The organism is Marinobacter subterrani (assembly GCF_001045555.1).
Lineage (GTDB): Bacteria > Pseudomonadota > Gammaproteobacteria > Pseudomonadales > Oleiphilaceae > Marinobacter > Marinobacter subterrani.
In genome coordinates, this window is sequence record NZ_LFBU01000001.1 from 3,326,913 (window position 1) to 3,410,460 (window position 83,548).

Below are 83,548 nucleotides of genomic sequence, written 5' to 3' on the forward strand. Positions count from 1 at the left end.
ACGCGTACACCAGACTTGAATAGCCATAGATCTGAGGAATGCCGGTTTCAGCGAGCCTGCTGTACTGAGACGCTTTGATGATCGGCATGGAGTAGTAAACCACTCCGACCGACACGGCGCTCACGAACAGGTTGACCGTACCCGCCAGAACTCGCGAAAAGCTCTCCGACAGCAGCCCCGGAATCAGGTCCACCGTGATATGACGCCCTTGCGCAGACGCCATCACCATGCCGCCGGCCACGGTCCAGGGAAACAGGATCGCCGGGATCTCATAAGCCCAGGTTAGGCCGCCCCCGAAGAAATATCGGAGCACCACGTTCAGCAGGATGGCGACAAACATCGTCACCAGCGTGGTGACAACAACAGCCGCCCCGGACAGGTACATCATCCGAACCAGGCGATCAGACAGCCCCTTCACGAAGCCAGAGCAATGGTGCTCTGGCTTCTCCTGTTTTGGCAGGTTCACGGTAGACACCTCAAACGCAGTCATCACTGATCCGCCGCTTTTCTCAGATCAGCAATAAACGATCCGAATTCCTGTTCATACTTCTCATACACCGGCGCCACGGCGTCGACATAGGCAGCGTGATCAACCTCGGCGAACTTGCCACCCTCGTTCTTGATGGTCGCCTTCAGGTTCTCGTTCAGAATATAGTTCCGACCCCGTTGATACCAGCCGGCATGCTTAGCCGCCTTGGTGATACAGACTTGAGTCTCGTCCGGCAAGGAATTCCACCACCCAAGGCCAGCGACCACGGGTGTGCTCTGATACTGATGCCCCGTCAACGAAATGTAGGGGGTGATTTCATGCAGATTGGCGGAGTAGATATTGGTTAGCGGATTCTCCTGACCATCGAAGGTGCCACTCTGCAGCGCCGTTGGCAGCTCACTCCAGGCCAGCGGTGCCGGGTTGGCGCCCAGTGCCTTGAAGATATCGATCGCGACCTGATCCGGTGGGGTCCGGATTTTCATGCCTTCCAGGTCGGCGGGGGTCTTCACGAACTTGCTGACGTGAGTTACGTGGCGAAAGCCGTTATCCCAGAACGTCACAATCTTGAGTCCGGACTCCTGTGCGAGTTTGTCTAGTTTGTCGCCGATAGGTCCGTCCAGAACCCGCCATACCTCCATCTCGTTATCAAACAGGAAAGGCAGCCCCAGCATGCCCACCTCAGGCACAATCTGGGCAAGGGTTCCCTGGGAGTTGGCGGTCATCTGAATAATTCCGGCCGTGGCGGATGTCAGCATTTCAGCGTCGTCACCCATGGTGGCGGACGGTGCAACCCTCACGTTCATATCCGGAGCGCAGGACGGCACGATCGCGGCGAACACTTCAGCGGCCTCGTAACGGGGATTTCCGGGATTAGCGCCGTGAGCAAAAATGAGCTGCTCAGCCTGGACACTAGTGCCGACGCAGGCTGCGAGGATGGAAGCGGTGATAAGTTTTTTGCTAAGAAACGTCATGGTGATCTCCTGAGAGCGATTGGATTTGTTGTCTTCTCAAGTTCATAAACACCGTTGTCAGCTCGATGCTGATACGGCGTTGTGGAAATCCATACTTGACTTTACCCGGGCTGTTTTCAATGAGGTAGTCTTAACGAAAAGGTAAGCAGAGCTTAACAAACCGGATTTTTCGGCTGGGGACGGCCGTTTCCAGCCCGTTGGCTGGTCATGACGGTTGGGAATATCGGACATGGTTAAGATAAACGCCCCCTGGATGGCCTCCAGGGGGCGTTCTATTTCAGGGTAGACTTTGCTGTTTGCACAGAAACGTTATTTTTGTCTCCGGAAGAATATCGACTATTCCACCGTCACGCTTTTCGCCAGGTTGCGCGGCTGATCCACATCCGTACCCTTCAGCACCGCCACATGGTAGGACAGCAGCTGCAACGGCACCGTGTACACGATCGGGGCGGTAATCGGATGTACTGACGGAAGCTGCATCACATGGATGCCCTCTTCCGGCTTCACACCCGCCAGTTTATCGGCGAATACGAACAGCTCTCCGCCGCGCGCGCGCACTTCTTCCAGGTTGGATTTGAGTTTTTCCACCAGGTCGTTGTTCGGTGCAACAGTGACCACCGGCATTTCGCTGTCCACCAGGGCCAGGGGGCCATGCTTGAGCTCGCCAGCCGGGTAGGCTTCGGCGTGGATGTAGGAGATTTCCTTCAGCTTAAGGGCGCCCTCCAAAGCCACAGGGAACTGCGAGCCGCGGCCCAGGAACAGGCTGTGGTTCTTGTCCATGAAAGCCTTGGACATTTCGGCAATTTCACCGTCCAGGGCCAGGACGTCACTGACCTGCCCCGGCAGCCGGTGGATGGCCTCGACGATTTCTGTCTCCTTCTCCTCCGGCAAACCATTGTGGCGGGCCAGGGCCAGGGTGAAGATCAGCAGGGCGGTCAACTGGGTGGTGAAGGCTTTGGTAGACGCCACGCCAATTTCCGGGCCGGCCTGGGTCATGATTACCAGATCCGATTCCCGTACCAGGGAACTGCCAGGTACGTTACAGATCCCCAGCGCCGCCCGGAAACCGGCTTTCTTGGCCTGGCGCAGGGCCGCCAGGGTATCGGCGGTCTCACCGGACTGGGAGATGCAGAGGAACAGGGTGTCCTGCTGGATCACGTGCTTGCGGTAGCGGAATTCGGACGCCACTTCCACGGAGCAGGGCACGCCGGCGAGCTCCTCAATCCAGTACCTGGCAACCATGCCGGCGTGGTAGCTGGTGCCGCAGGCAATAATCTGCACGTGCCGGACGTTGTCCAGCAGGTTCTCTGCTTCGGTACCCAGGGCCTGTTCCAGTACCCGGGTCTTGGTGACCCGGCCTTCCATGGTGGCCTTGATGACTCTGGGCTGCTCGTAGATTTCCTTGAGCATGAAGTGGCGGTATTCGCCCTTGTCGGCGGAATCGGCACCATGCTCGAAACGGGTAACCTCGCGTTCCACAGCCTGGCCTTCGCGGTCCAGAATGGTCACGCTGTCCTTGCGGATGTCGGCGATATCGCCCTCTTCGAGGAACATGAACCGATCCGTTACCGGTAGCAGAGCCAACTGATCCGAGGCGATGAAGTTTTCTCCAATACCGACGCCAATCACCAGCGGGCTGCCTTCCCGGCATACCACCAGGTGGTCCGGCTCATCCGAATGCACGACTGCAAGCGCATAAGCACCACGCAGCCGGGCAATGGCGGCCCGGACGGAATCATGGAGGTTGCCCAGCGTGCGGTAGTTCTTCTCAATCAGGTGCGCGACCACTTCGGTGTCGGTCTGCGAGGTAAACTCGAAGCCGTCGTCGCGCAGTTCCTGACGCAGCTCCTGATAGTTTTCGATGATGCCGTTGTGAACAATGGCCAGACGATTGCCAGACATGTGCGGATGGGCGTTAACCTGTGACGGTTCACCATGGGTCGCCCAGCGGGTGTGGGCGATGCCCAGGTGACCGGAGAGCGGATTGGCCTTCATGACATCGGCCAGGGAGGCGACCTTGCCCACTTCCCGGGCCCGCTGGACACTGTGATCGCCACCAATCACGGCCATACCGGCAGAGTCGTACCCCCGGTATTCCAGACGGCGCAGACCCTCAAGAAGGATGCCCTGGACGTCCCGTTCCGAAACCGCGCCTACTATTCCACACATGCTGCTCTACCTGCCTGTTGATCGTTTGAATCAGTGTTTCCGGGGCTTTTCCCAACCGGAAATATTGCGTTGCCGGCCCCGGGCCACCGCCAGTTCACTCTCCGCGACATCCCGGGTAATCGTCGAGCCGGCGCCAATGGTGGCATCTGCGGCAACCGTTACCGGGGCCACCAGGGAGGTGTTGGAGCCGACAAATACATCGTCACCCAATACCGTTCGATACTTGTTTACACCATCATAATTACAGGTGATGGTTCCTGCACCCACATTCACATTACGGCCCAGTGAGGCATCACCCACGTAGCTGAGGTGGTTGATCTTGCTGCCCTCGCCGACGATGGCCTTTTTGGTTTCCACAAAGTTGCCCACTTTGGTATTTGCTGCCAGTTCAGTGCCCGGGCGGATACGGGCAAACGGCCCGATCTGGGCATTGGTGCCAATGGTTGCGCCTTCGATGACACTGTTGGCCTTGATCTCGGAACCATCGGCAATGGTGGCATCCTTGATCACGCAGCCCGGACCAATGGATACGTTGCTGCCAAGGGTGACCTTGCCCTCGAACACCACGTTCACGTCGATCCACAGGTCGTTACCGATGGTCAGCTCACCACGTACATCAAGCCGCGCGGGATCGGCCAGGGTGGCGCCTTCTGTCATCAGCCGGTCTGCCTCACGGCGCTGGAACCAGCGTTCCAGTTCCGCCAGTTGCAGACGGTTATTCACGCCCTGGACTTCGTAAGGATTCTCCGGCTGCGACACCGAAACGCTCAGGCCGTGGGCCACCGCCATGGCAATGATGTCGGTAAGATAGTATTCCCCCTGGGCATTGCTGTTGGAGAGGGCCGGGAGCCAGGCTTTCAGGTGCCTGGCAGACACCGCCAGGATACCGGTATTCACTTCGCGGATCTGTTGCTGTTCCGGGCTAGCGTCTTTCTGCTCAACGATGCGCTGCACCTCGCCCTCGGCGTTGCGAACGATACGGCCGTAGCCCTGGGGATTGTCCATGGTGACCGTCAGCAGCGCCAGGGTCTGATCGTCGAGCTGGCCCACCAGAGCCTCAAGGGTTTCATGGCGGGTAAGGGGAACGTCGCCATAGAGCACCAGGACCCGGGCGTCATCCGGAAGATCCGGAAGTGCCTGGGCGACGGCGTGGCCGGTGCCAAGCTGTTCACTCTGGGTCACCCAGTTTACCGATGCCTCATTCGTCGCTTCCCGAACCTTGTCAGCGCCATGCCCGATCACCGTGTGGATCTTTTCAGCCCCAAGCTGTCTGGCCGTGGCAATGACGTGATGCAGCATCGGGCGGCCGGCTATCGGGTGCAGTACCTTGGGCAGGGCGGATTTCATTCGTGAACCCTGGCCGGCGGCCAGAATGACAACGTGTAACGGGCTCATGGAATGGTCAGGCTCCCGGAGTAATGAATGTCTGTTATCACAAAATAAAAAAACCGCATCCTTACTGGCCGGAGCGCCAACGCCAGGCGTTGGTCTTCCAGCCGTTCAGGATGCGGCTTCGGTGTTCGGCAAACCCGGAACAGAAATGCTCAGCGCATTTTGTTACGCAGCTGCTGGATGGTACGAAGCTGGGCAGCAGCTTCGGCCAGCTCTGCAGCGGCACGGGAGTATTCGAACTCGCCGGTCTGGTTGGCAAGTGCTTTCTCGGCTTCTTTCTGAGCCTCGAGTGCGGCTGCTTCGTCCACATCCTTTGCACGAACCGCGGTGTCCGCCAACAAAGTCACCAGATTGGGCTGGACCTCCAGATATCCGCCGGACACGTAAAGAATTTCTTCCTCACCGCCCTGCTTGATGATCCGAATGGGGCCCGGCTTCAGCTCGGTCAGCAGCGGGGCGTGACCCGGGGCAATACCCAGGTCACCTTCAGAACCCGCAGCGATCAGCATTTCCACCAATCCGGAATAGATCTTTGTTTCGGCACTTACCACATCACAATGCACGGTCATACCCATGTCAGTTGCCTCTTTGATCGATCCGGAAACAAGAGCTCAAGCCAAGATTATTTCTTGGCCTTGCTCTTCAGTTCCTTCGCTTTCTCGACCGCTTCCTCAATAGTACCAACCATGTAGAACGCCTGCTCGGGCAATTCGTCATAGTCACCATTCAGGATGCCCTTAAAGCTGCTGATGGTTTCCTTGAGGGAAACGTACTTACCGGGGGAACCGGTAAACACTTCAGCAACGTGGAACGGCTGGGACAGGAAACGCTCGATCTTACGGGCCCGGGCAACGGTCAGCTTGTCGTCTTCTGACAGCTCGTCCATACCCAGAATCGCAATAATGTCTTTCAGTTCCTTATAGCGCTGCAGGTTGGTCTGCACACCACGGGCAACCTCGTAATGCTCGTTGCCGATGACCAGCGGATCCAGCTGACGGGAGGTGGAATCCAGCGGATCGATCGCCGGGTAGATACCCTTGGAGGCGATGTCACGGCTCAGTACCACAGTCGCATCCAGGTGCGAGAAGGTGGTCGCAGGCGACGGGTCAGTCAAGTCATCCGCTGGTACATAGACCGCCTGGATGGACGTGATCGAGCCGTCTTTGGTGGAGGTGATACGCTCCTGCAACTCACCCATTTCCTGGGCCAGGGTAGGCTGATAACCAACCGCGGACGGCATCCGGCCCAACAGCGCGGATACTTCGGTACCGGCCAGTGTGTAACGGTAGATGTTGTCAACGAACAGCAGAACGTCGCGGCCTTCATCCCGGAACTTCTCGGCGATGGTGAGACCGGTCAGGGCCACACGCAGACGGTTTCCTGGGGGCTCGTTCATCTGGCCGTAAACCATGGCAACCTTGTCGAGAACGTTGGACTCCTTCATTTCATAGTAGAAGTCGTTACCTTCCCGGGTCCGCTCACCCACACCGGCGAACACAGACAGACCGGAGTGCTCTTTAGCGATGTTGTTGATCAGTTCCATCATGTTGACGGTCTTGCCCACACCGGCACCACCGAACAGACCAACCTTACCGCCCTTGGCGAACGGGCAGATGAGGTCGATAACCTTGATGCCGGTTTCCAGCAGGTCGGCAGAGGCAGCCTGATCGGCATAGCCTGGCGCCTTGCGGTGAATCGCCCAGCGCTCATCTTCGCCAATCTCGCCCTGTTCGTCGATCGGACGACCGAGCACATCCATGATGCGCCCGAGGGTCTTGGTGCCAACCGGCACCGAAATCGGCTTGTTGGTATTCTCAGCCTTCAGGCCACGCTTGAGGCCTTCTGTGCTGCCCATGGCGATGGTCCGTACAACACCGTCACCCAGCTGCTGCTGAACTTCCAGGGTTGTCTCGCCACCTTCAAGCAGCAGTGCGTCATAAACTTTGGGAACGGAGTCACGTGGAAATTCCACGTCGATAACCGCGCCAATGATCTGAACGATGTGTCCGCTACTCATGCTCGGTTCCTCGTTATCTTGATAGTCAATAAAACCAGTTGGATTGTGGGCCGGATCAGACCGAAGCGGCACCGCTCACAATCTCCGATATCTCTTGGGTAATGGCTGCCTGACGCGCCTTGTTATAGGCCAGTTGCAGCTCATCAATGATGCTCCCGGCGTTATCTGTCGCGCTCTTCATCGCGATCATCCGCGCGGCCTGTTCGCACGCCAGGTTTTCCACAACACCCTGATACACCTGGGATTCAATGTACCGTGTCAGGAGACCGTTAAGAATCGGTCGGGCATCGGGCTCGTAGAGATAATCCCACTGGCTCTTGATCTCTTTTTCTTCAGAGTCGTCCTCGGGCAGGGGCAGCAACTGCTCCACCTGAGGGCTCTGGGTCATGGTGTTGACGAACTCGTTGCTCACCAGGAACAGACGATCGATCTTGCCTTCCTCGAAGGCATCCAGCATAACCTTGACGTTGCCGATGAGTTTTTCAGAACTTGGGCTGTCACCGATATGGGTCAGTGCCGCAACAACGTTGCCGCCATAGCTCCGAAAGAAAGACGCACCCTTCTGACCAATGGCGCACAGGTCAGCTTCGACGCCTTTGTCTTTCCACGCACGCATCTCGCGAACCAGGGACCTGAACAGGTTGCCGTTGAGGCCACCGCAAAGACCACGATCCGTGGACACGACAATAAAGCCGACCCGGTTGACTTCCCGGTCCACCATGAAGGGGTGCCGGTACTCCGGATTGGCTCTGGCGACATGCTTGATCACCTGCCGCATTTTCTCTGCATACGGACGGGTCCGCTGCATACGCTCCTGCGCCTTGCGCATCTTGCTCGCTGCGACCATTTCCATGGCGCTGGTGATCTTCTGCGTGCTTTTGATGCTTGAAATCTGGTTACGTATTTCTTTTCCGACGGCCATAACTCACTGCCTTATCAAGTTAGACACCCCTGCCCGAAGCTGGCAGGCCCGTCCGCGGACGGGCCTTCCGGTTACCAGGTCTGGGTGTTCTTGAATTTCTCGATTGCAGCTTTCAGGCTTGCAGCGATTTCATCGTTGTAATCGCCTTTTTCGTTGATCTGCGCCAGCAGCTCGGCCTGTTCGCCTCGCATGTAGCTCATCAGGGCTGCTTCAAATGCCACAACCTTTTCCACATCAACGTCATCCAGGAAGCCTTCGTTGGCTGCGTACAGAACAGTCCCCATTTCAGCCACCGACATCGGGCTGTACTGGTTCTGTTTCATCAGTTCAGTCACGCGCTGACCGTGCTCGAGCTGCTTACGGGTGGCCTCGTCCAGATCCGATGCAAACTGGGCGAATGCCGCCAGTTCCCGGTACTGGGCCAGGGCCAGACGGATGTTGCCGCCGAGCTTTTTCATGATCTTGGTCTGTGCTGAACCACCGACCCGCGATACCGAGATACCAGCGTTCATCGCCGGACGGATGCCGGAGTTGAACAGGTTGGTCTCAAGGAAGATCTGACCGTCGGTGATCGAGATCACGTTGGTCGGAACGAACGCAGACACGTCACCGGCCTGTGTTTCGATGATCGGCAGGGCTGTCAGAGAACCGGTCTTGCCTGTCACTTCACCGTTGGTCAGTTGCTCAACGTAATCGGCGTTAACGCGGGACGCACGCTCCAGCAGACGAGAGTGCAGGTAGAAGACGTCACCCGGGTAGGCTTCACGGCCCGGCGGACGACGCAGCAGCAGGGAGATCTGGCGATAAGCCACGGCCTGCTTACTGAGGTCATCGTATACGATCAGCGCGTCTTCGCCACGATCCCGGAAGTATTCACCCATGGAGGTGCCGGCGTAGGGCGCCAGGAACTGCATGGCGGCCGGATCGGCAGCACCTGCAGCAACCACGATGGTGTGAGCCATAGCGCCGTGTTCTTCGAGCTTGCGCACAACCGCCGCGATGGAGGACTGCTTCTGCCCGACCGCTACGTAGATACACTTGATACCGGTATCTTTCTGGTTGATGATCGCGTCGATGGCAACGGCTGTTTTACCGATCTGACGGTCGCCGATGATCAGCTCCCGCTGACCACGACCAATCGGCACCATGGTGTCGATGGCCTTGAGACCGGTCTGCACCGGCTCATCAACCGACTGACGGGCGATAACGCCGGGTGCCACTTTCTCGATGGGGGAGGTCAGGGCCGCGCCCAGATCACCCTTGCCATCGATCGGATTACCCAGACCGTCAACCACGCGTCCCAGCAGTTCCGGACCTACCGGCACTTCCAGGATGCGGCCGGTACAACGAACCTTCTGGCCTTCCGCCAGGTCTTCGTAGTCACCGAGGACAACCGCGCCGACGGAATCACGCTCAAGGTTGAGCGCCATGCCGAACACGCCGTTGTCGAATTCAATCATCTCGCCGTACATAACGTCAGCGAGACCGTGAATGAGCACGATGCCGTCCGATACAGACAGAATGGTGCCTTCATTGCGTGCTTCGGAAGAGATATCGAGTTTTTCGATCCTCTTCTTGATGATGTCACTGATCTCGGATGGATTCAGTTGCTGCATGCCTTTATCCTCAAACCGTTATCTGAAATCAGGAGCCGATCGCTTCCGCTAATTTCTTCAGCTTACCCCGAACAGAGGCGTCGATGACCACGTCGCCCGCGCGAATCACGACCCCACCAATGAGCGTTTTATCCATAGCGGTAGACAGGTTCACTTTGCGGTCCAGCTTACGGGAGAGAGCCTCGACCAGCTTGCCCTGCTGTTCTTCCGTCAGTTCGATAGGCGTTGTCAGTTCAACACTGACGGACCGATCAAGCTGCGACCGCAACCCCTCGAACAGGACCATGATTTCCGGCAAGAGAAGCAAACGTCTGTTCTCAGCCAGGAGCGCTATCAGGTTCTGCCCCTGTTCAGACAACTTGCCTTCGCAGAAATCCGCAAATGCCGCCGCCTTCTGCTCATCCGGAAGTGTCGGATGGGTAACCAGCGCCTTTGCTTGCGAGTCACTGGCCACCGCGGCGGCGAAGGCCAGCATGTCTGACCATTCGTCCATCTGCTCTGACTGCTGCGCTGCTGCAAACACGGCGTTGGCGTAAGGCCGGGCTAGCGTTATCAACTCTGCCATGTCAAACCTCGTTTACAATTGCGCAGAAAGCTTATCCAGCATCTCGCTATGAACTTTGGCGTCGACAGAGGATTCCAGAATCTTCTCTGCACCCTGGATGACCAGTGAAGCCAGTTCGGCACGAAGAACTTCCTTCGCGCTGTTTTGTTCACGATCAACCTCAGCGCGAGCCTGGGTCAGCAGGCGCTCTCCTTCCAGACGCGCATTCTGTTTCGCCTCGTCGACCAATTGAGCGGAACGACGATTGGCTTGCTCAATGATCTCCGCTGCTTGCCGCTTGGCTTGCCTCAGCTCCTGCTCAGCTTTTTCCTGAGCCAGCTCCAGATCACGATTGGCGCGGTCTGCTGCGCTCAAGCCATCGGCAATTTTTTCCTGCCGTTCGTCCATGGCTTTGGTGATCGGAGTCCATACATAGCGCATGGATAGCCATACAAACACGGCAAACGCGATCATTTGACCGATAAATGTAAGGTTAAAACTCACACCGCTTCTCCAGTATATGGAATGAATAAGGTGGTTTTCGGGTACTTAGCCTGCCATTACGAACAGGATGTACAGACCCAAACCGACGCCAATCATGGGAACGGCGTCAACCAGACCCATTACAACGAAAAACTGGGTACGCAGCATGGGGATCAGTTCTGGCTGACGGGCACCGCCTTCCAGAAACTTACTGCCCAGAATACCAACACCGATGGCCGCGCCTACGGCCGCCAGGCCCATCAGAATACCGCTTGCCAAAATGATTAGAGCTTGTGCTTCACTCACTGTCTTATCTCCCGTTTAGTGGTTGATCATTGATTGCTTTGGTTACTTTAGTGACTTTCACTGGTCTCGAAAGACTGTGCCATATAGACAATGGTGAGAACCATGAATATAAAGGCCTGCAGCGAAATAATCAGGATGTGGAACAGGCCCCAGACGACCTGAAGACCGCCGCCGAAAATGCCCAGCACCGGGTTGGTGCTGTACATCAACGCGATCAGGATAAAGATCATTTCGCCAGCGTACATGTTACCGAAAAGCCGCAGACCGAGGGATACCGGCTTGGCGATCAGGTTTACGAACTCGAGCACGAAATTGACCGGAATGAACAGCACCTGCAGCACCTTATTCTTGCTGCTGAACGGATGCATGGTGAGCTCTCCGATGAAGCCGCCGAGGCCCTTCTCCCGGATACTGAAAAACAGGATCAGCAGGAAGACATCGACCGCCATGCCCAGGGTAATATTGGGATCGGTTGAGGGCACCACCTTGAAAAACACATTATGGGCTTCGACGCCGAGCAGGTGTACGCCCACCAGTTGGGCAATCCAGGGCAGCAGGTCGACCGCAATCAGGTCCATGAAGTTCATGAGAAAAACCCAGACCAGAATGGTCAGCGCCATCGGCGCAACCAGCGGATTCTTGTAGGGGAACATGCTCTTGACGTTGTCCTGGACGAAGTCCACGACCATTTCAACGAAGTTCTGCAGACCACTGGGAACGCCGCTGGTCATGGTCTTGGCGACCTTGCGGAACATCACGAAGAAAACCAGGCCCAACACGATGGACCAGCCGATCATGTCGACATGAATGGCCATGAAGCCCATCTGCTGCGCTTCCGCGCCGCTATGGGCCATGGTCCAGATTGCCTGGTCCTGACCAGGTCGGGAGCCCGCTGGCAACTGACCGAACGTCAGGTTGGTCAGGTGGTGCTCGATATACTCAGGTGCGGTAAGGGTTTCGCCTGCCATGTCCTTCTCTCAAGCCTTATTTTGTAAAGAGTGAGAGCCCCACAGCGCGGGGGCCAATAAATTCGTGATCATTACCAGGATAAAGGCAAAAAAAAGCACCCCGATTTCCAGGGGCCTGGCCCATATAAACACTGCGCTGAACAGGACCGAGGTAAGTGAAAGCTTGACCACTTCACCCCAGTAAAATGAACGCACAATCCGGCCTATTGCCTTTGCTGGCCGGTACGCGAAGACTTGTCTTGCAAACAACGCGTTGGGAACAGCGTAGATCAGCCCGCCAAATAGCGCCGAGTAGCCAGCCACTGAACCGGCCGCAATGTACGCAATCAGGGCGATGCCCAAAGACAGTGCCAACTGGACCCACACCAACCGGTAAAATGGTGGCCGGGTTCTGTCTGCTGGTCGACCCGGTTGGCCGGAAAACCACTGTCTCATGCTGTCTGTCACCTGTTGCGAGCGGGCGCTTTCTGAGACTCTAACCTCAAGGCACGGGGATTATAGGTGTTAATGTTTTGGGGTTCAATACAACCGGTAAGTTTATCTCGCTTCAAGATGCAATCCCTGAGCGGGCATGAAATTGACATAGATCAAGTCAGGTTTTTCAGAAACTGGCAGTGGTGCACCTGAAAGGCCCCTGACGCACCTGTATAGGGCACGCGTGCGCAGTGGTCATGAAAACCACTGCGGTACCAAAGGATGACACCGGTTCAGCGGTTTGCCGACCAAAGCAGTAAGGGTTATTTGATGTGGTTGAGGATGCCGTCCAGTTCATCGAGGCTGGTGTACTCGATCACCAGTTTGCCTTTACCCCGCTGACCGTGATCGATAGACACCCTGGCGCCCAGACGTTCGGCGAGATCGTCCTGCAAGGCACGAATGTTGGGGTCCACGGCTCCCTTATTCCGGGATTTGCTGTCCGGGGTTTCCTGCTGGACCCGGCGTACCAGGGCTTCGGTCTGGCGAACTGACAGGGACTTGGCCACCACCTGTCTGGCCACCTGCATCTGCAGTTCCGGCGCCAGGGTCAGCATCGCCCGGCCGTGGCCCATTTCCAGATCACCATGCTCGAGCATGATACGAACGTCTTCGGACAAACCGATCAGTCGCAACAGATTGGTGATGGTGGTGCGGGATTTGCCCACGGCTTCGGCCACCTGGGCCTGGGTCAGGCCGAATTCGTCCTGCAGGCGCTGGAGGGCAAAGGCTTCTTCAATGGGATTGAGGTTTTCCCGCTGGATGTTCTCGATCAGCGCCATGGCGATGGCGGCTTCGTCGGGAACATCCCGGATGATGGCGGGAATGCTGTCCAGGCCGGCCAGCTGGGTGGCGCGCCAGCGACGCTCACCGGCAATCAGTTCATACCGGCCTTCGGCGATGGGGCGGATAACCACCGGTTGCATCACCCCTTGCTGGCGAATGGAATCCGCCAGTTCCTGCAGGGCTGCAGGATCCATATCACGCCGGGGCTGAAACCGGCCGCGCTGGATCAGGTCGATGGGCACTTCGCGGAGTTCACCGTCGTGGTCTTTCAGCTCCTGGTCCAGGTTGACCCTGGAGCCCGCCAGCAGGGCGCCCAATCCGCGTTCACCCAATCCTCGTTTCTTCGCCGCCATGGTGTCAGTCATTCTTCCCGTTGAATATCGTTGTGCTTCAGTGAGTGACAGGGCGGTATGTTACACCGCAACCGGCGCGGATGTCTTTTTTGAACCGTGGCGACGAACCATCTCACCAGCCAGGGCCAGGTAAGCGATAGCACCCTTGGAGGCACGATCATACTTCAGCGCCGGCATGCCGTAACTTGGCGCCTCAGCCAGGCGAACATTGCGGGGAATCACCGCACGGTACACCTTGTCGCCGAAGTACTCACTCAGCTGACCGGAAACATCGAGAGTCAGGCTGTTTCTGGGGTCGTACATGGTGCGCAATATGCCCTCCACCTGAAGGTCCGGGTTCACCGTTTCCTGGATCTGCTCGACGGTGTTCATCAGAGCGGCAAGACCTTCAAGGGCATAATACTCGCACTGCATGGGAATCAGCACAGAGTCTGCCGCCGACAGGGCATTAACGGTCAGCAGGCTCAGGGACGGCGGGCAATCGATCAGGATGTAATCGTAGTTGTCACGAACGGTATTGAGGGCAAGACGCAGCCGGTGCTCACGGCCGATTTCGTTCATCAGTGCCACTTCCGCGGCGGTGAGATCGCCGTTGGCGGGCAGGATATCGAAGCCGGACGCCTCCGCCGGAATGATGACTTCCGCAGCGCTGGCCCGCTTGGTGAGCATGTCGTAGCCGGAAAGCTCCAGGGCATTTTTATCCACACCGCTACCCATGGTGGCATTGCCCTGGGGGTCCATATCGACCAGCAATACCCGGCGTTTGGTGGCAGCCAGGGACGCGGCAAGGTTGACGCAGGTGGTGGTTTTGCCCACACCGCCTTTCTGATTGGTCACTGCAATCACGCGCGCCATGTCCTGCCTCCTTGTTCGGAATTACCGGTTCTGAATATCAAATACAAAGCTACCCGGAATGCGCTGTCCGGGTGATGACCAGCAGATGGCGCTCGCCATCGGCACCGGGAACGTCCAGGGATTCGCTGGATTTTACCTGCCAGCCAGCCGGAAGGGCAGCCACTTCATCATCCGGAAACTGGCCTTTCATGGCAAGGAACTCGCCCTCATTTGCCAGCAAGCGGCCACACCAGTTCACCAGATTCGCCAGTGCGGTGAAGGCCCGGCTGCTGATCTGGGTAAAAGGCTCGGCCGGAGTGCAGGCTTCGGCCCGGCCGTGAATCACCTCGACGTTGCCCAGGCCCAGCTCCAGCACACACTGATTGAGAAACCGGGTTTTCTTGCCGTTGCTGTCGAGCAGGGTGAATTGCGTTTCCGGCAGTGCAATGGCCAGGGGAATGCCCGGAAGACCGCCACCGGCACCAACATCCAGCAGGTGATCGGTGGTGACCCGGGGCAGGATGCTGAGACTGTCCAGCAGCTGACGGGACACCATTTCCCGCTCATCACGAACCGCGGTGAGATTATAGGCCCGGTTCCATTTGTTGAGCAGGCCAAGAAAGGCCAGCAGCTGTTGCTGCTGGCCGTCGTTCAGGGCGATGTCCATCGCGGCCAGCCCGTCCCGGAGCTGGCTCTGCCAGAGCGCGTTGGTCATGGCAGCCAATCAGGCGGACTGTTTGCGCAGCATGTCGCGCTTTTTCAGATGCACCAGGATCTGGCTCACCGCCGCCGGGGTCACGCCCTGAATGCGGGAGGCCTGGGCCACGGTCTCCGGGCGAACAGTCTGAAGCTTCTGTTTGATCTCGTTGGACAAACCGCCTATCACCCCGTAATCCAGATCAACCGGCAGGGCGGTGTTCTCGTTCCTGCGCAAGCGCTCTATTTCGTCGGTCTGGCGGGAAATATAGCCCTCGTACTTGATCTCGATTTCCACCTGATCGGCCACAACCGGGTCTTGCGCGTGCTCGGCGCCGATGTCGGCAATGTGTGTGTAGCCGATCTCCGGGCGCCGCAGCAGTTCCGCCAGGGATTGATCCCGGGTCATCGGCTGCTTGAGGAACCCATTGGCCCGGTCACCGGCCTCGGTATTCGGGTGAATCCGGGTGGCTTCCAGGCGGCTGCGCTCGGCGGCGATCGCCTCCCGCTTGTCGTTGAACGTCTGCCAGCGCTCATCATTTACCAGGCCCAGTTTGCGACCGGTTTCGGTCAGGCGCAGGTCGGCGTTGTCCTCACGCAGGATCAGCCGGTACTCGGCACGGCTGGTGAACATGCGGTAGGGCTCTGAAGTGCCCATGGTGATCAGGTCATCCACCAGTACGCCCAGATAGGCCTCGTCCCGGCGCGGGTACCATTCGTCTTTGTCCTGGGATCGCAGCGCCGCGTTGATACCTGCCAGCAGGCCCTGGGCACCGGCTTCCTCATAGCCGGTAGTGCCGTTGATCTGGCCGGCAAAATACAGGCCCTGGATAAACTTGGTTTCCAGAGTGTGGCGCAGGTCCTGCGGGTTCAGGTAGTCGTATTCGATGGCATAACCCGGCCGGGTTATGTGGGCATTTTCGAACCCCGGAATGGAACGCACTGCCGCCAGCTGGATATCAAAAGGCAGGCTGGTGGAAATACCGTTCGGGTAAAGCTCGTTGGTGGTCAGGCCTTCGGGCTCCACGAAAATCTGGTGCGAGTCCTTGTCGGCAAAGCGGTTGACCTTGTCCTCGATGGACGGGCAGTAACGCGGGCCCACCCCTTCGATGTTGCCGGCAAACATCGGCGAACGGTCAAAACCGCTGCGAATGATGTCGTGGGTCTGTGCAGTGGTCCGGGTCACGTAGCAGCAAACCTGCTCCGGGTGCTGGCTGCGGCTGCCGATAAAGGACATCACCGGTGTGGGGTCATCGCCCCACTGCTCCTGCATCACAGAGAAATCCACAGACCGGGCATCAATCCGCGGCGGCGTGCCGGTTTTCAGGCGCCCGACATTGAACGGCAGCTCGCGCAGGCGCTGGGCCAGGGAGTTAGCCGGAGCGTCACCGGCACGGCCACCGGCATGGTGCTGCATACCAATGTGGATAACGCCGCCGAGGAAGGTACCGGTGGTGAGAACAACGGTCTTCGCGTTGAAGCGGATTCCGGTCTGGGTGATGACACCGGTCACCTGGTCGTTTTCCACAATCAGATCGTCCGCCGCCTGCTGGAACAGGGTCAGGTTCGGCTGGCTCTCCAGGGTGTGGCGGATGGCCGCCTTGTACAGCACCCGGTCGGCCTGGGCACGGGTAGCCCGCACCGCCGGCCCCTTGCGGCTGTTCAGCACCCGGAACTGGATACCGGCCTTATCGGTGGCCTCGGCCATGGCGCCGCCCAGGGCATCGATTTCCTTCACCAGATGGCTCTTGCCAATACCGCCAATGGCCGGGTTGCAGGACATCTGGCCCAGGGTTTCAATGTTGTGGGTCAGCAGCAGGGTTTGGGAACCCATGCGCGCAGCCGCCAGCGCGGCCTCGGTACCGGCATGGCCACCACCAATGACAATGACATCGAAACGGGTCGGAAAATCCACAGCTCACCTCGGAAATCGGGCTAGAAAATAGGTATAAAAACAGGGCGGCGAGTATAACGCCTCACCCGGGAAATTGCAGTCGGAATGTGCAAATTTTAACCAGATGGAACGGCCGTTGAAAGCCAACCGCGAACCAAAGCAGGCAATCGGACGTTTTTTCAGCCATTCACAGGATAGTGGAAAACCGAAATTTATGCCTTTTCATGGGCTTGGATCACTCTTCTCAGAAAAGTTTTCAAGAAAGTTATCCACATGCAAGACGACCGATTAACCACCCTAAAAATTACATTAACTTTTTGTTTTTATTACTTAAATTATAAGTAATCCAATATCTGTCCGCCGGTTGTCCCACTAATTATCCACAGAATTCGCTGCCGTTTTCCGCCGCAAGTGCCAGACCACCACCAGCACCACCCCGTTGAGCAATGACAGCAACAGGAAAAAGCCCGGAATGCTCACCTCAAACAGGCCCAGAACCACAATGCCGGCCAGGGCACTCGCCACCATGAACAGGGCATTGATCACGTTCAGCGCAGCAATGATCCGGGCCCGCTTGGTTCGTGGGGTTTCGTGCTGGATAAAGGCATACAGGGGCACGATGAACAACCCGCCGCATATGCCGATGCCCACCAGATCCGCCAGCACCCTCAGATAGACGGGGTCGGTCAGCAGGGTCAGCCAGGTGGAGGCGACCGGTTCAACCGGTACCGCAAAGAACAGATCGATTCCCAGCAGGCTCAGGCCAAGGGCGCCCCAGGGCACGGGCGCCAGGGTAATACGGTGTTTGGTGAGCCGCTCACACATCATCGATCCGATGGAAATGCCGATAGTGAACATGGCCAGTAACAGGGTCACCACGGTTTCGTCACCGAGCAGACTGGTACGGGCAAAATTGGGAAACTGGGTCAGGTAGGCGGCACCGAGAAACCAGAACCAGGAAATCGCCAGAACCGCCAGCAGAACCGGGCGCCGCTCGGCGGCCACCGTCATCAGGTGCCAGGTTTCCAGAACCGGCCGGAAGCGCACGGTTTCACCGGAGCCGTCGGGCGTGGTTGCCGGCACCTGGCAGGCCGCCAGATAGCCCAGTACTGCCATCACCACCACGGCAACCGCCGTCAACCGGGCGGCCGTCTCAAACCCCATCAGCAGACCCGCTGCGATTGTACCCAGAAGTATGGCGACAAAGGTCCCCATGCCCACCAGGCCATTGCCACCGACCAGTTCATCGTCCGCCAGTACCTGGGGCAGGATGGCGTATTTCACCGGGCCAAAGAAAGTGGACTGGGCGCCCATCAGGAACAGCAGCACCAGTAACAGCTCGTACCAGCCAAACCAGAGCCCCAGGGCCGCGGCCGACATGATCACGATTTCCGCCAGTTTGACGTTCCGGATAATCCGGGCTTTTTCATAGCGGTCCGCCATCTGCCCGGCGATGCCGGAGAGCAGGAAGAAGGGCAGGATGAACAGGAAGGCGGCCAGATTGACCACGACATCGACCGACAGACCCATCAAACCGCCGGCGCTGTAGGTAATCAGCAGCAAAAGGGCGTTCTTGAACAGGTTGTCGTTGAAGGCACCGGAAAACTGGGTCAGGTAGAACGGCAGAAACCGGCGCTGGCCCAGCAAACGGAACTGACTGTGTGTTGCCATGAAGAATCCTGTTTTAGTGCGGCCTGCAGTATACGGGCTCTCATCCGCCCCGCTCTGGTGCGCAGAAACCCCGGCTGGCCCGGGGAGGGATTAATCTGGCGCCGTTGAGCCGGGCTGAGCGCGTAATTTTTGACAATCTGGTACGAAATTCGCTTCGGTCTCCCATCCAGACATTATTTACCCATGGCCAGGATGGCTCGAACAGAATCAGCAGTATAAAGGTTCCTGACCATGAGCAGCGTAGTCCGACTTCCCCGCCGGGGCCATCGCCCGGCTGACACCCCGGCAATCCCCGACATTATCGCCCGTTATGATTTCAGATCAGTGTACCAGCCGATTCTGAGTCCCACCCATCAGAAACTGGTGGGTTACGAGGCGCTGGTTCGGGTCAGCCGGGACAACCAGCCGGTGTCCCCGGTCGAATTGTTTGAACAGGCAGACCGACACGACCAGACCCCCGGGCTCGACCGACACTTGCTGCAGCTCCATCTCGACAATTTCGCGGCAGGCTCCCAGCCGGTGTGGCTGTTCCTGAATATCAGTCCGGCCACCTGCATTCATCCGGAAGCCTCGCTGGAGCGCCTGGCCAGCCAGTGCCAGCAAAGTGGCATTCATCCGGAGAAAGTCGTGCTGGAACTGGTGGAGACGGCCTCCGACAATCCAGCCGCCCTGCTGGACTTTATCCACAACGCCAAGGCCCGCGGATTCCAGATTGCCATTGATGACTTCGGCATGGGCGACTCCAACTTCGAGCGGCTGTGGCGCATCAACCCGCTGATTGTGAAGCTAGACCGCAGCCTGCTGATGAACGCCGAAACCAACAGCCGGGCCCGGATGCTGCTCGAGAGCCTGGTAAAAATGATCCGGGAGAGTGGCAGCCTGGTACTGCTGGAAGGCATCGAAAACCACGCCCAGGCCCGCATCGCTCTGGATACCGAGGCCGATCTGTTGCAGGGCTTTCTGTTTGCCCGGCCCAGCGGGCTCGGTGACCATCAGGCGGAATTGGCCGAACAGAGCCTGAGAGCCGTGATTGCCGATTCCAGTGAATCGTCACTGCAGGATATCCGCGACCAGGAAGGTTACCTGCGCTTGCTGCGTTTCGAGATTCTCGAAGCCTGCCATTCCCTGATCCGGGAACTGCCGTTCAATACCGCCTGCGGCCGGCTTCTGGAGGTGGACGGGGTGAAACGCTGTTTCCTGCTCAATTCCCAGGGCATCCAGCAGGGTAACCTGGCCCGGGCCAACCCGGATATTCACCGGGGCAAGTTCAACCCGCTGTACCACTCTGCCGGTGCCCGCTGGGCGCACCGGGAGTATTTCCGCAACGCCCTGGAACGGCCCCAGCAGATCAGCAGCTGCCGGCCCTACGTTGGCCTGCCGGATGCCAAACGCACCGTCACGCTGTCGACCATGCTGCCGGGGCAACGGGTGTTGTGCGTGGATATCCATCCGGACGAGGTATTTGGCGGCCAGCTTGGCTTCCCTGCCACTCTGTAATCCGGTAAGAAATCAGAAATCGTCTGCCCGGTTCTGGGGGGCCGCCGCCAGGCTCGAGCCCCCGGCGGTGCCGGACGCCTGCCGCTCGAGTTCCTTTTCCACGGCATTGGCAGATTTCGCAAACCGTGCCAGCAGGTTGTAGAGCACCGGGATGATGAACAGCGTCAGGGTGGTGGCGAAAATCAGCCCGCCCAGAATCACCATGCCGATGGCCGCCCGGCTCTCGGCGCCGGCTCCGGTGGCAATCACCAGGGGAACGGCACCGAACACGGTGGAAATGGTGGTCATCAGTACCGGGCGGAACCTCAGGCAGGCGCCTTCCAGAATCGCTTCCTTCACCTCATAGCCTTTTTCCCGGAGCTGGTTGGCAAACTCGACGATCAATATGCCGTTCTTGGCCATCAGCCCCAGTAACATGATGATACCGATCTGGCTGTAGATGTTGAGGCTGATACCAGACCACCAGAGCGCCAGCAGGGCGCCGGTGACCGCCAGCGGCACCGACAGCATGATGATCAGCGGGTGAATCCAGCTCTCGAACTGGGCCGCCAGCACCAGGAACACAATCACGAAGGCCAGGCCAAAGGTGACATAGATCGCCGACGACGATTCCTGGAATTCCCGCGACAGACCCTTGTAGCTGAGCCGCGCCTCCGGCGGCAGATTGTCCAACGCCAGGTTGTTCAGGTATGTCAGGGCCGAGCCCAGATCGTAGCCCTCTGCGAGAGAGGCGCTGATCACCACCGCCGGCAGCCGGTCGATGCGGCGAAGATCCGGGTTGGCGCCGATTTCTTCCACCGAGACCAGCGACTGCAGGGGAATCAGGGTGCCGCCCTCCCGCGGACGCAGGAAAATCTGGCCCAGATCGGCGGGCGTTGCCCGATCGGCGTCCGCCGCCTGGACGATGACGTCGTATTCCCGGCCACGGTCCAGATAGGTGGTGACCTGGCGGGACGCAAGCATGGTCTGCAGGGTCAGCCCGACATCTTCAATGGTGATGTCCAGGTCGGCCGCCCGTTCCCGGTCGATCGACACCCGCAACTCCGGCCGGGTCAGCTCGAAATCGGTCTCCAGGTTGAGCAGCCTGGGGTTCTGTTTGGCCAGCTCGACAATTTCCTGGCTCCAGGTCTGGACCGATTCATAGTCCGGGCCCGCCACCACAAACTCCACCGGCTGGTTGAAGCCGCGCTGGCCCAGGCCCGGCGGGTTGACAGCCACGGTACGGATGCCGGATATCTGGCTCAGTTTGCCGCGCAGTTCACTGGTAATCGCCTGCTGCTTCACCGCTCGTTCTTCCCAGGGCACCAGCCCCATGATCATGAAAGCGTTGTCTTCTTCACCCCGGAACCCGACGATGGACAGCAACCGGTTCGCTGAGCCGTCTTCCAGGTAAGGCAACAGAACCTGCTCGGCCTTGCGCACGTAGTGGTCGGTGTATTCCACGGTGGAGCCCCGGGGCGCGCTGGTGGGCATGATGATCACCCCCCGGTCTTCGGTCGGCGCCAGTTCCTGGGGCAGGCGCGGAAATATCACCACGGCAACGATCAGCCCCACGACGCCGAGGCCCAGCAGCAGCCCGGGCTGGTTGAGGGAGAAGCGCAACAGGCGCTCGTAGCCGTTGGTCAGGCCATTGAGGACTTTCTCGCTGGCGGCCCACAAGCGATGACCCTCGGCGGATTCCGGGCTGTGCTTGAGCCATTTGGAACACAGCATCGGGGTCAGGGTGAGGGCCACCAGGCTGGACACCATCACCGCCGCGGCCAGGGTAAAGCCGAACTCGGCAAACAGCCGGCCGATATTGCCGCCCATAAAGGAGATGGGCACAAACACCGCGACCAGGGTCAGGGTGGTGGCGATGACCGCAAAGGCCACCTGCTTGGCACCCCGGTAGGACGCCAGCAGGGGCGGCTCGCCCTCATCGATCCGGCGCTGGATGTTCTCCAGCATGACAATGGCATCGTCCACCACCAGGCCGATGGCCAGAATCACCGCCAGCAGGGTCAGCACGTTGATGGAGAAACCCAGGAAACCCAGGCCGATAAAGGCGCCGATGACCGACACCGGAATGGTCACCGCGGGTATCAGCGTGGCCCGCCAGGAACGCAGGAACAGGAAGATCACCAGAATCACCAGGGCGACGGCAATGGCCAGGGTGATCACAACCTCCTTGATGGAGGCGCGGATGAAGATGGATTCGTCGTAGCTTTCGGCAATGGTGACTTCCGGCGGCAGGGTTTTCCGGATTTCCACCAGTTCGGCCCGGACCGCGTCGGAGACCGCTACCGTGTTGGCCTTGGACTGACGAATCACGCCCATGCCAATGGCGGTCTGGCCGTTGGCCCGTAACCGGCTGATGTCCGACTCCACGCCCATCTGGACATTGGCCACTTCCCCCAGGCGCAGAAGATCGTTGCCGTCGCGGCGGATCACCAGCTCGCGGAACTGCTCGACATCGGTCAGCCGGCCTTCGGCCCGGACGGTGAAATTGCGGGTGGACGAATCCACCGACCCGGCCGGCAGTTCCACGTTGTTGGCCCGCAGCGCCCGTTCAACCTCGGCTACGGTGATATCCCGGGCCGCCAGACGCTCCTGGTCGAGCCAGACCCGGATGGCATAGCGGCGCTCGCCCCCGATGCGGACATCGGCCACGCCATCGAGCACCGACAACCGGTCGGCCAGCACCCGTTCCGCGAAGTCACTCAGTTCGGCACTGTCCCAGACATCGCTGCGCAGGGTTATCCACATCATGGGGCGGGCATCGGAATCCGCCTTCTGAACTACCGGGGCCCCGGCTTCTTCCGGTAACTCATCGGCAATTCGCGATACCGCATCGCGGACATCGTTGGCGGCAACGTCAACATCCCGGGAGATGGAAAATTCGATACTGGTTCGGGATTCACCCTGCTCGGTGGATGATTCGATGGAGCGGATGCCCTCGATGCCGCTGATTGCGCCCTCAACCACCTGGGTGATCTGGGTATCCACCACCTCGGCTGCGGCCCCGGTATAGTCGGTGGAAATGGACACTACAGGTGGATCAATATCCGGGTATTCCCGCACCGGGAGGCCCAGCAAAGCCGCCAGACCGAACACCACAATCAGCAGACTGAGCACCGTGGCAAAAACCGGGCGCTTGATGGAAACATCGGAGAGGATCACGGATCAGGACTCCATGGACTTGGCGAAGCGATTGTCCGGAATCACGTTTTCCCCTTCTTTCACCTCAATCCGGTCACCACTGCTGAGCCGGTCCTGACCGGTGACAATGATCCGGTCATCCATTGCCAGGCCCTCCACCACCTCGACCCGGCCCGGCATCCGTGAGCCCAGGACCACGGATACCCGGCGGGCAATGCCGTCCTCCGCCACGAACACATACTTTTCGTCGCCCCGGATCATCACCGCCTGTTCCGGAATCACCAGCGCCTCCCGCTGCCGCAGGGTCAGGGTGGCGGACATGAACTGGCCCGGCCGCAACCGGCCATCGGGGTTGTCGATCAGTGCGCGCACCGGCAGGGTACGGCTCAGCTCATTGATGCGGGTACCCAGCTGCGCCAGTTTGCCGCTGAAGGTCTGATCGGGGTAGGCGGGAGACTGGCCACTGACCGTCTGATCCAGGGCCACCTGCCCCAGAAAGCGCTCGGGAATGGCAAAGTTAAGTTCCATCTGATCGGTGCTGTCGAGGGTGGTGACACTGGTGCCGGAGGTCAGATAGGCACCGACGCTGATGTCACTCAGCCCCACCACGCCCGCGAAAGGCGCTTCAATCCGATGGTTTTCCAGTCGGACCCGCGCCGACTGGCGCTGGGCCTCGGCCACATCCACGGCCGTGCGCAGTTCATCCACCTGGGACTGGGAAACACTGTTGTTGGAGCGCAACTGAAGCGCCCGATCGTATTGCCGGCGGGCATCCGCCAACTGGGCTTCGATGATTTTCAGGTCGGCCCGGGCCTGGCGGTCGTCCAGCCGCAGCAAGAGTTGGCCTTGCTCCACTCTCCGGCCGGTTTCAAGGTTGAGTTCGGTCACCCGGCCGCTCACCTCGGTGGTCAGCTCTACGGCATTGAGCGCCCGGAGGCTGCCCACCGCCTTCACCACGTCGCGAACGGTGTCGCGCTCGGGCACGAACGTGTTGACCACGCTGGCCGGCCGTTCGCCGCTTTCCGCCGCCGCTGTTCCGTTATCCATGTTCTGCAATACAACGGCGCCACCGACAGCCATGGCTACCAGCACCAGCGCAATCAACCACTGTTTCCACATAGGGTGTCCAGACTCATGTTCGTTTCGATTAAAGGGCTGTCTAAAGGGCAATCCGGTTCACTTTTTCTGGATAACCAGTACCACTTCGCCCACATCAACGCCCCATTTGCTCATAGTGGTCTCGTTGATCAGGGTGTCCGGAGTAATCAGGTACATCCAGTCATCCATCCGCACATCCAGGGTGCCATCGCCGTAGGGCACCCGGAGCAGGTAATTCATATGGATGGCATTGCCCTGCCAGCGCATGATTCCCGGCTCCACCACATCACCGGCCTCGGCCAGATAGCCCCCATCCGAGGGGGTCAGGGTCCAGACCCGGGTCTGGACCTCGCCGTCGTTGAACCGGAAGGTTTCGTCAAGGGTTCCGACACCCTTTTCCCAGGAGGCGGTAATGTCTGCATCAAAGGTACGAATAACTTCTCCGGAGAAGTTCTTGACCACGCCACGGGCCGAAAGTTCGCCGGTAAAGAACTGTTGCGGCACGAGTTTCGGCGACCGCTCCGCGTAATCGTCGAGTGACGGGCCGGCACAGCCACTGAGCAGCAGTACCGACGCTACCAGCCACAGTATAGGGGCCGGTATGCGTTTCGAAATCCCGGATAGCAGGCTTTGCATGACTTTTACACTCTTTCCGTGGGTTGGTGATCTGATATCAGCCTTCAAAATACGCCCAACGAGGCGTTTACGATCATTCGGTGGCACGCCAGTGCCGATTCCGTCATTTCAGCCAATTGTCCATTCTGACAGTCCCACCGGCGCTTTTCGTCAATGGCAGTGCGCCAGGAATGACGTACAACAGCAGGCAAGAGGGCCACGCTCGCCCTGACCCAATTCCGAGACAGACCCAGAGGATTCCTCCATGCCGGTTTACAAAGCGCCCCTGAGGGACATGAAATTCCTGCTCAACGACGTGTTCGATTACCCGGCGCACTACCAGAGGCTGGCCTCCGGTGAAAACGCGACGCCGGACATCGTGGATGCCATCCTGACCGAGTGCGGCCGCTTCTGCGAAGAGGTGTTGAGCCCGCTTTACCAGACCGGCGACGAGGAAGGTTGCACACTGGATAACGGCCAGGTCACCACACCCGGCGGTTACCGGGACGCCTATGAGCAATACGTCAGCGGCGGTTGGCAGGGCCTGTCGGCGCCCGAGGCCTTCGGTGGCCAGGGCCTGCCCGCCTCCATGGGCCTGCTGAAACAGGAGATGATGGGTACCGCCAACTGGTCGTTCTCCATGTACCCGGGGCTGTCGCTCGGTGCCATGAACACGATTTTCCTGCACGGGGATGAGCAACAGAAACAGACGTTTCTGATTCCTCTGACCGAGGGCCGCTGGGCCGGCACCATGTGCCTGACAGAACCCCAGTGCGGTACCGATCTGGGCCAGGTGAAAACCCGGGCCGAACCCCAGTCCGACGGCAGTTACCGGCTCACCGGTACCAAGATCTTCATTTCTTCCGGCGAGCATGACCTGACCGAAAACATTGTCCACATCGTGCTGGCGCGCCTGCCGGAGGCCCCGAAAGGCACCCGGGGTATCAGTCTGTTTATCGTGCCCAAGTTTCTGCCGGATGCCGAAGGCGGCGTGGGTGAACGCAACGCGGTGAGCTGCGGTGCCCTGGAAAAGAAGATGGGCATCAAGGCCTCGGCCACTTGCGTGATGAATTTCGACGGCGCCACCGGCTTTCTGATCGGCCCTGAAAACGAAGGTCTTGACTGCATGTTCACCTTCATGAATACCGCCCGCATCGGCACCGCCATTCAGGGTGTGGGGCCGGCCGAGCTGTCGTATCAGTGGGCCCTGGCCTACGCCAGAGAGCGCCGCTCCATGCGGGCACTGTCAGGCAAGAAGGATCCGGAAGAGGTGGCAGACACCATCATCCACCACGCCGATGTCCGGCGCATGCTGCTGACCCAGAAGGCCATCGCCGAGGGTGGCCGGGCCATGCTCTATTACGCCGCCCGGCTGGCCGATCATATGGTGGAGGGCCTGACCGAAGGGGATGACAGGAAGGCAGAGAAGTACGACGACAAGCTCGGGTTCCTCACCCCCATCCTCAAGGGCTTTCTGACCGAAATGGGATGCGAGGCCGCCAATCTCGGCGTGCAGGTGTTCGGTGGCCACGGCTACATCCGCGAGCATGGCATGGAGCAGATTGTCCGGGATACCCGCATTGCCACCCTGTACGAGGGCACCACCGGTATCCAGGCCCTCGACCTGCTGGGCCGGAAGGTGCTGCTGATGACCCGGGGCGGCGCGGTACGGGACTTCACCCTGAAGATTGCCAACTTCGCGCGCAAACAGCTGACAGACAAACGCCTGCGCCCCTATGCCCTCGAGCTGATCAAACTGACCGGCCAGTGGAATCTGCTGACCGTCCGGATCATGCTTGCCGCCCGCAAGGAGCGCGACCTGGTCAGTGCCGCCGCTAACGACTTCCTGATGTACAGCGGCTACGTCACCATGGCGTACATGTGGCTGCGCCAGGCCACCGCGGCGGTGGATAGACTGGACAACGGGGGCGAGGAATCGGAGGCGTTCTATCGAGCCAAACTGGCTACCACGGAATTCTATTTCGAGCGCCTGTTACCCCGGGCCCAATCCCACGCCACCAGCATGCTCAGCCCGACCCGGACTCTGATGCAGCTGGAGCCCGACCATATGGCCTTTACCGGTTGATCGCCGGGACGGGATCGCCTCTACTGCCGGAACCGGCGGATGAACGCCTCGGACTCGGCGATGGAGGCTTCCATATTGCGGATCAGGGTAGCTACATCGCTCCGGATGCTACCCAGTTCGCTTTCGAGGGCACCGATGGCCTGGGCATTGAGGTTGTGCTTGAGATACAGCACCTGGTCCTCGAACGCCTGCAAAACCGGGTTCATGCGGTCTTCCGCCTGATGCATGCGGGTGATCAGTTGCTGGTACTGACTCCGGGTTTCCCGAAGCTGTTGCTGGCTGCTGCGCCTGAGTGAGTCACTCTGGTAAAGCGCCAGCTCGTCCTCCCATTCGGCAAACAGTGCCTGGGAGACATCCTCGACGCCATCAATGCGATCCCGGACCTCGTCGGCCACCTCGACGCTGTCCTCGTAGGCGGCGAGAATCTCCTCATACTTTTCCTTCAGTTCGGTATCCGGGGTGGCTACCACGCTCTGGAACCGGGCCAGCGCGGAGCGAAAGGTTTCCTGCGCTTCGGTCTGGGCATCCCGGGCGTCCTCCACCCGGTCCACCAGGATTTCGCGCTTTTCGAAACCGAGTTTTTCCATGGTGTTGTAGTAAACCGTGCTGCAGCCGGACAGGGTTACAGCGGTTAGCAGGGCCAGGAGCCAGGGGGCACAACGAGTCAGGCGGTGGGGCATGGGGTGTCCTTGTTATTTTCCGATACAGAAGCTGCTGAAGATCTTGCCCAGAAGCTCATCCGGTGTCAGGTGGCCGGTGATTTCGCCAAGGGCCTCCTGGGCGGCGCGCAAATCCTCGGCCAGCAGTTCCCCGGCGCCAAAGCCCTCCAGCTGACCCTGGCCCTGCAACAGGGAAGCCCGGGCCCGTTCCAGGGCATCCAGGTGCCGGCGCCGCGCCAGGAAGCCACCCTCGGTGGTGCTGGCAAATCCCATGCACTGTTTGAGGTGATCGCGCAGGGTCTCCAGGCCGTCCGAGGATTTGGCGGCGAGCCGGATGACCGGGGCTGACGACTGACCGGGCTCGGCCGTTATCCCCGCTGATTCGCCCGACAGGTCCACCTTGTTGCGGACAACCGTTACCGGCGCATTGGCAGGCAAGCGGTCAATAAAATCCGGCCAGATTTCGTGCGGCTCGGTCCTGTCGGTGGTGGTGGCATCCACCATCAGCAGGATCCGGTCAGCCTGGCCGATCTCGTCCCAGGCCCGGGCGATGCCAATCTGTTCGACCTCGTCCGGACTGTCCCTCAGGCCGGCGGTATCGATGATGTGCAGCGGCATCCCGTCAATATGGATATGCTCCCGGAGCACATCCCGGGTGGTCCCTTCAATGGCGGTCACGATGGCCGCCTCCCGTCCCGCCAGAGCGTTGAGGAGACTGGATTTGCCGGCATTGGGCCGTCCGGCGATAACCACCTTCATACCGTCCCGGAGAATGGTGCCCTGTTGGGCCTCGGTCAGGATGATGTCCAGGCGGCTGATCAGGGCTTCCAGGTCACCGGCCACCTTGCCATCGGCGAGGAAATCAATTTCCTCTTCCGGAAAGTCGATGGCCGCCTCCACGTAGATCCTCAGATGGGTGACGGCATCCACCAGCTCATCAACCTGCCGGGAAAACACCCCCTGCATGGAGCGCACTGCACAGCGGGCGGCCTGCTCGGAACTGCTCTCGATCAGGTCGGCGATGGCCTCGGCCTGGGCCAGATCCAGCTTGTCATTCAGAAATGCCCGCTCAGAGAATTCGCCAGGCCGGGCCAGTCTCGCGCCCAGGCTACAGACCTCGCGAAGCAGGAGATCGAGGATCACCGTGCCGCCATGGCCCTGCAATTCGAAGACGTCCTCGCCGGTAAAGGAGTGGGGGTTGGGGAAAAACAGACCAATGCCTTCGTCAATCAGAGAGCCCTGGCGGTCGAGAAACGGGCCATAGTGGGCATAGCGCGGCCTGGGGCTGAAACCCAGCATCCGCCCGGCAATCTCCGAGGCTTTCGGGCCGGATACCCGGACGATGCCAACGCCGGCGCGGCCGGGTGCGGTGGCTATGGCAGCGATGGTGTCAGAACTCTGGCTCATGGTGGTGGGTCCTCGGGCCGAAACAACAGAGGCTCCGCGAAGGAGCCTCTGTATCGGTCAGGTCGATGGCACGGGTCAGTGCTTTTTGGCCGCCGTTTCTGCTTCAATCTTGCGGGTAATGTACCACTGCTGACTGATCGACAGAATGTTGTTGGTCAGCCAGTACAGGACCAGACCGGCCGGGAACCACAGGAAGAATACAGTAAACACCAGCGGCATCAGCTTCATGATCTTGGCCTGCATCGGATCCGGCGGTGTCGGGTTAAGGTGCATCTGCAGGAACATGCTGGCGCCCATCAGAATCGGCAGGATGAAGTACGGATCCATCTGGGACAGGTCATTTATCCACAGCACGAACGGGGCATGGCGAAGCTGAACGCTTTCGAACAGAACCCAGTAAAGCGAGATGAACACCGGCATCTGCACCAGGATGGGCAGGCAGCCACCCAGCGGGTTGATTTTCTCCCGCTTGTACAGCGCCATCATTTCCTGCGACATGCGCTGCCGGTCATCGCCATACAGTTCCTTGAGCCTGGTCAGTTGGGGCCCGGCGGCCCGCATTTTGGCCATTGAACGATAGCTGGTGGCGGACAGATGGAAGAATAGCGCCTTGACCAGAACTGTCAGCAGAATGATCGACACGCCCCAGTTGCCAACAAGGCTGTGGAACCACTGCAGGACGATGAACAGCGGCAGGGAAATAAAGAACAGCCAGCCGAAATCCACGGTGCGGTCGAGATTGGGCGCCATGCTTTCGAGACGATCAATCACCTTGGGTCCAACGTAGGCCCGGGCGCCGATTTCCGCGCTCTGGCCTGGCTCGATGGTGGTCGCCGGGTAGACAAAGCCCATCACATAATTGGGCCCGCGGCGGGTGGTCTGGAACTGGGCCGGGTGGCCACGCTCGGGAACCCACGCGGAAATGAAATAGTGCTGAAGGAAGGCCAGCCAGCCGTTGGTGATGGACCGGTTGATCTGGTTTTCCTGAAGGTCGCCAAATTCGTATTTCTGGTAGGGATCTTCCGGAGAGCTGATGACCAGGCCTAGGAAGGCCTTGATTCCCATACTCGCCTGGGATGTCGGGTCAGGAGACTGGTCACGCACAATCTTGCCGGTGAAGTTGGCCTGCCAGGTTTCACTGGAGCCGTTTTCAACCAGGTACTTCACACCAATTTCGTAGCTGTTGCGTTCAAACTGATAGCGTTTGATGATGCGCACGCCTTTGTCGGTCGTGAAGGTCAGATCAACGGTCAGCTGGTTTTCACCCTCGGCCAGTTGATAGTTCTGTGCCCGGGTCTGGTATACCGGAGCTGTGCCGTTCTTCAGGCTGTCAGGGCCGTCACGGCCGATCAGCCCGCTCTCAAGAACGTATAACTCGTTCTGCGTCTTATTGAGCAGGGTGAGGGGTTGTTTGCTGTTCAGTGACTTGTCGTAGTTCAGCAGCTGGGTACGTACAAGATTGCCACTGACCCGGTCGATCAGCAGCTCGTAAACATCGGTGCGGACCGTGACAAACTGGTTTTCCACGGTGGTTTCAATTTGGCCTGGATCGACAACAGCCTTTCCGGTCTCCGGCGTTGAGAATTCTTCTGTGCCGGGTTTGGGAACGTCCAGGCCGGTACTGTCTTCCGGCAGCACCATATCATCCGGATTACCTGTGGCCTCGTTGGTCTGGAGCTGGGCGGACTGAGATACCTGGGCGACCTCGGGCTGCTGGTGATAATCCTCATTCCAGGCAAGCACCATCAGATAACTGACAATAGCCAGGCCGGCAAATAATACAATACGTTGGATATCCATAGAGTTACTGTCTGGTCTGGGTTGTTGTATGGGAATGCTCAGCGTGTACGCAGGATAGTCCGTCTTGCAGGCACACGGAATTGGTCGTGCCCGGCACCGGATCATACCCGCCTTCCGCCCAGGGATGACACCTTAACAGACGCCGGATGGTAAGAAATAACCCTTTCAGGGCACCATGATGGCTGATGGCTTCAACGGCATAGTGTGAGCAGGTGGGGTAATGGCGGCAGTGGCTGGCCATCATGGGACTGATAGCGTACTGGTAGAAGCGAATGGGCAGGAGCAGAAGCTTGCGCATTAACCCGTTCCTCGACCGGCAGTCTCCGATGATGCTGCCCGCGATGGCTGAGATTGAGTGTATTTTTTCCTGAGTCGTCGCCAGAGGTCGTCCATGGATGCGCGAACGGTTGGGTTGTCGAGGGTAACAAGGCCCTGTCTTCCCAGTACCACAACGTCCAGCCCGGGGAGATCCGTCTGATGGCGGAAGCTTTCTCTGACCTGGCGCTTTATCCGGTTTCTCTGAACCGCGAGCTTCAGATTTTTCTTGGAAAAAATCAAACCAATCCTGGCGTGACCGAGGTTGTTCGGTGTCGCCAGGATCAGGAAATTCCGGTGCGGAACCTTCAGCTGCACGTCATCGAAGACTTTGCCGTAATCAGCAGGTCGGAGTAGACGATGTGATTTCGGGAAACTCAAAGCCTTCATGAGGCAATCAGAGCTTACGCGGACAGACGTACGCGGCCCTTGGCACGACGACGGGAAATAACCTTGCGGCCGTTGGCAGTTGCCATACGGGCACGGAAACCGTGAACGCGCTTACGCTTCAGGACGCTTGGTTGAAACGTTCTTTTCATGGTGATGATCTCACAATTCGTAAGTTGGAAATTCAGTGACTGGCTGGAAAATGATCAGCCGAAACAGGAGCGGCATTCTATGCAAATAGCGGGGGGAATTCAACGTTTATTCCTAGGGGGTTATGCCGACGGGGTAAAACTGGTGCGTGCTGTCTCGCTAATAAATTCAGTAAGTCTTTTTAGAATTCTCTTTAAGGATTAATTATTACTGTTATTAGGGATGGCAGTTTCTGTGGATAAGGGATAAAAGGTACGTAAAAACAAATTGTTGGTCGCATGATAAGGGTATTGACAAGGTGCCGTGAGCACTGTGGACAAGACCGGGTGGAAATGTGAATAACCTGGTTCGATCGGGTTTGCCTGAGTTATCCATGGTTGCGTCCCGGGGTTCCTAACAGGGTTAACCCAAGGCTGTACACACAGGGTTGTGGGTAACTTTCATGCAGTGAATTTTCTGTACACAAGCCTGTAGGTAAGTTTCTATATATTTGAAAAAAAAGAATATTAATTTCCACAGGCTGTTTATGGATGAAGCCTGGCCCTTTCACTGCCGGGCCCGGCGGGTTAGAATCCGGGGTCACCTCTCTGGACTGGATAAGGCAATCCGTTCAGCGACATTTCAGGGTTATCGGGAGCAGGCTGTCGTGCCAAACAGTATGTGGCATCAATGTCTTGAAGTACTCCGGGACGAGTTTCCCGCACAACAGTTCAATACCTGGCTCAGGCCCCTGCAATCCGATCACCGGGAGGGCCAGCTCATGCTGTTTGCGCCCAACCGGTTTGTCATGGACTGGGTCAATGAGAAGTACCTCCGTCGGATTGAGGAGGTTCTCAAGGATCTGAACGGGGGCCAGGCTCCCCGGGTGAACATGTCTGTCGGCTCGGCACCACGGGAAAGCGATCCGGTCAAGCGGTCTGAAGTGCCGGCCAGGGCGAATGGCCGGGTACACGAAGATGCCGGGAGCCGGGTGACGGAAGAGGAAAAAGGGGTTGCCGCGACGGTGCCCGGATCAACCTCGGTGCGGCCGAAGAGTTATAACGATCGGCGGCCGGTGCAGGTTGAAGGGGACATCAAACACCAGAGTTTCCTCAACGAGGGGTTTACCTTCGAGACTTTCGTGGAGGGCAAATCCAACCAGTTGGCCCGCGCGGCATCCATGCAGGTGGCTGAAAACCCCGGGGGGGCCTACAATCCGCTGTTCCTGTACGGCGGGGTTGGTCTGGGTAAAACCCACCTCATGCATGCCATCGGAAACGAGATTGTTGCCCGCAACCCCAAGGCCAAGGTTGCCTATCTGCGGTCAGAACGCTTCGTGGCCGATATGGTTAAGGCGTTGCAGCTCAATGCCATCAATGAATTCAAGCGTTACTACCGGTCGGTGGATGCCCTGCTGATCGATGATATCCAGTTCTTCGCGCGCAAGGAGCGTTCACAGGAAGAGTTTTTCCACACCTTTAATGCCTTGCTCGAAGGCGGTCAGCAGGTCATCGTGACCTGTGACCGGTTCCCGAAAGAAATCGTGGATATGGAAGAACGGCTGAAATCCCGTTTTGGCTGGGGGTTGACGGTGATGGTCGAGCCGCCGGAACTGGAAACCCGGGTAGCCATCCTGATGAAAAAGGCGGAGCAGGCCAACGTCAAGTTGAGCAGCGAAGCGGCTTTTTTTATTGCGCAGAAAATCCGTTCAAATGTGCGGGAACTTGAAGGTGCTTTGCGTCTGGTGATAGCGAATGCTCACTTCACTGGTTCGGAAATTACCCCTCCGTTCATCCGGGAGAGCCTTAAGGACCTTCTGGCACTGCATGAGAAACAGGTAAGCATCGACAATATTCAGCGGACGGTCGCGGAGTATTACAAGATCAAGGTGGCGGATCTGCTGTCCAAGCGGCGGACCCGCACCGTGACGCGACCAAGGCAGGTTGCGATGTCGCTGTCCAAGGAGCTGACCAACCACAGCCTTCCGGAAATTGGCGACGCCTTCGGCGGCCGGGATCACACTACCGTGCTGCATGCGTGCAAGAAAATCGTGGAGTTGCAGGAAACCGATCCGGGCATCCGCGAGGATTATCAGAATTTTATGCGATTGCTGACCACCTGATGCCGGTTGTTGGCGAATAAACATTCACCCTTCCAACATAAAGAAAGCTGAGTGCCATGAAACTGACGATCAGCCGTGAATCCCTGCTTACTCCGCTGCAGAGCATTGCCGGCGTAGTGGAAAAGAAACAGACCATGCCGGTCCTGTCCAACGTACTGCTAGTGGCAGAAGACAATACCCTGACCCTGACCGGAACCAACATGGAAGTGGAGCTGGTTGCCCGGGTTGCCCCGGTGCATGTCGATCAGCCGGGCCGGATTACCGTACCGGCACGGAAGCTGTCGGATATCAGCCGGGCCCTGGGCGATGAGGCACCGTTGGAACTGTCACTGGAAGGCGACCGCTTGCATCTGCGTTGCGGCGCCAGTCATTTCACCCTGTCCACTTTGCCGGCCGAGCACTTTCCCAATGTGGAAGACGAAGCCGAGAGCTTCCGTCTGGAACTGCCGCAGAAAGAGCTGAGCCGGATGCTGGATGCCACCGCCTTTGCCATGGCCCAGCAGGATGTTCGCTACTACCTGAACGGCCTGCTGCTGGAGGTGGACAAGGATCATGTGCGGACGGTGGCCACCGACGGCCACCGGCTGGCGATGGCCCATCTGGAGTTGCCGACCAACTGCCCGGAACTGCGCCAGGTGATTGTTCCCCGCAAGGGTGTGCTGGAACTGGCGCGCTTGCTTGAAGACGTGGAAACACCGGTCACCCTGGTGATTGGCGACAATCACCTGCGGGCCACGGTTGGCAGCTTTACCTTCACCTCGAAGCTGATTGAAGGCAAGTTCCCGGACTACAACCGGGTAATCCCCCGGGGCGGTGACAAAATCGTACTGGCGGATCGCACCACGCTCAAGAATACCCTGCAGCGGGCCGGGATTCTGTCGCACGAGAACATCCGGGGCGTACGATTGAACCTGGCGCCGAATGAACTCCAGGTCTTTGCCAATAACCCGGACCAGGAGCAGGCCGAAGACGCGTTGCCTGTGGATTACCAGGGCGAATCCCTGCAGATCGGTTTTAATGTAGGCTACCTGGTGGATGTGATGAATGCGTTGGATGAGGATCAGGTGAAGATGACGCTGTCCAACCCGAACAGCAGTGCGCTGATCGAGGCGCAGAATGACAGTCGTTGCCTGTATGTGGTTATGCCCATGAGGCTGTAGGAGGATGAGATTGATGAGTGCCGTATCGAATGGAATCAAAGGGGCTTTGCGGATTGGCCAGACTGTGTCGGTGCTCGGGCGCACGGGGATCAACTGGGTGCGCGGGGATCGGCCTCCGACGCCCAGGCTGTTGAGGCAGACATTCGAGTCTCTCGGCGCCACCTACATAAAGCTGGGGCAGTTCATTGCGAGCTCGCCGACCTTCTTTCCGAAAGAGTACGTGGAGGAATTCCAGTACTGCCTGGACAAGACCCCTAACCTGCCCTTTGGTGTAATCAAGAAGATCATCCGTGATGAACTGGGCCGCCCGCTCGAAGATGTCTATTCCGATATAGACCCGGTGGCGCTTGCCTCGGCCTCGATTGCCCAGGTTCACGCGGCCCGGCTGGTGACCGGCGAGGATGTGGTAATCAAGGTGCAGAAGCCGGGTGTTGAGAATATCCTGTTGACGGATCTGAACTTCCTGTATTTGTCGGCGCGTATCCTGGAGACCCTGGCACCCAAACTGTCCTGGACCTCCATGTCGGGTATTGTCGAGGAGATCCAGCGCACCATGATGGAGGAATGCGACTTCATCAAGGAAGCCAACAATTTGAGGGTGTTTCGGGAATTTCTGCTCGATACCCATAACGAGGATGCCGCGGTGCCGCGGGTGTTTGAACAGTGCAGCACCCGGCGCATTCTGACCATGGAACGCTTTCATGGCGTGCCGCTGACCGATCTGGAAAGTATCCGCGGTTATGCCCGTGATCCGGAACGGACGCTGATTACGGCCATGAACACCTGGTTTGCCAGCCTGACCCAGTGTGAATTTTTCCACGCCGACGTTCATGCCGGTAACCTGATGGTGCTGAAGGATGGCCGGGTCGGGTTTATCGATTTCGGCATTGTTGGCCGTATCAAACCGGATACCTGGCAGGCGGTGAGTGATTTCATTTCCGCCATCATGGTGGGTAATTTCGAAGGCATGGCGGATGCCATGATCCGTATCGGGATTACCCATCAGACGGTGCGGGTGGATGACCTGGCCAGCGATCTTCGCCGGCTGTACCAGCAGATGGACCGTATGGTGCCGGATGAGATTCCCTACGAGGCGGATCAGGCGGAAGATGACGTGAACCATATCCTGATGGATATGGTGAAAATCGGCGAGAGCCACGGGCTGCATTTTCCGAGAGAATTCGCCTTGCTGCTGAAACAGTTTCTGTATTTTGATCGGTATGTGCACATACTGGCGCCGGAAATGGATGTGTTCATGGATGAGCGGTTGAACATGCTCCATTGAGGCGGTCGCCTTCAGGTATCGGCTTTTGTAAACTAGGGCAGCGTCTTCCGGAAGGAGGCGCTGCCTTTTTTATTGTGCGGATACCGGTGTGTTTCCTTGTCTTCCGCTTTGAGTTCTCTTGTCTATGGCGCTAGTTAAAATCCAGACTGAAAATTTCCGCAACCTGGTGCCAGCGCCGGTCAGCTTTTCTCCTTCGTTTAATCTTCTGTACGGGGCCAATGGCAGTGGCAAGACCAGTGTCCTGGAAGCCATCGGCTATCTGGGCCTGGGACGGTCGTTCCGGGTGAATCGGCACCAGGCGGTGGTGCGACATGGCGAGCAGCGCTTTACCGTGTTTGGTGGGCTCGATCATGGGCTGAAGGAGGACGTCGGTGTTGAAGGCGCTGGGGACCTCGTCCATCGGCTGGGTATCTCCCGGGATGTGGTGCAAAAGGAAACCGCATTACGGGTGGATGGCGAGGGGGTTCGGAGTTTGTCCGCGCTCGCCGTGCACCTGCCAGTCTCCGTGATTGATCCGGGCGTTTTCGATGTAGTCGCCGGTGGCCCGGGGAAACGTCGGCAATTTCTGGATTGGGCAGTGTTCCACGTGGAACCTTCCTTCGCCTCGACATGGCAGCAATGTCAGAGAGTCACATCACAGCGGAATCAAACGCTCAGAAATGGTAGACTGGACGAATCCCTGATGCGGGTCTGGGATCAGCAGTACGCGCTCCTGAGTGAACGGATCAACGAGTGTCGGGCAACGACGTTTGCGCGCTTCAAGACCGCATTTGAAGCGTTGGTCCGGGAGGTTGAAGTAGGGTGGACAGACGGGTTAAAGCTCGAATTCTACCCGGGGTGGGATACCACTCAATCGCTGATGGAGGTTCTGGTCAGCCATCGGGAGCAGGAGCGTAAAATGGGCCATACCCTCTACGGGCCCAACCGCGCAGATATCCGGTTGAAGTTTCAGGGGCGACCTGTCGCCGAAACCTTCAGCCGAGGCCAGCAGAAAACCCTGGTCATATTGATGAAGATTGCCCAAGGCATGGTCTTGAGTGAGCTGGGCAAGCAGGTGACCTTTTTGCTTGACGATATCAACGCCGAGCTGGATGAGGGGCATCGGGCGATGCTGGCCAGCAGGTTACAGGCGCTGGGTTGTCAGGTGTTTATTACCTCCATCGAACCGCCTTTGGTGGGGCAGCTTTGGCCGAATGGGAAGGCGCCGGAGTACAGATTGTTCCACGTGGAACATGGCAAATTGACGGAAGAATGACCGGTGCGAACCTCGATGCCCCGGCCTATCACGCTTCAGGAGTTTCCGAATGAGTGAATCGAACTACAATTCCTCCAGTATCAAAGTCTTGAAAGGACTGGATGCGGTGCGAAAGCGGCCAGGCATGTACATTGGTGACACGGATGACGGTACCGGCCTGCACCACATGGTCTTTGAGTTGGTGGATAACTCCATCGATGAAGCGCTTGCGGGCCACTGCTCCGAGATTGGCGTTGTTATCCATCCGGATGAATCGGTAACCGTCAAGGATAACGGCCGTGGTATCCCGGTAGACCTCCACGAAGAAGAGGGTGTATCCGCCGCGGAAGTGATCATGACCGTTCTGCATGCTGGCGGTAAATTCGATGACAACTCCTACAAGGTGTCTGGCGGTCTGCACGGCGTCGGCGTGTCGGTGGTAAACGCCCTGTCCTCGTCCCTGACCCTGACCATTCGTCGCGACGGCAAGGTCTACGAGCAGAGCTATACCCACGGCGTCCCCGACGCTCCCCTGGGCCCGGTGGGTGAAACCGACGCCTCCGGCACCAAGGTTCACTTTATCCCATCGCCGGAAACCTTTACCCATATCCAGTTCCACTACGATATTCTGGCCAAGCGCCTGAGAGAACTGGCGTTCCTGAACAGCGGCGTGCGCATTCGCCTGACCGATGAGCGCAGTGGTCGCGAGGAAGTGTTTGAATATGAAGGTGGTTTGCGTGCGTTCGTCGAGCACCTGAACACCAACAAGACCCCGATCAACCGGGTATTCCACTTTAATCGTGAGCGGGAAGACGGCATTGCCGTAGAAGTGGCCATGCAGTGGAACGACGCCTTCCAGGAGAACCTCTACTGCTTTACCAATAACATCCCCCAGCGGGATGGTGGTACTCACCTGGCCGGCTTCCGCGCGGCCCTGACCCGTTCGCTGAACAACTATATCGAGCAGGAAGGCCTTGGCAAAAAAGCCAAGGTGGCGACCTCCGGCGACGATGCCCGTGAAGGCCTGACCGCCATCGTCAGCGTCAAGGTGCCGGATCCGAAGTTTTCCTCCCAGACCAAGGACAAGCTGGTGTCCTCGGAAGTAAAAACCGCGGTTGAGCAGGAGCTGTACCAGAGCTTCGCGGAATACCTGCAGGAACAGCCCAACGAGGCCAAGCTGATCGTCAACAAGATGATCGATGCGGCCCGCGCCCGCGAGGCGGCCCGCAAGGCACGGGACATGACGCGCCGCAAAGGCGCCCTAGATATTGCCGGTCTGCCGGGAAAACTGGCGGATTGTCAGGAAAAGGATCCGGCGCTTTCAGAACTCTACATTGTGGAGGGTGATTCTGCCGGCGGCAGCGCCAAACAGGGCCGCGACCGAAAGACCCAGGCCATCCTGCCGCTGAAGGGCAAGATCCTCAACGTCGAGAAGGCCCGGTTCGACAAGATGCTGTCCTCGGCGGAAGTCGGTACCCTGATCACCGCCCTCGGCTGTGGTATCGGCCGCGAGGAGTTCAATCCGGACAAGTTGCGCTACCACTCCATCATCATCATGACCGATGCCGATGTCGACGGCTCCCACATCCGTACCCTGCTGCTGACCTTCCTGTTCCGCCAGATGCGTGAAATCATCGAGCGGGGCCATGTGTTTATTGCCATGCCGCCGCTTTACAAGGTCAAGCGCGGCAAGCAGGAGCAGTACCTGAAAGACGAGAAGGCCAAAGAAGCCTACCTCACCCAGACGGCTCTGGAAGGCGCTCAGCTGTACGTCAATCCGGAGGCACCGGCGATCAAGGAGTCCGCCCTCGAAACCATGGTGAAGGACTACCAGGCCGTGATGGCGATGATTGGCCGTCTGTCCCGGGCCTACCCTGCCAAGGTGCTGGAACAGATGCTGCAGAACATCACGCTCAAGCCCGAGCAGCTGAAAGATGAAGAAGTCGTTACCCGCTGGGTGGCCCGGCTGGGCGATGGCCTGGACCTGGATACCCGCACCGGTACCAAGTACACCTTCTCCGTCACTAAAGACAGCGAGCGTGATCTGTACCTGCCGAAGGTCACCATCTACGTGCACGGGATTCCCCACGAGCATGTGTTCAGCCATGAATTCTTCGAGTCGTCGTCCTACGGCGCCATTGCGCGCATGGGCGAAACCCTGGACGGTTTGATTGAGGAAGGCGCCTTTATCCAGCGTGGCGAGCGTAAACAGCTCGTGTTGTCCTTTGAGGGCGCGCTGGACTGGCTGATGAAGGAAGCCCAGCGTGGCCTGACCATCCAGCGCTACAAGGGCCTTGGCGAGATGAACCCGGATCAGCTTTGGGAAACCACCATGGATCCGGAAACCCGCCGTATGATGAAAGTGACCATCGAGGACGCCTTTGCGGCCGACCAGATCTTCACCACCCTGATGGGTGACGACGTCGAACCGCGCCGTAACTTCATACAGACCAACGCTCTGGAAGTGACCAATCTGGATATCTGATCCGATCAGCTTGCACCAGATATAAAAAAGCGGCGAAGACTCCCATCTTCGCCGCTTTTTTTGTCCCGAACATTCCGTTCCGGGCCCGCCGTCCTGCCCTATTTCCGTGTTGTCGATTCGGTCGCTTTTGCCTTTTCCTTCTCGGCGAGATGTGGCGCCATGACCTCGTCCAGGGTAAATCCGGTCAGTCGGCGGATCGTGCGCCACAGGTAGTAAAAAATGAGCATCATCATCACCATGGAGGGAATGGCAATCATCGGATAGCTGACCAGGGTCATCTGCCCGAGCTCCTCGTTGAATGCCTGCGTACCCGAGGGACTTACCACGATCCACTTGGCGAGGATGTAATTCATGATCGATGAAAACAGGAAGGTACCGGCGAAAAAGTAGCTGGCCTTCCGCAACCGCTCTTCAAACTCGTCGACACGACGGTGTTCTTCCAGAGACCGCTGAATCTTGGCAACATCAAGCACGCTGGGGTTGTACAGCAGAGTCCGGACCAGGGGGTATTTTGTTCGCGTGGAAACCAGGACGGCCAGCCCGATAATGGCCGGAATGGCGGCTTCCTTGATGGCGAGCCAGCCGGCATCCAGCTCCAGTAGCCCGATGCCCCCGGTCAGCCCGACGCTGATCAGGCCCAGTACCGCAATAAAATTCTTCTTGTGGTACCGGATCAGCTCGAACAGCCCCCAGCCCAGGGGAAAGGCGAGCCCGATAACCAGGGCATTCACATTGCCCAGGTATTCGTCGCCACTGAATTTCATCAGGATAACGGAGGGAATAATAATACTGACCAGCAAATCGACCCAGGGCCTTGGCTTGTGGTCCGGAACGTTGGAGGAACTCGGAGACGTCATGGTTTAGCCTGGTTGGTGAAACAGCAGCAGAGCCGAACGGCACTGCCGGAGAACTCGGCCCAGTATACGATGAATCCAGAGGCGTAGGTAAGCGCACAAAAAAGCCGGGGCACCCTCACGGATGGACCCGGCTTTTTTGTTCAGCGGAGATCAGCGGCGTATCAGGCGCCGACTTCCTTGAGGCTCTCTTCCAGAATCGCCAGCCCCTCTTCCAGTATTTCATCCTCGATGGTAACTGGCATCAGGAACCTCAGGGTATTCCCGTACATGCCGCAACTGAGGAGGATCAGACCCTTTTCCTTGGCCTTCTTGGTAATCGCAGCAGCCAATTCGGGCTTGGGTGTGTGGCTGTCCTTGCTTTCGACCAGCTCGAACGCCGCCATGGGGCCCAGATTGCGCACGTTATCAATGTGCTCGAACTGCTCCTGCCACTGGCTGAAGCGCTTGTTCAGCTTATCGCCGAGTGCCTGGGCCTTGCCAAGGATGTCCTCTTCCTTGAATACATCGAACACCGCCAGAGCAGCGGCGCAGGCGGTCGGGCTGCCGGTATAGGTGCCGCCGAGGGAGTTCGGGCCGGAGGCGTCCATGTGCTTGTCGGTGCCCACGATGGCGGAAATCGGCATGCCATCGGCCATACTCTTGGCCATGGTCATGATGTCCGGTTCAACGCCGCTGTGCTCGATGGCAAACATCTTGCCGGTCCGGCCAAAGCCGCTCTGCACTTCATCCGCGATCATCAGGATGTCGTTCTCGTCGCAGATCTTGCGGATTTCCTTCAGGAAGCTGGTGGGTGCGGCATAGAAGCCGCCCTCACCCAACACCGGCTCGATCACGATCGCGGCTGTGTTACGGGCCGGGGAATCCGCCTTCATCGCCATCTTCAGGCCGCGCAGCGCTTCGTCTTCACTCACGCCGTGATACGGTACCGGATAAGGCGCGCGGAAGACCGTGCCGGGCATGGGCCCGAAATCCGTCTGGTAGGGCGCGGCCTTACCGTTCATGGCCATGGTGTAGAAGGTCCGGCCGTGATAGCCGCCGTCAAAACAGATCACGTTGGTCTTGCCGGTGGCCGCCCGGGCAATCTTCATGGCGTTCTCCAGGGCTTCCGCACCGGAGTTGGCCAGCATCACCTTGGCGTGGCCCTTCACCGGCACCACTTCACTGAGCTTCTGTGCCAGCTTCACGTAGCCCTCGTAGGGCATCACCGTCTGGCAGGTGTGCATCAGCTTGTCCAGCTGGGCTTTGACCGCTTCCACCACTTTCGGGTGGCGGTGGCCGATGTTGAGTACACCGATGCCGCCGGCAAAATCGATCATCCGTTTGCCGTCGGCATCCCACAGTTCTGCATTGGTCGCGTGGTCGGCAAACTGCTCATTGGGACTTGCCGCGCCCGCCGCAACGTAGCGTTCTTTGAGTGCCTGCAATTCTTTATTGCTCACTTTGCCATTCTCCCGGGGTTCAGGTTCGAAAGTTTCATCTACCAGTGTAAGTAGTACTGGCGCAGGAAACAAACCGACTAATGTCGCCCTCAGGCGGCATTGCCCCGGAACTGCAGTTTGGCCAGTCGTTGATAGAGCGGATTGGTACGCATCAGTGCCTCATGGCTGCCTACCGCCAGCAGCCGGCCCTGGTCCATGACCGCAATGCGGTCGGCATCCCGGACCGTGGCCAGCCGGTGCGCAATCACCAGGGTGGTGCGACCGGTGGTGAGCGACGGCATCGCCTGCTGGATCAGATGTTCGCTCTCGGCATCCAGGGCGCTGGTGGCTTCGTCCAACAGCAGAACCGGCGCGTCCGCCAGCAAGGCCCGGGCAATGGCCAGGCGTTGCTTCTGGCCGCCGGACAGCCCCAGGCCGGCGTCTCCCAGGGGTGTCTCATAGCCGTTCGGCAGTTTCTGGATGAACTCATGGGCATGGGCAATCCGGGCAGCCTGCTCCACATCCCGCTCGCTGGCATCGGGCCGGGCATAGCGGATATTGTCCGCCACCGTGCCATGAAACAGGGCCGGGTTCTGGGGCACGAGGGCAAAGCACCCGCGCAGGGATTCCAGGGACAACTCTGCCGTATCCACCCCGTCGATCAGAATCCGCCCCTGTTCTGGCTGGTAGAAATGCAGCAGCAAATCAAACAGCGTGGATTTGCCCGCGCCAGACGGCCCTACCAGCGCCAGGGTTTCCCCGGCGTTCACCATGAGCGTGAAGTCTGTGAGCGCCGGCTGTTCCGAACGCCCGGGGTAACTGAAGCCCAGGTGATCGATGCGTAGTTCGCCCCGGACGGGTTCGGGAAGGTTCCGGGTGGCCTGTCTGCGTTCGAACGCAGGCTCAGTCTGCAGCAGCTCGAACAACCGTGCCGCCGATCCCGCTGCCCTCTGCAGTTCACCAATTACCTCACTGATGGCGCCGGCGGCCACCCCCACCAGCAGACTGTAAAACACAAAGGCCGCCAGCTCCCCCGGGCTGATCCGGCCGTGAATCACGTCCAGACCCCCGATCCAGATCACGATGCCGACGGCACCCATCACCAGGGAAATGGCCAACGTGGTCAGCCAGGCCCGTTGACGGATACGTTGCCGGGCGATGTCGAAGGCTTTTTCCGAAACCCCGGCAAAAAACCGGCGGTCGTGGGGCTGGTGATTGAAGGCCTGAACGGTTTTAATCTGGGTCAGGTTCTCGCCCACATAGCTGCCCACATCCGCCACCCGGTCCTGACTGAGCCGTGACAGCGCCCGAACCCGCCGACCGAAGAACAGGATGGGCGCAATTACCAACGGAAAACCCAGCAGAATGATACTGGCGAGCTTGGCATTGGTTATGAACAGCAGCAGCAACCCACCGACGAGCATCAGGGCGTTGCGCAGGGCAATGGACACGGTAGAGCCAATGACCGACTGCAGCACCGTGGTATCAGCGGTAAACCGCGACTGGATCTCCAGGGCACGGTTCTGCTCGAAAAACCCCGGATGAAGATCAATCAGGTGGTTGAACACCTTTTTGCGAATATCCGCCACAACCCGCTCGCCGATCCAGGACACCAGATAGAACCGGGCAAACGAGCCGAACGCCAGGCCCAGTACCAGTATGAAGAACAGCCCGATGGCCTTCGCCAGATTTTCCGGAGACTCGGTGGCTAATCCCTGATCCACCAGGATACGTAAACCCTGCCCTAGCCCGAGCGTGATACCGGCCGTGAAGATCAGCGCCACCAGGGCACCGGCGACAGCCCGGCGATAGGGCCTGATAAAGTCGATAACCAGTTTCAGGGCCTTGCGGTGACGAGTGTTAATGATGTGCCTCCACGGTGTTTGCTGCTGTAGACTCCAGCTCCAATACGGTTTCGTCCTGGAACAGGACTCATCATACTTGATCTCCCAGGGCTTTCGCTGGCAGGAACTCTTGTTACCGAGCACCAACAGTCGTTGGTGTGGAGAGCACTGTCGGATTACGCTGCGCTAATCCGACCTACCCGAAGCCGGAGTCAGACCGTAGGTCGGATTGGCGCAGCGTAATCCGACAACTCCACCCACGCTGGCTCCCAGAATTTGGAGTCAACTCGTAGGTCGGATTAGCGAAGCGTAATCCGACAACATTGTTAAAGGATATTCCCTGTGCGCGCCTACGCCGACAACGACTACCCGGCAGATCACAAGCCGGACTGGAAAATCATTTCAGGCCTCTGGCCCTATCTTGCCGAATTCCGCGGCCGGGTGGTCCTTTCCCTCGCTTTGCTGGTGCTGGCCAAGCTGGCTACCGTCGCCACACCCATTGCCCTGAAATACATCGTTGACTACCTGGACCAGAGCCGCGGCGCCGACATGCTGCTGTGGATTCCGGTGGTTCTGGTGGTGGCCTACGGTTCGCTGCGCTTCGGAGCGACGCTGTTCAATGAGCTGCGGGATGCGGTGTTTGCCCGGGTAGCAGAACGAGCCATGCGGCGGGTGTCCCTGCGGATATTCGAGCACCTGCACCAGCGGGAACTGGCTTTCCACCTGGACCGCAAGACCGGCGGGCTGGCCCGGGATATCGAGCGGGGCACCAACGGTATCAGCTTCCTGTTGCGCTTCACCCTGTTCAATATTGTCCCCACCCTGCTGGAAATCCTGATGGTCGCCGGCGTCCTGTTTGTGGCGTTCAACGTGGGCTATGTCGTGGCCATACTGGTGGCGGTGGTAGTGTATGTGGTCTTTTCGATCAGGATCACCGAGTGGCGGACCAAATTCGTGCGCGAAGCCAATGCCCGGGATAACCAGTCGAACTCGCGGGCGATCGACAGCCTGCTGAACTATGAAACCGTCAAATATTTCAACAATGAACGCTATGAGGCGCAGTTATACGACGTCGATCTGGACGACTGGGAACAGGCCCGGTTGAAAAACCGCCTGTCCCTGGCCGCCCTGAACTCCGGCCAGGCGCTGATCATCGGTCTGGCGATGATCGTAATTATGGCCATGGCGGTTCGGGAAGTGGCCAGAGGTGAGATCACCCTGGGTGACTTCACCATGATCAACGCCTATCTGCTCCAGCTGTTCATTCCCCTGAACGCCCTGGGCTTTGTCTACCGGGAAATCCGGCAGGCCCTGGTCAATGTCGAGCGCCTGTTCAAACTGCTCGGGGATAAACCGGCCATTCAGGATGCACCGAATGCCACCGAGCTGGCTGTGGATAAAGGCGAAGTGCAGTTTGACCATATCCACTTTGCCTATCGCCCCGACCGGCTGATTCTGCAGGATGTGAACTTCTCCATTCCGGCCGGTCATACCCTGGCCGTGGTGGGCGCCAGTGGTGCGGGCAAATCCACCCTCGCCCGTCTGCTGTTCCGCTTCTACGAGGTGGACCAGGGTGCCATCCGTATCGATGGTCAGGATATCCGGACCGTGACCCAGGACAGCCTGCGGTCGGCGATTGGGGTGGTGCCCCAGGATACGGTGCTGTTCAACGACACCCTGTACCGGAACCTGGCCTATGGCCGGCCGGAAGCCACCGAGGAGGAGGTCTACCGGGCGGCCCACCTGGAAGACTTTATCCGCAGCCTGCCGGACGGTTACGAAACGAAGGTGGGCGAGCGCGGCCTGAAGCTCTCCGGTGGCGAAAAGCAGCGGGTGGCCATTGCCCGGGTGATTCTGAAGAACCCGCCGCTGCTGATTCTGGATGAGGCCACGTCCTCGCTGGATTCGCTCTCAGAGCAGGCGATCCTTGGGGCGCTCAACGAAGTCAGCCGGCAACGGACTACGCTGGTGATTGCCCATCGGCTCTCCACCATCCGCGATGCCAACACCATCCTGGTGATGGATGGCGGGCGCATTGTCGAAAGCGGCAGCCATAGCGAATTGCTGGAGCTCGGTGGCCACTACGCCCATCTTTGGGAGCAGCAGCATCGGAGTGGCGAACAGTAAGGGGAGGGGCCCTTCCAAAACACGCTCCTTCGGCACATCCATGTGACGCTCGGGCTCCGCCATCCCTGGCTCCGCACGGTTTTGGAAGGGCCCCTCCCCTTACGGTCGCATCAAGCCTGGGTATTAACCTTCCCCAAGCCGAAGCGCCAGCCCGGAGGCGCGCACTACCTGCTGCCCGACAGCGTCCCTCAGAACGTCCTGGTTGCCGGTAATCAGGCTGAACCAGTTCCGGGCCCGGGTGATGCCGGTGTAGATCAGCTCCCTGGTCAGTACCGGGCTCAGCCGGTCTGGCAGCACCAGGCAGGTGTGGTTGAACTCGGAACCCTGGGATTTGTGCACGGTCATGGCGTACACGGTTTCCAATTGCTGCAACCGGCTGGGCGAGATCCAGCGGATACCACCGGTGCTGTCGCCGCTCGGGAATGCGACACGCAGAGTGTCCCTGGCCTCACCGTTGGCCGTCTTATCCCAGGGTACTCGAAAGGTAATGCCGATATCCCCGTTCATCAGGCCCAGGTTGTAGTCATTCCCGGTGACCAGCACCGGCCGGCCGGCGTACCAGCCTTCCGCTCTCGGGATCAGCTTTTCCGCCAGCAGATGCCGGGCGACCCGGTCGTTCAGACCTTCCACTCCCCAGGGGCCTTTGCGCAGGGCACAGAGAATCTGGAAGTCGTTGAAGGCTTCCAGAACCTGAAGCGCAAGCGCATCCCATTCTTCGCGGGGGCTGGTTTCTGTCAGGTCCTGATCCTGCATCCGTTCCAGGTAATGGCGATAACCGACTGGCGGTGGTAGCTCTTTGCCATTCACTACCCGAGCCTGCCCGGCGTTACGGAAAGCCTCTGGTGAGCCGGTAATGGCATGGCGGCAGATCTGTTCCAGTGTTGCTTCCAGGTCGGGTTTTGGTTGGTGGCCATTGAGCCAGACCACATCCTCGAACTCCGCCTCCCGGATCTGGCGTAGCACCGCGCTGTCCAGAGCGCTGGTGTTGACCGCTTCTGCCAGCTTGCGAATGCCACTGCCTTCCTCGAACCGATAGCTCTTGCGCAGCATGGCCACGGCCTGGTCCATCGCCCGGCCGTTCGGGTCGATGAGGGTGTCCGGGACAGGTTCGGCGGTAATGGCCGCCAGCCACCGGGCGGTGTCCGGGGTGTAATGGGCAATCACAGCCCGCTGGCACAGCTCACCCAGTACCGCACCGGCATCCACCGAAGCCAACTGGTCCTTGTCGCCCAGCAGGATCAGTTGGGCACTGGCGGGCAGGGCGTCGAACACCGAGGCCATCAGGTCGACATCCACCATGGAGGCTTCATCGATCACCAGGATATCCACCAGCAGCGGGTTGTCCCGGTTATGACGGAACTTGCGGGTATCCGGCCGGCTGCCCAGCAGCCGGTGCAGCGTGGTGACCCTGGTCGGTATATCGGCAGGCACCACGTTGCCCGGCAGTCCGGACAGCGGTAGCCGGCTGACCGCACCGCCGATGGATTCGTTGAGGCGGGCGGCGGCCTTGCCGGTCGGGGCGGCCAGACGAATGCGGAATTTGCGGCCGGACCGTTCCGGCGATTGCCCGGCGACCGACTGCAACGCCGCCAGAAGGTTCACGACCGTGGTGGTCTTGCCGGTACCGGGACCGCCGGTTATAACGGCGAAGCGGTTACGGGCCGCCAGGGCGCAGGCCAGCTTCTGGTAATTTACCGGCTCCGGCGACCGGAACAATTGGCCAAGGGCTTCCGACAGGGTCCGGGCCGGGGCAGACGCCGGGTCTGCCAGGGGGGTTGGCAGGGCCAGGCGCTGCAGAATGCCGTCGGCAATGCGCTGTTCATAGCGCCAGAACCGGCGCAGGTAGAGCCGGGTTCCGTTCAATACCAGTGGTGTTGTAAGTGAGCCATCACTTACCGTGCAAGTGCTTGCCAGGGCCGACTGGAATCTGGAGAGGGTGATGCCTGCCAGCAGATCCTCGGGTTTTACCTGGTTCCGCTGCGTCGCTTCCGGCTCCGTGAAGGTATCGCGCGGTTCTTCCGGCGGCAGCGACAGGGTGGTGCCGGCATCGGCCAGCAGGTTGGTCAGGTCGATACAGACGTGGCCCCGGCCGACCTGATGGGAGGCCAGCGCCGCCAGTAGCAGAACCAGCGGCCTCGGGGCTTCGCCCTGCTCTTCCGCGAGCTTGCCGATCAGGCGGGCAAAGCCCACGTCCAGGGGCCGCAGCCATTCTGCCTGTTGCCATTGCTCAAGCAGCGCGTCGGTCTGTGCCAGGCTGGCCAGCAAGCCGGAATGGTCCACCGCTTCGGACTTTGCAGCGGATGCCGGGGCCGTGGGCGGCACGTTGTCGCCCAGATCCAGGGTAATCTGGTGATCGGAATGCTGGGTATGAGAGCGGTTTCGGCTCATGCGGCCACCTCCACGGCTACCGGTTCGCCATCGAACAGCGCGTCCAGCTGCTCAATCAGTGCCCTGGGCGGCTTGTCGGTAAAGGCACCGCCAGAGGTGGAATGGGTTCCGCGCAGAAACAGGTACACCGCACCGCCGATGTGCCGGTCATAGTCATAACCCGGCAGCCGCGCCTTGAGCAGCCGGTGCAGGGCCAGCAGATAGAGCACGTATTGCAGGTCGTAGCGTTTATCCAGAATGGCGTTGCCCATGGCCTGGTCGGTATAGGCGCTGTCATCCTCGCCCAGGGTATTGGATTTGTAGTCCAGCACGTAATACTGCCCGTTGTGTTCGAACACCAGATCGATAAAGCCCTTGAGCATGCCGTTGAATCGGGTCTCCTCGACCCGGGGCCGGTCTGCGCCGTTCAGGGTGTGCGCGGTCACCAGCTGGTCCAGTTTCCGGACGCTGACGTTGCGGCTTTCAAACCAGAACTCCAGTTCCGGGCGCAGGGTGGTCAGGTTGGCCAGGCTGACGCGTTCAGTGCCGGCCCGGTCCAGGTTCAACGGTCTGCTGATCAATGCCATCAGCCACCGCTCCAGCGGCTCCACCCAGTCACTCCAGCCACGGGTCCCGCAGCGTCGGGTCAGTTGCTCATGAAGCAGGGGTGGGTTATCCACAACCCGCTGGAACCCCTGTTGCGTGCACCACTCCAGCAGTTCGTGCAGGAAGGTGCCGGGGCCGGCGCCTTTGGGGAAGTTGTGCTGGTTGCGGTGCGAAGCTGTCGGTTCTGCCGCTTCTCCTGCCTCCTGGCCGCTTTCTTCCAGCAGGTTCTGGGTCTGAGCGTCTTCCACCTCACCGGTGAAGGCGATCCCGGTGCCGGTCATGCCGGTGTATTCGATGGACGAGTAACTGGCAATCCACCAGTCCTCTTTTGCCTCCCGGGAGGAGACCAGCGCCGGGCCGAGGGCCTCCGGGGCATGTTCGTGGTATTGCGTCTCGTCCGGATCCGGTAACGGCGTAATACGGATCTCTGCCCGGCCCTCTGCCAGCTGACTCAGGCAGTCGCTGATACGGTTCTGCCCGTCACCCGCAATCAGGTAGCCCAGGCCGCTTTGCTGCCAGTGGTCCAGGGCCGCCGTGCCCACCCAGGTGGCGAAACGGGCCCGGGTCAGGGCCACGTAGAGTTTACGGATATCTTCGCCCAGGCGTTCCTGGTCGGCCCTGGCTACATGCTCCGGCGCCGGGTCGAACACGGTGACCAGCTTGCCCTTCTCATCGTGATAGCGCACGAAAGCCTGCTTTTCACTCTGGGCGCGAAAGGCGGTGCCGAACGGCAGGAACACCAGGGGGTACTCCAGGCCCTTGGATTTGTGCACGGTGATGACCTTCACCAGGCCGGCATCGCTTTCCAGCCGCAGGGTACGGTGCTCGTCTTCCTCGTCCGCCGCTCGCAGGATCTGGGTGTAGTGGTGCACCAGGGCATGTTCGCCGTCCAGTTGCAGGCTGTCCTGCTGCAGCAGCTCGGCAATGTGCAGGATGTCGGTGAGTCGCCGTTCGCCGTCAGGCCGCTGCAGCAACCGGCCCGGAACCTCGAACTCCATCAGGAAACTGCGCAGCATGGGCAGAACCCCCTGCTTCTGCCATTGCTGCTGATAGCCGATAAAGCGTTCGATTTCCCGCTCCAACACGAGCTCGTCGGTGAGCAACTGATTCAGGGCTTGCCAGGACCGACCCAGGGTGGGCGTGGCCAGGGCCGCGCGGATGTAGGCCAGTTGCCGGGGCTCGGCAAACGCCCGCAGCCAGCACAGCATTTCGGCTGCTTCCCGGGAGGTCAGCACCGAATCCCGATCCGACAGGTACACACTCTTGATGCGCCGGCGGCCCAGGGCGTCCCGCACGGCGCCGGCCTCGTTGCGGTTGTTCACCAGAACCGCGATGTCTTTCGGGGCAACCGGCACCAGATCCTCCGGATGATCCAGCAAGGCAAAACCCGCCTGCCCGCCCTGGCCCAGGGTCAGCACACGGGCGATCTCGCTGGCGCAGGTTTCCGCCACATCGGCCGTGGCGGCGCCCTTGGCAATGCCCTTGGGGTTGCCGTCCCGGTCCTCTTCGCCGGATTCGTGGGTCCAGAACACCAGGCTGGGTTGAACCTCGCCGTCGATCGACCATGCCCGTTTGGTGCCGTTTGCGGCCACGCCCTGGAACGGCAGCGGTGAGCTGTCGCCCTTGCCGAACAGGAAGGCGCCGTCCCGGCTGTGCTGGTCGCTGTGTTCGAAGACCCGGTTGACCGCCGCCACCATGGTTCTGGCAGAGCGGAAGTTCTTGCCGAGTGTGTAGGTTCGCTCCTTCACACCCTGCCTGGCCTGCAGGTAGGTGTAGATGTCCGCACCCCGGAAGCCGTAAATGGCCTGCTTGGGATCCCCGATCATCAGCAGGCAGGTGCTGGCATCGCCGCCCGCCACATCGTAGATGCGGTCGAAAATGCGGTACTGCACCGGGTCGGTGTCCTGGAATTCGTCGATCAGGGCGACCGGAAATTGCCGGCGGATGGTGGCCGCCAGCTGGTCGCCCCGGGGGCCGTGCAGAGCATCGTCCAGCCGGGTGAGCAGATCGTCAAAGCCCATTTCCGAGCGTTTCTGCTTTTCCGATTCCAGCCGCCCGGCAATCCAGTGGCTGGCGTGGCGCAGGATGTCGGATTTGGCGCTGGGCTGGTTCTGGCTGAACGCCATGAGTTCTTCGATCGCGTCGAAGGCCGGGTGATGGGGGGCGGATTCGTCGCCTTTGAGGATGTTGTCGAGCCCCTCGGGCGTCTGGTTTTTAAACCCCGCGGCACTGTCGATTTTTTCCGGCAACAGGTCGTCGGATTCCGCCCAGGCAACCAGAAAATCCCAGACCTTGAACATGGCGTTCTTGCTGCCGCCATGGAGCCGTTTGCTCTTGTTCAGATCGTTCAACAGCTCGATGACTTCCTCACGCCACTGACTCCAGGGGTGAGCCTTAAGGGCCTGTGACTGTGCCAGACGCTGGCTGACCACCTGGTCGATGGCCTGGTGAACGCTGTCCGGCGGTGTGCCCAGGCTGCCCGGGTCATCAATCAGGTTGCGCACGGCCTGGCGCAGGTTGACCGGCGTCTTCCAGTGGCTCAGGGCCTCGTCCATCAGGGCCGGCGGCAGTGGATAGACAAAGGTGCGCCAGTAATCCCGGGCAACCTCGTCCAGCAATTCGCTCTGGTCGGTTTCCAGGGTGAGTTTGAACAGGCTGCCGCTGTCGAAGGCGTGCTCACTGAGCATGCGGTTGCAGAAACTGTGGATGGTGGATACCGCCGCCTCGTCCATCCATTCCGCCGCCAGCAGCAGTTTCTTTCGGCAGTCCGGCCAGCTGGCCGGATCCGGGTAGCTTTCGTCCCTTAGCTGATAGATCAGCGCCGTTTCTGCGGGTGGCTCAGCCTCGTCGGGTGCATCGGAGAACACCTCGGCGGCCTGGGTCAGGCGGGTGCGGATGCGGTCCCGCAGTTCCTTGGTGGCAGCCTCGGTAAAGGTCACCACCAGCAGGTTGGGCGGCAGCAGGTTCTGCAAAGGGCTGTCGGACGGCTGGCCGTGGCCAAGCACCAGGCGCACGTACAGAATGGCGATGGTGAAAGTCTTGCCGGTGCCGGCACTGGCCTCGATCAGGGCACTGCCGTTCAGGGCCAGGGCCAATGGATCCAGGTTCGGATTCCGGTTGTTCATAGGCTCAGTCATTCCATGCTCCCGATCTGATCCGCCGCCGATTTGCCCTGCTCGGCCTCCCACACCGGCACGTAGAGCTGGTGCAGCAGGGCTTCAAATTCGCCGCTGGCCATCAGCCGCTCCGGCGTTTCGAATGCGCCCATCAGGTAACCGGTGTCCCGCGCCAGAGCGTTGGTATAGGCCTGCTCTGCCTCGCTGATAGCCCGCTCGTGGTCACCGACATACTTTTTACCGCCGTAGAAACTGGTGATCCAGGCAAAGCCGGCCTCGCAATGAATGGGCAAGGCCCGGGTGGTGGCTTCCATCCATCGGGTGAGCACCGCCTCGAACAGCGGTCTGGCCTGTTCCGGAGCCAGAGCTGCAAAGCGGAACCGGCGGCCCTCCTCCTTGCCCAGAACCAGGGTGTCGAACGGCTGTCCGCCCAGTTGCCCGGCCAGATGAATCAGCCAGTCCCGCATCAGGTTGGCGTAGCGTACTTTCTTGCTTGAGCCGGAGCCGGTGAGCAGGCTGGAACTGGCCACCACCAGCCGGCACAATTCACCCTCGGCATTGCAGCGAAGGCCGTCGATCAGATCGGCAACGGCTACCGAACCCAGGGCATTCTCATACCGGTAGTCAAAAGGCAGAGGCTCAGCGACCGCCTCCGGCCATTCTGCCAGTGCACCCTGGTAGCGTTCGAACAGGTCCGGCAAGCGGCCGGCCAGCTCGGAGCGCAGGCGGTGCTCGGTGACCCCCATGCCCAGGTCGCCCCGGCGGGCCATGCGATCGAGGGTTGCCTGCAACCGTTCGTTCAGTTCCTCTTCGTCATGGGCTTTCAGCAGTCCTTCCTGTATCAGCTCGTTGTCCAGGCGCCAGCGATCCAGCCCGTCCAGATCGAAGTTCTCGTTGTCGGTGTCATCGTCTTCGACATCCTCGAAGCGCACCTGCAGGCGGCGCTGGTAAAAGGTCTCGATGGGCTTTTTCAGGAAAGCGGCGAGGTCACTCAGGCTGATGGGTTCTTCCGGGGGCTGATACGGCAGTGCAGACGCCGTCTGTTCTGAAGCCTCGCTACCATGGGCACTGCGCCATTCCCGTTCATAGGTGAACAGGTGTCGGGCCTGCAGGACCTCGGCCAGGGGGCGGGGTTGGCTGTCGTCACCTTCTCCCAGCCCGTTGGTTTTCGGGAAGTAGGCCCGGCTGAAGGGCTGCAAAGGGTGCGCGGTGGTGAGGGCTTCGGTGACCTTTGCCTCCGATTGCCCGGCTAAGGACCACAGGCTGTCCAGATGATCCTGCAACTGGCCCACCAGCACCGACGGTGGCCGTTCGGAATCGTCCTTGATGCTGCGGCCAACCCAGCTAATGTAAAGCTGCTCTCGGGCGGACAACAACGCCTCCAGGAACAGGTAGCGATCGTCCTCCCGGCGCGAGCGGTCCCCGGGGCGGTAATCCTGGGCCATCAGGTCGAAATCCACCGGCGGCCGGGAGCGGGGGTAGTCGCCGTCGTTCATGCCCAGCAGGCACACCTTGCGGAAGGGAATGGCCCGCATGGGCATCAGGGTGGCGAAATTCACCTTGCCGGCCAGGAAGCGCTGGTTCAGGCCGCCTTCGTCGAGCCCTTCCAGCAGGATATCCTTGACGATGTTCAGGGGCAGCGTCTGCTCCGCAAGGCCGGCGGCCATGGTGTCTTCCAGCCACTGCTCCAGCTGGCGGCGGAAACGGTTGAGCCGCAACAGGTCGCTGCCTTCGACCTGGTGGAAAAACTGCCCGAGCATGCCGGAGAACAGCGCCTCCCAGTCCCCCGGCGTGCGATCGCTTTGCAGTGCCTGCCACAGGGTTTCCAGTTGATGCACAAAGTCGTTCAGGCGGCCGGCCAGGCTGGCCTGAAGGCCTCCGATCTCGCCGAAGGGTTCCACACCGCCCCAGGGCTCGTCGTCACCCATGCCATAACCCAGCAGCATGGCCCGCAGGCCGGATTGCCAGGTGTTGCGCTCCAGCTCGGCTGGCAGATCCAGACTTTCCCGGTGCCGTCCATGCAGGCCCCAGCGGATATTGGCGCCCTCCACCCAGCGCCGGGCCAGGGGAATCTCGTCTTCGCTGATACCGAAGCGGTCCCGTATGCCCGGCACCTCCAGCAGACTGATGATCTCACTCACCGCGAAGCGGCTGCGCGGCAGGGACATCAGGGTTTCCAGGGCGATCAGCACCGGTTCATGGTGGCGCTGGCCCTGGTCGGAAATGGTGAAAGGAATGTGGCGCTTGCGACCGGGCTGGTAACGGCCGAACACGGCCTGGATGTGCGGCGCGTACACGTTGATATCCGGCACCATCACGATGACGTCCCGGGGCCGCAGCGTGGGGTCCACGTTGAAAGCCGCCAGCAGCTGATCGTGCAGAATTTCCACTTCCCGCTGGGGGCTGTGGGCCTGATGGAACGCCAGGGAATGATCCTGCAGCAGATCCAGTTGTCGCTTCTGCTGGCGGATTTCCTGCAACGGCGTCAGGTTGTGGATATCGTTCTGCAGTTGGTGCAGCAGGCGCGGTGCGTCCTCGTTGCCATGGTCCGAGAAGATATCGATCTTTTGATCCGGCGTCTGGAAGCTGCCCCGGTATTCCTCCGGGTTGTCGAACTCGTCCAGCAGCCGGATGTAGTCGCGGCCCTGCTTGCCCCAGGCGGCCAGCAGCGGATTGGCGTGCTGGTGCAGCTGGTCGGGATCTTCAATGGCGGAAAGTGCCGGATGGATCCTGCCCCGCTTGCGTTCAGCCGTGAGCAGTTCCCGGTCGCTGATGATATCGGCCCAGTAAAACTGGCAGGGGTTGTGAACGCAGAGCACCACCTGGCTGAACCGGCTCAGGACATAAAGAGCCTCCAGCGCCTGCCGCGGCAGCGACGACACGCCAAACACGACAATGCGGGTCGGGAGGCGGGACGGGTTGGCGGGCGCCGGGATGCGCTGGCCCTGTTCCATGAATCGGGTGTGGATCTGCGAGCGGCTGGTATCGGCGTCAGCGCCCACATCCTCAACCAACCTCCGCCAGAGCAGGGGCTGCCAGCGGGTTTCCGCATCCAGCGGCTTTTCCTCTGCCCGGGCCGTGATAATGACGTCCTTGCCCTGCTCCCAGGCAGCCAGCCAGTCGGCCCGAAACACCTGGTACTGGTCGAAAAGATCCGCCACCTTTTCTGCCAGCTGGAAATTGCGCAGGTCCGGATCGTTACCCTCCAGAAACCGGGCCAGTGGGGTAAAGGCCTCGTCCTGCCCCATCAACCTGGGCAGCAACCGGTACAGCCGCCACACCAGGCGACGCTTGTCGAAGGGCGACTGTTCCGGCACCTCGCCGTCCGGGAGCACCGCCCGGTAGGCCTGCCAGATAAACCGGGCCGGGAACAGAAAATCCATGCCGGCGGCAATGCCCAGGCCGCCCTCCACGCCATCGTCAGTGCGCTTCTCCGCCAACGCCAGCTTCAGCCACTGGGCAATGCCATTGCTCTGTACCAGGAAGGTTTCACTCTGCAACGGGGGCATGGGATTGTGCCGGCAGATATAGACCACGGCCCGGCGCAGGTCTTCCAGATGGTTGGCGTGGATAGCGTGGAAGCCGGGTTCGATGGTGGCGGGTTTATCGGTGGACAGAGCGGCCATGGGTTTCCTTGTCGGGTGTGCAATTCAATCCTGTTGCCACAGGTTACCGCATGTGACCACAGATGCGGACCGTCAGAAACGTCTGATCGTCACAAAGCACAGCGGCCCGTTGCGACAGGTAGTGTCGCCGGGCCGGCTATCCGATCTTCTCAGGCCAGGTGCCGGCCGCCATCCAGGGGCAGGGTTCTGCCGGTAATGTAGGGATTGTCGAGCAGAAATTGCAGGCTGGCCACGGCCACTCCAGCGCCCGGCTCGATGCCCATCAATGATTTTTTCAGGGTCTTTTCCCGGTAAGCCTCGCTGTCTCCCGGATTGAACAGGATCAGCGAGGGCGCAATGGCGTTGACCTTTACCCGGGGCGCCAGCAGCCGCGAGAACGACAGGGTGAGATTGGCCAGGGCCGCTTTGCTGGCGGCATAGGCAATATGCTTCGCGCTGCCTGTTTCGACCACGTAGTCGGTCATGTGGATGATGTCGGTTGCGGTATCCCCCTGCTCCAGCATGGATCGGCACGCCAGATTGATCCGATACGGCGTCATCACGTGAACCTGCATCATGGCGTTCATCACCTCCGCCGGGTCGGAATCCTTGCTCTCGGGTAACCAGTCCGAGGCGTTGTGGATGATCGCGCGCAGTGTGTCCGTTCGCGATTTCAGGGCCTCGATAAAGTCATCAATGCCCTTATTCGTGGCAAAATCCGCGTGGAGACATTCGGCACCCGCCTTTTGCAGCGCATCTATGGCCGGTCGATAGGTGCGATAGGTAACGATGATGGGCTGGCCACGGTCAAGGCAGGCTCTGGCGAAGGCCAGGCCGATTCGCTGGCCGGCGCCGGTTATCAGAATGGGGGCGGTCATGGTGTTTTCCTGTAAGCAGTGTCTTACCTACGTTGATGTCCTCCTTGCGGCTCAACGTGGTAGCGTCATACCCCGGAACCATCCCGAAGGAAGATCAACCAGGCCATGTCACCGGCGAAGCTACAGAGCAAACAACCGGGTACCGCAGATCTGAACAATCCGCTGTACTACCTCGAAAACATGGAGACCGTTGTTGGCTGGGTGCTCAGCCACCATGGCGATTTGCTGACGGCGGCAGAGCAGGCTCGGCTGGCGCAGTTCTACCATCTGTCCACACCGGCCCGGGCACTGCTTACCCGAATGGTGATGCGTTCGGGGGAGCTGTTCCGGTCGGACAAACTGACCTACCCGGAGCTGGGCGTACCCGAGGCCCACGCCCTGGCGGAACTGGCCGAGGCTGGCTGGCTGGACACCGAGCCGCGGCTTAGCCTGGACGAGCTGTTCCGGCTTTTCACCCTGGCGGAATTACGACCGGCTTTTGCCCCCGTGCTTGCGGCTACCGGCGAGCCCGCCAACCTGCCCAAAGGGCAACTGCGTGACACTTTGCTGCCCCGGTTCCCCGATGCGCTGACCATTTCTGACTGGCTGGGGCCTGGCGCGAGCCGGGTCGTCCGGCTCGAACACATGCCGCTGTTCGACCGGATCCGTCTGATGTTCTTCGGTAACCTGCGCCAGAGCTGGCCCGATTTCGTGTTGGTGGAACTGGGTCACCAGCAGTACGAGCCTGTCACCTTCACCCCGGATTCCCGGGCCTTCGGGCACCGACCGGAGGTGGACCTGTATCTGGCCATGCACCAGTGCCGGGAATGGCTGGATCAGGGTGTGCCCGCCCGTGAGGTCTGGCCGGAAGTGCCGGCGCCGTCGGAGAATCCGTGGCTGACCAGCCGCCGGGACCGGCTGTTGCTGGAACTGGGCCGGCAGGCGGAGCGCCAGGGCGAGCGGGAGCTGGCCCTGCAGGCATTGGCCAGCAGCGGCCACCGGGAAGCGCGGCTGAAGCAGTTGCGGTTACTGGAGCGGATGAAACGCCACGGCGACGCCTGGGAAATTGCCTCACAGTGGCACACACAGGATCTGAGCGATGCCGAGGCCCAGGGGCTGGCGCGGATTCTGAAACGCCTTGCGGCAAAGCTGGGCGAGCCGGCTCCGCCATTGGCCACGACGCCGCCGATCATGGAATTCAGTCTCACGCTGCCAAGACCGGCGCTGGGCTCGGTGGAACTCGCTGTGCAGCAGCATTTATGGCGGGACGATGCGCCGGTGTTCTATGTGGAAAATACCCTGATCAACGGCCTGTTCGGGCTATTGTGCTGGCAGACCATCTTTGCGCCCGTGCCGGGGGCCTTCTTCCATCCATTCCATGTGGGCCCGGCAGACCTGACCCGGGAGGATTTCGTGGCCCGTCGCCAGGCCGGGTTCGACCAGTGCTTTGCCCTGCTGGCGGATGGCCGCTACCGGGCCCGGATTCTGGCCAACTATCGGGCCAAACAGGGCATCACCAACCCGTTCGTGATCTGGCCGGTGATCACCGAAGAGTTGCTCCATCTGGCGCTGGACTGCATCCCACCGGCGGATCTCGAACGCCTGTTCCGGCGCCTGTTGCGCAATATCCGGGAGCACCGCAGCGGCTTTCCCGATCTGATCCGGTTCCATCCCGGCAAGCCGGGGCCTGGCAGGCGTTATGACATGATCGAGGTGAAAGGCCCGGGCGACCGGCTGCAGGATCATCAGGTCCGCTGGCTCGCGTTTTTTGCCGGTGAGGGCATTCCCGCCAGTGTCTGTTATGTGCGCTGGCGGGACAATGAGGCGGTGGCATGACCCTGAAGGTAGCCGTCCGCACCCTCTGCGAATTTGCCGCCCGCACCGGCGATCTGGACTTCCGCTATACCCCGGCCCCCAGTTCCGAGGAAGGCATAGCCGGCCACCAGGCAATCCAGTCCCGGCGCGGGTTTGGTTATAAAAGTGAGTATTTACTGACCGGGGAGTGTCTGGGGCTAAAGCTTTCCGGGCGCGCGGATGTCTATAACCCGCACCGTGGCCGGCTGGAAGAGATCAAGACCCACCGGGGTGACCTGTCCCGAATCCGCGACCACCAGCGGGCGCTTCATCGTGCCCAGTTACGAGCCTATGGTGCGCTCTTGTGCCGGCAGGAAAACCGGAAAACTCTGGAACTGGCGTTGATCTATTACGACACCGGAAGAGACAAGGAAACACCGGTGGTGGAGACCGCCAGTGCCGACGAACTCTGGCAGGAACTGGAAGCCCTGTGCCGTCAGTACAAGGCCTGGGCCGAGCAGGAGGAGCATCACCGTGAGCAGCGCAATGTCCTGCTGGCCGGGCTGAGATTTCCTTTTCCGGCGTTCCGCCCCAGGCAGCGCCAGTTGGCGGAGACCGTCTACAAGAACTCGGTGAAGTCCGGCACTTTGCTGCTTGAGGCACCCACCGGTCTGGGCAAGACCCTCGGTACCCTGTTCCCGGCGCTAATGGCCATGCCATCAGCCGGGAAGGACCGGTTGTTCTACCTCACCTGCCGCAACACCGCCCGCCAGCTTGCCATGGATGCCGTGGCGCGTCTGCGTTCGGCTCAAGTGGCCCCGAACTGGCCCATGCGAACCCTGGAACTGGTATCGAAAGACGACGCCTGCGAGCACCCGGACAAAGCCTGCCATGGCGAATCCTGCCCCCTGGCCAAAGGCTTTTTCGACCGGCTGCCCGATGCCCGGGCGGAAGCGGCCCGGACCGAAGGCACACTGGATCAACAGACGTTGGCGAAGATCGCCGCCGGTCACGATATTTGCCCTTACTTTCTGGCCCAGGAAATGGCCCGGTGGAGCGATGTGGTGATCGGTGATGTGAACCGGTTGTTCGACCAATCCGCCCTGCTCCACGGTTTGATTCGCCAGAACAACTGGAAGACCAGCGTGCTGGTGGATGAGGCCCATAACCTGGTGGACCGGGGCCGGGGTATGTATTCGGTACGGCTGGACCAGCAACGATTACTGAAAGTGAAAAAGACAGCACCGAAGCCGCTGAAGGGCGCCATCGACCGAACGGCCCGGGCGTGGCAGAGCCTGATCCGGGATCATCAGGTGAGCGATGATACCCCGGTTTTTCTGGCGACCCTGCCGGCGCAACTACTGGGCGCGCTGCAGGCCCTGGTCTCCGTGATCACGGATTTCCTGGCCGACAACCCGCCGGATCTGGCGCTGCAGGAACTGCTGTTCGAGAGCGTGGCGTTCATGAAGCTGGCGGACACCTTCGGTGACCATTCGCTGTGCGAATTCCAGCGTGCCGGCCGGGGCCGCGCGAGCCTGACCATCCAGAACCTGGTGCCGGCGGACTTCCTGCGGGAGCGGTTTGCAGCCGCGGACTCGGTGCTGCTGTTCTCCGCCACCCTGAGCCCCGGTGTCTATTACCGGGATCTTTTGGGGATGCCTGACGATTCCCGGTTTATCTCCCTTGCCAGCCCCTTCAGTGCCGATCAGTTACAGGTGCATTTCACCCCGGGCCTCAGTACCCGCCAGATTCACCGGGAAGCGTCACTGAAACCCATCGCCGAGCTGATCGCCCGGCAGTTCCGGGAGCGTCCGGGCCATTACCTGGCGTTTTTCAGCAGCTTCAAATACGCCAGAGAGGTGAGTGAGACGCTCGCCGAACAGGCACCAGATGTGCCCCAGCGGTCCCAACAGCCGGGCATGAGCCCGGAGCAACGCAGGCAGTTTCTGTCCGGGTTCCAGCAACCAGAAGGGCGCGTGGCCTTTGCCGTGCTCGGCGGCGTGTTCAGCGAAGGCATCGACCTGCCGGGGGATCAACTGATCGGCGCCTTCGTTGCCACTCTGGGATTGCCGCCCTTCGATGCCTGGCATGAAATCCTGAAGGCCCGCCTCGAGCAGCGCTTCGGCGCCGGCTACGACTACACCTACCGGATTCCCGGCCTGCAGAAAGTGGCCCAGGCCGCGGGGCGGGTGATCCGCACCCCGGAGGACGAAGGCATTATCTGGTTGATTGATGATCGATTCCTGCAGCCGGAGAACAACCGACTGTTGCCGCGCTGGTGGTTCGCAAAGGGGCCGGCCAGGGCGTGACCTGTGTTCGCCATCGAACAGACCCGACCCATTGGCTGTTTTAACCTTCAAGGGCCCCGGCCAGCCAACTGCCGGAGGTCTGGCTCTGTCAGGGGCAGAAGGTTCCCGGATGTTGGCGAGAACAGGAGAAATAGACATGGAACGGATAATGCGCTCAGTCCCGATAATGGCTCTGGCAATGCTGTTGGCCCTGTTTGCCGGATGTGCCTCAACGGAATCCAGTTCCGGCACCGGCGAGTACATCGACGATACGGTGATCACTACCAAGGTAAAGGCGGCGATCTTCAACGAACCAACGCTCAAGAGCGCCGAAATCAACGTTGAGACCTTCAAGGGGGCGGTTCAGCTGTCGGGCTTCGTTAACTCGCGGGCCGACATCGATACCGCCGTCCGGGTGGCCCGGGGCGTGAAAGGTGTCAAGTCGGTCAGCAACGATATGGAGCTGAAATAACGCCGGGTGAGTGATTGCGGGGCTAGGAGGAAGTCCCTGGTCCGCTCTGGCCTCAGGCCTCAGGCTTGTGCCGCAGGGCGGACTCCAGGTTCTTGGTTTCGGTGATATCCACCAGGGTGATCACCACACCGTCGATCACGTTATCCAGCCGGCGATAGGGGATGATCCTGACCGAAAACCAGCGGTCGTCGCTGGTGGTAATCTGCTTTTCGCTGGTTGCCAGGGTCTCCAGGGTTCTGCTGGCATCGTCCTGCAATTCCGGGTAACGGAGGCTGGAGGTCAGGTCGCTGAGGGGCCGGCCGATGTCGCTTTCCCGCAGGCTGATAATGGCTGCCGCCCGTTCCGTGTAGCGCCGCACATTCAGGTTCTGATCCAGAAACAGAACCGCGATCTCGATGCTGTTGAGCACGTTCTGCATATTGTGAACTAGGGTTATGTTTGGCACAGCCGGGAATACATGGGAATCAGCGGGATTGAATGGGAAGAATCTAAGCACATCAGGCGTTTAGAAGTACCGGGGCGGCGAGTTTGTGCCAAATGTAGCGCCAACCACCATAAAGCCGATATTCCACCGAACCTTTCCAATTTAGCGCGATGTTTGGCACTTGATCAGAGCGCCGATTCTGTTCGAGGCCAGGAACAGAACTGAGCCGAGGCGAGATCGACGACACGCCCGGTGCCAGGATCAAAGCCAGCCTGCCGACCACACCGCCCTGCCTATTACCTCCAGCTCGTTCAGCCGGTCCCTGGGGACTGTAACGGGCTGGTACTGTTTATTCTCACTGATGATCACCACGCCGTCGAAGCTGCTCTGCAGGCGTTTGGCGTAGAGGTGATCGTTCAGCAGCAGCACGTAGATTCCCTCGCCTTCTATTGTCGTCCTGGTGTGATCGATCAGGACGGTGTCGCCGCTGTGCAGCACGGGCTCCATGGAGTCGCCATCGATACGGATGGCGGACAGGTGCTCCGGCGTCAGGCCTTTCTTGCGCAGGCTGTAGCGCGTGAAGCTCAAGTGGGTCAGCACCTTGGAGTTTTCATTCCAGGCACCGTCACCGGCGCTGCACTGCGCATCATAGAGTGGCACGAAGGCATAGTCTTCCATTCCTGCCGGTTCGACTGGCGTATCGGTTGGAGAGCCGCGACCAATCGCCAGCCAATCAATAGATACCCCGCCAGCTATGGCTATGGAGGCTAACGCTTTCCGGCTAGGTTCACCCCCATTCAGATACCTCTGTATACCGCTTTGAGATATGCCCGCCGTTTTGGCTAAGGCGTTGGCGCTGCCCACCTTAGACACCAGAACCTTGAGCCTTTCAATGAAGGCGTCGTCTTTTCCATCTTTCGCGCCCGAACCTGGAAGTCCGTCCGAATTTTTCCCGTTAGCTTCCATGTTATATAACTCTATGATTCGACTATATAAAATACGTATCCGGTTAATTTATCAACCGAATACAACATGGAAGTAGTATTTAACGGTTGACGACATAACCGGATACGGATATGTTTATTTCCTAGAACACGATAGACGACCCAAAAAAACGCCACCGAGGTGACGCATGAAAACCAAGATTCCGACCGATCCAGAACTGCTGTGGGAGTGGGTGAAATTCCAGCTCCGTATGCGTGGATCGTCCCTTGCCAAGGTTGCCCAGGATCTGGGTGTTTCCAGGCAGTCTGTCAATAACGCCAAGCGCGTGCGGTACCCACGAGTTGAGCGGGCCATTGCCCGGAAGCTGGAACTGGCTCCCCAGGACATCTGGCCCGACCGCTGGCATCCGCACGGCGCGCCGCTCCGCGAACGTCCGAATATGGGAGAACGCAAGGAGCAGGTATGCGCTAAGCATACAAAATCTAACGCTATCGCGCACTGTCAACTGGCGCGGAGCGCATAAATATGCGCAGGGTCAAAGACACCGCCACGTTTGACATCTTCGAGGTGCCCCAGCCGGTGGTCCCGCTGCCAGGCAGTGGAAACTATGCCGCCCAGGTAAGCGAGCTGGTGGGCGCTGTCTTGAAGCACTCCCCACACGATCGTTACGAGATCGCGGCCCAGATGAGCCGGCTGTCTGGCGACGACGTGTCCAAGCACATGCTGGATGCCTGGTCGAGCCCGGGCCGGAGCGAGCACAACATTCCGCTGTACCGGGTTCCGCTGCTGGAAGAGGTGTGCCACACCCACGCCTTTACCGACTGGATGGTGCACATGCGCGGCGGCCGTGTGGCCTACGGAAAAGAGGCGCTGGCGGCGCAGTACGGAAAGATGCAGCAGATGAAGGACCGGCTGCAGCACGACATGAAGGAACTGAAGCGACTGATGGGAGAAGAGGAATGAAGCAGTCTGACCTGACGAAAGATCACCACCAGGCATTCGCGGTCGCTGCCTGCCTCGGAAGCGAAGAAGCCATACAGGTCATGAGTGACCTTATATCTCAGGCTATCGCAGAGGGCATGACCGCTGTCGAGTTCAGTGTACGGATACAGAAGTCTGGCCCCTACAAGCTGCTTGAAAGGGCTGGGCAGATTATCGATGAGGCTCTAACCGCAGCGCCTCAGGAGGCCAGCGACTTTACCTGGGGGCCTGCCACTTGGGCCCTGAAAGAAATGTCCAAGTATGCCTATGAGAGCTGGGGGATCACTGACCAGTCCGTGAGCATCCGGATATTGCACCAGGCAGCTCTGACGAGAGCCCAGCCAGAAAAGTTACTGGCCGGACTTTTCAACTCCCTTTCGGGTGATGTTAAGAAGGATCGGAAGTAATGCTCTCGACCTTGCGTAAGACCGTTTCGGCAATGATCCGGGCATCCGAGTTTTCTGGCCGCCCTTCTATTTCAGCCTGCAGCTCAGCGATAACGGCCTCTTTCGTTACTGGTCGACCTTTCATCATGAGCTTCTCCACGCACTGGCCGAAGTATGAGTGCCACACGCCAGCAGCGGCAGTCCGCATGTTCTCAGCTCGGGTGCGCTGCATCTCTTCAATATCAAAATCTGTTCCCTTTGCCATGGGGGCTCCTTTTGCCTTGGTTGGTTTGGTTGGCACCTCTAACCATAGCGGAGGGGTGAGCCCCGCCAATTCCGGGGGGATCGGTCATGAACTGCCGCACGTCTCCCATGGTCCGGTCTTATTTCACGGCGGCTGAGCTGGCGGGAATGCCGGGTATGCCGGGAACTCGACGCGGGGTGGCCTTCCGGGCTCAGTCAGAAGCCTGGGACGCCAGAAAGCGCCAGAGAAAAGGCGGTGGCCGAGAATACGCCTTCGCCAGTCTCCCCCAGGAAACCCAGGACGCCCTGCTGGCACGCCTGGTAGACAGCGCCGAACCTGACCATCCGGTACAGACCACCACCGCCACGCCGGCCCCGGCCCGTAAGCCGGAAAGCTACGAGCAACTGAACGACACCCAGCTGCAGGTGATGGGCGCCCGGGTGGCGTTCGTGCGAGAGATCGAGCGGCTTTGCACCCTGACCACCCAACAGAAGGCCATTCAAACGTTAGTCGCCAAGGCGGCCCTGGGTGATCTAACACCTTACCTGGCTGATCGGGTGGTGCTGGCGAACGATCGCAAGACCGCCACCCGCACCCTGTCTGAGCGCACCCTCAAGCGCTGGCTGTCCGACTTCCGCGAACACGGCGAGCGGGGGCTGGCCCCCAAGCGCCGCAAGGCTGACATGACCGTGCCTGAGTGGCTGCCCCAGTTCCTCAAGTTCTACCAGCGCCCCCAGAAGCCCAGCGTGGCAGCGGCCTACCAGATGATGGTGGAGCGCACGGCTGGCCCGCACCCGTCAATCGACCAGGTGCGCCGGCAACTGCGCAAGATGAGCCCGGAGGCCCGGGAGCGTGGCCGCATGGGGTCGCGCGACCTGAAGGCGGTGCAGCCGTTCAAGCGCCGGACCTTCGATCACCTGTGGCCCAACGATGTGTGGGTGGGTGACGGCCACACCTTCAAGAGTGAGGTGATCAACCCGATCACCGGCCAGGCCTTCAAACCCGAGATCACCATGGTGATCGACTGGGGCACTAAGCGCATCGTCGGCTTTGCCGTCAACCTGGCCGAGTCCATCCTGGCCACCCTGGATGCCCTTCGTGACGGTGTTACCCGCAATGGCATGTTCGCCGTGTTCTATTCCGACAATGGCGCCGGCTTTGACAACGATCCGGTGCGGGAAGTCGTCGACCGCCTGGGTGGCACCTTCACCAACGCGCTGCCCTACAACTCCCAAGGCAGGGGCGTGATTGAGCGGCCGCACCAATCCATCCTGATCCGTTACGCCAAAACCCTGGACAGTTACATCGGCCCGGACATGGACAAAGAGGCGGCCACCCGGGTGCATAAGCTCTCGCGCAAGGCCATCAAAAACGGCCTGAAGCCGCTGCACATCCCCAGCTTTCAGGAGTTTTACGACGGCCTGTGCGACGCCATCGAGCGCTACAACCACACGCCGCACTCGTCGCTGCCCAAGATCCGCGATCTGGAGACCGGCCGAATGCGCCACCAGAGCCCCATGGAAGCCCTGGCCAGCGCTGAGGCCGAAGGCTGGGAACCGGTGAGCGCCGAGGCCGACCTGGTGGCCTCACTCACCCGGCCGCAGGAAGTGCGCAAGACCCACCGGGGCGAGGTGCGCATCAACGGTGGCATTTACTTCCTGGACATGCTGCGGGACTTCCACGGCGAGGAGGTCAAGGTGGCCTGGGATTACCGCGACGAGACCCGTGTGGGCGTGTTCACCCTGGAGGGCGAGCTTCTGGGTGAGGCCGAGCTGAACGGCAACGCCACCCAGGCCATGCCGCAAAGCATGATCCAGCGCGCCGCCGACAAGCGCGCGAAAGGCCAGCTCAACCGCCTGGGTACCAAGGCCAAAACCATAACCGGCCAGGACGTTGAGATCCGCGTGATCGAGCCCCTGTCCGCCAACGACGACAACGAAAAGTTGCTGGAGGCCGGCCGCGCCAAGGCCCGCGAACTGGCGGCACCGAAGGCCGAAACCTTCCAGATACCCGAAGACCCCACCCAGCGGTACCGCCTATGGCTGGTCCTGGACAAGCGCCAGAACGCCGGCGAGACGCTGAGCGAAGCCGAACACAAGTGGTGGGAGAGTTACCCGAAAACAACCGGATTCCGCGCCATCCAGCGCGTGATGGAAATGAGTGCCAGCGGGAATGCGCCCGCCGGCACTCGGAAGGCCATGTAAGCGCATGGCCCTGACACCCAAGCAGTAAATCTAGGAGATCGTATGAGCGTCAACACCATTGTACCACTGACCAACGTCGGCCTGCTCGCCCACGCCGTGGAGAGCGCGGCCAACCGGCCCCCCGAGCTGCCCGGTCTGGTGGTGATGTACGGCCCGAGCGGCTACGGCAAATCCCTGGCGGCCGCCTATGCCGCCAACCTGCACCGCGCCTACTACGTGGAGTGCCGGGAGAGCTGGACGAAAAAGGCCTTCCTGGTCGCCATCCTGCGGGAGATGGGAATCATCCCCATGAAAACCCTCAGCGAGATGGTGGACCAGGTGGCCGAGCAGCTCAGCCGTTCCGCCCGCCCGCTGATTGTCGACGACGTCCAGTACGTGATCGACAAGGCGGCGGCCAACGTGTTGACCGACATCTACAACGCCAGCCAGGGCACCCTGATCCTGATCGGCGAGGAGCGTGTGCCCACCTCCATGGCACGCCTGGAGCGCCTGCATAACCGGGTTCTGGAATGGGTGCCTGCCCAGAAGGCCAGCCTGGACGACGTGCGCGAGCTGGCCAGCCGCAGCTACCCGGATTTGAAAATGGACGATGACCTGCTGCAGACCGTGAACGATCGGGTGCGCGGCTGCCTGCGCCGGGTGGCCGTCAACCTGTACCGGATCCACAGCGAAGCACTGGCCAACGGCTGGGAGCGGGTGGACCTTGACACCTGGGGTGAACGCACCATCCACACCGGCCAGCCGCCGGCGCGGAGGGGTTGATCATGGCGAAGACCACCACCCGCAAACCCGTGCACCTGGAAGCCCAGGGGCCAAAGGGCGACCGCCAGTCGATGTGGGAAATCATTCGCAAGCTGCACAAGGGCGGCGAGCCGATCACCGTGCGCGACGTGTGGATGCTGGGCGCCGATTGGGCCCCCAAAGGCCGGGTGCGTGACTACATCACTGGCCTGGTGGCAGCAGGTTACCTGCGCCCCATCGAAGGCGCGCCGGGCCCGTCCGTGCAGTACGAGCTGGTGAAAGACTGTGGGCTGGACGCCCCCCGGGTGCGCAAGGACGGCACCGAAGTGACCCAGGGCCGTGGCCGCGAGCAGATGTGGCGCACTATCAAGATCATCGGCGAGTTCACCTCGCAGGATCTGGCCCGGGCGGCCAGCACTCCGGACTTCCCAGTGGCCGAGAAAACCGCCAACGAATACTGCGTGATGCTGGCCGGCGCCGGGTACCTGCAAACCGTGCGCGCAGGCCGCCCCGGCCGGTTCGCCCGGTACCGCCTGATCACCAGCCGTTGGACCGGGCCCCGCGCACCGATGATCCAGCGCCTGAAACAGGTGTTCGACCCCAACACCGGCGAGGTGGTGTACACCCGCCACGGCCGCGACGGCGGAGGTGACGCATGAAACGCACCGTCGATATCTCCGCCTGGGGCGAGGAGCCCCCGCGCTGGGTGGAGCTGCTGGCCGCTGAAGTCCGGGCCAGCAACCGCACCCGGACCGCCGAGCGCATCGGTATCTCGCGCACTGCCGTGTCGCTGCTGCTGGCCAATAACTACTCCAGCCCCAGCACTGACCGCATGGAGCGCCGGGTGCTCGAAGCCCTGGACGGCATCCACTGCCCGGCCCAGGGAAAGATGATCACCACGGAGCAATGCCGGGCCTACCGCGAGCGGCCAGCCCCCACCCACAACCCGATGGCCATGCGTATCTGGCGCACCTGCCAGGGCTGCACCAACAACCCCAACGCGGCGGCCACCGGCCCCGAGCGAGGCAAGAACCATGTATAGCGTTCCCTACCTTGAGCACTACGCCGACCGTTACGTGGAGCTGCACCTGAAGGGCCACGGCATAAGCCTGGAGCAGTACCTGGCCAACCCGCAGCGCTACGAACACCTGGCAGACGAGCCCTTCCCGCTGTTGCCAAAGCAGCGCCAGGCGCAAGCCCGTATCGACGCCGCTGAGGTGCCCGTGCCGGTAGAAGCGGAGGTAGACCACCTGCCGCGCCGCAACGGCACCGTGGTGGAGATCCTGCACCACCACCGCCACCCGCGCCGCAAGCCGTCAGGCATGCCGGGATGGAGCCGCACATGACGATCGTTTGCTTTGATCAGTACCCCGTCGAGATCGACGAGCGATTCCTGCAGCAGATGATCCGCCAGCGCCACCGGGAGCGCACCCTGGAGTGCCTGCAAGCCCACGGCGGCTGTGCCACTGGCGCGGAACTTGTCGCGGCCACTCGCCTGCCGGTGGTGACGGTCGACCGGGCCCTGGCCGGGCTGATCGCCGATGGGCGCGTGCGCACCGCCGCCAGCATGCAGGGCCCGATGTACTGCATCACCACCGTGGGCCGCTGCGACTGGTGCGGCCTGGTGGACCATCACCTGGTCGAGGGCGCCTGCCCACGCTGCAGCTACCCCACCATCTCCGAATCCCGCCCGGCCGCCCGGGCACTTGAAACAACCAAAGGAGCAACATCATGAGCAATGCCAACAAGAGCCCGAACCTTGAGGGCTACCGCACCGACGCCCGGGGCCGCCTGATCCCGGAGGACCAAATCAAGGAAGTGGACAAGCTGCGGGACGAGCTGGTCTACGGCCTGGTGGATCGTGCCAAGGCCCTGCGGGAAGAGCTGCGGGACTTCAAAGGCGACGCCTTCAGCGAGATTCACGCCTTCGTGGAAACCTCTGCCCAGGAGTACGGCGTGCAGATGGGTGGGCGCAAGGGCAACGTCCAGCTGGTGAGCTTTGACGGCCGCTACAAGATCCAACGCGCCATTCAGGAAAGCATCAGCTTTGATGAGCGCCTGCAGGCGGCCAAGGCCCTGATTGACCAGTGCCTGACCGAATGGACTGCCGACGCCCGCCCTGAAGTAGCCGCCATCGTGCAGGACGCCTTCCGTGTGGACCAGGCCGGCAACATCCGCACCGGCCAGGTGCTGGGCCTGCGCCGCCTGAACATCTCCGACGCGCGCTGGCTCAAGGCTATGGACGCTATCAGCGACGCGGTGCAGGTCACCGGCTCCAAGAGCTACATCCGCCTGTATGAGCGCGTGGGCGAAACCGACCAGTACAAAGCCATCAGCCTAGATATCGCGGGAGTGTGACATGAGCGAGCAACCGAAAAAGCCAATGGGCACCCAGGCCACCATCACCATCGAGGCGACCGATCAGGGTGTCCAGGTGGGACTGAGCTTCGCGGACAAGTACCGGGGCCTGGGCAGCGACGAAACCGCCGTGCAGCACCTGGCACTGGTGGGCGTGGAAGCCATACGCGACGCCATCCACGAGATGTTCAAGGTGAAGGAAGAGCAACTGCTTCGCCCGGTGGCCACTACCAAGAGTCACTAAGCGAAACGCCCTACGGGGCGTCTGCCAGGCGTGGTGGCCTGGTACTGATGAGCAGCCAAACAAACCGGAGTGCCGAGCGATGCCTGATATGGAACGACTGACTGACGAGCTGCGGGTGCACCTTGCAAAGACGCCAGAGGACAAGGCGTACGCCCGAGGATTCAACGCTGGCAAGTACTTCGCTCGAAAGCAGGCCGCATGGTGCGTCGTATTCGGGGCAGTAGTTGCCGTCGTGATTAGCGTTCACGCCTGGCACTAAGGAAAGAGGAAGCGGACATGAAGGTGTATGGATTTGATGACGTCGACGTACATCGCGGCGAATTGAGGGCGGCGGAGGCTGAGCCCTGGGGCCTGCGTTTCCCGGGTGAGTTGCAGGCCCGGCTGGACTGGGAGTTTATGTCAACTCGATTTTCTGAGGCTCGCACCGAATTGGTATTGCGGATGGAGCAGCAAGACGTCGATCCGGAATTGATCGAGGGTGTCCGGCGGCTCAAAGCCGGCTGGCTGCCGGTGGAGGAAGCATGATCAAGATTTTAAAAGAACCTACATATGTTGACCTGGCAAGGCTATCCGCTTTGCTGCCTTTTAGGACCGGCCCGGACGAAGGTGTCCTGTGCGTGCGTTTGCTGATGGTCATCTTTTACGCCCGAGATATCGCCGGCAATGCCAGCCCAGAAAATCTAGCCAAGTACCTGAAGGTTGACTCCAGGTTCTGCGGAAGAATGACTGGGCTCTTGAGGCGTCACGGAATGATTTGCATTGATGACGCCGGGGAAGACGAAGGCTGGCCTCTAAGGGCGCTCAATTTGGAGCCGACCATGGAGGGCATCAGCTTTGTCTGTGACCTGAAAGACAAGCACGGGCTCTTTTGGGTAGGCGATGGAACTTACTACACGATCAGAGGCTGAGTTATGAGCAACAACAAGTGGCAGCAATTGGAAGAAGGCCTGTCAGGTTTCTTTTGCAGCGTGGCGGCTGTCGCTGATGGCCACGAATTGACGTTTTTGAGACGCCTGTACAAAGAGCGCCTGGTGGTTGAGGTCTACGTGGATGGCTGGATCGAAGGCCAGTGGTACAAGGCTACGGCGGAAGGCGAGCCTGAGCACCCACAAGCACGATTCTGGCGGCCGTACCGCACCCGTCCTTACAAGCTGAGCGAGTACAAAAGCCTGAAGCGGGTGTTCGGGAAGAAGCGCGCCGATGAGATGACGGCCCTGCAAACCTGCGCCTTCATGCCGTACTGGAACACGCCAAAGAGCCTGGTACGGCACCTGAAGAAACACTTCCCGGATCTCGAACTGAAGCCGGCCAAACAGGAGGACACGCTGTGAGTGACAACCCCTTCCTCAATGACCACGGCTACGGCCCCCAAAGCGCCGCCGATCGCATCTATGCCGTCGAGCGCTTTGATCTGGACGAGTGCCGCGCGGCGCTGGACGTGCCAGGCCTGCAGAAAGCGGTGGCCAACAAGCTGCACAGCCGGATCCGCAAGCTGGAATGGGAGGCCGAGAACCTGCGCCATACCGAACTCGGGCAGGAGCTGCGTTGCACCAAGTGCAACGACTTCTGGCCGGACGACAAAGAGTTCTACTTTCAGGCCGGCGGCCGCAGCCAGCAGCCCTGCAAGGCCTGCTATGCACTATTGCCATCCCGCGCCGCCCGTAAGGCCGGAGCTGCCGCAAGGGTGCAGCCATGAGCATCAATCAACGCGGCCTGGCGCAGGTGCATATCGCGGCCAAAGAACTGGGCATGGACGACGACACCTATCGGGCGCTGCTGGCCCGGGTGGCTGGCGTTCGCAGCGCCAAGCATTTGAACGCGAGGCAGCTCAGCCAGGTGCTGGATGAATTCCGCCGCCTGGGCTGGGTGCCGAAGCCCGGCAAGAAAGCCGGCCGCAAGAAACCACGCACCCCGCCCAGCCGCAAGGCGGTGATGGATAAAGTGGAAGCGCTGCTGGCCGAGGCGGGCCGGCCCTGGGCCTACGCCGACGGCATGGCCCAGCGCATGTTCCAGGTGGATCGGGTGGACTGGCTGGACGATGACCAGCTATTCCGCCTGATGCAGGGACTACTGGTAGACGCACGGCGACACGGGAGAAGAATCAATGGGTAATCACGACCATGAGCAAACCCTGGCCCTATTCGAGGACGAGCTGGACGATTCTATGCTGGAATACATGGACGATCCGGAGATCCTGGCCAAGTGGCCCCAGGGGCTGACCGACATGCTGAGCATTCTGGAGGCCGCGTTCGTTCGGGATGGCGCCGTGGTGGCGGATGCCCGACGGCTGGCCTTCCGGGCCGTGCGTGCGCTGGCCGGTTTCGCCGGCGGCCGCAGCCTGTATGTGCCCAAGGGCGAGCAGCTGGAGACGGCCTTGAGGGACCGGGAGATCTGGGAGCGCCACAACGGCACCAACGTCAGCGAGCTGGCCAAGGCCTACCACTTGACCGAGGTGCAGATTTATTCGATTCTGGCACGCCAGCGCAAGATGATCCGCGCCCGCCTGCAACCGGGGCTGTTCGGCGACTAGCCAGCGCGGTAGTCGCCCGGCCAACGCCTTTTCTCTTTTCCGATTATCCCCCGAATTATTCTCCGACAAATGCCTGAACCGCTGGGCATTTAATAATCCGCTTTATTCCCTCCTTATAGCGCCCCGCCGATAGCCTGAAGGTCACTGAACTGCTGACCACCCACGATCAGGCGAGGCGATCATGACTGAAACCTGCACCACCGACGCATCACCGGTATTGCCCCGGGTGGCGGCTCGTCGTCGCCTGCTCAATACGGTGGCGGACCTTCAGCGCCAGCGCCGCACGGCCGTTCCCGGACCTCTGATCTGCGTGGCCATGAACGCAGCCAACGAACAGGACAAGGCCAAGGTGGCCAACAACCTGGCCGGCCTTCAGACCACCGGTTACCTGGACGTGCAGCCATTGCGCGACAACCCCGATCGCACCGGCTTCCAGCTCACCCCATGGGGACGTGAGCAGCTGGCCCTGGCTGCCGGCAAGGCCAAACCCACTGTGGAAAAATCGTTAGACACCCCGGCCACCACACACACCTCTAACGCACCAGAACCGGCCAAGCCATCCATTGAGATGGCCTGCCTGCTGTGTGAACTCGCCGAAGTCCTGAGCGCCCAGATCGCCGCTGCTCAGAAGGCCAACAACCTGGCTGAGGTGCGCCGGCTGATGGCACTGGGCCGGCGCCTCATTGATACCGAAAAGGAGCTGAGCCAATGAGCCAGATCAGCAAGAACTTCCAGCGCGCCGAGTTTGCCTGCAAATGCGGGTGTGGTTTTGACACCGTAGACGCCGTGCTGCTGCGGGTTGTGCAGGACGTGCGCAAGCACTTCAACGCACCGATCACGATCACCAGTGGCTGTCGCTGTGAATCCCATAACGCCAATGTTGGCGGTAGCCCGAACAGCCAGCACCTGCGCGGCCGTGCCGCTGACATCCAGGTGGAAGGCGTGGATCCGCCACTGGTCAGCCAGTGGCTGGAGAAAACCTACCCCGATCTCAGCATCGGCCGCTATGACACCTTCACCCACATCGACACCCGCACCAACGGCCCCGCCCGTTGGCGCGGATAGGAGAACGCCATGATTGCCTGGCCCGACACCCGAGGTACCCCCAGCCGCACGCTGCCCTTCGTGGCCATCAGTTGGCTGGTGGTCACCGTTAAATTCCTGATTGCCGGCATGACCCTGGGCCCGCTGGGCGAGATGCCCCAAATGGACGCCGGCGTCTATGGCAGCGCTGTGGCGCTGATCCTCGCCATCTGGGTGGGGCGTGAGTGGAAACAGAAAAGCATGGAGGCCAGCCGTGGGAATACTTGAGCTGCTGATCGGTGCCGCCATCGCGGTTTTGGGTGCCCTGGGCTACGCCTTCAAAAAACGGGGCGACGCTGAGAAGGCCACCCGCCAGGCGGAAACCCGACGGGCCGAACACAACCGGGCGGCCAGCGATGCCCAGGCCAGCGCCACCCAGGCCATGGCCAGAACCGGCAAACGCCAGCGCGAGCAGCGTACAAAGCCGGACACGCAGAAACGCGATGACCTGGAGGGCCACTGGTGAGAACACTTGTAAAGAGCTGGTGGTTATTTCTCGTGGTGCTTTTGACCGGCTGCACCACGCCGGCCATTGAGTACGTCACCACACCGTTACCAGTGCCGCCCCGGCCGGAGCTCCCGAGCGTCAGCGGCGAACAGCTCCAGTGCCTGAGCGACGAAACCTACACCGCACTGGTCAACCGGGACCGGCAACGGCGCGACTACGCCGAGCTGCTGGAATCGATCATTCAGAGCACACACACGCCACAGCAGTAAGGGGACGTTATGGGGTGGTTTGATGTTGATCCCGGCTATCTCAAGCTCGGGCTGGATCTGTTGCAGCTGATCGGGCTGGTGTTGCTGGCCGTGTACACCCACATCACCCAACGCAGCAAGGTGAACGCCCGGGCCATCGAGAAGGTCTCGGCAGCGCTCACCCAGCGCATGGACGACAAGGAAGACGATGATGACGAAAAGCGCGGTCACCTGGAAAGCCGGGTTGGCCACCTGGAGCGCCGGATGGACGTGGCGGAGCACCAGCTGACAGTGGTACCCACGCACCACGACATGGCCATCACCCACAAACGGATGAGCCGGGTGGCTGAGCAAATGGAGAACATGAGCGGCCAGATGGTCGCCATGAACCGGCAGTTGGCCATGATCAATGAGTACCTGTTAAACGAGAAGCGGGGTGACACATGAATTACCGCCAGTACACAGCGGCAGACCAACGCCTGGTAATCCTGCAGGCGCTGGAGGAAGACCCCGGATACAGCCACAACGAGGCGGTATTGCGGGGTGTTCTGGGCAGTGTGGGGCATGAGCTGTCCCGGGATGCGCTGCGCACGGAGCTGGCCTGGCTTCAGGAACAGGGACTGGTGACGCTGACACAGGCCGGAGACATTCAAGTGGCGCGCCTGACCGCCCGGGGCGAGGACGTGGCCCTGGGCCGTGCCCGCGTGCCCGGCGTGGCGCGGCCGCGCCTGGAGGGCTGAACCATGGGCCGAGTGAGACCGGGCAGTGTTGAGCGCCTGCCGGACGACGTGCGCGAGCAGCTGCAAGCGCTGCTGCGCGACCCCCGCGTTACCCAGTTGCAGGCCACGGCGCGAATCAACGACATCCTGGAGGCGGAAGGGCACGAAGAGCGCCTGAGCAAGAGCGCCGTCAACCGCTACGCCGTGCGCATGAACCAGGTGGGTGAGAAACTGCGCCAGAGCCGCGAAGTGGCGGAGATGTGGATTGCCAAGCTGGGTGCACAGCCTCAGGGCCAGCTCGGCAACCTGGTGAACGAGATGCTCCGCTCCATGGCCTTTGACCTGGCGCTGAAGCTCCAGGAGGGCGAGCTGACTGAAGAGTCCATGCCGGCGGTGATTGAGATGGTCAAGGAACTGTCCCTGTCCGTTACCCGGCTGGAGCGGCCAGCTCCGAGAACGTCAAGCGCGAGGCGGAGATCCGCAAACAGGAACGTGAACGCGCGGCGGAAGAAGCGGCTGCGAGCGCCGAGAGCGCCGCCCGGGCCCAGGGCCTGTCCAAAGAGGGCGTGGCCGCCCTGCGTGCGGCCATTCTTGAGGGCATGGCATGAACCAGAAGCCCTCGCCCAGGCTGTGGCCGACGCGAGCCAGCCGGTCAGCACCGCTGCCATCCTGCTGGGTTACCAGCAGAAGTGGGTGGCGGATAACAGCGCTGTAAAGGTGATTGAGAAAAGCCGCCGGATCGGCCTGTCCTACGCCGAGGCGGCTGACGATGTTCTGTACGCGGCCAGCGACGAGGGCGCCAACGTCTATTACATCTCCTACAACAAGGAGATGACCCAGGGGTTTATCCAGGACTGCGCCGGCTGGGCCAAGGCATACCAGGCTGCTGCCAGCCAGATCGAGGAGTCCGTGATCGAAGCGGATGACAAACAGATCCTCACCTACACTATCAAGTTTGATTCCGGCCATCAGATCCAGGCGTTCACCAGCAACCCGCGCAACCTGCGCTCCAAGGGCCGGCCCGGTGAGCGCCTGGTGATTGATGAGGCCGCCTTCGTCGACGACATCGAGGAGCTGCTGAAGGCCGCCATGGCCATGACCATCTGGGGCGGCCAGATCCGCATCATCAGCACCCACAACGGCGAGGACAACCCGTTCAATACGCTGATCAACGACATCCGCGCCGGGCGTTACGACTACAGCCTGCACCGTGTGGACCTGGACAACGCCCTGGCCGATGGCCTGTACCGGCGCATCTGCCAGGTCACCGGTCAGACCTGGACCCGCGAGGCGGAGGTGCAGTGGCGCCAGCAACTGATCAACCGCTACAAGCCCAACGAAGACGAGGAGCTGTTCTGCATTCCGGCCCTGGGTGGCGGCAGCTACCTGACACGGGTACAGGTGGAGGCCTGCATGGCCGATGCCCCGGTGCTGCGCTTTGACGGTACCCGCGAGTTCAACGCCCTGCCGGAACCTGCCCGCCGGGACGCCATGGGCGACTGGATCCGCGAGCACCTGGAGCCCGTGCTGCGCACCCTGGACCGGCAGCGCCGCCATGCCCTGGGCCAGGACTTTGCCCGCAGCGGTGACCTGTCGGTGATTGCCCCCATGGAGATCGGCTCCACCCTGCACCGCACGGTGCCGTTCCTGGTGGAGATGCACAACGTGCCGTTCAAGCAGCAGGAACAGGTGCTGTTCGCCGTTGGCAACGGCCTGCCCAGGCTGTGCGGCGTGGCCATCGACAGCCGGGGCAACGGCAGTTACCTGGGCGAGGCCGCCCGGGATGAGTGGGGCTCACTGGTGGACCAGGTGATGGCCACCGAAAACTGGTACCGCGAGCGCATGCCCAAGCACAAGGCCCGGTTTGAGGATGGCGGCATTACCATCCCTAAGAGTGACGAGCTGCTGGAAGACTACCGCGCCTTTACCCTGGTGCGCGGTGTGGCCCGACTGCCGGAGGCAAGACCAACAAGGCCGGCACCCGCCACGGTGACGCCGCCATGGCCATCGTGCTGGCCGACAGCGCCTCCGATATGGACGGCGTGGAAATCGAATTCACCCCGGCACCCCGCCCGGGCAGCCACAACGATGACGACGGGGACAATTTGAATCTATCCGGCTTTGGCATTGGAGGTGGTGCATGGTGAACGACTGAAACGCCTGGCCGGCCGCCTGTTTGGCGATGACGGCGAAGGCAAGGAAGACCTGGGCAAGGCCCTGGAAGAACAGCAGACCCAGGAGGCCCGCGTGGGCATCCTGCGCCGGGAGTTTGCGGAGCACCCCACCAAGGGCTGACCCCGGCCAGGCTGTACGAGATCCTGGAAGCCGCCGAGCACGGCGATCCCAAGGCCCAGCACGAACTGTTCGAGGACATGGAAGAGAAAGACCCCCAGATCGGTGCGGATCTGGCAAGCGCCGGCAGCTGGCCGCCGAACTGGAGTGGCAGATTGTGCCGCCGGATGGTGCGAGCAGCGCCGAGCGTAAGGCCGCCGAGCACGCCGCCGAGGTTTTCAGCTCGCTGGAAGTGGAAGACCTGATCCTGGACATGGGCTCCGCCATCGGCCATGGCTTTTCCAATTTGGAGTTGTCCTGGGGCCGTGATGGCAGCCTGCGCTACATCGAGCAGCCGCAGCTGCGGCCGCAGTCTTGGTTCCGCCTGCACCCGGATGACCAGAACCAGCTCACCCTGCGTGACATGAGCCTGACCGGTGCACCACTATGGCCACTGGGCTGGGTTCAGCACCGGCACAAGGCCAAGCCCGGCTACATCGCCCGCAGCGGCCTGCACCGCATGCTGGTGTGGCCGTACCTGTTCCAGAACTACGCCCTGGGCGACCTGGCCCAGCTGCTGGAGATCTACGGCATGCCGGCGCGGGTGGGCAAGTACCCCCGCAACGCCTCCGACAAGGAAAAAGCCACCCTGTTGCGGGCGGTGGTCACCCTGGGCCAGAACGCTGCCGGCATCATCCCCGAAGGCATGGCCATCGACTTCCTGGAAGCGGCCCAGGGCCGGGCCGATGTGTACGTGGCCATGATGAACTGGTGCGAGCGCGCCAAGGCCAAGGCCATCCTGGGCGGCACGCTCACCAGCGGCACGGGCGAAGGCACCAACACCAATGCTCTGGGTAATGTTCATGAGCGCGGCCAGGCCAGCCTGATCCGTTCCGACGTGCGCCAGTACGCCGGCACCATTCGCCGGGATATTCTGTGGCCGATGGCCTGCCTGAACTACGGCATCGAGAAGGTCAACCGGGCCCGCGCTTCTACCTCGACATGGGCGAGACCGAGGACTACAAGACGCTGTCGGAGTCATTGCCGGTGTTTGTCGACATGGGTGCGCGCATCCCCACCTGGTGGCTGCATGAGCGCACCGGCATTCCCCGAGCGGCTGACGACGACGAAGTGCTGCAGCCGAAACAGAAGCCGGAGGCCCCTGGCCTGAGTGTGCTGCGCCAGGCACTGACGGCCCAACCCGACACCCCGCAACCGATAGCAGCCCTGCGCCAGGACGAGCCCAACCTGGATGGCGAGGAGCAGGCCGCACAGTTGGAGACTCTGGCCAAAGCCGCCGCCGAGGCCGAGACCGCCCAGGTGGAAGCCATTCGCCAGGCGGTGGAACAGGCCGAGAGTCTGGAAGACCTGCGCGACCGCCTGGTGGAGCTGTCGGCGAGCCTGCCGATCGGCAACCTGGCGGAGGTGATGGCGATGCCCTGGCCGCCGCCCAGCTGGCCGGTCGTGCCGACCTGCTGGATGAGGTGCGCTGATGGCCGTGCGCTATGGCAACCTGCCGTTCCGGGAACAGATCGAGTACCTGCGCGAGAAGGTGGCCGTGCCCACCCGCGCCTGGACCGACATCTACGGCCGCGAGAACGATCACGCCTTCATGGTCGCTGGTGCCAATCGCATGGCCATCGTGGAGGACTTCCAGCGCTCGGTGCTCAAGGCCATCGAGAACGGCACCACCCTGCAGGACTTCCGCAAGGACTTCGACCAGATCGTGGAGCGCCACGGCTGGAGCTACAACGGCTCCCGGGGCTGGCGCACGCGGGTGATCTACGAAACCAACCTGATGCAGAGCTACAACGCCGGACGTGAAGCGCAGATGGCGGACCCGGAGCTGCGCCGCCTGCGGCCGTTCGGGCTCTACCGCCACGGCGGCAGCGAGAACCCCCGCCCGGAACACCTGGCCAACGATGGCAAGGTGGTGCCGCTGGACGATCCCTGGTGGGTGTGTGGAGCCCGAAGAATGGCTGGGCTGCACCTGCAAGAAGTACATGATCAGCCGGCCGAGGCCGAGCGCCGGGCTACACCGTGCTGGACCAGGGCCCGGAGATCGAGTGGGAGGAGAAAGTGGTGGGGCCAATGGCCCCAGCCCACGCACCGTGCGTGTACCGAAGGGTATCGACCCGGCTTTGAGCACCGCCCGGGTGCCGATCGGGTGCGCAGCGTAACCCCGCCGCAACTGGACGGCCCGTTACGCGGCACACGCGGGCCATTCCGCCCGGCCAGCGACTGACCCGATGCCCGGGCCCCGCCGCTTTGGCGTTGATCTGCCGGACCAGGCGGAGAGCGACACGGCCGCCGTGGACCGATTCCTCGGTGTGTTCGGTGCCCGCCGTGGTGGTGAACCCGTGCGCTTTGATGACGCCGTTGGTGAGCCTCTGCCCATCAGCGAGGCGCTGTTCCAGGCCGCTGACGATGCCTGGCAGTTGCCGGCCGGCACCGACCGCCGATACCTGGGCGTGCTGGCCGAGGCGCTGCGCGATCCGGACGAGATCTGGGTGGCGGCCGAGCTGCCCGGCGATGACCAGCGGCGGTGTTGCGCCGGCGTTACCTGGCCCGTTTTGCGCTGCCAGGTGATGAGGGCGTGGCCGTGGCCATCTTTGAGTGGGCCGCGATGGCTGGCGGGTACCACCGCCACCGGAGAAGACAACGCCGAGCTGCAGCGCCTGCGCCAGGGCGTGCGGCTGTACCGCCGGGGTGAGGACGACTGATGGCCGGGGTGAACCTGCAATGGCGCATCGAGACCGAGCGGCTGGAGCGAGCCCTGCAGGCGCTGGCCGACCGGGCGGCAACGCCCGCCCGCGTTCGAGGCATCGGCGAAGACCTGCTGCTGAGCCACCGCGACCGGTTCGACGCCCAGGAGAGCCGGAAGGCGAACCGTGGAGCCCCTGAGCGAGGCCTACCGCAAACGGAAGAAGCGCCGCAAGGATGAGATCCTGGTATTGAACACCTATCTGCGAGACACTCAGCGCTACCGGGCCGATGCGGACCAGCTCGAGTACGGCAGCGATCGGTGTACGCAGCTACCCACCAGTTCGGTGACGATGAGCGCGGTATTCCGGCCCGCCCCTGGCTGGCCTGTCACCGGATGATGAGCGTGCTGCCGTGCAGACCCTGCTCGATTTCATGGGCCACCCCCTGGGTTTGAATTAAGCAACGCCCTCAGAGCCGCTACAGCGACTCAGAAAGCCCACCCGGGGCGATGGCACCAGAAAACCCCGAAAGGCCCGTTAGACCCGCGTTAGATTTCCTCCAGCGGCCATCCGATCCGACAGTCTGACCCACGGTTGCGCGAAGCGCCACCCACACCTCAAAAACTACCAAACCGCTTTATATCCTGACTCCACCCCGGGCCGGCAATCTGGCCCATGAACCGACACGCAGTGAACACCCAGACCCTTGCAGCCTGCAGCCAGGCCACCACCGCCAACCCATTGCGGTGTGCGCCCTGGAAGTGCGGCTGGCCGACGACAAGACCGGCTGATCCTGCCGGCCGCTTTGATGCGCCCGGGGCTCCATGGCGGGCCAGGGCCGTGGGTGCTGGATGAAGCCGGCGCCCAGGCCGTGATCCGCAAGGCGTCCAGCCGCAGCACCGACATCGCCATCGACTACGAGCACCAGATTCTGCTGTCGGAGGTCAACGGCAAGCCGGCCCGGCGGCCGGTTGGGTGGACCCTCGCTCACTGGAGTGGCGGGAGGACGGCCTGTATGGCCGCATCGACTGGACCGACAAGGCGCGCGCCGCCATTGAGGCCCGGGAGTACCGCTACCTCTCCCCTGTGTTCCCGTACCACGCCAGCACTGGCGCGGTGCTGGATCTGTTGCATCTCGCACTCACCAACACGCCTGCCATCGACGACGGCGCCATCACTGAGCTGGCCGCCGCCCGCATGGCAACCCATGAAGCCGAACACGAGGAGGAAGACTCCGTGAAACGTGAACAGTTGATCAAGGCGCTGGCCTCAAAGCCGACGCCACCGACGAGCAGATCGACCAGCACCTGGCCGCCCTGAAAGCCAAAGCCAGCCAGGCAGACGAAGTGCGCCAGGCCCTGGAACTGGGCGATGACGAAAAGCCGGCCGAGGCGTGGCCGCGCTCAAGAGCAAGGCCGCAAAGCGCTGAACCAGACCTGACCCAGTACGTGCCCCGCGCGGTTTACAACGAAGTGAATCAGCAGCTGGCCGCCCTGAAGCAAGGCGGTGACCAGCAGGAGCTGAACAACCTGGTGGAGGAAGGCCTCAAGGATGGCCGCATCGCCGCAAGGCGCACGCCGAATGGCTGAAGAGCCAGGGCCTGGCCGCGCTCAAGCACACCTGAAGGACGCCCCGGGTATTGCCGCCCTCAAGGGCACCCAGACCAACGGCCGCAGCCTGAAGCAACAACGACGGTGAGCTGACCGAAGAGCAGCTGCCGTGTGCAAGAACATGGCCTGGACCCCAAGACCTACAAAGAGACGCTGGCCAGCCAGGCCTGAGCGTTGAACCACTGACCGAATAACGGGAGGACACCCTGATGGTAGCGGCCACCAAAAACCGAAACACCCGACCCGCGCCGGTTACAGCCGGGCCACGCCGTCAAGGCAGGCGTGATTGCCTACGCCGGCACGATCGCTGTAATGGCGCGGCGCTTTGCCGAGCGGCATCACGGCACCGGCTGACCGCCCTGGCCGATTCGACGAGTTTGTGGATAACTCAGGCGGTGCCGACGCGACAAGGAAGTGACCATTTCCCGTGTGCTTCATTTTGCCAACAGTGCCGGCGCTGACGAGTTGTGCGCGCCGACATCGGCAAGCTCTGTTACATCGTCGACAACCAGACGGTGGCCAAGACCGACGCCACCGCCACCCGCTCAGTGCAGGCATCGTCGATGCGTCGACGACACCGGCGTCTGGGTAAACATCGACCCGACAACGCGTGAACGCCTAACCGATAACCTAGGAGCCATCCGATGGATTTGACCAACGCAGCCTGCAGCGCTGTTCCAGGCCTACAGAATGAACTTCCAGCAGGCATGACCTCGCTGGCGACCAGGCTCCCTGTACGAGAGCTCTGTACCGTGGTGCCCAGCACCACCGCCGTGAGGTGTACCCTTCCTCAAAACCCTGCCGCGTTTGCGCGAATGGTAGGTGATCGGGTTATCCACTCCCTCGAGGCGCGGACTTCTCGATCAAGAACGCAAGTCGAGCTGACCGAGGCGTGCCCGCGACAGCATCGAGGACGACACCTACGGTCTGTATGGGCGGTGTTCAGGAGTTCGCCGCAGCTCCCGCGAGCATCCGAACGAACTGGCGTGGAATACTCACGGCTAACCCCGAGTGCTACGACGCCAGCGCTGTTCGACACCGACCACCCGGTGCTGGATGAGACGGCGCGGAACAGTCCGTGAGCAACGACATGGGCGGTGTGCCGGCCTGGTACGTGATGGACCTGACCGCGCGATCAAGCCGCTGGTGTTCAGCGCGCCGGGACTATGACTTCCGCTCGATTACCAGCCTGACGGACTCCGAAGTGTTCATGAAGGACAAGTTCCTGTCGGCGTGGATGCCCGGTGAACGCAGGCCCCGGCCTGTGGCAGTTGTGTGCGGTCCCGCCAGGACTTCACGGCGGCCAACTACGAGGCTGCCCGCAAACGCCTGCAGGAGCTGAAAGGCGACTACGGCCGCCCGCTGCGTTGCGCCATAGCCACACCATGGTGCCCAACAACCTGGAAGGCCCGCGCGCAAGGTCTGCAGAACGCCTGGCCGCCGGCGGCGAGACCAACGAATGGGCCAACACCTCCACCCTGGTATGAACTCCTGGCTGCCCAGCAGCTAAGCAGTAGGCACCCGTAAAGCGTTAGAAAACCCGCCTCGCGTGGGGCGGGTTTTTCAGGAGACCGATCATGGCAGCACGCAAGAGCACCGCAAAAACCAAGCCGCGCCAGCACCAGGCAGCGAACCGAATACCCAACCTGGCCAGGGCGCCAAGGAAACCGAAGCAACGGAGCCGGCCAAGGACCAGGCCGCCAAGGAAGGCACCACCGATAACGCCCAGGCACCGCAAGCGCCAGAGAGTGCGAGCGCCACGGGCGAGGCTGGGCAGCACGTTGCAGAGCCGGCTGGCGACGCCAAGCCCGAGGACGCCCAGGGTGACAACACCCAGGAAACCGGCAACCAGAATGACCAGGGCGAGCAGACCCCAGACCCGGAGGGCGACAACGACAACCCGCCCGAGGGCGAGAAGGCCGCGCTGTGGGTGCGTACCCGCCGCCGTGTGGGCAGTCGCCGGCGTGCCGGCATTCGCTTTGGCCGCGAGCCCATCGGTGTGGACCTGGAGTCCCTCACCGACGAGCAGGTGAAAGCGATCAAGGAAGACCCG

At 60.9% G+C, this 83,548-nt stretch carries 80 protein-coding genes, 1 other RNA gene and 4 pseudogenes (1 of these 85 running past the window's edge); 47 read left to right on the plus strand and 38 right to left on the minus strand.

Going from position 1 to position 83,548, the window contains the following annotated elements; all coding sequences use genetic code 11:
- The 18 genes from msub_RS15470 to msub_RS15555 all read right to left on the minus strand — a co-directional run.
- Window positions 1–490: the 5' portion of a TRAP transporter small permease gene (locus tag msub_RS15470; protein WP_048496840.1), read on the minus strand. It extends 98 nt beyond the left edge of the window; only the first 490 of its 588 coding nucleotides appear in the window; the start codon lies at window positions 488–490; its stop codon lies off the left edge, out of view.
- Window positions 490–1,461 (minus strand): TRAP transporter substrate-binding protein, encoded by a 972-nt coding sequence (locus msub_RS15475; RefSeq protein WP_048496841.1) that lies wholly within the window; start codon window positions 1,459–1,461, stop codon window positions 490–492. The genes msub_RS15470 and msub_RS15475 overlap by 1 nt, the downstream gene beginning before the upstream one ends.
- A 336-nt stretch (window positions 1,462–1,797) precedes the next feature.
- The gene (gene glmS, locus msub_RS15480) at window positions 1,798–3,630 is read right to left on the minus strand and encodes a glutamine--fructose-6-phosphate transaminase (isomerizing) (RefSeq protein ID WP_048496842.1); all 1,833 of its coding nucleotides are present in this window, start codon (window positions 3,628–3,630) and stop codon (window positions 1,798–1,800) included.
- 30 nt (window positions 3,631–3,660) lie between these two features.
- Entirely contained in the window at window positions 3,661–5,025 is a 1,365-nt protein-coding gene (gene glmU, locus msub_RS15485; protein WP_048496843.1) for a bifunctional UDP-N-acetylglucosamine diphosphorylase/glucosamine-1-phosphate N-acetyltransferase GlmU, read from the minus strand.
- Window positions 5,026–5,174: 149 nt separating this feature from the next.
- Window positions 5,175–5,597 carry a F0F1 ATP synthase subunit epsilon gene (locus tag msub_RS15490; RefSeq protein ID WP_048496844.1) on the minus strand — a complete coding sequence of 141 codons (423 nt, stop codon included), beginning with the start codon at window positions 5,595–5,597 and terminating at the stop codon, window positions 5,175–5,177.
- Window positions 5,598–5,644: 47 nt separating this feature from the next.
- Window positions 5,645–7,039 (minus strand): F0F1 ATP synthase subunit beta, encoded by a 1,395-nt coding sequence (gene atpD / locus msub_RS15495; RefSeq protein WP_048496845.1) that lies wholly within the window; start codon window positions 7,037–7,039, stop codon window positions 5,645–5,647.
- A gap of 55 nt (window positions 7,040–7,094) precedes the next feature.
- On the minus strand, window positions 7,095–7,961 hold the full coding sequence (gene atpG / locus msub_RS15500; RefSeq protein ID WP_048496846.1) for a F0F1 ATP synthase subunit gamma: 867 nt from the start codon (window positions 7,959–7,961) through the stop codon (window positions 7,095–7,097).
- Window positions 7,962–8,032: 71 nt separating this feature from the next.
- Complete coding sequence (atpA, locus tag msub_RS15505) at window positions 8,033–9,577, minus strand: F0F1 ATP synthase subunit alpha (protein ID WP_048496847.1); 1,545 nt, start codon at window positions 9,575–9,577, stop codon at window positions 8,033–8,035.
- Between the two features lie 28 nt (window positions 9,578–9,605).
- The gene (locus msub_RS15510) at window positions 9,606–10,142 is read right to left on the minus strand and encodes a F0F1 ATP synthase subunit delta (protein ID WP_048496848.1); all 537 of its coding nucleotides are present in this window, start codon (window positions 10,140–10,142) and stop codon (window positions 9,606–9,608) included.
- 12 nt (window positions 10,143–10,154) lie between these two features.
- A complete protein-coding gene (locus msub_RS15515) occupies window positions 10,155–10,625 on the minus strand; it encodes a F0F1 ATP synthase subunit B (protein ID WP_048496849.1) in 471 nt (156 codons plus the stop codon).
- A gap of 45 nt (window positions 10,626–10,670) precedes the next feature.
- Window positions 10,671–10,910 carry a F0F1 ATP synthase subunit C gene (gene atpE, locus msub_RS15520; protein WP_082146508.1) on the minus strand — a complete coding sequence of 80 codons (240 nt, stop codon included), beginning with the start codon at window positions 10,908–10,910 and terminating at the stop codon, window positions 10,671–10,673.
- Window positions 10,911–10,957: 47 nt separating this feature from the next.
- Complete coding sequence (atpB, locus tag msub_RS15525) at window positions 10,958–11,878, minus strand: F0F1 ATP synthase subunit A (RefSeq protein WP_048496851.1); 921 nt, start codon at window positions 11,876–11,878, stop codon at window positions 10,958–10,960.
- A 9-nt stretch (window positions 11,879–11,887) separates the two neighbouring features.
- Window positions 11,888–12,313: an ATP synthase subunit I gene (locus tag msub_RS15530; RefSeq protein ID WP_048496852.1), complete on the minus strand. Its 426-nt coding sequence runs from the start codon at window positions 12,311–12,313 to the stop codon at window positions 11,888–11,890.
- A 302-nt stretch (window positions 12,314–12,615) separates the two neighbouring features.
- Window positions 12,616–13,491, minus strand: coding sequence for a ParB/RepB/Spo0J family partition protein (locus msub_RS15535; protein ID WP_048497155.1), 876 nt, complete (start codon window positions 13,489–13,491; stop codon window positions 12,616–12,618).
- 60 nt (window positions 13,492–13,551) lie between these two features.
- Window positions 13,552–14,346, minus strand: a complete 795-nt coding sequence (locus msub_RS15540) for a ParA family protein (protein WP_048496853.1) — start codon at window positions 14,344–14,346, stop codon at window positions 13,552–13,554.
- A 49-nt stretch (window positions 14,347–14,395) separates the two neighbouring features.
- Window positions 14,396–15,040: a 16S rRNA (guanine(527)-N(7))-methyltransferase RsmG gene (gene rsmG, locus msub_RS15545; RefSeq protein WP_048497156.1), complete on the minus strand. Its 645-nt coding sequence runs from the start codon at window positions 15,038–15,040 to the stop codon at window positions 14,396–14,398.
- Between the two features lie 9 nt (window positions 15,041–15,049).
- Window positions 15,050–16,936 carry a tRNA uridine-5-carboxymethylaminomethyl(34) synthesis enzyme MnmG gene (gene mnmG, locus msub_RS15550; protein ID WP_048496854.1) on the minus strand — a complete coding sequence of 629 codons (1,887 nt, stop codon included), beginning with the start codon at window positions 16,934–16,936 and terminating at the stop codon, window positions 15,050–15,052.
- Between the two features lie 351 nt (window positions 16,937–17,287).
- Window positions 17,288–18,586 (minus strand): MFS transporter, encoded by a 1,299-nt coding sequence (locus msub_RS15555; RefSeq protein ID WP_048496855.1) that lies wholly within the window; start codon window positions 18,584–18,586, stop codon window positions 17,288–17,290.
- Between the two features lie 231 nt (window positions 18,587–18,817).
- On the opposite strand from msub_RS15555, the gene msub_RS15560 reads away from it, so the two are divergent.
- A complete protein-coding gene (locus tag msub_RS15560; protein WP_048496856.1) occupies window positions 18,818–20,083 on the plus strand; it encodes an EAL domain-containing protein in 1,266 nt (421 codons plus the stop codon).
- 12 nt (window positions 20,084–20,095) lie between these two features.
- Here msub_RS15560 and msub_RS15565 read toward each other — a convergent pair whose 3' ends face one another.
- Genes msub_RS15565 through msub_RS15575 form a run of 3 tightly spaced genes read right to left on the minus strand, consistent with a single transcriptional unit; the run spans window position 20,096 to window position 24,955 of the window.
- Window positions 20,096–23,242: an efflux RND transporter permease subunit gene (locus tag msub_RS15565; protein ID WP_048496857.1), complete on the minus strand. Its 3,147-nt coding sequence runs from the start codon at window positions 23,240–23,242 to the stop codon at window positions 20,096–20,098.
- A 3-nt stretch (window positions 23,243–23,245) separates the two neighbouring features.
- Entirely contained in the window at window positions 23,246–24,340 is a 1,095-nt protein-coding gene (locus msub_RS15570) for an efflux RND transporter periplasmic adaptor subunit (protein WP_048496858.1), read from the minus strand.
- A gap of 57 nt (window positions 24,341–24,397) precedes the next feature.
- The gene (locus msub_RS15575) at window positions 24,398–24,955 is read right to left on the minus strand and encodes a DUF3833 domain-containing protein (protein WP_048496859.1); all 558 of its coding nucleotides are present in this window, start codon (window positions 24,953–24,955) and stop codon (window positions 24,398–24,400) included.
- Between the two features lie 244 nt (window positions 24,956–25,199).
- On the opposite strand from msub_RS15575, the gene msub_RS15580 reads away from it, so the two are divergent.
- The gene (locus msub_RS15580; protein ID WP_048496860.1) at window positions 25,200–27,020 is read left to right on the plus strand and encodes an acyl-CoA dehydrogenase C-terminal domain-containing protein; all 1,821 of its coding nucleotides are present in this window, start codon (window positions 25,200–25,202) and stop codon (window positions 27,018–27,020) included.
- A 20-nt stretch (window positions 27,021–27,040) separates the two neighbouring features.
- Here the strand turns inward: msub_RS15580 and msub_RS15585 are convergent, their stop codons facing one another.
- From msub_RS15585 to rpmH, 6 genes are all read right to left on the minus strand, one after another.
- The gene (locus tag msub_RS15585; RefSeq protein WP_048496861.1) at window positions 27,041–27,700 is read right to left on the minus strand and encodes a DUF2959 domain-containing protein; all 660 of its coding nucleotides are present in this window, start codon (window positions 27,698–27,700) and stop codon (window positions 27,041–27,043) included.
- A gap of 12 nt (window positions 27,701–27,712) precedes the next feature.
- Window positions 27,713–29,086: a tRNA uridine-5-carboxymethylaminomethyl(34) synthesis GTPase MnmE gene (mnmE, locus tag msub_RS15590; protein WP_048496862.1), complete on the minus strand. Its 1,374-nt coding sequence runs from the start codon at window positions 29,084–29,086 to the stop codon at window positions 27,713–27,715.
- Window positions 29,087–29,161: 75 nt separating this feature from the next.
- On the minus strand, window positions 29,162–30,886 hold the full coding sequence (gene yidC / locus msub_RS15595) for a membrane protein insertase YidC (protein WP_048496863.1): 1,725 nt from the start codon (window positions 30,884–30,886) through the stop codon (window positions 29,162–29,164).
- 4 nt (window positions 30,887–30,890) lie between these two features.
- Entirely contained in the window at window positions 30,891–31,184 is a 294-nt protein-coding gene (gene yidD, locus msub_RS15600) for a membrane protein insertion efficiency factor YidD (protein ID WP_048496864.1), read from the minus strand.
- Window positions 31,184–31,591, minus strand: a complete 408-nt coding sequence (gene rnpA / locus msub_RS21250; RefSeq protein ID WP_082146509.1) for a ribonuclease P protein component — start codon at window positions 31,589–31,591, stop codon at window positions 31,184–31,186. Before rnpA ends, yidD begins: the two co-directional genes overlap by 1 nt.
- Before the next feature lie 14 nt (window positions 31,592–31,605).
- The gene (rpmH, locus tag msub_RS21255; RefSeq protein ID WP_082146510.1) at window positions 31,606–31,740 is read right to left on the minus strand and encodes a 50S ribosomal protein L34; all 135 of its coding nucleotides are present in this window, start codon (window positions 31,738–31,740) and stop codon (window positions 31,606–31,608) included.
- A 644-nt stretch (window positions 31,741–32,384) separates the two neighbouring features.
- Between rpmH and dnaA the strand changes: the two genes are divergently transcribed.
- From dnaA to gyrB, 5 genes are all read left to right on the plus strand, one after another.
- Window positions 32,385–33,839 (plus strand): chromosomal replication initiator protein DnaA, encoded by a 1,455-nt coding sequence (gene dnaA / locus msub_RS15615; protein WP_048497157.1) that lies wholly within the window; start codon window positions 32,385–32,387, stop codon window positions 33,837–33,839.
- Window positions 33,840–33,895: 56 nt separating this feature from the next.
- Entirely contained in the window at window positions 33,896–34,999 is a 1,104-nt protein-coding gene (gene dnaN / locus msub_RS15620; protein WP_048496867.1) for a DNA polymerase III subunit beta, read from the plus strand.
- Between the two features lie 13 nt (window positions 35,000–35,012).
- The gene (locus msub_RS15625; protein ID WP_048496868.1) at window positions 35,013–36,284 is read left to right on the plus strand and encodes an ABC1 kinase family protein; all 1,272 of its coding nucleotides are present in this window, start codon (window positions 35,013–35,015) and stop codon (window positions 36,282–36,284) included.
- Window positions 36,285–36,408: 124 nt separating this feature from the next.
- Entirely contained in the window at window positions 36,409–37,539 is a 1,131-nt protein-coding gene (recF, locus tag msub_RS15630; RefSeq protein ID WP_048497158.1) for a DNA replication/repair protein RecF, read from the plus strand.
- A gap of 49 nt (window positions 37,540–37,588) precedes the next feature.
- Window positions 37,589–40,003 carry a DNA topoisomerase (ATP-hydrolyzing) subunit B gene (gyrB, locus tag msub_RS15635; protein ID WP_048496869.1) on the plus strand — a complete coding sequence of 805 codons (2,415 nt, stop codon included), beginning with the start codon at window positions 37,589–37,591 and terminating at the stop codon, window positions 40,001–40,003.
- A gap of 98 nt (window positions 40,004–40,101) precedes the next feature.
- Here gyrB and msub_RS15640 read toward each other — a convergent pair whose 3' ends face one another.
- From msub_RS15640 to msub_RS15650, 3 genes are all read right to left on the minus strand, one after another.
- Window positions 40,102–40,860 carry a VC0807 family protein gene (locus msub_RS15640; protein WP_048496870.1) on the minus strand — a complete coding sequence of 253 codons (759 nt, stop codon included), beginning with the start codon at window positions 40,858–40,860 and terminating at the stop codon, window positions 40,102–40,104.
- A 161-nt stretch (window positions 40,861–41,021) separates the two neighbouring features.
- Entirely contained in the window at window positions 41,022–42,299 is a 1,278-nt protein-coding gene (gene gabT, locus msub_RS15645) for a 4-aminobutyrate--2-oxoglutarate transaminase (protein ID WP_048496871.1), read from the minus strand.
- 89 nt (window positions 42,300–42,388) lie between these two features.
- Entirely contained in the window at window positions 42,389–44,119 is a 1,731-nt protein-coding gene (locus msub_RS15650; RefSeq protein ID WP_048497159.1) for an ABC transporter transmembrane domain-containing protein, read from the minus strand.
- A gap of 345 nt (window positions 44,120–44,464) precedes the next feature.
- On the opposite strand from msub_RS15650, the gene msub_RS15655 reads away from it, so the two are divergent.
- The gene (locus msub_RS15655; protein ID WP_048496872.1) at window positions 44,465–46,249 is read left to right on the plus strand and encodes an ABCB family ABC transporter ATP-binding protein/permease; all 1,785 of its coding nucleotides are present in this window, start codon (window positions 44,465–44,467) and stop codon (window positions 46,247–46,249) included.
- Between the two features lie 123 nt (window positions 46,250–46,372).
- On the opposite strand, the gene recD is transcribed toward msub_RS15655, so the two are convergent.
- From recD to folM, 4 genes are all read right to left on the minus strand, one after another.
- The gene (recD, locus tag msub_RS15660; protein WP_048496873.1) at window positions 46,373–48,637 is read right to left on the minus strand and encodes an exodeoxyribonuclease V subunit alpha; all 2,265 of its coding nucleotides are present in this window, start codon (window positions 48,635–48,637) and stop codon (window positions 46,373–46,375) included.
- On the minus strand, window positions 48,634–52,359 hold the full coding sequence (gene recB / locus msub_RS15665) for an exodeoxyribonuclease V subunit beta (RefSeq protein ID WP_048496874.1): 3,726 nt from the start codon (window positions 52,357–52,359) through the stop codon (window positions 48,634–48,636). Before recB ends, recD begins: the two co-directional genes overlap by 4 nt.
- Complete coding sequence (gene recC, locus msub_RS15670; protein WP_048496875.1) at window positions 52,356–55,964, minus strand: exodeoxyribonuclease V subunit gamma; 3,609 nt, start codon at window positions 55,962–55,964, stop codon at window positions 52,356–52,358. Before recC ends, recB begins: the two co-directional genes overlap by 4 nt.
- 149 nt (window positions 55,965–56,113) lie before the next feature.
- Entirely contained in the window at window positions 56,114–56,821 is a 708-nt protein-coding gene (folM, locus tag msub_RS15675) for a dihydromonapterin reductase (protein ID WP_048496876.1), read from the minus strand.
- Between the two features lie 105 nt (window positions 56,822–56,926).
- Here folM and msub_RS15680 point away from each other — a divergent pair, with 105 nt between their 5' ends.
- The 3 genes from msub_RS15680 (at window position 56,927) to msub_RS15690 (ending at window position 61,354) form a co-directional block, all read left to right on the plus strand.
- Window positions 56,927–58,636, plus strand: a complete 1,710-nt coding sequence (locus msub_RS15680; RefSeq protein ID WP_048496877.1) for a VRR-NUC domain-containing protein — start codon at window positions 56,927–56,929, stop codon at window positions 58,634–58,636.
- A complete protein-coding gene (locus msub_RS15685; protein WP_227506750.1) occupies window positions 58,633–60,903 on the plus strand; it encodes an ATP-dependent DNA helicase in 2,271 nt (756 codons plus the stop codon). Before msub_RS15680 ends, msub_RS15685 begins: the two co-directional genes overlap by 4 nt.
- Before the next feature lie 136 nt (window positions 60,904–61,039).
- Entirely contained in the window at window positions 61,040–61,354 is a 315-nt protein-coding gene (locus msub_RS15690) for a BON domain-containing protein (RefSeq protein ID WP_227506751.1), read from the plus strand.
- 52 nt (window positions 61,355–61,406) lie between these two features.
- Here msub_RS15690 and msub_RS15695 read toward each other — a convergent pair whose 3' ends face one another.
- The 3 genes and pseudogenes from msub_RS15695 to msub_RS22230 form a co-directional block, all read right to left on the minus strand.
- On the minus strand, window positions 61,407–61,772 hold the full coding sequence (locus msub_RS15695) for a PAS domain-containing protein (RefSeq protein ID WP_048496878.1): 366 nt from the start codon (window positions 61,770–61,772) through the stop codon (window positions 61,407–61,409).
- Between the two features lie 267 nt (window positions 61,773–62,039).
- Complete coding sequence (locus tag msub_RS22225) at window positions 62,040–62,456, minus strand: S24 family peptidase (protein ID WP_227506822.1); 417 nt, start codon at window positions 62,454–62,456, stop codon at window positions 62,040–62,042.
- A 60-nt stretch (window positions 62,457–62,516) separates the two neighbouring features.
- A pseudogene (locus msub_RS22230) lies at window positions 62,517–62,744 on the minus strand (helix-turn-helix domain-containing protein); the annotation flags it as partial.
- 166 nt (window positions 62,745–62,910) lie between these two features.
- On the opposite strand from msub_RS22230, the gene msub_RS15705 reads away from it, so the two are divergent.
- Genes msub_RS15705 through msub_RS15715 form a run of 3 tightly spaced genes read left to right on the plus strand, consistent with a single transcriptional unit; the run spans window position 62,911 to window position 64,111 of the window.
- A complete protein-coding gene (locus msub_RS15705; RefSeq protein WP_053077963.1) occupies window positions 62,911–63,246 on the plus strand; it encodes a helix-turn-helix domain-containing protein in 336 nt (111 codons plus the stop codon).
- A gap of 2 nt (window positions 63,247–63,248) precedes the next feature.
- The gene (locus tag msub_RS15710; RefSeq protein WP_048496879.1) at window positions 63,249–63,686 is read left to right on the plus strand and encodes a hypothetical protein; all 438 of its coding nucleotides are present in this window, start codon (window positions 63,249–63,251) and stop codon (window positions 63,684–63,686) included.
- Window positions 63,683–64,111: a hypothetical protein gene (locus msub_RS15715; RefSeq protein WP_048495463.1), complete on the plus strand. Its 429-nt coding sequence runs from the start codon at window positions 63,683–63,685 to the stop codon at window positions 64,109–64,111. Before msub_RS15710 ends, msub_RS15715 begins: the two co-directional genes overlap by 4 nt.
- Here the strand turns inward: msub_RS15715 and msub_RS15720 are convergent.
- Window positions 64,092–64,355, minus strand: coding sequence for a hypothetical protein (locus msub_RS15720; protein ID WP_048495462.1), 264 nt, complete (start codon window positions 64,353–64,355; stop codon window positions 64,092–64,094). The two genes, msub_RS15715 and msub_RS15720, sit on opposite strands and share 20 nt — an antisense overlap.
- A gap of 86 nt (window positions 64,356–64,441) precedes the next feature.
- Between msub_RS15720 and msub_RS15725 the strand changes: the two genes are divergently transcribed.
- From msub_RS15725 to msub_RS15870, 33 genes and pseudogenes are all read left to right on the plus strand, one after another.
- On the plus strand, window positions 64,442–66,538 hold the full coding sequence (locus msub_RS15725) for a DNA-binding protein (RefSeq protein ID WP_197083849.1): 2,097 nt from the start codon (window positions 64,442–64,444) through the stop codon (window positions 66,536–66,538).
- A gap of 42 nt (window positions 66,539–66,580) precedes the next feature.
- Window positions 66,581–67,300 carry an AAA family ATPase gene (locus tag msub_RS15730; protein ID WP_048496880.1) on the plus strand — a complete coding sequence of 240 codons (720 nt, stop codon included), beginning with the start codon at window positions 66,581–66,583 and terminating at the stop codon, window positions 67,298–67,300.
- A gap of 2 nt (window positions 67,301–67,302) precedes the next feature.
- On the plus strand, window positions 67,303–67,938 hold the full coding sequence (locus msub_RS15735) for a hypothetical protein (protein WP_048496881.1): 636 nt from the start codon (window positions 67,303–67,305) through the stop codon (window positions 67,936–67,938).
- Window positions 67,935–68,321: a hypothetical protein gene (locus msub_RS15740; RefSeq protein WP_048495459.1), complete on the plus strand. Its 387-nt coding sequence runs from the start codon at window positions 67,935–67,937 to the stop codon at window positions 68,319–68,321. The genes msub_RS15735 and msub_RS15740 overlap by 4 nt, the downstream gene beginning before the upstream one ends.
- The gene (locus msub_RS15745; RefSeq protein ID WP_048495458.1) at window positions 68,314–68,625 is read left to right on the plus strand and encodes a hypothetical protein; all 312 of its coding nucleotides are present in this window, start codon (window positions 68,314–68,316) and stop codon (window positions 68,623–68,625) included. Before msub_RS15740 ends, msub_RS15745 begins: the two co-directional genes overlap by 8 nt.
- The gene (locus msub_RS15750; RefSeq protein ID WP_156182733.1) at window positions 68,622–69,014 is read left to right on the plus strand and encodes a hypothetical protein; all 393 of its coding nucleotides are present in this window, start codon (window positions 68,622–68,624) and stop codon (window positions 69,012–69,014) included. The genes msub_RS15745 and msub_RS15750 overlap by 4 nt, the downstream gene beginning before the upstream one ends.
- Complete coding sequence (locus msub_RS15755) at window positions 69,011–69,637, plus strand: DUF3164 family protein (RefSeq protein ID WP_048495456.1); 627 nt, start codon at window positions 69,011–69,013, stop codon at window positions 69,635–69,637. Before msub_RS15750 ends, msub_RS15755 begins: the two co-directional genes overlap by 4 nt.
- 1 nt (window position 69,638) lies before the next feature.
- Complete coding sequence (locus tag msub_RS15760; RefSeq protein WP_048495455.1) at window positions 69,639–69,881, plus strand: hypothetical protein; 243 nt, start codon at window positions 69,639–69,641, stop codon at window positions 69,879–69,881.
- Window positions 69,880–69,942, plus strand: an RNA gene (locus msub_RS21260) — hammerhead ribozyme type II. The genes msub_RS15760 and msub_RS21260 overlap by 2 nt, the downstream gene beginning before the upstream one ends.
- A 215-nt stretch (window positions 69,943–70,157) precedes the next feature.
- On the plus strand, window positions 70,158–70,406 hold the full coding sequence (locus tag msub_RS15770) for a hypothetical protein (protein WP_048495453.1): 249 nt from the start codon (window positions 70,158–70,160) through the stop codon (window positions 70,404–70,406).
- The gene (locus tag msub_RS15775) at window positions 70,403–70,789 is read left to right on the plus strand and encodes a hypothetical protein (RefSeq protein WP_048495452.1); all 387 of its coding nucleotides are present in this window, start codon (window positions 70,403–70,405) and stop codon (window positions 70,787–70,789) included. The genes msub_RS15770 and msub_RS15775 overlap by 4 nt, the downstream gene beginning before the upstream one ends.
- A gap of 3 nt (window positions 70,790–70,792) precedes the next feature.
- Window positions 70,793–71,212 (plus strand): hypothetical protein, encoded by a 420-nt coding sequence (locus msub_RS15780; RefSeq protein ID WP_048495451.1) that lies wholly within the window; start codon window positions 70,793–70,795, stop codon window positions 71,210–71,212.
- On the plus strand, window positions 71,209–71,577 hold the full coding sequence (locus tag msub_RS21855) for a hypothetical protein (protein WP_197083802.1): 369 nt from the start codon (window positions 71,209–71,211) through the stop codon (window positions 71,575–71,577). The genes msub_RS15780 and msub_RS21855 overlap by 4 nt, the downstream gene beginning before the upstream one ends.
- Window positions 71,574–71,993 (plus strand): gp16 family protein, encoded by a 420-nt coding sequence (locus tag msub_RS15790; protein ID WP_048495450.1) that lies wholly within the window; start codon window positions 71,574–71,576, stop codon window positions 71,991–71,993. The genes msub_RS21855 and msub_RS15790 overlap by 4 nt, the downstream gene beginning before the upstream one ends.
- Window positions 71,986–72,411, plus strand: coding sequence for a Mor transcription activator family protein (locus msub_RS15795; RefSeq protein ID WP_048495449.1), 426 nt, complete (start codon window positions 71,986–71,988; stop codon window positions 72,409–72,411). Before msub_RS15790 ends, msub_RS15795 begins: the two co-directional genes overlap by 8 nt.
- Window positions 72,412–72,592: 181 nt before the next feature.
- Window positions 72,593–73,123 (plus strand): hypothetical protein, encoded by a 531-nt coding sequence (locus tag msub_RS15800; protein WP_048495448.1) that lies wholly within the window; start codon window positions 72,593–72,595, stop codon window positions 73,121–73,123.
- Window positions 73,120–73,476 (plus strand): D-Ala-D-Ala carboxypeptidase family metallohydrolase, encoded by a 357-nt coding sequence (locus msub_RS15805; RefSeq protein ID WP_048495447.1) that lies wholly within the window; start codon window positions 73,120–73,122, stop codon window positions 73,474–73,476. Before msub_RS15800 ends, msub_RS15805 begins: the two co-directional genes overlap by 4 nt.
- A 9-nt stretch (window positions 73,477–73,485) precedes the next feature.
- Entirely contained in the window at window positions 73,486–73,722 is a 237-nt protein-coding gene (locus msub_RS15810; RefSeq protein WP_048495446.1) for a hypothetical protein, read from the plus strand.
- Window positions 73,709–73,960, plus strand: coding sequence for a hypothetical protein (locus msub_RS15815; RefSeq protein ID WP_048495445.1), 252 nt, complete (start codon window positions 73,709–73,711; stop codon window positions 73,958–73,960). The genes msub_RS15810 and msub_RS15815 overlap by 14 nt, the downstream gene beginning before the upstream one ends.
- Window positions 73,957–74,211 (plus strand): hypothetical protein, encoded by a 255-nt coding sequence (locus msub_RS15820; protein WP_197083801.1) that lies wholly within the window; start codon window positions 73,957–73,959, stop codon window positions 74,209–74,211. The genes msub_RS15815 and msub_RS15820 overlap by 4 nt, the downstream gene beginning before the upstream one ends.
- 9 nt (window positions 74,212–74,220) lie before the next feature.
- Window positions 74,221–74,637 (plus strand): hypothetical protein, encoded by a 417-nt coding sequence (locus tag msub_RS15825; RefSeq protein WP_048495444.1) that lies wholly within the window; start codon window positions 74,221–74,223, stop codon window positions 74,635–74,637.
- Complete coding sequence (locus msub_RS15830; RefSeq protein WP_048495443.1) at window positions 74,634–74,930, plus strand: VpaChn25_0724 family phage protein; 297 nt, start codon at window positions 74,634–74,636, stop codon at window positions 74,928–74,930. Before msub_RS15825 ends, msub_RS15830 begins: the two co-directional genes overlap by 4 nt.
- A 3-nt stretch (window positions 74,931–74,933) precedes the next feature.
- Entirely contained in the window at window positions 74,934–77,018 is a 2,085-nt protein-coding gene (locus tag msub_RS15835) for a phage protein Gp27 family protein (RefSeq protein ID WP_197083850.1), read from the plus strand.
- 18 nt (window positions 77,019–77,036) lie between these two features.
- A complete protein-coding gene (locus msub_RS21630) occupies window positions 77,037–77,204 on the plus strand; it encodes a hypothetical protein (protein ID WP_156182783.1) in 168 nt (55 codons plus the stop codon).
- The gene (locus msub_RS15840; RefSeq protein ID WP_082146513.1) at window positions 77,179–78,351 is read left to right on the plus strand and encodes a phage portal protein family protein; all 1,173 of its coding nucleotides are present in this window, start codon (window positions 77,179–77,181) and stop codon (window positions 78,349–78,351) included. Before msub_RS21630 ends, msub_RS15840 begins: the two co-directional genes overlap by 26 nt.
- A 321-nt stretch (window positions 78,352–78,672) precedes the next feature.
- On the plus strand, window positions 78,673–79,425 hold the full coding sequence (locus msub_RS15845; protein WP_048496884.1) for a phage head morphogenesis protein: 753 nt from the start codon (window positions 78,673–78,675) through the stop codon (window positions 79,423–79,425).
- Between the two features lie 4 nt (window positions 79,426–79,429).
- Complete coding sequence (locus msub_RS15850; protein ID WP_048496885.1) at window positions 79,430–79,903, plus strand: PBECR2 nuclease fold domain-containing protein; 474 nt, start codon at window positions 79,430–79,432, stop codon at window positions 79,901–79,903.
- Window positions 79,903–80,124, plus strand: a complete 222-nt coding sequence (locus msub_RS21865) for a phage virion morphogenesis protein (protein WP_048496886.1) — start codon at window positions 79,903–79,905, stop codon at window positions 80,122–80,124. The genes msub_RS15850 and msub_RS21865 overlap by 1 nt, the downstream gene beginning before the upstream one ends.
- A 569-nt stretch (window positions 80,125–80,693) precedes the next feature.
- Window positions 80,694–81,474: pseudogene (locus msub_RS22235) on the plus strand (phage protease).
- Between the two features lie 488 nt (window positions 81,475–81,962).
- On the plus strand, window positions 81,963–82,109 hold the full coding sequence (locus msub_RS21640; protein WP_156182786.1) for a hypothetical protein: 147 nt from the start codon (window positions 81,963–81,965) through the stop codon (window positions 82,107–82,109).
- A 461-nt stretch (window positions 82,110–82,570) separates the two neighbouring features.
- A pseudogene (locus tag msub_RS21645) lies at window positions 82,571–82,837 on the plus strand (hypothetical protein); the annotation flags it as partial.
- A gap of 43 nt (window positions 82,838–82,880) precedes the next feature.
- On the plus strand, window positions 82,881–82,982 hold the full coding sequence (locus msub_RS22240; protein WP_227506824.1) for a Mu-like prophage major head subunit gpT family protein: 102 nt from the start codon (window positions 82,881–82,883) through the stop codon (window positions 82,980–82,982).
- Window positions 82,983–83,044: 62 nt separating this feature from the next.
- Window positions 83,045–83,548, plus strand: a pseudogene (locus msub_RS15870) (hypothetical protein); the annotation flags it as partial.

Coding starts and splice junctions, on each gene's coding strand:
- glmS (WP_048496842.1), bottom strand. CDS start 3,630: ATGTGTGGAATAGTAGGCGCGGTTTCGGAACGGGACGTCCAGGGCATC.
- msub_RS15580 (WP_048496860.1), top strand. CDS start 25,200: ATGCCGGTTTACAAAGCGCCCCTGAGGGACATGAAATTCCTGCTCAAC.
- msub_RS15560 (WP_048496856.1), top strand. CDS start 18,818: ATGAGCAGCGTAGTCCGACTTCCCCGCCGGGGCCATCGCCCGGCTGAC.
- yidC (WP_048496863.1), bottom strand. CDS start 30,886: ATGGATATCCAACGTATTGTATTATTTGCCGGCCTGGCTATTGTCAGT.
- msub_RS15680 (WP_048496877.1), top strand. CDS start 56,927: ATGTCACCGGCGAAGCTACAGAGCAAACAACCGGGTACCGCAGATCTG.
- msub_RS15535 (WP_048497155.1), bottom strand. CDS start 13,491: ATGGCGGCGAAGAAACGAGGATTGGGTGAACGCGGATTGGGCGCCCTG.
- msub_RS15770 (WP_048495453.1), top strand. CDS start 70,158: ATGAAGGTGTATGGATTTGATGACGTCGACGTACATCGCGGCGAATTG.
- gyrB (WP_048496869.1), top strand. CDS start 37,589: ATGAGTGAATCGAACTACAATTCCTCCAGTATCAAAGTCTTGAAAGGA.
- folM (WP_048496876.1), bottom strand. CDS start 56,821: ATGACCGCCCCCATTCTGATAACCGGCGCCGGCCAGCGAATCGGCCTG.
- atpG (WP_048496846.1), bottom strand. CDS start 7,961: ATGGCCGTCGGAAAAGAAATACGTAACCAGATTTCAAGCATCAAAAGC.
- msub_RS15725 (WP_197083849.1), top strand. CDS start 64,442: ATGAACTGCCGCACGTCTCCCATGGTCCGGTCTTATTTCACGGCGGCT.
- msub_RS15710 (WP_048496879.1), top strand. CDS start 63,249: ATGCGCAGGGTCAAAGACACCGCCACGTTTGACATCTTCGAGGTGCCC.
- msub_RS15760 (WP_048495455.1), top strand. CDS start 69,639: ATGAGCGAGCAACCGAAAAAGCCAATGGGCACCCAGGCCACCATCACC.
- rnpA (WP_082146509.1), bottom strand. CDS start 31,591: ATGAAGGCTTTGAGTTTCCCGAAATCACATCGTCTACTCCGACCTGCT.
- msub_RS15775 (WP_048495452.1), top strand. CDS start 70,403: ATGATCAAGATTTTAAAAGAACCTACATATGTTGACCTGGCAAGGCTA.
- glmU (WP_048496843.1), bottom strand. CDS start 5,025: ATGAGCCCGTTACACGTTGTCATTCTGGCCGCCGGCCAGGGTTCACGA.
- msub_RS15780 (WP_048495451.1), top strand. CDS start 70,793: ATGAGCAACAACAAGTGGCAGCAATTGGAAGAAGGCCTGTCAGGTTTC.
- msub_RS15490 (WP_048496844.1), bottom strand. CDS start 5,597: ATGGGTATGACCGTGCATTGTGATGTGGTAAGTGCCGAAACAAAGATC.
- msub_RS15695 (WP_048496878.1), bottom strand. CDS start 61,772: ATGCAGAACGTGCTCAACAGCATCGAGATCGCGGTTCTGTTTCTGGAT.
- dnaN (WP_048496867.1), top strand. CDS start 33,896: ATGAAACTGACGATCAGCCGTGAATCCCTGCTTACTCCGCTGCAGAGC.
- msub_RS15540 (WP_048496853.1), bottom strand. CDS start 14,346: ATGGCGCGCGTGATTGCAGTGACCAATCAGAAAGGCGGTGTGGGCAAA.
- msub_RS15850 (WP_048496885.1), top strand. CDS start 79,430: ATGCCCGGGCCCCGCCGCTTTGGCGTTGATCTGCCGGACCAGGCGGAG.
- rsmG (WP_048497156.1), bottom strand. CDS start 15,040: ATGACCAACGCGCTCTGGCAGAGCCAGCTCCGGGACGGGCTGGCCGCG.
- yidD (WP_048496864.1), bottom strand. CDS start 31,184: ATGCGCAAGCTTCTGCTCCTGCCCATTCGCTTCTACCAGTACGCTATC.
- atpD (WP_048496845.1), bottom strand. CDS start 7,039: ATGAGTAGCGGACACATCGTTCAGATCATTGGCGCGGTTATCGACGTG.
- recF (WP_048497158.1), top strand. CDS start 36,409: ATGGCGCTAGTTAAAATCCAGACTGAAAATTTCCGCAACCTGGTGCCA.
- msub_RS15585 (WP_048496861.1), bottom strand. CDS start 27,700: ATGCCCCACCGCCTGACTCGTTGTGCCCCCTGGCTCCTGGCCCTGCTA.
- msub_RS15810 (WP_048495446.1), top strand. CDS start 73,486: ATGATTGCCTGGCCCGACACCCGAGGTACCCCCAGCCGCACGCTGCCC.
- msub_RS15555 (WP_048496855.1), bottom strand. CDS start 18,586: ATGGCAACACACAGTCAGTTCCGTTTGCTGGGCCAGCGCCGGTTTCTG.
- msub_RS15790 (WP_048495450.1), top strand. CDS start 71,574: ATGAGCATCAATCAACGCGGCCTGGCGCAGGTGCATATCGCGGCCAAA.
- msub_RS15730 (WP_048496880.1), top strand. CDS start 66,581: ATGAGCGTCAACACCATTGTACCACTGACCAACGTCGGCCTGCTCGCC.
- rpmH (WP_082146510.1), bottom strand. CDS start 31,740: ATGAAAAGAACGTTTCAACCAAGCGTCCTGAAGCGTAAGCGCGTTCAC.
- msub_RS15475 (WP_048496841.1), bottom strand. CDS start 1,461: ATGACGTTTCTTAGCAAAAAACTTATCACCGCTTCCATCCTCGCAGCC.
- msub_RS15805 (WP_048495447.1), top strand. CDS start 73,120: ATGAGCCAGATCAGCAAGAACTTCCAGCGCGCCGAGTTTGCCTGCAAA.
- atpA (WP_048496847.1), bottom strand. CDS start 9,577: ATGCAGCAACTGAATCCATCCGAGATCAGTGACATCATCAAGAAGAGG.
- msub_RS15530 (WP_048496852.1), bottom strand. CDS start 12,313: ATGAGACAGTGGTTTTCCGGCCAACCGGGTCGACCAGCAGACAGAACC.
- recC (WP_048496875.1), bottom strand. CDS start 55,964: ATGGCCGCTCTGTCCACCGATAAACCCGCCACCATCGAACCCGGCTTC.
- msub_RS15640 (WP_048496870.1), bottom strand. CDS start 40,860: ATGACGTCTCCGAGTTCCTCCAACGTTCCGGACCACAAGCCAAGGCCC.
- msub_RS15510 (WP_048496848.1), bottom strand. CDS start 10,142: ATGGCAGAGTTGATAACGCTAGCCCGGCCTTACGCCAACGCCGTGTTT.
- msub_RS15685 (WP_227506750.1), top strand. CDS start 58,633: ATGACCCTGAAGGTAGCCGTCCGCACCCTCTGCGAATTTGCCGCCCGC.
- msub_RS22225 (WP_227506822.1), bottom strand. CDS start 62,456: ATGGAAGACTATGCCTTCGTGCCACTCTATGATGCGCAGTGCAGCGCC.
- msub_RS15740 (WP_048495459.1), top strand. CDS start 67,935: ATGAAACGCACCGTCGATATCTCCGCCTGGGGCGAGGAGCCCCCGCGC.
- msub_RS15690 (WP_227506751.1), top strand. CDS start 61,040: ATGGAACGGATAATGCGCTCAGTCCCGATAATGGCTCTGGCAATGCTG.
- msub_RS15830 (WP_048495443.1), top strand. CDS start 74,634: ATGAATTACCGCCAGTACACAGCGGCAGACCAACGCCTGGTAATCCTG.
- mnmE (WP_048496862.1), bottom strand. CDS start 29,086: ATGAGCCAGAGTTCTGACACCATCGCTGCCATAGCCACCGCACCCGGC.
- msub_RS15825 (WP_048495444.1), top strand. CDS start 74,221: ATGGGGTGGTTTGATGTTGATCCCGGCTATCTCAAGCTCGGGCTGGAT.
- recB (WP_048496874.1), bottom strand. CDS start 52,359: ATGACTGAGCCTATGAACAACCGGAATCCGAACCTGGATCCATTGGCC.
- recD (WP_048496873.1), bottom strand. CDS start 48,637: ATGAGCCGAAACCGCTCTCATACCCAGCATTCCGATCACCAGATTACC.
- msub_RS15845 (WP_048496884.1), top strand. CDS start 78,673: ATGGCCGTGCGCTATGGCAACCTGCCGTTCCGGGAACAGATCGAGTAC.
- msub_RS15705 (WP_053077963.1), top strand. CDS start 62,911: ATGAAAACCAAGATTCCGACCGATCCAGAACTGCTGTGGGAGTGGGTG.
- msub_RS21865 (WP_048496886.1), top strand. CDS start 79,903: ATGGCCGGGGTGAACCTGCAATGGCGCATCGAGACCGAGCGGCTGGAG.
- msub_RS22240 (WP_227506824.1), top strand. CDS start 82,881: ATGGTGCCCAACAACCTGGAAGGCCCGCGCGCAAGGTCTGCAGAACGC.
- msub_RS15835 (WP_197083850.1), top strand. CDS start 74,934: ATGGGCCGAGTGAGACCGGGCAGTGTTGAGCGCCTGCCGGACGACGTG.
- msub_RS15720 (WP_048495462.1), bottom strand. CDS start 64,355: ATGGCAAAGGGAACAGATTTTGATATTGAAGAGATGCAGCGCACCCGA.
- atpB (WP_048496851.1), bottom strand. CDS start 11,878: ATGGCAGGCGAAACCCTTACCGCACCTGAGTATATCGAGCACCACCTG.
- msub_RS15570 (WP_048496858.1), bottom strand. CDS start 24,340: ATGTGGAAACAGTGGTTGATTGCGCTGGTGCTGGTAGCCATGGCTGTC.
- msub_RS15715 (WP_048495463.1), top strand. CDS start 63,683: ATGAAGCAGTCTGACCTGACGAAAGATCACCACCAGGCATTCGCGGTC.
- msub_RS15735 (WP_048496881.1), top strand. CDS start 67,303: ATGGCGAAGACCACCACCCGCAAACCCGTGCACCTGGAAGCCCAGGGG.
- msub_RS15625 (WP_048496868.1), top strand. CDS start 35,013: ATGAGTGCCGTATCGAATGGAATCAAAGGGGCTTTGCGGATTGGCCAG.
- msub_RS15745 (WP_048495458.1), top strand. CDS start 68,314: ATGTATAGCGTTCCCTACCTTGAGCACTACGCCGACCGTTACGTGGAG.
- msub_RS15800 (WP_048495448.1), top strand. CDS start 72,593: ATGACTGAAACCTGCACCACCGACGCATCACCGGTATTGCCCCGGGTG.
- msub_RS15750 (WP_156182733.1), top strand. CDS start 68,622: ATGACGATCGTTTGCTTTGATCAGTACCCCGTCGAGATCGACGAGCGA.
- msub_RS15755 (WP_048495456.1), top strand. CDS start 69,011: ATGAGCAATGCCAACAAGAGCCCGAACCTTGAGGGCTACCGCACCGAC.
- msub_RS15795 (WP_048495449.1), top strand. CDS start 71,986: ATGGGTAATCACGACCATGAGCAAACCCTGGCCCTATTCGAGGACGAG.
- msub_RS15575 (WP_048496859.1), bottom strand. CDS start 24,955: ATGCAAAGCCTGCTATCCGGGATTTCGAAACGCATACCGGCCCCTATA.